This is a genomic window from Sphingobium sp. WCS2017Hpa-17 (genome assembly GCF_031843765.1).
Taxonomy (GTDB): Bacteria; Pseudomonadota; Alphaproteobacteria; order Sphingomonadales; family Sphingomonadaceae; genus Sphingobium.
On record NZ_JAVTIV010000016.1, the window covers coordinates 1 to 98,350 of the forward strand.

Below are 98,350 nucleotides of genomic sequence, written 5' to 3' on the forward strand. Positions count from 1 at the left end.
CCGCCGCCTCGTAAAGGATTATGAACGTTATGCCCAGACGCTCGCTGGACTGCACGTCGTCGCGTTCGCGTGCATCATGATGAAGCAAGCTGTGGCAATCGCGGCGGGTTCATAACAGCCTCTAGGGCTGCGATGCACCTGCTGGCGCGATCAATCGTCGGAAACCGCTTCGCCAAGTCCGCGATTGAGACCGCCCTTTACGATGCCATGGGACGGCGGAAGGGCGTTTCCGTTGCTGAGCTATTGGGCGGACAGGTTCACGATCGCTTACCCGTTCTCTGGACCCTTGCGAGCGGCGATACCGGCCGTGACATCATCGAAGCAGAGGAGATGGTGGCGCGCAAGCGGCATAACATCTTCAAATTGAAGATCGGCAAGCGGGACATTGCCCAAGATGTGGCGCATGTCGGCAAGATAAAGGCAGCGCTGGGAGACAAGGCTTCGGTGCGCGTGGACGTCAACATGGCCTGGACCGAAGTCGAGGCGCGTCGGGCGATCGCGATGCTGGTCGACGTGGGCTGCGACCTTGTGGAACAACCGATCGCAGGGAGCAATTTGGAAGGCATGGCACGGCTGCGCAATCAGGCCGCCATCCCGATCATGGCTGACGAGGGCCTGACGGGGCCAAACAGCGCGCTCCAACATATCGCCAGCCATGCGTGCGATGTCTTCGCCATCAAGATCGAACAATCAGGGGGGCTGCGCGCAGCCCAGCATGTGCAGGCCATCGCCGAGGCCGCAGGCGTCGCCGTTTATGGCGGCACCATGCTAGAGGCCGGGGTCAGCACCATTGCCTCGGCGCATGTTTTCGCGACCTTTCCGCGTCTGGACTACGGCACCGAATTATTCGGTCCGCTGTTGCTGACGCAGGAAATACTGCGCCAGCCACTTGATTACTCAGACTTCGCGCTGACGGTGCCGACCGGCCCCGGGCTTGGCATCGATCTCGACGATGACGCCGTCACCTCGTTGCGCCGCGACCGCTCGAAGACATTCTCCGTCTCCCAATCCGCGAGGGCCTGAGCCATGTTGTTTCATGTAACGATGGACGTCCGCATCCCACACGACGCCGATCCGGCAGTCATCAATGATCTCAAGGCACGCGAAAAGGCGCGCTGCCAGGAACTTATGGAACAGGGCATCTGGCGCCATATCTGGCGCGTCGCCGGTCAATACCAGAATGTCAGCATCTTCGATGTGGCCGACAATGGGCAGTTGCACGAGTTGCTCATGGGCCTGCCGCTTTTCCCGTTCATGTCGATTTCCGTGCAGCCCTTATGTCGGCACCCCTCATCAACTCGGTCGACCGATCACTGAGGCGCGCATGACTTTTGTAGATCGACAGGGGACCCGAATTCATTGGCGAACCGATGGCGAATATGGCGCGCCGCCCATCATGCTGCTCAATTCAATCGGAACGGACATCAGCCTTTGGGATAGGGTCCTGCCCTTTCTCAAGCCTCACTTCCAGGTCATTCGCATGGACATGCGCGGCCATGGCGCATCCGATGCGCCTGAGGGCGATTATGCTTTGGCGACGTTCGCTGACGATGCCTTCGCCGTCCTCGATATGGCGGGCATTGCACGCGCCCACATAGCAGGCGTGTCCCTTGGGGGCATGGTCGCCATGCGGTGTGCGCTCGATCGACCCGAGCGTGTCACCTCACTCTCGCTCATCTGCACGTCCAGCGCCATGGATCGCGCGACCTGGTCTGCACGCATCGACACAGTTAGGCGCGATGGCACATCCGCCATAGCCGACATGGCGGTCGGTCGATTCCTCTCACCCACTTTTGCCGGGCAGGAAGAGGCGTTGGTGAAGCGTATGACGCGCGCGATCGTCGAGCAGAGCGATGCAGGCTATGCAGGCGCCGCCTGCGCGATCCGGGACATGAACTTTTCCGACGACCTTGGCGTCATCGTTGCGCCGACGCTGGTCGTGACGGGAACGCAAGATATTTCGACACCTTATCACGGCCATGGAGACAGGTTGGTCAGCGCGATCGGCGGCGCGGCGCACCTCGCGCTCCCCTGCGCTCACCTGCCACCGCTTGAAGCTCCAGAGGCGCTTGCGACCGCGCTCATAGGGTTTTCCAGGCAAGCCGAAGTACTGAAAATCTAGTCTTGGCCCGCCCGCGGCGGCCAGCGCTCTGTCATGACAAGGAGAGAAATGTGAAACTTGCGACCTTTACCACCCGCGAGGGAGGGCCGCGCGAGCTCGGGCTTGTAGAAGGCGATGGGCTGATTTCTTTATCCAGCCTTGATGAGGCGCCAACGGCGATGATCGCATTGATGGCGGACTGGGGGCGATGGCAAGAAGCGGTGCGTTCCCTTCAAGGCACGTCTGCCACCTATGCCCTGGACGACGTGCATTTGCACGCCCCGGTGCCGCGCCCCGGCAAGATCATGGGCCTGGGCCTCAACTATAGCGATCATGTAGCCGAAGCACGCATCGAAATGCCCAAGGATCAGCTCTGGTTCGCCATGCAGGCGACCACGGTCAATGATCCCTATGGCACGATCCAATTACCGCGCGTGTCGACGTCGCTCGACTATGAGGGCGAGTTGGTCTTTATCATCGGCAAGACCATCCGCCATGCTACCCGCGCACAGGCCAAGGACGCGATCTTCGGCTTTGCCTGCGGCAACGATGTTTCTGTCCGCGACTGGCAGTTCAAGACCTCACAGTTCAATCTCGGGAAATCCTTTGACAGCCATGCGCCTTTTGGTCCCTGGATCGTCACCGCCGACGCAATCGACCCGCATGCACTCGACATAAGATCTTTCGTCAATGGCGAGCAGCGGCAGGGATCGAATACCCGTCATTTCATCTACGACTGCTATGATCAGGTGGCCTATCTCTCTCAGGCAATGACGCTCGAACCGGGCGATATATTCTTCACGGGAACACCGGGCGGCATTGGGTCTGCCATGAAACCGCCTCGGTGGCTTGGTGACGGCGACGTAGTGCGCGTGGAGATCGAAGGGATCGGCGCCATCGAGAATATCGTACGGCCCGAATAGCGTTCACAAAATGCCGGGCCGTACAATCGTACGGCCCGGTTATCAGTCTTACGTACATTAATAGCGATAGGTGAGCTGTAGCTGTATCGTCCGCGGGTTATTTACATAGCCGCGCTGGTCCCCGAGTACGCCTGCCGAGGTTCCAGTTCCTGAACCTGTCGATGGCGTATCGAGCGATCCGCTGATCACGAAGCGGTTGGTGAGGTTACGCGCAATGATCGCTGCTTCCCAGCCCGATTGGCTGCGCAGGGTGAAAGAGGCATCAAGGTTCACATATCGTGGCTGGTTGGCGAGCGGATTATTGAAAGGCGACGCATTATAGCTGCTGCTATAGCGCGCATCGACGGAAAAGCCGACAGTCAGCCCTCCTGCGTCAAATTCATAGCCCCCGCCCAGCGACCCCGTCCATCTCGGCGCATTTGCTGTAGGTCGGCCGCTTAGGTCTTGCACGAAGAGGCCACCAAAAGGACTGCTTGTTGTCGTCAGACAGCCTTGCGCAGGCGTCTGACCGGTCACGCAAGGTGCTATGAAGTCGATATAGCGCGCCTTGTTATAGTTGGCCGACCCTCGAAGGTTGAGGCCAGGCATTGATCGCGGCGCGAAATCCGCATTGAATTCAATCCCCTTCGTCCGCGCCGAACCGGCATTGGTGGTGACGAAGCGGAAGGACTGGGCCTCGAAGAAATCCACTTGAAGATTGGTATATTTATAGCTGTACGCAGCCAGAGCCAGCCGCAACTGGTTATCGAGCGTCGTGACCTTGACACCGCCTTCGAAGCCGCGCGCCTTCTCAGGTTCAAAGTCAAGATCTGCAGGATCGCTAAAAGTCGTGTACGCGCTTTCATTCGAGAAGCCGCCCGACTTGTAGCCAGTCTTGAAACCGCCATAGACGTTGAGGCCACTACTGGGCCGGTAGGACACCACTAGCTCAGGCGAGATGTTGTTGAATCGCTGTCGCGCATAAATGGGTTCGTTCAAACGATATATCTGGCCGGGACGAACGACTGGATGAATGTAGAAGCTATTTTTCGTCTCATGTGTGTATCGTGCGCCGCCGGATATCTCGACTTGCGGCACGACCTTCCAGATGACCTGTGCGAAGGGAGAGATCGTCTCGCCGTTGGTCGTCGAATATTTCTCATAGGCGATATACTGGTCGCGCGCCGGCGCTGTGCTGACACGAGAATTACCGAAATAGACCGGTTGATTGGCGAAGAGCCAACTACGCTGATAAAGTACGCCGATCATGCCGTTGATGGGAAAATCGAACCCACTTGTCGCCCGCACCTCTTCGGAAAAAGTACGCCAACGTTCATAGGATCCAGCCCACAACTGGGTGGTGCGCTGCTGATAGTCGCTATCGGACAACCATTGGCTGCGCTGATGCTGATAATTGGTATTGGATGTCAGCGTGATGTCGCCAAGGGCATATTCCAGATTATTGGTAATCGCGAAGGCGCGATAGTTCGCGTAGAGCTTGCCGTCTTTCGCGTATGGGAAATCGGCAGCAATCTTCGACGGCATGTCATTGTGATAGTAGCGCCATTTGCGCTGACATGGCACGCCAGGCTGCAACGTGCTGAATCCAGTGGCGCAGGCATAGACGATATTGTTCCACCCTGGATCATCCACATGGTTGAGCGCACCCGATATCTTCAGAATGTTGGTGAGGCCGTCAATTGGCTGCCACCGAACAGTCAATCGGCCGACAAACTCGCGCTCTCCTGGTGTCTTGCGGGCGCTCGCCGGTGCAGTGACCGTCTGGTTGGGCGCCAGATTGAGGATGTCGTTAATGTTATAGGTCACAGGTGTGGCCAGGTTGCGACTGAGGCCGCCGAGCATTTTTGACCCGCGTAGCGCAACCCGAACGCCCAATGTCTCGGTTAGAGGAGCAGAGAATACCGCCTCCCCGTAAATTTGTTGTGCTCGCATCTCGTAGCCGGCGCGGAGCGATCCTTCGACGGTGTCGCCGGGGTTGGCGGAGTCGATCGCTATGACGCCTGCCGTAGCATTCTTGCCGAAGAACAGCGCCTGCGGACCTTTGAGAACCTGGATTTTGCCGAGATCGAAAAAACCCTCGTTCAAAATGCGGCCATTGCCATAATATGCGCCGTCGACAATGATCGCGGTGGAGGATTCCACGCCGAGCGCGCTCGCTGGGGTTCCAATTCCTCGAAGCGATATCTGCGCTCCGGAACCGGATGTCGCCTTGCCGACGGTGAGATTGGGCGTGGCTGCCGCAATCCGCTCGATGCTTGAGATATTATAGCGATCAATCTGCGCAGGAGAGAAAACAGCAACCGCAACCGGAATATCCTGTAGCGTCTCGGATCGCTTGCGGGCCGTCACGACGATATCTTCAAGTCCGCCTGCCGATCCGGCATCGCCAGCTTCGCCCTGTTGTGCCCACGCGGGCATCGTTTGGCTGATCGGCAGGGTCGCGAGCGATATCGATAGCGCAAGGCGCGACCATCCCTTGGGTAAAATCCCCATAACCTCTCCCTATAAATATATGTTTCTTATGAATTATCTTGATCCGGCTCCGCGCAGGTAGGGCCGCGCGGAGCCAGGCAATGCTTCAGGCGCCGACTGGATCTGGGAAGAAGGCGCGACTGGGTGTCGGCCATCCAATCGGGTCCATCGCCGCGATCTGCTCCTCATCGTGCGGCTGTCGCCAGTCGGCCCCAACAATACGCTTGCAGTTGGCCTGCGCCCCTTCGTCGCTTAGCAGCCACAGCAGCGGGGGTACCATGACCGTGGGCTGGAGCATGTTGGCTCGATCCCAACCACAATCATCGGGTATGATCGCCGTGTTGGTGACGCCGCCAGGGACGAGCACATTGAGCGTCACGCCGGTTCCTGGCAGTTCCTGGGCGAGGATCGCTGAATGCGCCTCGAGCGAAGCCTTGGTCCCGCCATAACCGATATTTCCAAGGCGCAGCAGCGAGTCCTGACTGGTGGTGATATTGATGATCCTGCCCCAACCCCTGTTCTTCATGCCTGAGAGCGCCTGCAAGCACAGTGAGAAGGGTGCGATGGCATTGATCTCAAACATGCGCCGCGCGACAGCGGGTGACATTTCGTCGGAGGTGACCGGTCGTCGAAAAATATCGCCGCGAATGATGCTGGTGGCGACACCCGCATTGTTGACCAATATCTCGATGGCGCCGTGCTGCTTCTCGAGCTTCGCTATAAGGCCGTCGACCTCGTCACCCTTCGTCAGATCGACAAGAACGGCATAAGCCCGATCGCGGGCAGTCTTTGGGATGCGTGCGAACAAATCATCAAGCAAGGCCTGGTCAAATTCGGCGCATATGACGCGATGGCCGTCCTCGATCAGTGCCAGCACCATTGCCTGACCCAGGCCGCCACCAGCGCCGGTGACGAGCGCGAGGCGTCCAGTTGCAGCTTCACTCTCCACGATATGCTCCTTCAAATTTTAGGGTGTTGGGGTTCAGGACGCATTTGCGCGCCAATATTCAGGCACTTCACATGTTCGCGTGCCCATGTCGGCTGGAATGGAGATTTCGAGCACGTCGAAATCCGGCGCGATGTCGATCTCGCTATGCTTGCAGCCGCCCGGGATCAGGATGCTGTCCCCACGCTCAAGGCGCACGGTGCGTCCATCCTCGAACTGCAGCGTGTAGCCCCCGCCAAGAAGGTAGACGAACTGCATCTCGCACAGATGGTAATGCCACCCTGTCGCTTCAGGCTGACCGATGACCATCGCTCGCTGGACGCGCATGCGCCCGGCCGTCGCTTGGGTGACGCCATAGTCCAGAAACTCTACCCAATCGCGGCGTCCCGGGATGCGAGGCAATGTCTTTTCCTGCGCAATGGCAACATGAATACCGTTGCTATTCCCCAGCCCTTCCGCGGCCTGTTCGTCCATATCGCTGGCATCCCCTCATTTGGCGCGTTCACCGTCGCACCATGAAGGTGCGAATGAATTCGATGTACGCTCTGCGTATTAAATGACCGCTATGCGTTCATACACCAGTGTTTGCCTTGGCTAACCGGCTGTGTCAAGGAGGACGCAAATGATGGGATCGGAGACGATTTGAAGATGGGCAGCCCTGAGATACTCAACGACCCAATCAACGAGCGCGATTTCATCCAGAGCATCGAGCGGGGCTTTGCGGTGCTCACTGCCTTTGATGCTGATCTGCCGCGGCCCACGCTTGCCGAAATCGCCAAACGAACCGAATTGTCGCGCCCGGCAGTACGGCGTATCCTCCTGACGCTGCAGCAGTTGGGCTATGTCGCCGGCGCAGACGGTCGCTGGACGCTGACCCCGCGCGTGCTGAGTATCGGGCAGCATTATACCGCTACCCATGCCCTCATTGAGATCGCGCAGCCTCATATGGTCGCATTGACTGAGCGCACGTCGGAGCCGGCGTCCCTTGCCGCCCTTGACGGGACAGAAGCGGTTCATATCGCCGACGTGCCAGTGCGCCGGATCATGAGCGTCAATGTGTCTGTCGGGATGCGCAATCCGGCCTATCCCACGTCGATGGGGCGTGTGCTCCTCGCCTGGCAAAGCCGAGCGGCCGTGGACGAATATCTCACCAATGTTACGCTTCAGGCCTTCACTTCTCAAACGATTGCGACGCCCGACGAGTTGAGGGCAGCGTTGGATCAAGTTCGCAAGGATGGCTATTCGATCGTCGACGGAGAACTTGAGGAGGGACTGCTTTCGGTGTCTGCCCCCGTTTTCAATGCTGAGGGCGAGGTCATCGCGGCGCTCGCATCCTGGACGTCGAAGGGCCGATCAACTGTTGCCCAGTATCGCAAGACTGTTGTGCCACATCTCGTCGACCTTGCCGGCGCCATCAGCCGCGACATGGGCTATAGCGGCATCTCTTCCAGGGCGCGCGCCTAAACCTCGCTGCGCGCGTCAGTGCGGGACATAGCGATAGGGCCCGAGCCGCAGCGCCAGAAGTGCTGCCAGGCCAGTCAGCACCGCACATATCAGCATGGCCGCCTGATAATCACCTGACCAGTCATGCGTTGCCCCCGCAATGAGTGAGCCGATCCCGCCTCCCATGGCGATGACACCGCCGAGCCAGCCATAGATGGCGCCAAATGCTCGACGGCCAAAATAGCGGGACGCGAAATAGGCGATCATGTCCATTTCCGATCCGAAGGCGAAGCCCATCAGCAAGACACCGACGAGGGTCAGCGACGCTGATCCCGTCGCAGTGCACAGGATGATGATCCCACTCATCGCCATCAGACTTACGGCCAGCGCGACGAGTCGACCGTTCAGGCGATCGAGCAACGTCCCCACCAGCAATCGTCCTGCCAGTGACGACAGGCCCAACATCGAGGCTGTAGCGGCTGCATCCGCCATAGAGGCGCCCGCCTCGTGAAACATTGGAATGAGATGCGTTCCAAGACCGATCAGACCGATTGTGAGCAACAGGCCGATCGCCATCAGCATCCAGAATGTTGTTGTCCGGACGGCTTCACCAAGCATGATGCCTTCACTGTCCGAGGGCTTCAGTTGGTCGGCCTCCCGGGTCAAGGGCCGCCCAGGCAATAGGAACCACAGGAGCGGTGCGCCCAGAAGCGCAAGAACGGCAAATGTCTTGAAGACCAGCGACCAACCGCCAAGCGCTGTCAGCCAGACTGCAAGGCGCGGCACCCAGAAGGCCGAGAGGCCGATGCTTGCGAATGCGATGCCGATGGCGATACCGCGTGCCGCCGCGAAACTATCAGCTACCGGTTTGATGAGGGTCACTGCTCCCGATCCGGCGCCCAGGCAGCTCACAAGGAAATAGAGCAGCCAGAAAGGCATATGGTGGATACCCGCAGGTACCGACAGCATTCCGACGGCATAAAGGATCAGCGAAGCGGTCGCCACGACCCTTGCTCCCAGACGATCGGCCAGAGCGCCCCACCAGGGCCCCGTCACCAGGATGGCGATGGCATAGAAAGTCAGCCCCAGCGACAGTGCAGCACGCGACCAGCCGAAATCTGCTTCGAGCGGCGCAATGAGCGCGCCATGGCTGTAACCGATGGTGGAGGTCACTCCGACGCTCAAGCCGAGGAAGCTTCCAAGGATGACACACCAGTGATCCCGCAGTTCAGAACGCTTGGAACCGTGCGAACCCGTCATTGCTGCTCGCCCGGCGCATCGAGGCTGAGGCAAATATATTTGAGCTCCTGATAGTCTTCGAGTCCGTGCCGTGAACCCTCCCGGCCGAGCCCCGACATTTTCACACCGCCAAAGGGCGCGACCTCGGTGGAAATAAGGCCGGTGTTGACGCCGACCATTCCTGCCTCAATCGCTTCGGCTACGCGCCATATGCGGGACATGTCCCCCGCGTAAAGATAGGCGGCTAGGCCAGAATCGGTTTCATTGGCGAGCGCGATGACCTCGGCTTCGTTCGAAAACCGGATAAGCGGAGCAACCGGGCCGAATGTTTCCTCGCGGGTGATCCGCATGGTCGATGTGACATCGCGGAGAATTGTCGGCGTAAAGAATCGACCGCCCAGGGGATGACGGCTTCCCCCCGAAACGAGGCCCGCCCCCTTCGCCAGCGCGTCGGCAATGTGGGCTTCGACCTTGTCGAGGGCCTGCGCATCGATCAGCGGACCGATTGCGACACCTGCTTCGCTGCCGGCACCAACACGGAGTTGATCAACAGCCAACGACAATCGCTCCACAAAGGCTTCATAGATGCCGCTTTGCACATAAATCCGGTTGGCACAGACGCAGGTTTGTCCGGCGTTGCGAAATTTGGAGAGGATGGCACCGGTCACCGCCGCATCCACATCTGCGTCGTCGAACACGATAAAGGGTGCATTGCCGCCCAGTTCGAGGCTCAGTTTCTTGATCGTCGTGGCGGACTGCTGGTAGAGGAGTGCGCCTATCGGGGTCGACCCGGTGAAGCTGATTTTTCGCACGAGCCGATGGGCGGTCAGCGCGCCGCCAATTTCTGCGGCATCTCCTGTTACCACGTTGAGCAAGCCGCTCGGCAGCCCTGCTTCTTCACCAAGTTTAGCAAGCGCAAGAGCGGTGAAGGGTGTTTGCGGCGCAGGTTTGAGCACGACGCCACACCCTGCCGCCAGTGCCGGCGCGATCTTGCGCGTGACCATCGCCGCGGGGAAATTCCACGGCGTAATTGCGCCTACGACCCCAACGGGTTGGCGCAGAACCAATATGCGCTTGTCCTCCATGTGCGCCGGCACAATTTCCCCATAGCTGCGTCGCCCTTCTTCGGCGAACCAGCGCAGGAAGGAGGCGGCATAGTCGATCTCGCCGAGCGCTTCGCCAAGCGGCTTGCCCTGCTCGGCGACCAGCAACTCTGCGAGCCCGCTTCGATGCGCCAGGACGAGATCATGAAAGCGGACCAGTATGTCGGCGCGCGCACGCGCAGTGGTAGCGGCCCAGACTCCCATCGCTTCGTGCGCAGCGGCGATCGCATGCTCGGCCTCCGCCCTGCCCATATCGGGCACGCGCCCGATGACGGAACCGCTGGCCGGATCATCGACGTCCACCCATTTGCCGTTCGTCAGCCATGCTCCACCGATGAAGCAGGCTTCACGCTTCAGTTCGAACATCTCTAACTGTCCTGCAGCCTTGCCATCAGGCGGCCTTGTTGATTGCGATGGCCTGTGGCGCGGTGAATTCAAGCAGACCGGCAAGGCCATGCTCGGCCCCAAGACCGGACTGCTTACGACCGGCAAAGACCCGATCAGGCGACATAGTCTGGATTTCGTTGATCCAGACCGTTCCCGCATCGAGACGCGCCGCGAGATTGCGGGCGAGATCGATATCCTTGGTCCAGACGGACGCTGCAAGCCCGAACGATCCCTTGTTGGCCCTTTCAAGCACCTCATCGACCCGTTCGAATTTCAAAATGGGTACGACAGGGCCGAATGGTTCCTCGACCACGACGCGCGCGTCATCGGGTGGATTGTCCACGACCGTTACGGGAACAAAGAAGCCTGGACCTTCCCACTCGTCCCCACCCAGTGCGAAACGATGCCCCTGGTCGCGAGAATCCTGGATAAGTTCGCGAACCTTGTCATACTGCATGCGGTTCTGAACCGGCCCCAGTTGGACGCCCTCCTCCGTGCCGCTACCCATCGGCACAGACCCGGCATAGCGGACAAAGGCGTCCAGAAATGCGTCATAGATGTCGACATGGACATAGATCCGCTTGGCGGCCACACATAGTTGACCGCTATTCTGGAACGCACCCCAGAACAGCGCTTGCGCAGTTTCCTCGACAGCGACGTCCGACAGCACGATAGCGGCATCGTTTCCGCCAAGTTCCAGCGTCAGGCGCTTGAGTGTATCTGCCGCACTCGCCATGATCTTCTTTCCGGTCCCGGTCGAACCGGTGAAGGATATCTTGGCGACATCGGGATGACTGGTGAGTGCGGGACCCAGGTCGTCGCCCCCCGAGACGACATTGACGACACCAGGCGGGAGCACGGACTGGAGCAATTCACCCAGCCGCAGCGTCGCAATGGGCGTGAAGGGCGATGGTTTGACGACGAGCGTGTTGCCTGCAAGGAGCGCGGGCAAGATCTTGAACGCCACGATCATCAACGGATAGTTCCACGCAGTGATGGCCGCCACTACGCCCAGTGGGACATGATGTACCTCGACAAGGCGGTCGGCCGAATCCTCGATGATATCGACCGGAAGATCCTTCTGCGCGAAGGCCGTGCACCAATAGATGGAACCGTCCAGTTCCCCTTCCGCATTCGCGCGGGGCTTTCCCTGTTCGTGGATCAGAAGGTTGATCAGCTCTTCACGATGCTCGGTCATGCACGCGCCGATGGCCCCGATATAGTTCTGCCGCTCGGCAAGAGAGAGTGCAGCCCAGGCGGGAAAGGCCGCCTTTGCTGCTGCGACGGCTTCGTCGAGTTGATCGAGCGTTGCCTTGGGAGCCTTCGCAAAGACCTGCTCGGTCGCAGGATTGATGACATCAATCTGCTCGCGTGCGGGCGCTGAACGTCCGTTGATCGTCATTGAAAACGGGCTTTGAACGCCTGTCATTATCCTCTCCATTCGTACGTCCGCCCAATTGCCGGATCCTATTTCAAGTTCATCTTGGCGGCATTGCCGTCCCAGAGTTTCGACGGCGCATAGGCATCTGGATCGACGATGACATCGATCACCGTCGTTGTGTCGGCAGCGAGTGCAGCTTCCAGTGCGGCCTTGAGATCGCCGGGCTGCTCGATCGTCACACCCAATGCGCCGGCGGCGCGCGAGACGGCGCCATGGTCAACAGGACTGAATGCGATGGCTGATGAGGTTTTGCCGTAGAAAAGATTTTCGGCGTGGCGTTGATAGCCCAACAGTCCATTGTTGAGGACAATCACGACCACCGGGATATTCTCGCGCACGCTGGTCTCGATTTCGGACCAGACGTGAGCAAAGCCACCATCGCCAACAATCGCCACCACCCGCGATTTGGGTGACGCAAGCTTTGCGCCCATCCCCAGCGGCATCCCCCAGCCCAGGCCTGCCATGCCGCGCGGAAGGAGAAAGCGCTGCCCAGTGCGCTTAGTAGTGAGGTAGCTCGAAACCCAGATGGACGCATAGCTCGCGTCAGCCACCACGATATCGTCGGGCGCGAGCAATGCATCGAGTTCAGCGAGCATGCGCTGGGGCAAGATCGGCACCTGATCCGATGCGAAAACCGGCTTCATGATCTCCTTGTGCTTTGCACGCCCCTCAGCGATTTGTTGCTTCAGGGCATCGGCGGCGGCGCTGCGGAGCGAGAGATCGCTCCTTTCGAGGGCTTCGGCGAGATCCTCAAGCGCCAGTCGCGCATCGCCCACCAGACGGGTCGCTTCGTAGGATCGTCCGACTTCCATGCTATCGACATCGATATGGATATAAGTCGCGTCAGGTGCGGTGAGGCTCCAGCCGTCGGTCCCGTTTTCGTTGGTACGCGAGCCCACGAAGAGCACGACGTCAGCGCCGGAAATGATCGGCAGATGGAAGTGAGCAGGCCCCTTCTCCCCGGTCACATTCGCCGCAACGCCCAGGGATAATGGATGGTTTTCGTCGATCGCGCCCTTGCCCATATTGGTCGTCGCAACTGGCAGGTGTCCGACGTCTATCAGGCGCTCAAGCGCCGCCGCAGCGCCCGACAGATGAACACCGCCGCCTGCGATCACGATCGGCGCGCGCCCCGTCGCAAGCAATTGGGCTGCGCGCTGGACGTTCTCGCAGTCGGGACGCACCCGATCGAGAGGAAAACTGCCACTGTCGCGGTGCCTGGGGAAACGCGGCGGCTGCGCTTCCATGTCGAGAACGTCGCGTGGCAGGAGCAGAACGACAGGACCGGGCCGACCGGAATTGGCGGCGGTAATCGCCAGATCGACATAATCTTCGGCACGGGCCGGATCATCAAGACGCCGGGTCCATTTCGAGACGCCGGCAAACAGCGCAAAATGGTCCAATTCCTGAAAAGCGTTGCGGTCGCGGAAGGCTGCGGGTACTTCTTGGACCAGCACCAGCATAGGCAGTGAAGCAGTCAGGGCCTCTGACATGGGCGCCACGGCCAGTGTGGCAGCCGGTCCATTTTGCGCGACCAAGACGCTGATGCGGTTCGTAATCCGCGAAAAGCCATCGGCCATCACGCCACCGGCATTTTCCGTTCTGTAGAAGATCTGGCGCATGCCGGCTTCCTCGGCCGAGATGCTGAAGGAGATCGGATTGCTCTGCCCGAAAAACATCGTGATGCCGTGCCGCTTGAGCGACGCAGCGATGACGTCGGAAACCTTCATTTTAGTCCCTCTCCCTACAATTGCGCGTTCCCCGCTGGTCGATGAACAGCGAGGTTGCGGTCCGGCGACTTCGAGGCGTCGCCAATACCTTGCTGATCATGAACCGGGGCCAGGCTTGAAAATGGCGCCTGCTCTCGCTTCCGTCTTCGAGAAGAGGGGCTCCTTCGTCCAATTCCTTTTGGCCAAGGGTCATCACCTTAGGTCATGACCTGATTAAAAATAGCCAAAGACATTCCTCGGAGGAATAGGCCAACAGAAGTAGCGATTTGTCCTATGGCCTGTCGCTGTGATGAGAAGATGCCAGCGTTTCGGCACGTCACAGGCCGGATCGCACATGATAAAGAATGACGAATTGAGGGGAGGATAGGATGCCGAAACGCAAAACAGCCATTGGGCTGCTTTCGGGGCTGTGCACTGCGATGCTGGCGCTACCGGCCTATGGTCAAGATAGCGGCGCGGCCGGATCGGCGACGCGCGAGACAGGTCCAGCGACGCCGCAAACCGAAGACATCGTTGTGACGGCACAGAAGCGGTCGGAATCTCTCCAGAATGTTCCGTTGTCGGTGACAGCGCTCGGTGGCCGTGCGCTCGAATCCAGTTCAGTCAACAGCGTCAATGACGCCTTGCGCGCTGTACCGGGCGTTACGAGCTATAGTTCGTTCCAGGGCGGCATGACGAAATTCGCCGTCCGCGGGGTCGCGTCGAACCCCTCGCTGTTCAACGGCAGCAGCGTCGTGGGCTATTATCTGGACGAAATCCCCTTCGCCTTCGCCCGCTTCCCCGTCTCTCCTGACGCCAATGCCTATGATATGGAACGGGTGGAGGTGCTGCGCGGACCGCAGGGTACGCTCTATGGTGCCAGCGCGCTCAACGGCGTGGTCCGGGTCCTGACCCATGACGCCGATCTCAACGAGGTCCAGGTCAAGGCGCGTGCCACCGGATCGACCACCCGCGGAGGTGGCGAAAGCTTTCGCGGCGACGCCGCACTCAATATCCCGCTTATACCGGGTAAGCTCGCCCTGCGCGCGGTCCTTGGTTATGCGGACACCGCAGGCTGGATCGATCTTCCCGTCGCCGGCATCAAGGAAGTCAACGACGGCAAGACGAAGAATCTGCGGTTGAAACTGAACGGTGAGCCGTCCGACAATCTCAAGGTGGAAGGGCTTGTCTGGCTGAACCGCAATGAGATCGGTTCGTCGAACAATTCCAGAGATGACGGGACCTGGCTTGCCCGGTTCAGGCAACCGGCCAGCACTGACTTTGACGCCTATGGACTGACGCTGTCCTATGACTTCCCGACCTTCTCGGTCCTCAGCGCGACCAGCCATATCAAATTCCGAAACGCCAGCCTGATCGATGCGCCGGTCGGGGGCGCGCGCCACAATACGGAACTGGGCGCTCGGCTCTGGTCACAGGAACTGCGCGCGGTCTCGACGGGGGATGGCCCCTGGGGATGGTCTGTCGGCACTATCTATCGGGATGCCAAGGACAATCAGCGTCAGCGCTTTGATACGCTGAACAACGGGCTTTGGCTCGACTTCGACTATGGGTCGAAATCCTACGCGGTGTTCGGCGAACTCAGCCGGAAATTTCTCGACGACCGCCTGACTGTCACGGGTGGCCTACGCTACTATAAGGACAAGACCAGCTATCACGAGAACGCCTTCTGGAACACCAACCCGCTCCTGCCGGACCGCAAGCAGTCATTTGACGCAGTGACGCCGCGGGCGGTCATCTCTTTCCGTCCGACCTCCGATCTCTCCCTCTATACCAGCTATTCGCAGGGTTTCCGGAGCGGCTTTAGTCAAAACGGCCTCGTCCTGCGGGTCACCGATGCTGCGCAGTCGGTGCGTCCCGATCGGCTCCACAATTATGAGGTCGGCGCCAAGGGCAAGCTTTTCGATGGCCTGATCGAGTTCGACGGTTCGGTCTATTATATCGACTGGAAAGACACGGTGCAGGTCCTCAATGTCATCATCACGACACCGGCTGGCGTCTTCGGCGTCAACCAGGCAATCAACTCCGCATCGGCCAGCGGACTTGGCGTTGATCTTGCTGCCACGGTCCGTCCTGCCCGCGGGTTCAGCATCGGCGGCACGGTGAGTTGGAACAATCTTGAGTTCGATCGGGACGTTTTCTCAGGCACTGCGGTTCTGTTCCGCAAGGGGACCAGGCTGCCGGAGTCAGCCAAGCTCACCGCGACGGGCCAGATGGGCTATAATTTCGATCTGTCCGACGACTATAGCGCCGGCCTGTCAGCGGCGGTGACTCACACATCCCGGATCTACAATACCTCCGGCTTCACCCTGCTGAATGGCGACAATATCACAAAGCTCGATCTCGAACTCAAGCTGCGCTCGCGCAATGGCTGGAGTGCGTCAATCTTCGCCGACAATGTCACTGATGAGGGCGGTCGAGTGCGCCGGGTCGGCCCACAGCCGGTGAACGACTATGCCGATCGCCTCCGCCCCAGGACGGTGGGTGTCCAGTTCGAATTTGAAATGTGAGTGTTCCGCAAGGAGAGAACGCGCGACGAGTTCTCTTTGCGGCCCATGCCTCCCTAGAATGGAAGAGTTACCATGCCGCCAGCGCCTTTGGGCCAGCCCAGGATTGAGTCCGATTTCATCCAGATATGTTTCGTCGTGGAGGATCTTGAGACCGCGATGGAAGACTATTCGCGCATCTTTGGCGCCGGACCCTGGTTTCTCTATAAGGAGCCTCCTGCCGAAGAGGACAAGACCCGCTATCGCGGCAAGGCGACCCCCATGGGGACGCGCGTGGCCTTGGGCTATGCGGGCGACATGATGTTTGAACTGGCCAGTCCTCGGCCGGGCATGCCGTCCATCTTCCAGGAGGTCGCACAGCGTAACGGCTTTGGCCTGCACCATCTAGGACTTGCCGTTCGGGACTTCGACAGCGCCGCCGCCGCACTTGATGCCGCCGGCCTTGAAAGCCTGCATTATGGCGTCACGGCGCGCGGAGCGCGATGTGTCATGGTGCAGCGCGAGGGCGCGCCGCATGCGATCGAGGAATTTATCGAGATGCTTCCGGCAAGTGAGGCTTTCTACAGCTTTATGAAGAAGTGCGCGGCGGAATGGGATGGGGTTTCGCTCGTCTATGACGGGCCGGCGCCAAGCGACATCATTCTCAAATAGGCGTGAATGCGCGAGCGCATGGTTAGAAAGTTTCGGGTAGCAGACAAAGACGCGCTATCCGAGTGGCAATGGGAGTGAATGACAATGACCGCACAACCCCTTCTGGGCAAAAGCGCAATTGTAACAGGCGCGGCGCGCGGTCTGGGTCGCGCCTATGCGCTTCGCCTCGCTCATTTGGGCGCCGACGTTGCGATCCTCGACGCCAATCTGCGATCCTATGAGGATTTCGAGCAGGAGCGCGTGGCCATGACCGCTGAGTCGACGATGGCCGAAGTCGAAGGCCTTGGACGACGGAGCCTTGGACTTGAGGTCGATGTCACGCAGTCGAACGCCGTGACAGCAGCGATCGACGAAGTTGCAGCCAATTTCGGCACGGTCGACATCTTGGTGTGTAACGCCGGCGGCGGCCTCGGCACACCGGCCGAAACCGGCGGCAGCGTGATCGAGGACGATGTGCTGGACGCCGTCATCAGACGCAATCTCTATGGCACCATGTATTGCTGCCGCGCGGCGGCAGCCCATATGAAGCGTCAGGGATCGGGGCGGATCGTCACCAAATCCAGCCTCGGCGCCAAGCGTCCTGAAATTGAAGGGGGCTATGCTCATTATGGCGCGGCGAAGGGCGGCATCGAGAGCTATACGCGCTATCTGGCCCAGGAACTCGGACCGTTTGGCATCACCGTGAACTGCATCGCGCCCGGAGTGATTAGAACTGGCAGGACCGCGCCCATCCATGATTCCATGGGAAGCGAAGCCGTCAAGAAAATCTCTCTGCGCCGTTTTGGCTCACCCGACGATTGCGCGGGCGCAGTCGAATTCCTAGTTACGGATCTGGGCTCCTATGTGTCCGGCGCAACGATTCCGGTCGATGGCGGATTCTTCTAAGCCAGTTCGGCAAGGGCGAGATATATGGGAAATATGACCGTCGAGGATGCCGTAGTGCCTACTGGATCCACTCGGATCGACGAGTTGCGGACTCACTGGCGCATCATCCTGGGGATCATCCTGGGATTGAGCGCGGGTGTCACCTCGACGCTCGGCTACAGTCACGGGGCGCTGATCGCGCCTCTGGAAGCTGAATTCGGCTGGTCGCGCGCCTATCTGTCGCTTGGCATCACGGCCTTCGGCTTTGCCCTCCTGTTTACCGGGGCGCGATGGGGCGCACTGGCCGATCGCTTCGGCGCGCGCCGGGTCAGCATCCTCTCGCTGTTGCTCTATGCGTTATGCCTGCTCTCAACACCTATTCTCATCCGGATAATGCCGTTCTGGCTGGTGTATTTCGTCACGAGTATACTGGGCGGCGGCGCCTCTGCCGTAACGCTGACCAAACCAATCAATGACAATTTTGCCAGCGCTCGCGGCCTTGCGATCGGCTTCGCCTTTGCCGGCATTGGCCTTGGCGCATTCTGGGTTCCGCTCGCCACCTTGTGGTTGATCAACTTGGGAGGCTGGGCCTACGCCTATTATGGTATGGGCGTGATGGCGCTATTGGTCACGCCCGTTCTCTGGGTCTTGCTTGGCCCTACCCGGCGTCCTGCCGGATCGACAATGCCCCTTCCCGCCCGGAACCCGGTTGGCCTTACGCTCAAGGAGGCTACGGCAACGTCAGAGTTCTGGCTCCTTATCGCTATCGGCACCGCGCTGACCCTTGGCATTGTCGGCATCACGACCCATCTCATCCCTCTAATGCGCTCACTTGGCGCCTCGCCCGAATATGCCGTCGCCGTAGCCTCGATCCTTGGGCTGTCCTCAATGGCGGCGCGGCTTCTGGTAGGACTGGCGCTCGATCGCACGCGGGGTCCGGTCATCGCCGTTATCGTGCCTTTGGTGGCGACCGCAGGGATACTTCTTCTGGTTCCTGGCACGCTGCTTGCGCCAATTGCCGTCATTCTCATCGGCCTCGCCTTCGGTTCCGAAGTCGACATGGTCGCCTATTTCACGTCCCGCTATTTCGGACGGAAGGAATTCGGCGCGATCTACGGATGGATGTTCGGCACCTTCGCAATCGCGGGGGGCTGCGCCGCCTATATTTCGGGAGCGCTATACGATCATTTCGGCAACTATCACGTCGCAATGTTCGTCTGCCTTGTGCTTACCGGTGTCGCAGCCCTTCTCGCGTCCCGACTCAATGCCTACCGCTACGCAGCAGGCGATCATTGAAAAGCCTCTTTATGCAGCGGCCAGTGATGTTCGTTGCTTCGCGGTCCGCCATGCGTCCTCAAAGAAGCGCCGGGGATTGTCGATCACGATTTCGTCAAGATGATGTGCCGGCACTCCCTGGCTCTCCAGAGCGGGGAAAATATTTTCAAACAAATGGGTGATGGTCCAGTTCGGCATAGCTGCGTGGAGTTCGGCAGGCGTCATCGCACCGACGCCGCCTTTCCAGCAATTGACCGTGTCGTGCGACACCATGACGCGATCGCGATAGCCATGGTTGAGCATTCCCTTGAGATTGCGGATGCGAATATCGTCTGCGATTTCGAGGATCGCGCCGAAGCGATCGAAGCCGACATAGGATCCGCGCTCGGCGAGCGAACGCTGATATGGCGGATCGTCCGTTCCGCAACTATGTCCGACCAGAAGACTGGATGAGGCGAGCCCCGCCTCGGACACGATGTCGATCTGATCATGCCCGCAGGTGCAGCGTTCGGTATGCGACAGGATCGGCACCCCGGTTATCTGCGCAGCTTTGGCTGCGGCCGTGATGACCTTTCGTTCATAGTCCGTCACCACGCCCTCGCCGGTGGCGATCTTGATCAATCCGCAGCGGATGCCCGTCTCCCCCACGCCTTCCTCGATCTCCTTCACATAGGATTCGACGATCTGGTCGACCGACAAGGCGCCTAGCGTGAAGGAAATACCCATCGTCTCGGCATAGGCCCCCGTCGCGCAGATGAGATTGATTCCGCTCTTCTGCGATACTTCGGCCATGAATTCGACGTCACGCCCAAGGTCCATCGGGCAGGGATCGACCACTGTGCGCACGCCATGCTGGTGCAGGCCCTGAAAGGCGTCGACCACGCGCTCGATCGCTTCCTTGCGCTTGAACGACGGCTGCCGAGCGTCCATGAACCAACCTGGGAAGCCGATCAGCACATGTTCGTGCATCAGCGTCTTGCCCATGGCCTGGGTATCACTGCGCCCTGTGACCATGTTGATCGGGACGGTCATGATAAAATTCCTTTGTTATCGATTGGCTGAAGCTGACATATCGGGCGCATTGCCTACCTCCAAAATAGCGCTGAACTGCCCTGCGCAACGAGCACAGGATCATAGCGCCCAGCCGTAAGCGACATCGTTACCTGATCTGTTACGCCCTGATAGTCCCCAAGCGGCGTTGCCGCAGTGAAGAGGTCGGGATCCAAATAGCGATGCTCTTCTGACCGATCTGCGGTGGCATGCGCCCAAGCCTTGTCGAAAATGCCGAGCGACAGGATCCAGAGAGCGACCCGCGTCAGGGACACGTGGACATGATATGAGCCCCCCTCCTCGGCCCGGCGCCGAAGCGCCGACACCACCCCGGCCTGCGCGAGCCAGGGCGTGAGGAAGTCGTTCACGACGCCGACCGGCGGCAGAGCGGGCTGCTCCATGCTGCCTTCCAGCGCCATAATGCCCGCAACCGACCCGGCAGACTGGTCAAAGCCAGGCCGCTCGGCCCAGGGCCCGTCATTGCCATGAAGTGACACGGATACATAAATGATTCCAGGCCGCTCACGCGCTGCATTGTGCGGCGTCATTCCGATCTCGCGCATGAACGCAGGTCTGCGGTTCTGGAAGAAAATATCGGCGTCCCGCAGAAGTTCGATCGCAAGCGGGCGATCGGCGCGCGGATCCAGCCAGGCCGAGCGCATGCCGACATGCGCCGAACAATAGGTGATCTCATGTTCGCCGTCGCCTGGACGCCAGAGGTTGAGCACATCGCAACCATGGAGCGCCAACGAGCGCCCAAGCCCCGCGCCGGCGATGACATGGGCCATGCCAAGAGCCCGGTAGCCCGAAAAGGGCGCGGTGCCGACAGGGCGCAGCGGCTCAGGAGAAGAGTCACCGATCTTGGTAACCTCGATCAAGGGCATGTCAGCGAGCACGTCCTTATATTGCCGTTCCTCCATCATCTCAGGGAGGCTGCGGATCATCGGCATCACCGCGCCAATCTCATGCGCCGCATGTTCGAGGTCCAGGCCGTTCCACTTTCCGATGGCGTCGCTCAGGGCCTCCCTTGTGAGCGGAACGCCCAGCAATTTCTGCGCACGCAGGCGCAAATTGGGGTAACCGGCCTGAGGAAATACCCAGCGATCGTCAGCGGTCCTGTAAAAGTTGAACATCATCTCGTTGCCGACCTCGAGGGTCGTTCTCGTCGGATAGCGACCGATGCGTTCCCACTTATTGTCGTAAAAGGGACAGAGCCGATGCGGAGATTTCCGCAGGTCGATCGCAATGTCCTGGCCCTCGCCTCCGCGCCAGCGGTGAAAAGCGGCCGCCGAGACGGATTTGGCGAGCAGCGCGATCGTTGCCGCTCCGCCAAGTCGCAACGGGCTTCGGATCACTGGATCGGCGCCAATATGGCTCACCCTACCGCCAGCATCGGCGGTCGACAATCCGACGCCCGTCAGCACTTCTTCGAGTGCTTCTGCCAGGTCAAATTCAGCTGATGTCGCGGGGTTGGCGTAGGCATGTTTCAGGCGTGAATTCAGGTCCCGCATTCCCCTCTCCAGAATCTGTCTTTTTTGACGTCGAGCGAAAGCTCGATAGCCCCGCCCAGGATTGCGCTGACCTTGCGAGGTGCTTTTGTGACCGTCCAATTTCTTTTGGGGGTGATGCTTGCCTGCTGGTCATAGGGTTAAGCATCGCAGCCATTACCAACGCCCATGTCTCTCAATGAAAAGTGATTGGACGGGGTTGCGGGGAAGGCGCATCTGCCTTCCATCAACAAGCTGACGAGGCCAGTCAGCAAAGGGAGGGGTAAGGTTCGCTGGCACATCGTGCTGCCGATCCTCGCTATTATGCTGTCGAGTACGAAGGCTCCGATCCACGATTGCGGATCGAAGCAGGACCTGCCGCGCCTCTCCCGGTCATCGATCACGAAAAGTGACGTTTGTTCAATAGAGGGGAGGATCATATGCCTGATACAAATTCCCGCCGCCGCGCGGGACCGCGCTGGCCGCAGATATTCACGCGCCTGCTGGCAAGCAGCGCTATGCTTTGGCCAGCGCAGGTTTTGGCACAGGACGCCGCCCGTTCCGTTGCCAGCTCAGACGGCTTCGATGAAATCATCGTGACAGCAAACAAGCGCCAGCAGGCATCAGATACAGTCGGAATGAGCATCAATGCCGTTTCAGGCGTAGAATTGAAGTCACTCAATGTTGCCGATGTGGGCGATCTCACCAAGATAGATCCGAGTTTTGCCGCTACCGAGAGTCCCAAGGGCAATCCCGTTTTTGCCATTCGTGGGGTGAGCTTCAACAGCGACACGACAGGTGCTCCACCCGCTGTGAGCGTCTACATCGATGAAGCGCCGCTTACTTTCAGCGCGATGACAAAAGGGGCGGCACTCGACCTGGAGCGAGTCGAAATTCTCAGAGGGCCCCAAGGCACCTTGTTCGGCGAAAATGCGACAGGTGGCGCTATCAATTACATTGCCGCCAAGCCGACCGATCATGAGAGCTTCGGCTTTGAAGCAACCTATGCGCGCTTCAACCGCCTCAACGTCAACGGGTTTATGAGCGGTCCAATCACCGACACGCTGCGCGCGCGTTTCGCATTCTCGACCGACCAAGGCGGTGCTTGGCAGCAGTCCACCACGCGCAATGAAGATTTAGGAGACAGGAACGTCAAGATCGGACGCCTGCTCCTCGACTGGACGCCATCGGACCGTCTGAAGATCGCGATCAACCTCAATCACTGGACGGACAAATCAGAAGCCCAGGCGCCGCAGCTCTTTGCCCTGGCACCGCAGGTGCCAGCCTTTCTCTCGCAGGTTCCAGCGGTTGCGAATGAGCCGCTTGTGCTCAATGGCGACATCCGTGCAGCCAACTGGCTCCGGGGCACTAAGCCTGCCAATGATCAGATATTCTATCAGGCTTCTGGACGCGTTGATTTCGAAATCACCAACGACATAAACCTGACCTACCTCATCAACTATCTCGATTTCACCCAGAATGACGGCATTCCCGAAGGGGGAGGCGACTATGCTCTGGCCAGCACCAACACCGGTGACATCAAGACATTCTACAATGAGCTCCGGTTCAGCGGCCAGCTTCTGAACGATAAACTGAAATGGGTCATCGGCGGCACCTATTCCGACACGAGCGATTATGAAGAGCAGTTTGTGGACGTCTCAGGGATCACTGGCGCTTACGCTCTGATCGGCCTGCCGGGTGTCACCCAGCCGCTTCAATTCCAATCGAATGACCTTAGCCAGAACATCACGACAAAAGCCGTCTTCGGCAATCTGGACTATCAGCTGAGCGACAGCGTCAATATCCATGGCGGGTTGCGCTACACCGATACGAAGAACGCCCACACGGGATGCTCCCGCGATCGAGATGGCATCTACAATACTTCGTTCACAGCATTTCAGTCGCTGCTGAAGGGCGGCGTGGGCGTGGTTCCGATACCGCCTGGCGGCTGCTTCACCTTTGACGAGACGCTGACGCCGGCACTCGCCAATGACGCCCTCAATGAAGACAATGTCTCCTGGCGTGTCGGCATCGATGTGATACCGGCGGACGGCACCCTGCTTTATGCTACAGTCAGCAAGGGCTACAAGGCCGGCAGCTTCCCGAACATCGGCGCGGCGTCGACCAAGTCACTCGCGCCAGCGCGACAGGAGTCGGTCCTCGCCTACGAAGTGGGTTTCAAATCCCGGTTCTTCTCCAACAAACTCGATATTGAAGGCGCGCTGTTCCGATCCGATTATCGCGACAAGCAACAGCAGCTGCGCGTTCCGGACCCGCTCGGCGTATTCGGCTTTCTGGTAGCGCTTCAAAACGTGCCGGAAAGCCGCATCAACGGGGCAGAATTGTCGGTGCGGGCCAAACCCTTTGGCGGACTGACGCTGAACGGATCGATGCTATATGCCGATTCCAAAGTCACCAAAGACTTCATCAGCGTAAACCAATTCGTGAATGACCCCCTCAACTTCAAGGGAGAACCGCTGCCGCTCGTCTCCAAGTGGACCGTCAATCTGGGCGCACGCTACGATCTGCGCCTTGGCAACGGACTGAATGCCTTCGCGGGTGCGGACGGTCGTTATCAGTCCCGCAACCAATCCTATTTCGGTGTCCAGAACGCGATCGATCTGGGCTTTCCCTCTCAATTTAATGAGGGTTACACAATCCTCAACCTGAGGGCCGGCATTGAAGCCGAAGACGGATCATGGCGCGTCCAGGCTTTTGGGAACAATGTGACCAACACCTATTACAGCACGTCGGTGATACGGACCGAGCATGTCGGCCGCTATGTCGGCATGCCCGCGACTTACGGATTGACCGTCGGGTTCCGATACTGACGATTTCTGGTGGCGGGGACAGTTTTGAGAGACTGTCCCCAATGATCCTGATCCGAACAGCGCCTGGAGCCGATGGTTGGGTGCAATGGCTTCATCTGGACCCGTCGCGCTGCCAGCGTGCGTCACGTCGGCTATCCACATTGGAACGCTCAGGAGGAGCCGGCACCGCGTGCCGGCTCCCAATCCTTGTCAACTCTGCTCGACATAATCAATGTGGGCAAAGAGGAGTGGAATGACCTGATCGGGCACTTCAAGGATCGGGCTGTGGCCACAGGATCCTAACCGGACGAGCGCTGCATTGGGCATCAGGTCCACGACCTCCTGCGACCAACCTGGTGGACGCACACGATCTTCTGTTCCCGAAAGGACAAGGGTCGGCGTATCGATCGAGGGTAGCAGGTCGAGGACACCGGGACGCTCCACCACGCCGATCATCGGCGACAATCCCGATACTCCGACCCCTTCCATGAAGGTTCGCCAGTGTCGCAGCATGGGCTGCCTCGCGGGATCGGCCAACGTGGTCCGGCCAAATAATGCTTCCATCAGAAACACCGCACGGTCGCCGCCGATGCCGAGCGTCTGGCTTTCCAATATCCACCGCTCGGCCCAGACGCGCTGATCGGCAGGTTCCTCCCGCGCCGAAGACCCCATCAATGTAAGGCTTCGCACAAGACCAGGCCTGCGGCGCAGGATCTGCCAGGCTACGTCGCCGCCCATGGACTGCCCGGCGATATGGACATCTCGCAGCGCCAGGGTATCGCACAAAGCTTCTACATCGCGCGAACAGGTCTCGATCTCGATCGATCGTCCCGCTGACCGGCCGCTCCGTCCTTGCCCGCGGAAATCCGGGCGAACGACACGGAAGCGTCCCTTCGCCTCAACTGCCAGGCGATCGAACATGCTGTGGTCGAACCAGAGCGAATGCAGGCATAGCAAGGTCGGCAAATCAGCCTCCCCGCTATCGACAACGTAGATCGTCGAGCCGTTGAGCTCCAGCACCGTTCCCATCGTCATGCCTCACCCATCAGCTGCCGTCGGATCCAGGCACCTGCGCGGGCATTGGCGAGCGCGCCATCGGTGATCTCCTTCGCAAACCACGGAAAAATGTGGATCAGGTCCTGCCATACATGCAGCTCGACCTCGCCTCCGGCCATCGCGAGTCGATCGGCAAGGCCGGTCGCGTCGCTCAGCAGCACTTCGTTGGCCCCGACATCGATCATGACCGGCGGGAAGCCCTCAAAGGCGCCGAACAGCGGCGAGGCGCGCGGATCGGCCGGATCATGCGCGCCCAGATAGATTTGCGCGAGATCGGTGAGGGCCGCGCGGCTGAGCAGCGGGTCGCTCGCTGCCCGCGTCTCGTAGGACAGGCCGGATTGCGTGAGATCCGCCCAAGGGCTCATCGCATAGATGCAACCAGGGGCAGGCGATCCACGCCCAAGCACGTCCTGCGCGACGGCGAAGACGATCCCGCCCCCTGCAGAATCGCCCGCGAGCGCTATCCGATCGGATTTAACCCCTTGAGCGACGAGCGCCTCGAACGCCGCGCAGCTATCCTCGATCGCAGCGGGGAACAGATGCTCAGGCGCCAGCCGATAATCCGGAAGGAAACCGACGATGCCTGCCGCGTCGCAAAGCGCAGCCGCATAAGCGGCATGACCAAGCAGGCTGCCACTGGAATAGCCTCCGGCATGAAAGAACAGGATAGCAGCCTCCTCGTCGGCATCGACGGGCACGATCTTCAGGCTAGGCACGCCGCCCAGTTCAAAAGGACTGGTTACGCATCCGGGCGGTAATGGCACCGAGCCGCCATAGTCACGTTCGATCGTCCGCGTCTGCTCAACCGGCATGTTTACATTCGGGTCGAACAAATCCAGCACCGGCCGCAGTGCGGCAAGCTTGTCTCGTTTTTCCATCCTGCTCTCTCTCCTTCAACCAATCGACAATATCACCTTCCCAAATTGCTGCCCCTTTTCGAGGCGGCTATGGGCGGCAGACGCTTCTTCCAGCGGAAATATCCTGTCGATGGGAATGGCGACCCGCCCCTCCTCCACCCATGGCCAGACATCATGATAGATGGCTGCCGTCAGCCGGGCCTTCTCATCGGCCGATCGCGCCCGCAGGGTCGATGCAGTGATCGTCAGGCGCTTGAAAATGATCTCGAAGAGGTTGACCTCGACGGCTCCGCCTGCGAGCGCCGCGATCTGGACCAATCGGCCGTCGGGGTTCAGCGAAGCGATGTTCCGCGCGAAATAATCGCCCCCCAGCATATCGAGTATGACGTCCACCCCGCCCTCGGCGCGGCAGCGATCAGCGAAATCCTCGTTCAGCACGTCGATTGCCAGATCAGCACCGATTTCCATCGCCCTCGCCGCTTTTTCGGGGCCGCGCACGGTGGTCAGAATATGTGCGCCGGCAGCCTTGGCCATCTGGATTGCGGTGACACCGATCCCGCTATTTCCGCCATGGATCAGCACCCTCTCGCCTGCCGCAAGTCGGGCGCGTTCGAACATGTTGGCGTAAACCGTGAATATAGTCTCCGGGAAGCCCGCCGCTGTTTCCAGTAGAATATGACCGGGTACAGGCAGAGCATGGCGCGCATCAACGACCGCATATTCGGCATAGCCTCCGCCGGGTAGCAACGCGCACAACCGGTCGCCCTTTCGCCAGGTACCGCATCCCTCGCCCAGGGCTTCAACGACGCCGCTGACTTCAAGGCCCAAGACCGGCGATACCCCCGGCGGCGGTGGATAGAGCCCCTCGCGCTGCGCAATATCGGGCCGATTGACACCGGCCGCCGCGACCCTGATCAGGAGTTCGCCAGGACCTGGTTCCGGCTTCTTGATCTGCGCGACATGCATGGCTGATGCAGGGCCCTTGCCCTGCGCTATCTCAATCGCGCGCATATGCCCTCATCCTCTCCAGACCCTTCCGCAATGCGAGCGCTGGTCCGGCCAAGTCCAATCGCTTTTCTGGAGCTGCCATGAAGACCTCTCATGCTTGCAGCAATGACTGCCTCTCATCCCGTTTCCGGGAAAGGAATTGGACGCCCGCGCGCTCGACCGGCACCAGTCAGGCCCAAGCTCATAATGGACGCTGGGGAGATGGGAGGGCCGATGCTGAGCAATAGCGCCTTCGAGCCGAAGGGCCGGACTTCGTTGGATAGCGCATGCCTGATCGCGCCGGGGTTTGATGCGGTCGGCCTAGCCTTCACGGCCAATATAGAGGAGGGGCTGGATCTTGGCGCCGCCTTTGCCGTGACGTTGGAAGGTGAAGTCGTGGTCGATCTTTGGGGCGGCCATATGGACCGCGCCAGGACATTACCGGTTAGCGCCGACACGCTCTTTCCGATCTGGTCGGCGACCAAGGGCGCAACCGCAATGTGCATAGCGCTTCTGGTGGAGCGGGGTTCGCTGGATTATGAGAGACCCGTCGCGCGCTACTGGCCGGATTTTGCGGCAAAGGGCAAGGGCGAGATCACCGTTGCTCAACTCCTCTCTCATCAAGCGGGCCTGTGCGGCGTCCGAACGCCGATCTCGATCGATGACTATTATCGCCATGATCGTCTTGCGGCTTTGCTGGCGGCTGAGGAGCCGTTTTTCAAACCCGGCACGGCCTGGGGATATCATGCGCTCTCGCTCGGCGTCCTTGCGGACGAACTGATCCGACGGGTGGATGGCCGCACTGCCTCCGCCTTATTCGCTGACGAGTTCGCACGTCCCTTCCAACTCGACATGTTCATGGGGTTGCCTGATGAAGCGCGCCAAAGGCTTGCCGGAACCGTTTTGCCCGACGGGGACAGACAAATGTCTCTTCCTTCCATTCCAGTTCCGGACGCTTTCACCGCGGCATTCGAAAACCCCCCGCTTGAGGCTGCCTATGCCAATGATCCGGCCTGGCATCGGGCTGGTATTCCTGCCGCAGGCATGAGCGCGAATGCGCGCGGACTTTCGCAGCTATACGCGATTATGGCTAATCAGGGGTGGTTGCGGGGCGGCCGCCCGCTCTCACCGACGACGATCGCGGCCGCCACACGGCAGCGGGTAGAAGGCATCGATCAGGTCACGGGAAATTATCGGCGTCACGCTGCCGGATTTCATCTGAACGAACGCGGCTGGATGGGGCCCAACGATAATACCTTTGGTCATGCGGGTTGGGGCGGCTCCATTGGATTTGCCGATCCCAAGGCACGCCTCAGCATCGGCTTCGCGGTCAACCGCATGCGCGTTGCCGGCCCCAACCAGACCGACAAACGGATCGCGCGCCTAGTGTCCGCCGTCTACGACGCGATCATTCCTTCGCGAAGATAAAGGCCATGAATTTAAGTTATGGCTATCCCGCAAAACTCATTCGACCGTTTTCCGTCACCTTAGCATCGTCGAGACCAACCGTCGTTCGCCTAGGGCGGACATGCTGGACAATAATACCGAAAGAGAGCGTGCATGACTGAAGATCTTAGTGTCGCAACCAAGGCAGATCTCTCGACAGATATGAAGGGCCATGTCGCGCCGGGCTTCGAAACTGTCGCAGACGCCTTTGCAGCCAACTTCTCGGCTGGGCTTGAGGTCGGCGCCACTTTTGTCGTCACGCTTGAGGGGGAAGTGGTCGTCGATCTTCGCAGCGGCTATGCGGACGCCGCCAGATCCGCGCCCATGGGCGAGGCCCCCTTGTTTGCAATCTGGTCCGCGACGAAGGGGGCGACAGCAACCTGCATCGCCTTACTCGTTGAGCGTGGGATGCTCGACTATGAAATGCCTGTCGCCCGCTGGTGGCCGGAATTCGCGGATGCTGGCAAAGGATCGATCACGCTTGGCCAGATGATGTCGCATCAGGCTGGTATTTGCGGAGTACGTGCGCCGATCTCCCTCGACGACTATTATGGACATGAAAAAGTCGCGCGACTGCTAGCGGCGGAGACGCCCTTTTTCGAGCCGGGAACGGCGCTTGGTTATCATGCCCTTGCTATCGGCGCTCTTGCCGATGAATTGGTCCGCCGGGTAGATGGCCGCACCGTTGCGGCCTATTTCCGTGAAGAACTCGCCGTACCGCTGGGTCTGGACATGTTCATGGGGCTGCCTGAAAGCGAGCGCCATCGGGTGGCTGAAACCGTGCCACCCAGCGGAGATACGCAATATTCGCTGACGCTTATTCCCAATCAGGCGGCGTTCGATGCTGCGGTACTCAATCCGCAATTGGTCGCAACCTGGGCCAATGATCCTCAATGGCAAGCGGCAGGAATCCCAGCCGGAGGAATGATGGCGAGCGCCAGAGGGCTTGCGCGCCATTATGCAATGCTGGCGAATGACGGAAGGCTGGACAGCGTGGAACTGCTTTCGCCTACAACGATTGCGGCTGCCTCGCGGCAGCGCGCCGAAGGCATAGACCAAGTGACGGGCCTCCAACGTCGCCTTTCTGCAGGATATCAGTTGAACATCAAGGGCAGGATGGGTCCTGATCGTGGAGCGTTCGGTCATCCCGGCTGGGGTGGAACGATCGGCTTTGCCGACCCAGCAAACCGGGTCAGCGTAGCTTATGTGGCAGGCGCCATGGTAATCGACGACCCTGAGGGCATGGACCCGAGGCTAGCCCGGCTTCTGCCCGCCACCTACGGCGCGCCCGCACTGAGCAGACGCAAGTGATCCTCGCAGCGGGCGCCGCACTAAGAGAATGCGCGAACGGGAAATACCCCCTTCCCGTTCGCGGCGCACAGGGGTTTGCGACATCGATGATCTCCCGGCCCTAGTCAGACCCGCTCGACCGCCAGCGCCAGCCCCATGCCGACACCGATGCAAAGCGTGGCGATCCCGCGCTTGCCGCCGGTCTTTTGCAACTGGTGCACCAGCGTCATGGCGATGCGCGCGCCCGACATGCCCAGTGGATGGCCAAGCGCGATCGCGCCGCCATTGGGGTTCACATGCGTCGTGTCATCCGGCAGACTGAGCCCGCGCATGACCGCGACGCCCTGGCTGGCGAACGCTTCATTGAGTTCGATCGCATCGAAATCGCTGATCACGAGGCCCAGGCGCGCCAGCAGCTTCTGGGTCGCAGGCAGCGGGCCGATGCCCATGATGCGCGGTTCGACTCCGACCGACGCCATGCCCAATATGCGCGCACGCGGCGTCAGGCCATTGGCCTTCGCTGCCGCCTCGCTGGCGACGATCATCGCCGCTGCGCCGTCATTGATGCCAGATGCGTTGCCGGCCGTCACCGTATCGTCCGGGCCGAACAGGGGCTTGAGTTTCGCCAGCGTCTCCATCGTCGTGTCAGCGCGGGGATGTTCGTCGACGGAGAGCTCTAGCATTTCACCGCGTTTCCGGCCCGGCACCATGACGGGAACGATCTCTTCGGCAAAGAAGCCGCTGGCCTGCGCAGCGGCGGCGCGCTGCTGGCTGCGCAGAGCGAAGGCGTCCTGGTCCGCGCGGCTGACGCCATAGTCCTGCGCCACATTCTCGCCGGTACGCGGCATCGTCTCCGTCCCGTAAAGCGCATCGAGCGCGGGGTTGACGAAGCGCCAGCCCATCGTCGTGTCTTCCAGTTTCTGGCCCCGACCGAAGGTGTCCGCGCTCTTGCCCATCACGAAGGGCGCCCGCGTCATGCTCTCGACGCCGCCGGCGATCGCGAGTCCCATCTCGTCCGAACGGATCGCCCGCGCCGCCGCGCCGACAGCTTCCAGACCAGAGGCACAAAGGCGATTGAGAGTCACGCCCGGCACACTATGTGGCACGCCAGCGAGCAGCAGGCTCATGCGCGCGACATTGCGATTATCCTCGCCCGACTGATTGGCGCAGCCGTAGAAGACCTCCTCGACTGCCGAGGGATCAAGCGCCGGGTTGCGCGCCAGCAGCGCCTTCATCGGTACGGCGCCCAGATCGTCGGCGCGGATATTGGCCAAGCCGCCGGCATAGCGGCCGATGGGCGTGCGGACGGCATCGCAAATGAAGGCGTCGGTCATCGATAATCCTCTTTCTGATGGTCAGGCGGCTTCAGTCTCGCCGGCATGAGCAAGCCGTACGCCGGTCAGCCTGCACAGTTCTTCGATCGTGAGGCCCTCGACCATCTCGATCACGGTGGCGCCACCGGGGCCCACATCGAAGACGGCGAGGTCGCTATAGACGCGCGATACGCAGCCAAGGCCGGTCAACGGATAGGTGCAGACATCCACCAGCTTGCTTGTCCCCTGCTTGGTCAGCAGGTCCATCATGACGAAAGTCTGCTTGGCGCCGATGGCGAGGTCCATCGCGCCGCCCACGGCCGGGATCGCGCCCGGTTCCCCGGTATGCCAGTTGGCAAGGTCGCCATGTACCGACACCTGGAACGCGCCCAGAACGCAGATGTCCAGATGCCCGCCGCGCATCATCGCGAAGCTGTCGGCATGGTGGAAGAAGCTGCCACCGGCCAGCAGCGTCACTGCCTGTTTGCCGGCGTTGATCAGTTCCCAATCCTCATCCCCAGCAGCGGGCGCCGGCCCCATGCCCAGCAGGCCATTCTCGCTCTGCAGGAAGATGTCGCGTTCCTGCGGCAGATAATTGGCGACCTTGGTGGGGAGGCCTATGCCCAGATTGACATAAGCGCCTTCGGGAATGTCCTGGGCAACGCGGGCGGCCATCTGGTCACGGGTCATGCGGTTCATGTCGGTTCCTCTCGGATCGGGCAGCCGGCTCAGGCTGCGAGCGCGTGGGTGTTGGCGGAGGCAATCTCTACGACGCGCTGGACGAAGATGCCCGGCGTCACCACCACTTCCGGATCGATGCTTCCCAGTTCCACGATGTTGCCCACCTGCGCGATCGTGGTCGCCGCCGCCATCGCCATGATCGGACCGAAATTACGTGCGGTCTTGCGGTAGACGAGGTTGCCCCAGCGATCGCCCTGCTGCGCCTTGATCAATGCGAAGTCGGCCCTGATCGGATATTCCAGCACATAGTGCTTGCCGTCGATCTCGCGCACTTCCTTGCCCTGCGCTAGCTCCGTGCCATAGCCGGTCGGCGTGAAGATGGCGCCCAGGCCGGCGCCCGCCGCCTGGATGCGGGCTGCCAGATTACCCTGCGGCACCAGTTCCAGTTCGATTTTCCCTGCGCGCCAGGCGGCGTCGAAATGATGCGAATCCGACTGGCGTGGGAAGGAACAGATGATCTTCCTCACCCGCTCCTCGCGGATCAGCGCAGCGACGCCCGCCTCGCCATTGCCGGCATTGTTGTTTATGATGGTAAGGTCGCCAACGCCGCGATCGATCAGCGCGTCAATCAACTGATCGGGCATGCCGGCCGTGCCGAAGCCGCCGATCATGACCGACGCACCATCTTGGATTTCCGCTACCGCTGCTGCAGCATCGCGCATGCTTTTGTCGATCATGCACCTCTCCTCGCGCCAAATTAATAAGAGCCATGTTCAGGTAGCCAACACATAGGTCAATCGATAAACGACATTATGTACGGTTATCGGTCGAACAAAAGGATGTGTCGGTGTCAGATTTCCTGGATGCTGGTGGTGATCCCGAATTCATGATGTCGCTGGCGCGGGGACTCGCCGTGCTGCGCTGCTTCGCCGAGCAAGAGCGGCCGATGACGATCGCGCAGGCGAGCAAGGCCACCGGCCTTAGCCGTCCGGCTGTCAGGCGATGCCTGCTCACATTGTCGAAGCTGGGATATGTGGCGCAGGATGGCAGTAATTATGTGTTGCAGCCTAAGGTCATGTCGCTTGGATATGCCTATCTTTCCTCGACACCGCTGGCGATCAGGGCGCAGCCGGTGCTCGATCAATTGCGGGACGATCTGGGGGAATCCTGTTCGCTGGGGATCATGGACGAGGATCAGGTCTGCTACATTGCGCGCGCCGAGGTTTCGCGCATCATGTCGATCGCGCTGCGCGTCGGAAGTCGCCTGCCCCTCTATGCAACCTCAATGGGCCGGGTGCTGCTTTCGGACATATCTCGCGCGGATCGAGCCGCTTATTTCCGTCGCACGGAGTTGGCCCCTATCACTGAGAGAACAGAAACGAGACCTTCGGAACTTCATGCGTTGTGCGACAGGATCGCTGAAGAGGGCTATGCGATAGTGGATGAAGAACTTGAGCTTGGGCTTCGTTCGATCGCAGTCCCCATCTACGGACTATCCGGGTCGATCATCGCGGCGCTCAATGTCGGGACACAAGCTGCGAGAGTGTCGCTGGTCGACCTTCGCACAGCTTATTTCCCAGTGCTCAAGCGCCGCGCGAGAGAGCTTACCGCCATGGCTCTCGCCAAATGAAGCGAACGGACAACCGGCCCCGATAGGATGTAAAGGGCTTCCGCAGGGAGCAGCGCGAAGTAGTGACTTTTAGATCGGCAGCGCAGTTTTATAGACCACGGGTCGCAAGGCGAAGCTTGTCGTCACCTGAGACACGCCCTCGATCGGGGTGAGTTTATAGCGCAGGAAATTCTCGAAGGCTTTCAGATCTTCGACGACCAGTCGCAGCTGATAGTCGCAATCCCCGCTCATCAGATAGCATTCCATCACTTCGGGAAACTGGGCCACCGCCTCCTCGAAAATCGTGAGATGACGGTCATCCTGCTGATCCAGTCGGATGCGCACGAAGGCGGTTACGCCAAGCCCCAGTTGATCGGGGTCCAACAGCGCCACATAGCGCGTAATCACGCCCTGGGTTTCCAACTGCTTCAACCGCCGCAGGCAGGGGCTGGGCGACAGGCCGACCTGCTCCGAAAGCTGCAAATTCGTTATCCGGCCGTCTGCTTGCAACGCAGATAACATGCGGCGGTCCAGATCGTCGAGCGTTGCAATTGGCATAATATTCCCATATACAATTTATGAAAGGCATAATATGCCAATTTTATGCATTAGCGCGCATCAATTCGCAAGGACTCACCCTGCCCTTTTCGCCTAAATCGCTTCCACAGCCTAACTAGGAAGTTTCATGGCAGACATGCTCGCTCAAGACCGCCCGTCCCTCATCACCGCGCTGGAGCAGCTCGACACGCGGCTGCGCTGGCTGTCGTCCTGGTTGATTCACAATGCCAATCATCTCCGGCCCAAGACCGACAATATGAAGGTGGGTGGGCATCAGGCCAGTTGCGCGTCGATGACGGCGATCATGTCCGCGCTCTACTTCCATGCACTGCGCCCGCAGGACAAGGTTGCGGTCAAACCGCATGCCGGGCCGGTCCTGCACGCCATCCATTATCTGCTGGGACAGCAGTCACTCGACAAGATGCAGCGCTTTCGCGGACTTGGCGGCGTCCAAAGCTATCCCAGCCGCACGAAAGATTCGATCCCGGTCGATTTCTCCACCGGCTCGGTCGGTCTGGGCGTCGCCGTCACGGCCTTCAGCAGCCTGGTGCAGGACTATCTGATCGCCCATGGCCAGGTCCGCGAAGAAGATGCCGGCCGCATGATCGCCCTGATGGGCGATGCGGAACTGGACGAGGGCAATATCTACGAATGCCTGATCGAAGGCTACAAGCACGACCTGCGCAACTGCTGGTGGATCGTCGACTATAATCGGCAGTCGCTCGATGCGACGACAGCCGACCGCATGTTCCGCCGCTTCGACGATATTTTCGAAACCTGCGGATGGCGCGTTGTCACGCTGAAGTTCGGCAAGCTGCAGCAAGCCGCATTCAAGCGTCCGGGCGGCAAGTCGATCGAGGAATGGATCGATAGCTGTCCCAATGCCGATTATGCGGCCCTGACCTATCAGGGCGGCACGGCCTGGCGCGAGCGGCTGATGGCCGACATCGGCAGCAATTCGAACGTCAAGAAGCTGCTCGACAGCTATGACGATGTCGCGCTCGCAGCGCTGATGACCAATCTGGGCGGCCACTGCATCGAGTCGCTGGTCGAGGCATTTGATGGCGCGCAGGACGATCGGCCGACCCTGTTCATCGCCTATACGGTCAAGGGCTTCGGCCTGCCGCTTGCCGGCCACAAGGATAACCATTCGGGCATGATGAACCCCGGCCAGATGGAGCAGTTCCGCGCCACGCTGGGCGTGCCGGAGGGTCAGGAGTGGGATCGCTGGGGCGGGCTTGGCGACAATGCCGCGACCCAGTTGCAGGCATTCGTCGATGCCAGCCCGATCGCGCGAAAGCGGGCCGAGTCCGTCGCCGAGCCGGTCCCGGTGCCCACCACCCTGCGCGCGCCCGATGGCGCCGAACAATCAACGCAGGCCGCCTTCGGCCGCATCCTGCTCGACCTCGCCAAGTCGGGCGAGCCGCTGGCCGACCGGATCGTCACCACCGCCCCCGACGTCACCCAGACGACGAACCTGGGCGCCTTCGTCAACCAGCGCGGCCTGTTCCGTCGGCAGGAACTGGCGGACGTGTTCCACAAGGCAAAGATCCCATCCGCCCAGAAATGGGCGCAGCATGCCGCCGGACAGCATATCGAGCTCGGCATTGCCGAGAACAACTTCTTCATCATGCTGGCGTCGCTGGGCCTCGCAGCCCCGCATTTCGGCACGCGGCTGCTCCCCGTGGGCACCGTATACGACCCGTTCATTTCGCGCGGGCTCGATGCGCTCAACTATGGCTGCTACCAAGATGCGCGCTTCCTGCTGGTCGGCACGCCATCCGGCCTGACGCTGGCGGCAGAGGGCGGTGCGCACCAGTCGATCAACACACCGCTGATCGGCATGGGCCAGCCGGGCCTCACCTATTTCGAGCCGGCCTATGCCGATGAAGTGACGGCAATGATGGCCTTCGCCTTCGACCATATGCAGCAACCGGACGGTGGATCGGTCTATCTACGCTTGTCGACCCTCTCTATCCCGCAGGTTACCCGCGAGGATGACGGGTGGAAGGCCGATGCGCTAAAGGGCGCGTACTGGCTGCGCAAGCCCTCGCAGGGAGCCGAACTGGCCATCGTCTTCACCGGCGTGGTTGCCCCGCAAGCGCTGGCGGCATGGGAGCAGCTGGCGGAGGATGTACCGGGCCTTGGCCTGCTGAACGTCACGTCGCCCGACCTGCTGCATCGCGACTGGTCGGCGCGCCGGGCCGCGCGCTGGGCCGATCGGTCGCCCACGCCCTGCCATGCCGAAACATTGCTATCGGCGCTCGCGCCGGGCGCTGGACTGGTGACCGTGCTGGACGGCGCGCCCGGCGCCCTGTCCTGGCTGGGCGGCGTAACAGGCATGAAGGTCAGCCCGCTCGGCACCGACCGTTTCGGCCAGACTGGCAGCCTGCCCGATCTCTATCGCACCTATCGTCTGGATAGCGACGCCATCGTCGAAGCGGCTGCCGAATTTTTCCTGGGAAACTGATATGGCTATCGAACTGAAGATGCCGGCGCTCTCGCCGACGATGGAAAAGGGTACGCTGGCCAAATGGCTGGTTGCCGAGGGCGACATGGTGAAGCCCGGCGACATGCTGGCCGAGATCGAGACCGACAAGGCCACGATGGAATATGAGGCGATCGATGAGGGCCGGATCGCCAGCCTGACCGTTGCCGAAGGCACGGCGGACGTGCCGGTCGGCACGATCATCGCCCTGCTCGTGGAAGCAGGCGAGCCCATCCCCGAACCGGCAGTCGCGGCAAATGCAGAGACAGAGGCATCGGCCCCTGTCGCCGCAGCATCACCTTCCCCTGCATCGACATCGGCGCCCGCCCCAACGCCTCTCACCCCGCAGCACGCTCCGGAAATCCCAGCGCCCGGCACGCGCCTGTCCCCGGCCGACAAGGTCCGTGTCAGCCCGCTGGCGCGGCGCATAGCGGAAGCCAAGGGCATCAGCCTTGATCGCATCACCGGCACTGGTCCCCATGGCCGGATCGTCCGGGCAGACCTTGGCATTGGGCTTCTGGCAACGCCGGCCGTACCGGCGCTTTTCGCGACTGCCACTATCCCCGCCCCGACGATGACCGTCGCGCCGCTGCCTGCTGGTGTTCCGGTTGTGACTGAAAAGCTCAGTTCCATGCGCCGCACGATCGCGCGCCGCCTGACGGAATCGAAGCAGACCGTACCGCATTTCTACCTGACGGTGCGCTGTAACCTCGACCCGCTGCTGACACTGCGCAGCGAGCTGAATGCCGGCCTGGCGGCGCGCGGCACCAAGCTCAGCGTCAATGACATGCTGGTCAAAGCGATGGCACTGGCGCTGATCGAAGTGCCCGACGCCAATGTCCAGTTTGGCGGCGAAGAACTGCACCGCTTTTCCCGTGTCGATATATCGATGGCGGTCGCGATCGACGGCGGCCTGATCACGCCGATCATCAGGGATGCCGGTGCACGCTCCCTGTCGGCGATCGCCAATGAAAGCAAGGCGCTGGCGGCCAAGGCGCGCGAGGGCAAGCTAATGCCAGAGGACTATCAGGGCGGCACCGCCTCCATATCCAACCTCGGCATGTTCGGCATCGATGAGATGTTCCCGGTCATCAATCCGCCACAGGCCCTGATCCTGGGCATCGGCGCCGGTGTGGAGCAGCCGTGGAAAGTCGATGGTCAGCTGGCCCTCGCCACCATCATGGCGGCCACCGCCAGTTTCGACCATCGCGCCATCGACGGCGCAATCGCGGCACAGTTCATGGCTGCATTCCGTACCTTCGTCGAACAGCCGATGCTGATCGTCGCATGATGGTTCGGGGCTGCGAGAACGGAGCTTCGTCATGACCGGACTGACGGGCGCGCAGATCGTTTTGCGGACATTGGCCGATCTGGGTGTCGATGTGATCTTCGGCTATCCCGGCGGCGCGGTGCTACCCATCTATGACGAACTGCTGCACCAGAATGTCATCAGGCACATACTCGTCCGCCATGAGGCGGGGGCAGTGCACGCCGCCGAAGGCTATGCCCGCGCGACAGGTAAGCCGGGCGTTGTGCTGGTGACATCCGGGCCAGGGGTCACCAATATCGTTACGGGTCTGGCCGATGCCCTTATGGACTCCATCCCTCTGATCGCCATCAGCGGTCAGGTCGCCACTCATTTATTGGGCACGGATGCTTTTCAGGAATGCGACACGCTCGGCATCACCCGCCATTGCACCAAGCATAATTATCTCGTGAAGACGACGGACCGCGTGGAGGCCGTGCTGCGCGAGGCGCATATGATCGCGTCCACTGGTCGCCCTGGCCCGGTGCTGATCGACATTCCGCGCGATGTGCAGGTGTATAAGGCCCTCTATCCCGCATCACCGCCAGCCGAAGTGTGTCATCCGGCCTATCGTCCTGCGCACGGCGCTGCGCCGGATGAGATTGCGCGCGCTGTTGCGATGATCGCCGACGCGCGGCGGCCCATCCTCTATACGGGCGGTGGCGTCATCAATGCCGGGCCGGCAGCTTCCGACGCTCTGCGCATTCTGGCCGAACGCACCGGCGCGCCGGTCACATCGACGCTGATGGGTCTGGGCGCCTTCCCCGCTTCGTCCCCGCAATGGCTGGGCATGCTCGGCATGCATGGCACCTATGAAGCCAATTGGGCGATGCATGAGGCAGACGTGATCATCGCCGTCGGTGCGCGTTTCGATGATCGCGTTACTGGCCGGATTGATGCCTTCGCCCCCAATGCCCGCAAAATCCATATCGATATCGACCGCAGTTCCATCGGCAAAAATGTGAAGGTGGATCTGTGCATCGTAGCCGATGCCGGGTCAGCACTGTCGGCGATCAATGATCGCTGGACGGCGCAGGCCCAAGACCTGTCACACTGGTGGCAACAGATCGCGCAATGGCGCGCCATCGATTGCCTGGCCTATGAGAATAGCGCGCCCGACATGGCGCCACAGCTTGCCCTGACCACGCTCTGGGCCGCCATTCGCGACCGCTTGCCCATCGTCACCACTGATGTCGGGCAGCATCAGATGTGGGCGGCGCAACATCTCCGGTTCAATCAGCCCAATCGCTGGCTGACGAGTGGCGGTCTTGGCACCATGGGCTATGGTCTGCCCGCCGCAATCGGCGCTCAGATCGCGCATCCGCAAACGCTGGTTATCGGCATTACCGGCGATGCATCTTTCCAGATGAATATGCAGGAAATGGCGACCGCCGTTCAGTATCGCCTGCCCGTCAAAATGTTCATGCTCAACAACCGCCATTTGGGCATGGTGCGGCAATTACAGGATGTCAGCTATGGCAGCCGCTATGCCGAATGCTATTCGGAATCGCTGCCCGACTTCGCGTCGGTGGCGGATGCCTATGGCTGGACCGGCATCACTATCGATCATGCCAGCGAACTTGATCGCGGGATCGCCGCGATGCTGGCGACGCCGGGCCCCGTATTGGTGGACTGCAGGGTCGCCAAGCTCGAAAATTGCTATCCCATGATACCGGGCGGCGCAGCCCATACGGAAATGCTGCTCGGCCGGGGCAAAGACAGGCATGGTTTTGTGATTGATGAAACCGCAGTTTGATGAGATTCCACGCTGACGACTCAATCTCGCCCTTTCAGCCCTGGGACGAGAAAGACTTCAAGTTCCCCGGCGGTGTGGGCATTTTCAACCCAGCCTTCGTCATGACGATAGCCCGCGCCACCGCCATGAGGCATGCCAATGCAGGCGACAATCTGAACGGGCCGCTCGCGATCCTGAGCGCGGTCTATGAGGGCAGCCAGTTGCCGATGGACACTGCCCTCCGGCTGGAGAGCAAATATTTCGCAAAGCTGGTGGCCGATCCGCAGGCAGGCGCGATGGTCCGATCTCTGTTCGTGTCCAAACAGGCAGCCGAGAAAGGTGCGAGGCGCCCGCAGGGCGAACCCGCCATGCCTCCGCGCAAGATCGGCGTTCTGGCCCGGTATGATGGGAGCAGGCATTGCCATGGTGACCGCGCAGGCCGGAATCGAGGTCATGCTGCTGGATTGCGAAATGACTTCATCAGAGAATGGCAAGGCCTATACCGCCGAGCGTCTGGCGAAGCGGCGGATGGACGAAGCGCGGGCAAACGCGATCTTGAACCACCTTCAGCCGACCACCGACTATGCCGATCTTGACGGCTGCGACCTTGATCGAGGCGGTGTTCGAGGCGCGCGACCTGAAAACCGATGTCCCCTACCGGACCGAGGTCGTGCTTGGCCCCGACATCATAATCGGATCAAACACCTCCACCCTGCCGATCAAAGGCAGCGACCCGATTATAGGAATCGTCATAGCCCAGGCTCGCCAGATCGGCGTGCAACTGCTTGACCGTGCGCTTCTGCTTGCAGAGAAGATCAATGCCAAGATGATTTCGCTGGAGGCTCGTAAAAAGGAACTGGAGCAGGAACTCCTGCAAAGTGAAGCTCCTGCCCCATTGCTCCATCCGAATATGGCTCTGCACTACCACCGTCAGATTGCAGCGCTGCACATTGCGATATCTGGAATGGATGAAGCGTCGCGTCTACAGGCCCGTGACATTCTGCATTCGATGCTGTCGGCGATCTACATATCGCCTGACGGGGAGCAACACACCAAGGTCGACATACGCGGTGATCTGGCAGGCATTATCGCGATCTGCAGACAGCAAAAAGGCCGCCCGAAGGCGGCCGTAAATGGAGCTATTGCTCATGTGATCGAAGCATCCCTGGCTTCAAACGACGCTGCTTACGATAAATGTAGTTTAAGTTGGTTGCGGGAGCCCCATTTAACCCTGCAATCGAATGGTTAAGTCTGACAAAGCGACCAACAGTCGTTGATGCCTCTTTACGGACGAGTGCATGATGAGTACACTTCACGGGTACCCTTAAAGCAAAACCCTCAGTGATAAATGGCCGAAAACTGAGATGTTACTGGATGAGAGAGACCTCCCGTAGGGGTCACCAGATGCCTGCAGAGGCGTTGCATCCAAAACATCATGCCATTGCTTGATGTTCAGGTCGCTATTGGTGTGCGCTTTTGACGATGTGTGGCACCGCGCCAGATTGACGCCTGGCTGGCTTCGCATGATAGTTTCGACGCGGAAATCGGTCCGCATAGGCTCGACTGTTCACTCGATATCGCAAAACGCGCATAGATGCGGCGATCCAACATGATCATGCCGATGCAGGCCCGCTTTTGAGCATAAAATGCCTAACTGAATAGCCCGCACCTCCCCTCCTGCGATTTGCTTGCCCAACCCTTGCGTACGCGATACGCATGGAATGATGGCACGGTTTCATGCATCATCTCGCGCGATTCCAGCGCTCAGGATGCGGAGGCGCTTCACGGCGCTTTTCGGCATTTTGGCGTTGTTCAGCATGGTGATGCTCGCGACCTGGCATGATGCCTTGCCGCATATGGACGATGTCGAACATTCCCATGCGTCCGGTTTCGATCACCATGCCAAGGCATCCAGCCATGACCATGAACATGCCAGCGGGCATCATAGTCATGATGATGAAGACGATTCCGGCAGCGGCGATGTGGTGCATGTGGCCGCCCATGGTGTCGTTCAGGGCGTAGATGTGCCAGCACAGCCGGTGGTCGGCATGACCCAGTTTGCGGCTGCCAATCTTTGGGTCACGGCGCCTGCCAAGCGTATAGATTCCGTCAAGCCGGATTCCCTTTTGAGACCGCCCCGCGCCTGATCGTCCGTGGCGCGCTTTTGCGCGTCCTGGCGATTTTGAGCGACAAGGGGAATTTGGATGACAGCCTTTCATGGCTGGACGCCGCGTGTTGCGGTGTCTGGCATGGTGCTGGCGACCTGCCTGCTGGCGGGTGTCGCACCGGTGCGTGCGCAGATTGCGCCGCCCTTCGCGCAGCTTTTCCGGGAAACGGAACATGCGCCGAGACAGGTCGAGTTGCAGGCGGAGGCCGATAAGGCAGCAGGGCTGGCGCGGCAGGCGCATGCGCGGCCGAACCCGACCGTCAGCCTGATGACGGAAAATGTAGCCGGCGATCGGCCCTATGACGGTTTCGGTCGATCGGAGAACACGTTCCAGATCAACCAGCCGATCGAACTGGGCGGCAAGCGATCCGCGCGGATCGCCGCAGGTGAAGCCGGCATCGAAGCGGCGCAAGCCAGAACGCGGGAAGGCCGACTGACCTTCGCCTACGATCTGGCGCGGGCTTATGCTGCGGCAGAAATCGCGGACCGACGCATCGATCTGGCGCAGGACGAGGTGGAAGAAGCCGAAGCGGATCTGAAGGCCGCGCGCGCGATGGTTCAGGCGGGCAAGGAAGCGCGCCTGCGCAGCCTTCAGGCCGAAACCGACGCCAACGCGATGCGCGCCATGCTGGATGCAGCCAGGGCCGACCGTGTGGGCGCTTATTCGCGGCTGTCCGCCCTGTCGGGCCAGCCTATTGCCTTCGCAGGGCTCGCGGAGCCTTTGCTCGCCCGGCTGGAAGCACGATCGGGCTATGGCCCTGTCGATCCGCGATCCAGCGCGCCTTTCCTGACTGCCAAGGCAGATAGCGAAGCCGCCCGGCATCGGGTCGCATTGGCCGAGCGACAGGCGGTTCCCGATCTTACAGTTTCGGTGGGTCTGCGGCGCCTGGAAATCGACAATGCCAATGCACTGATCGCGGGCATCAGCCTGCCCTTCCCGCTGTTCGATCGCAATCGCGGGAATATCGACGCGGCGCAGGCCGACCTGCGTGGGGCGGAAGCGCGCAAGGCCGCGTTGCTGCTGGAGACGGAAGCGGAGATCAAAGCATCGCTGGCGCTGAACGACGCAGCGGATGCACGGGCCATTGCGGCGGACCGCACGCTCAGGACGGCGGAGGAAAGCTACCGGCTGGCCCGGATCGCCTATGAGGCGGGCAAATCCCCGCTGATCGAATTGCTGGCGGCGCGCCATGGGCTTGGCACTGCGCGGGGCATCGTCCTTGATGCCGCAGCCACCCGGTTCGACGCGCGCGCGCGTCTGGCCCGCCTGTCGGGCCGCACCATTACGGGGGAAGAGATTCAATGACATCGGATAACAAGCTCTATGCCGGGGCCGCTGTCGGCCTGATCCTCGCGGCTCTGGCCGGGTTCGGGGTGGCGCGCATGACTGCACCGGCTGCGCCGGCCGAGGCAAGCGCGCAAGAAGCATCCGTACCCACAGGCGATGAAATCGAAATCAACGCGGACGGCATCAAATCTTCCGCTATCACCGTCGCGGCAGCATCCGGTAGCAGCCTGGACGGCATCATATTGGCCAGCGCCGCAGTTGAGGCCATGCCGGACGCGGAAGCAGTGCTGACTGCACGGGCACCGGGGACGGTGACGCGAATCTTCAAGCGGATCGGCGATGCTGTCAGTGCCGGGGAAACTATCGCACTGGTCGAAAGCCGCGACGCATCCATGATTGCCGCCGATCGTGGCGCAGCCGCCGCGCGGGCGACACTCGCCGCGCGGCAACTGGCGCGGGAGAAGGGGCTGCTGGCGCAGGGCGTGTCCGCTCGCGCCGACTATGAAACCGCCGAGGCCAATCTGGCCGTAGCACAGGCTGAAGCGCGGCAGGCGGATGCCGCCGCTCGCGCTGCCCGAGTCACGGGCGACGGTCGGTCGGTGGCGGTTACCAGTGCCGTATCGGGACGGATCACCGCCGCCCCCGCCAGCCTTGGCGCCTATGTGCAGGCCGAAACCGAACTGTTCCGCGTTGCCGACCCACGCCGCACCCAGATCGAAGCCAGCGTGCCCGCTGGTGATGCGGGTCGGGTGAAGGCAGGCGATCGCGTCGAACTGACCACCAATGACGGACAGGTGCTGGACGGGCGCGTACGGTCCGCCACCGGGGTGGTGGATGCCACGACGCGGCAGGCCACCATCGTCATTACACCCGGAAGTGGTGGTAGCATTATCGCACCGGGCCAGATGGTGCAGGCCCGCATTTTCGCCAGCGGCGGTGGCAAAAGCGCGAGCGGCGTGACCGTTCCGCAGGATGCCGTGCAAACCGTCGGCGACCGGACGGTGGTGTTCGTGCGCACGCCCAAGGGCTTCAAGGCGCAGACCATTCAGGTTGCCCGCCGCAGCGGCGGCATGGTCGCCATCGTATCCGGCCTGAAGGCAGGTCAGTCGATCGCCACCACCAACGCCTTTCTGCTGAAGGCGGAGCTTGAAAAGGAGTTGGCGGAATGATCGCCCGCATCCTTGGCCTGTCCGTCCGGATGCGCTGGCTGGTGGCGTTTCTGACGCTGCTTGTCGTCGCCTTTGGCGGATGGCAGATCACCAAATTGCCGATCGACGCCGTGCCCGACGTTACTAACCGGCAGGTGCAGATCAGCACGTTCGCGCCGACATTGGGGCCGGTCGATATCGAAAAGCAGGTCACCTTCCCGGTGGAAACGGCGCTGGCCGGCATTCCTGGGCTGGAAATGACCCGGTCCTTCTCCCGCAACGGCTTCAGTCAGGTGACGGCAGTCTTCACCGACAGCACCGACGTCTACTTCGCACGGCAGCAAGTGACGGAACGGCTGGCGCAGGCGAAGGATAGCCTGCCCGCCGGTATCCAGCCCAATCTGGCGCCGCTCAGCACCGGACTTGGCGAAATCTTCTTCTATTCCGTCGCTTTCCGTCATCCCGACGGCAAGGGCGTGAAGGTAACGGACGGCAAACCCGGCTGGCAATCGGACGGCAGCTATCTGACGCCTGAAGGGGAACGGCTGACCACAGAACTCGCCAAGGCCGCCTATCTGCGCACGGTGCAGGACTGGGTCATTCGCCCGCAGATGCGCAACGTTCTGGGCGTGGCGGGCGTCGATTCCAACGGCGGCTATGTGAAGCAATATCTGGTCGAGCCGAAGCTGAATGCACTCGCCGCCTACGGCTTGTCGATCACCGAACTGGCGGACGCGCTGGAGCGGGCAAACCTTTCGGCCGGGTCCAACTATGTACGCCGGGCCGGGGAAAGCTTCCTTGTTCGCGCCGACGCCCGGCTGAAGTCGATCGAGGATATCCAGGATGCGGTCGTCGCGACGCGCGCAGGCGTGCCGGTGCGCGTTCGCGATGTGGGCGATGTCGTCATTGGCGGGGCCGTGCGTACCGGATCGGGCAGCCGCATGGGCTCCGAAGCGGTCATCTCCACCATATTGATGCTGGTGGGTGAAAATAGCCGCGTTGTAGCCAACCGCGTGGCGGATCGACTGGTCGAGATCAACAAGTCGCTGCCGCCAGATGTCTTTGCCGAACCGGTCTATAACCGGTCGAAGCTGGTCAACGCCACGATCGCCACGGTCGAGAAGAACCTGATCGAAGGCGCGTTGCTCGTCATCGTGGTGCTGTTCCTGCTGCTCGGCAATATCCGCGCGGCGCTCATCACGGCGGCGGTGATCCCGATCACCATGTTGATGACGGCGTCGGGCATGAACGGCCTTGGCGTATCGGGCAATCTGATGAGCCTGGGCGCGCTCGATTTCGGCCTGATCGTCGATGGTGCGGTCATCATCGTGGAAAATGCGCTGCGCCGCCTCGCCGAACGGCAGGAACATGAAGGGCGGTTGCTGACGCTGGATGAGCGGCTGGCCGAAACCATTGATGCGGCAAAGGAAATGGTGCGGCCGACAGTGTTCGGACAACTTATCATCTTCCTCGTCTTCGTGCCGCTGCTGACGTTCCAAGGGGTTGAAGGCAAGACCTTCTCGCCCATGGCGACCACGCTGATGCTGGCGCTGGCGTCGGCCTTCATTCTGTCGATCACCTTCGTGCCGGCGATGATCGCCATCGTGGTGAAGGGCAAGGTCAGCGAAACGGAAGTGAAGCCGATCCGCTGGTTCAAGGAGAAATATGCGCCGCTGCTCAACAAGGCGGTGGCACGTCCCCTGCCCTTCATCTCGGCGGGTGCGGGTGTGTTCATCGCTTCCGTCTTTGCTTTCGGGTTTCTGGGTGAGGAGTTCATGCCGCAACTCGATGAGAAGGACATTACGGTTACGAATTTCCGCGTACCGTCTGCTTCCATCGACCAGTCTACGCAGATGCAGCTTCAGATCGAGAATGCACTGAAAACACTGCCCGAGGTGGAACTGGTATTTTCGAAGAACGGCAATGCGGACCTCGGTACTGATCCAATGCCGCCAAATTCGTCCGACACCTATGTCATTCCCAAACCGGAAAGCGAATGGCCAGCGGACGTCACGTCCAAGGAGGATATTCTTCGTCGGATCGAAGAACGGATGAAACCGCTGATCGGCAACCGGACGGAAATTCAGCAGCCGATCCAGATGCGCTTCAACGAATTGATCGCCGGGGTTCGCGCCGACGTGGCGGTGAAGCTTTATGGCGACGACCTTGACGTGATGAGCGATCAGGCGCGCAAGATCGCCGGCCTATTGCGGAAAATTCCGGGCGCCGGCGATGTCAGCGCGGAACAGACCGATGGCGCGCCGACCTTCGACGTGAAGATCGATCGGCAGGCGGCTGCGCGATACGGCCTGTCGGTGGAAGAGGTGGCGAACACCGTTTCTGCCGCATTGGGGGGCCGCGAAGCTGGGCTATTGTTCGAAGGGGACCGCCGGTTTGCGGTCGTCGTCCGCCTGCCCGATGCGCAGCGCGACGATCTGGAAACGCTGGGGTCCATCCCCGTCATGCTGCCCGCCGCCGATGGCCAGATTGCCCGCTCCATCCCGCTGCGGGAGTTGGCGCGGTTCAGCTACACGCAGGGCCTGAACCAGATCAGTCGCGAAAATGGCAAGCGGATGGTCGTCGTCCAGGTCAATGTGCGCGGTCGCGATCTGGGCGGTTTCGTCGCGGAAGCGCAGCGTGAAATCGGGCGAATGCAACTGCCCGCGGGCATATATACCGAATGGGGTGGCACGTTCGAAAGCCTGCAATCGGCCCGGCTTCGCCTGTTGCTGGTCGTGCCGATCTGCTTCGTCGCCATCTATGCCCTGCTCTACATGGCCCTGGGCGGCTTCATGCCGGCGGCGATCGTGTTCAGTGCGGTACCGATGGCACTGGCCGGCGGCGTGTTCGCGCTTTTGCTGCGTAGCATTCCTTTCTCGATCACGGCGTCGGTGGGCTTCATCGCTTTGTCCGGCGTCGCGGTTCTGAACGGCCTCGTGATGATGAGCGCGATCGCCAAGCATCGCGAAGATGGCGCAGACCATGATGTGGCGATCATCGACGGCGCAATGGAACGGGTGCGTCCGGTGTTGATGACCGCATTGGTCGCCAGCCTGGGTTTCGTGCCGATGGCGCTGGCCACGGGCACGGGTGCGGAGGTGCAAAGACCGCTCGCGACCGTGGTAATCGGCGGCCTCATCACCTCGACCGCGCTCACATTATTGGTGCTTCCGGCCATCACCGCATGGCTTGGAAGATGGCGTGAAGAAAGGAGGTTGGATGCCGACGGGCAAGCAATCGAAGCCTGAAAACATGCGGGGATCGGTGCCTTTCAGGCCGGTGATTCCCGCAGCCAACCGGCCGATTCGAGTGCGGTAGCGAGCATGGGATAAGATAGGGCATCGAGTAGATATTCGGCAGAATCTATCGCCTGGTGAAACAGAAATGAAATCCTGTGTCATGCCGACCCGATACGCCTGTTGTTACGGGAAACGGAAGTCACGCCGGACGCGGCTTTTTAAGGTGATTTCCAGCAGATAGCCGGTGGGTTCGATACCGGCTTCAGATGTCTGAATGATGACGATGCTGCGGTTATGAACTTGCGAAAGGGGGCGTTTGCCCTGCGCATCCGCCACAACCACGGCATAAAATAGCGTGCATGAAAATACGGAAGGGAAGCGATTATGAAGTTGGTTCGACTGCTATCCGCAGGTGTCGGTGTAAGCATCATGCTCGCGGCGGCCGCTCCGCTCAGCGCCCATGGCATCTGGTTCGCCCAGCGTGCGCGCCAACTTGCCCTGATCTATGGCGTAGGCGCCGACGATCTGGACGCGGTCAAGCGCCTGCCGCTGGTCAAGTCCGTCGCGGGCTTCGACAGCGACTGGGCACCGGTGACCGTCACCTTGCGCGAAGCCGGGGCTATACCCGTCGTCGATAGCGACGAACCGATCGCCGCCGTCGCCGCCGTCATGGACTATGGCTACTGGAGCAAGACGCCGGACGGCGAATGGCACAATAAGGGCCGCGACGAAGTGCCCAATGCCACGCTGGCTGAGCATAATTTCAAATATGCCGTACACCTGACGCAGGTGCCGACCAAGCCGGTTCCACTGATCGAAGGGCATATGCTCCAGCTGGTGCCCGCCGACCTCAACATCCCGCAGAAGATGGGCGAGCCGATGAAGGTGCGCGTCTATTACAAGGGCAAGCCGGTCGAAGGGGCGACCGTGATGCAGGATTATGTCAACGATCCGGACGAAGCGGCCCCCGCCAAAACCGGCCCGGATGGCACCGCCACCATCAAGCTGCGCAATCAGGGCATCAACGTGCTGATGGCCATCTATGTCGGCCAGACCACCGACAAGAAGGTCGATCATGAGGAATATCGTGCGTCGCTGTCCTTCGTGATCCCGCACCTGCCCGAATAAGCCCTTCGACCAAATCATTGGAGATACCATCATGAAGATCGACCTTTTCCGCACCGGCCTTGCCGCTCTCGCGCTCGCCGCCCTGCCCGCCACCGCCTTCGCCCATGGCAGCATGAAGCCGCAGCATGGCGGCATGGTGCAGATGTCCGGCGAAACCATGATCGAACTGGTGTCCGGCCCCAAGGGCGTGGACGTCTACCTCACCGAAGAAGATGAGCCGGTCGCCGCAGCCGGCTACACTGCCAAGTTGACCCAGACCGCTGCTGGCAAGAAGACCGAAGCCGCGCTCAAGGCCGCAGGCGGCAACAAGCTGACCGCTGCCGGGTTCAAGGCGGCCAAGGGCGCAAAGCTGGTCGTCGCGCTGGTCGACAAGAGCGGCGCGAAAATCTTCGCGACCTTCCAGGCCAAGTAAAGCGCAAAAACATGCACAGCGCGATCCGATCCCCGCTCCAATCCCAGAATATGCGGCGGATCGCGCTGCTGCTCCTGGGCTTGGCTTTTGCGCTCATGAGCAGCGCGCTCTGGGCGCATGGCGTCAACGAGAATGACAAGGCCTTCATCGAAGGCGCGTCCGGCGTCAACATCATCCCCTACATGTATCTTGGGGCCAAACATATGGTCACCGGATACGACCATCTGCTGTTCCTGGCCGGTGTCATCTTCTTCCTCTACCGGCTGAAGGATGTCGGCGCCTATGTGACGCTGTTCGCCATCGGCCACAGCACCACGTTGCTGCTGGGCGTCCTGCTCGACATCCGCGCGAATCCGTTCATCATCGACGCCATCATCGGCCTGTCGGTGGTCTACAAAGCGATCGACAATCTGGACGGGTTCAAGACCTGGTTCGGCGTATCGCCCAATCCCAAGGCGGCGGTGCTGATTTTCGGCTTCTTCCACGGCTTTGGCCTGGCCACCAAGATCCAGGAGCTGACGCTGGCGAAGGACGGGCTGATCCCCAACCTCATCAGCTTCAACATCGGCGTCGAAATGGGCCAGTTCATGGCGCTGACCATCATCCTGCTGCTGATGAACATCTGGCGCCTGTCCGACAGTTTCCGCCGCAGCGCCATCGTCGCCAATGCCGTGCTCATGACTGCCGGCTTCGTCCTCATCGGCTTCCAGTTGGCCGGCTATTTTACCCAGGGTGCCTGACATGAATACGCAAAGCATTTCCTCGCTTCCGACTTCGATCAAGGTGTCTCCCTCCGCGCTCGCCAAGGCGACGGGCGGAGCCGCGATCGCCGCCGTCGCGATTCTGACCCTCTTCGTCCTGCCCGCCGAATATGGCATCGACCCGACGGGCGTGGGCACGGCGCTGGGCCTGAACGGCATGGTGGCGGGCGAAGCCGCCGAAGAAGCGCCCGCAGCGGCGGCTTCGGCCACGGCGGGCGCCATCCCGACGCCGACCAAGGAAAGCATCGCCAGGACGACGCCCTGGCGTCAGGATGACATGACCATCACCCTGCCCCCGCACAGCGGACAGGAAGTGAAGGCGCATATGCAGACCGGCGACAGCTTCATTTTCGAATGGAAGTCGACCGCTCCGGTGAAGGCAGAGATGCATGGCGAAGTCGAACATGCCACCGACGGCGCCTTCACCGATTATTGGAAAGAGAAGGAAATCAGCGGCGGCCAGGGCGATTTCACCGCGCCCTTTGCCGGCATCCATGGCTGGTATTTCCGCAACAAGGGCGACACGCCAATCACCGTCACGGTGAAGACGGTCGGCTTCTACAAGGATCTCTATCAGCCCAAGCCTGAATAAAGAGACGGCCTGAGTAAAAAGAGACGGAAAGACAGGGTCATGAACAGCATCACAGGGCAGCCGCCCTCTATCGGCCTTCGGGCCTCCTCCTCACCCATCGAAGCGGCCAAGGCACGCACGCGGTTGATCGCGATCGACGCGCTGCGTGGCCTCGTCATGCTGTTCATGCTGGTCGATCATGTGCGCGAAACATGGTTCCTGCATTTGCAGGTCACCGATCCGGTCGATGCCCACACGACCGATCCGGGCCTGTTCTTTACCCGCCTGCTCTCCACCTTCTGCGCGCCGACCTTCGTGGCGCTGACCGGCCTGTCCGCCTGGCTTTATGGCCAGTCGCACACGAAGGGGCAGGTGTCGGAATTTCTGCTGAAGCGCGGGCTGTTCCTGATCTTCCTGGAATTCACGATCGTCTGCTACGCATGGCCGACACAGGCGAATGTCTTCCCGCCACCGACCATCTGGTTTCAGGTAATCTACACGATCGGGATCAGCATGATCGCGCTGGCGGGCCTGCTGCACCTGCCGCGCCCGGCGCAGTTTGCAGTCGGCCTGACCATCGTCTGCCTGCACAATCTGCTCGATCCGATCCGCCTCATGCCGGATTCGCCCTTCTTCATTCCCTGGGCGCTGCTGCATCAGCGGGACAAGTTCGAGATGGCCGGCATCGTCTTCAAGACGACCTATCCGGTGCTGCCATGGATCGGCGTGATCCTGCTCGGTTATGCCTGCGGGCCATGGTTCGCGCGTGGCACCGATCCCAAACCGCGCATCAAGCGGATGGCCATGCTGGGCCTTGGCTTGCTGGTCGGTTTCGTCGTCATCCGTACGCTCAACATCTATGGCGACAAGCCATGGTTCATCGCCGAAACGCCGATCCGCACGGTAATGAGCTTCCTTGCGCTGACCAAATATCCGCCATCGCTGCTATTCCTGATGCTGACGGTAGGGACTGGCTGCCTGCTGCTCGCGCTGTGCGAACGGTTTGAAAGCAGCAAAGCGATGCCGACGCTTGCCATGCTGGGCGGCGCGCCGATGTTCTATTACATCCTGCACCTCTACACGCTCAAACTGCTCTACAATATCGCGATGCTGCTCTACGGCCCTACCAAGGGCGAAGTGTTCGGGGTCGACCATCTGCGCTGGGTGTGGATCTGGGTCTTCATCCTGATCCCGGTCCTCTATTTCCCCACCCGCTGGTTCGCGCAGCTGAAACAGCGTCGCAAGGACATATGGTGGCTTAAATATCTGTAAGCGACATGGGCCGCCTTTCCGCATAAGTGGGCGGTCCATTATAAGTAACATTGACTCGCACGGTCGTTTCGGCTGATAAACGACTTATCGGGCCTACGCGGACGCCCGATCAGACGGTTCCCGTCCAAGTCCGCTCCACCCGCTGCGTCTCGCGGCGAAGGGAGCGTGAATGATGACGATACTGGACGACCGGCCCAATCCCCGACTATTGCCCCTGCCGGCCCTCTTCCTGAAATTCCTGCGCTTCGGCATGCTCGCTTTTGGCGGTCCGGTTGCGCAGATCGCCATGATCCGGCAGGCACTGGTCGAAGACGAACGATGGATCGATCCGTCCCGGTTCAAGCGCTTGCTGGCGGTGTTGCAGATATTGCCGGGACCGGAGGCGCATGAATTATGCGTTCATCTGGGCATGATCGCGCGAGGGCGCGTTGGCGGTTTACTCGCAGGGCTGGGCTTCATGCTACCGGGCTTTGTCCTGATGCTGGCGATGGGCTGGGCCTATACACGCTGGATTGCCGGAAATCCTGATCTTGCCCGCATATTATTGGGGGTGCAGGTCGTGGTTCTGGCCATCATACTGCGCGCTGTGGTTCGTATCGGCCAGCATATGATCGAAGATGGATGGCTGGCTGCGATAGCGGCGGTCAGTCTGATCGCAACCTTTGCGGGCGTACCCTTCTGGCTCCCTCTCCTTGTCGGCGGCATATGTTACGCTCTGCTGGACAAGCCTCTGTTTGCGTCGATGACCGTTGCGGCGGGCGTGCTCGCTGCGGTGGCGATGCTCCATCCCACCGTAAGTTCCGGCATCGCGCCTGCATCACCCAATAGCCCTGCCACGGCTCTGGCGCTGTTGATCACTGGCCTGAAGGGCGGATTGCTGACCTTCGGGGGCGCCTATACTGCTATCCCCTATGTGCGGGCAGACACGGTGGGGCGCGGGTGGATCGGCGATGCGACCTTTCTCGACGGCGTTGCGTTGGCCGGGGTTCTGCCGGCGCCACTGGTCATCTTTGCGACGTTCATCGGCTATGTTGCAGGCGGGCCTTTGGGCGCGATCGCGATAACGGTGGGCATGTTCCTGCCGGCCTTTGCCTTTTCGCTGATCCTGTTTGAACGGCTGGAGGCGATCGTTGAAAATCCGGCATTGCATCATCTGCTGTCAGGGGTTGCTGCGGCCGTGGTAGGCACGATCGCAGCTACATTCCTGCAACTGGCGACAGCGACGATCGGAAGAATTTCACAACCGCTCGTCGCCCTGCCGATATTCGGCATTGCATTGGTTATCGTGTGGCGTGTGAAGGGCGGATGGGTCACGCCTGCGCTCATCGTCGCTGGCGCGGCCACCGTCTTTGTCTGGCAGTGAGATTTCACGGATTGGCACGGCAACCAAAGATTCTTGCAAGCGTCGGGAGAGGCGGCAGACAGTCTTCGCTTCATCACCGGGTTCGGCACATAATGCACACCGAACCCGGTGGATTCTTTGACTATACCTGCTGCACGTCAAGCCAAGGCGCGAGTATCTGCGCCTCGCCGGTGACTTTCTGCGTCGATCGTTCGAACCGGTGGTCGCGAAGCACCTCCAGCGCGACGATATAGTCCGCCCGGCACGCAGTTCACACACCCTCCGCAAAATGCGATCTTCGGCCAGATCGGCATCGGCGCGCGGATCATGCAGTTTTCGCCAGCAGCACAGCAAAAGCGTCGTGGCGATCACATCGTCCTCGCACTACTGTCCGACAATATCCCATTTGCCTGTTTCGATGAGACGACCGATCACGATATCATGACCATGCACGGGTGCCGGCTTTGCGGAAGCAATCCAGCGCCCGAAGAACGAGCGAGAACCCGCCCGGCGCCAAAACTCCAATGATCCCGGCAATCATCCGCTTCGGCGTTTGGTCATTGCGCCGTCAGCCTGCACACGCAAGGCATCCGGCAACTTCCTAATCGGATATCAGATGTTCCGCAGACTATTTGCTTCCTCCGCGCACGACATGGCAATCGATCTTGGTACGGTGAATACCGTCATTCATGTGCGTGATCGTGGCATCGTCCTCAACGAACCATCCGTCATCGCCATCGAAACCATCGCCGGCGTCCGCCGGGTCAAGGTGGTAGGCAATGAGGCAAAGCCGATGATGGGCAAGACGCCCGCCAATATTCAGGCAATCCGCCCGCTGCGCGACGGCGTGATCGCCGATATCGATGTCGCCGAACAGATGATCAAGCATTTCATGGCCAAGGCGGTAGGAGCGTCGGGACGGCTCAGCCGGCGCCATGCGGTCGTCATCTGCGTCCCGTCCGGTTCGACCATGGTAGAGCGCCGTGCGATCCAGATTGCGGCGATGAACGCGGGCGCGTCGCGCGTTCAGTTGATCGACGAGCCGATGGCAGCCGCGATCGGGGCCGGTCTGCCTGTAACAGAGCCGCGCGGCGCGATGGTGGTGGACATTGGTGGCGGCACGACCGAAGTGGCGGTTCTGTCGCTGCAAGGTATCGCCTACAGCAATTCGGTCCGCATCGGCGGCGACAAACTGGATGAGGCGATCGCCTCCCATGTGCGGCGCAGTCACAATCTGATGATCGGTGAAATGACCGCGGAACGCATCAAACATGGCATCGGTTCGGCGGTGATCCCGCTGGATGAGGGGCGCACGATGCGGGTGAAGGGGCGTGATCTGGTCAATGGCAGGCCGGCGGAAATCACGATCAGCGAAGCAGAAATCGCCGAAGCGCTGGCCGAGGGGGTTGGCCAGATCAAGCTCGCCGTAATGACGGCCCTTGAACAGACGGCGCCGGAATTGTCCGCCGATATCATAGATGAAGGCATCACTCTGACGGGCGGTGGCGCCCTGCTCGGCCATCTGGACCAGGCTCTGTCGGAGCAGACAGGCCTCGCGGTACGGGTCGCGAACGATGCCCTGAGTTGCGTGGCGATGGGCGCGGGCAAGGCATTGGAAGATGCCGCTTATGCGGGCGTGCTGACGACGGCCTGACTTCATCATGCCGTCGCCGGTTTCACATGGCCGCGACGGACAAGGCGCGCTGAATAGGCTCACCGGCCTCGATCCAGTTGACCGCCATCGCCTCCGCGCCGGTGCGTATGCCCTCAACGATCACATTGCTCTGCAACAGATGGCCGACATTTTTGAGCAGACCGATGTTCCACAAGGCTCCATCGCGCGCCTGCACATAGAGGCTGACGGCGCCTGCGACCAACACGCCTTCGAGGCGGAAATATGAACCGATATTCATGGGACCGAGATAGGCCCTGCGGACATCCATGCCACGCCCTATCCTGCGGCATGTGCAGATAAGACGATGAAATGAAACGCAATCGTCAGATGGGGAAATACACGATCACGGCGAGGCCGGGGGACTGATCCGCTATGGTCACGCTGGCCCCCATGCGCGATGCGGCCGACTGGACGATGGCAAGGCCAAGCCCCGTCCCCTCTGCCCCCTGCGGTCCAGTCGCACGGAAAAAGCGTTCAAACACCTTGTCATGATGTTCGGGTGCGATGCCGGGCCCATCGTCACTGACGGACAGCCGGACATGGTCGGCATCGCGCGACAGGGTCACGGTCACCGCGCCACCCCTCAAGTTGTAGCGAATGCCATTGTCGATCAGATTGGCGATGATTTCGAACACCAGCGTCCGATGCGCCTGCACACGATAGATTTCGCCATCTGCTGCATCAAGGTTCAACTCGACTTCCGCCGCAATCGCCTGGTTGATGAGGCGGCCGATGACCGCCGTGCTGACTTCCTTCAGGTCCACGGCTTCGAGCGGCGGAGACACTCCGCTCTCCTCTGCCCGCGCCAGCGCCAGAAGCTGCGTCACCAGTCGCTCCAGACGCTGCACGGCATCGGCAATCTCGTCCAGCGCGGCCGATGAGCCGCGACGGGCCAGTTCGACCTGGACCTTCAGCACTGACAAGGGTGTGCGCATCTGGTGCGAGGCATCGGCGGTGAAGCGGCGCATGCCGCCAGTCGCGGTGTCGAGTTGCGCCAGCATATGGTCGAAGGCGGTGGCAAGCGGTTGCAGTTCGTTGGGCAACGGCCCGGCGTCGAGCGGGGAGAAATCCGGCCGTTTGCTGCCATCCCGCGCCTCCACGGTGCGGCGCAGGCGGGCGAGCGGGCGCAGGCTCCAGCCCAGCGCCGGGCGCAGCAGCAGCACGGCAACGCCGACCAGCGCCACTTCGCCCAGCAGCAGGGCGATGGTCAGTTGCCCGGCCAGCGTCTTGCGATTGTCCAATGTCTCGGCGACCTGGATGACGACCGGCTGTTCGATGCGGGGGAGCATACGCTTCACCTCCGCAATGCGGATACCCTGATCGCGATAGCGAGCGAAGCGGAAGCGGGGTTGGTCGACCGTCATGGTCGAGGGATCGGGCGCGGGCAGATCGGCATAGCCGGTCAACAGGTCGCGCCCCACGGCGATGCGGTAATAGACATTGTCGCGCTCGCTATTTTCCAACATGCCAAAGGCTGCGGGCGGCAGGTCCAGCGTCACTTCGCCCCGCTCCACCTGCACGGTTTCGGCGATAGCGCCCAGCGCACCGCCCAGCACGCGGTCGTTGGTCCGGCGCACGACGTCGGAAATCAGTGTCGCGCCGCCTACGCCGATGATCGCCGCCGCACCGAGCAGCGGTCCCAGCATCGCCGCGAGCAGCCGGGTGCGCAGGGCAATCGCCCGAGACTTACCCGGCATCGAGCATATAGCCCACGCCGCGTACGGTGCGGATGCCGGGACCATCCGGCGCCAGCTTGCCGCGCAGGCGCGTGACATGCACTTCGATGGCGTTTCCGCCGACCGGCTCGTCGAAGCCGAAGACTTCGCCGATCAGCAATTCGCGTGGCACCACCTGCCCTGCCCGAGTAGCGAGTGCTTCGAGTACCGTCAGTTCGCGCCGCCGCAAGTCGAGCGGCCGGCCCGCCACTTCGACAACGCCGGTCGACCGATGGATGGTGAGCGTACCGACGCTGAGTTCCGGCGTCGGATCGCCGCCGCGCCGCCGCCCCAGCGCCCGCACCCGTGCCTCCAGTTCCTCCGGGTCGAAGGGTTTGCGCAGATAATCGTCGGCGCCAAGATCCAGCCCGCGCACCCGATCGTCCAGCGCGTCGCGTGCCGTCAGCATCAGTACCGCAACTTTCTCCCCCCGGCGGCGCAGTTCGGCCAGGACGGCAAAGCCATCCATGTCGGGCAGGCCGACATCGAGAATCACCAGCGCATAAGGTTCGCTGCCGACGACCGACAGCGCGTCTTCCCCAGTCGCGACATGGTCCACTGCATGCCCCCCCGCACGAAGCAGGGCGGAAATGCTGCGCGCCAGCGCGGCGTCATCCTCGATCATCAAAATCCGAATGGGGCACCCGATGCTGAAAGGTTGATGACAGCTTGGCTTCGTAACTGAGCCTCACAACTTATCCGACGACAGAAACGGAAGGCGAGGAGCAGGGTTCGTGCGACGGGTTATTCAGATTGTTTCGATCTTGGCAAGTCTGGCGATGCCGGCAAGCCTGGCGGTGGCGGAGCGGCCTGCGGGCTATCCGCGCTCCTATGACCAGTTGATCGCCGATGCGCAGGCCGAACGGCAGGTCATCGTTTATGCCAATGCCGACACGGCGGAAATGGCGCCGCTCATCATCGCCTTTCAGCGTCGCTATCCGGGCGTGACGGTGCGTTATGCCGACCTCGGCTCCAATGAAATGTATCGCCGCTTCGTAACGGAAGCGCGGGCGCGCAAGCCTTCGGCCGATCTGGTCTGGTCATCCGCGATGGACCAGCAGGTCAAGCTGATCAACGACGGTTTCGCGCAGGGCTATGCCAGCCCCGAAAAGCCTGCCTTGCCACCGTCGGCGGTGTGGAAGAATATGGGTTTCGGCGTCACCGCAGAACCGATCGCCTATGTCTATAACAAGAAGGCGATCCCCAATCCGCCGCGCAGCCATGCCGCGCTGGAAGCGATGCTGCGCAAGGATCGCCGCGCGCTGACCGGCAAGGTCGCGACCTTCGACCCGGCGCGGTCGAACACCGGCTATCTCTACCTGACCCAGGATTTCGCGATCACCGGCGATACCAAATCGCTGGTGGAGGCGATCGCAGCGACCCGGCCGATCCTGTCGATCACCACCGAGCCGATGTTGCGCGGTGTGGCGGAGGGGAAACTCTCCATCGCCTATAATGTCATCGGTTCCTACGCGGTGGAGCGTGCCCGCCGCGACCCGCGCATCGGCGTCATTTTCCCGCAGGATTACACCATCGTGATGTCGCGTATCGCCTTCATCGCGCGGGAGGCGCGGCATCCCGCCGCCGCTAAACTATTCCTCGATTTCCTGCTGTCGCGTCAGGGCCAGTCCCTGCTCGCCCAGCATAGCCTCTGGCCGGTCCGCGCCGACATTCGCGGCCGCCGGCTTCCTGCGGCACAGGCGCGCCCGGTGCGTGTAGGTCCGCAGCTTCTCGCCAATCTCGATCGCGTGAAACAGCAGCGCTTCCTGCGCGACTGGAACGCGATCCTCGCCTCTGGAGCCAAGTAAAATGACGTCCCTGATGTTGCGCGGCAATTGTGCCGCACTGGCGCTGATCGCCGCCACCCCCGCGCTGGCCCAGACGCCGAGTGCCGACGAACTGGCCGCGCTGGTCAAGGCGCAGGCCGCTGAAATCGCCTCGCTCAAGGCGCGGCTCGACAAGATCGAGGGGCAGGCCATGGCACCCGCCGCTGCGCCCGCACCGGCCCCGCAGGTCGCGCAGCAGACGCAGACGCCGCCTGTGACGGTTGCGCCGTTCGCGCCGCAGATCGTGCCGCCCGGCCCCGCCGATATCGACGTGGCGCAGGCCCGCGCCATCGCGAAGGAAGTCGGCGTCAAGACCGAATGGGGCGCTGGCCTGCCCGTATTCCGGTCTGCCGACGGCGTCTTCACCTACAAGCCGCGCGGCCGCATTCTGGTGGACGTGAGTTCGACCATGGGGTCGAAATATAATGGCCGCAACACGACCACGACCGGCATGCGCGCGCTGCGCCTTGGCCTGGAAGGCGGGGTCGGCCCGCATTTCTTCTATCAGTTCGAAAGCGATTTTTCCGAGAATGAGGTCGACATCGTCACAGCATTCCTGGGCTATCGCAACAAGATCAGCAGCAAGGTCGATTATGACGTGCGCGCCGGTCACCTGTTCAACGACCGCGCGTTCGAAGGCAGCACCGGGTCGGATTCCACGCCGTTCCTGGAACGCAGCGCGGTGTCCACTGCGATCATCCCGCAGCGCGGTTTTTACGGCATCGGCATCATGGGGCGCATGTTCGGGCCGAACTGGCACGCATCGGTCAGCGTGACCGGCGACCGCGTGGACGGGCAGCAGGCGACCAATGACAGCCGTACCGCCGCCTTCCGCGCGCACTGGAACCCGATCAAGACCGACCGGTCGCTGCTGCATCTCGGCGCATGGGGCTTTGACGAAGCGCTGTCCTCCGCCGCGACCACGCTGACGCGCAGCACCGTCATCGGCGGCCGATTCAACGGCGCGGTGCGGGTATCCACCGGCGAACTGCTGGGCGGCAAGTCGACCACCGGCTATGGCGTCGAACTGGGCGGCTATACCGGCGGGTTGTGGGTCATGGGTGAAGCCGGTCGCCGCGTCGCGCGCCTGACCGGCGGGCGCCCCGATTTCGAGAGCAAAGCGTGGAGCCTGTCCACCGGCCTGTTCCTGACCGGCGAACTGCCCCCTTACAACCCGCGTCTGGGCAGTTTCGGCCAGCCCAATGTCATCGACCCTGTGCTGGATGGCGGGTCGGGCGCGATCGAACTGACCGCGCGCTACGAAAATCTGGACTATACTGACCTCGTCCTGGGCGGCGACGGCTGGGCCGCGACGGTCGGCGTGAACTGGTATCTCAACAGCTTCACCCGCATCCAGCTGAACGGCATCCACTGGCACACCGACAATCGCGCCGGCAGCTTCACCGGCAATGATGACGGCCAGACCGTCAGCGCGCGTGTCGGCGTGACCTTCTGATCTTTCTTCTCCTCGCCTCTTCAAGGATGCAGCGATGAATCTTGCCCTGCTCGGCTTCCTGATGGTCGCCACCTTCATGACGCTGATCATGACCAAAAAGATGACGCCGCTGGTGGCGTTGATCGTCATCCCGTCTCTGTTCGGCGTCGTCGCCGGTCAGGCCGCCGGTCTTGGCGACATGATGATTGACGGCATCAAGAACCTCGCCCCGACCGGCGTGATGCTGCTCTTCGCCATCCTCTTCTTCTCGACCATGACGGATACCGGCCTGTTCGATCCGCTGGTCGGTCGGCTGGTGAAGCTGGTCCATGGCGACCCGTTGCTGATCCTGCTGGGATCGGTCGTGCTGTGCGCGATCGTCAGCCTGGATGGTGATGGATCGACCACCTACATCATCACCTGCGCCGCGCTGCTGCCGCTCTACAAGCGGTTCGACATGAAGCGCATCTACCTTGTCTGCCTGCTGATGGTGACGAGTGGAATCATGAACCTGACGCCGTGGGGTGGACCAACCGCGCGCGCGGCGAGTGCGCTGAAGCTGGACCCCGCCACTTTGTTTCTGCCGCTGATCCCCGGCATGATCGCGGGCCTTGCCTTCCTGCTGGGCCTCGCCTTCTGGTTCGGCATCAAGGAGCGCCGGCGCCTCGGCCATGTCCATCTGCCGCAGCGTGAAGCGGTGGATGTCGCCGACCTGGGCGTGTCGCAATATCCCGAGGCGCGGCGTCCGCACCTGCGCCTGTTCAACGCCGCGCTGGTGATAGCGCTGCTCGGCCTGCTGGTCTGGGGTATCCTGCCCCTTTCGGTGCTAATGATGATCGCCTTCGCCATTGCGATGATCGTCAACTATCCGGGCGTCGCCCAGCAGAAGGAGCGGATTGCCGCCCATGCCGGCAATGTCCTGTCGGTCGTGTCGCTGATCTTTGCCGCCGGCATCTTCACCGGCATCCTGGGCGGCACCGGTATGGTGGAAGCCATGAGCAAGGAAGTCGTGGGCTTCATCCCACCCGCATTGGGGCCGTATATGGCGCCGATCACGGCGCTGCTGTCCATGCCCTTCACTTTCTTCATTTCCAACGACGCCTTCTATTTCGGCATGCTGCCCATTTTGGCGGAAGCCGGTTCGCATTATGGCGTCGATCCGATGGCGATCGCCCGCGCGTCGCTGATGGGCCAGCCGGTCCATCTGCTCAGCCCGCTGGTACCGTCCACCTATCTGCTGGTCAGCCTGGCTGGCATCGACCTGGCCGATCATCAGCGCTTCACCTTGTTGCCGGCCGCCGCCGTCTGCATCGTCATGACGCTGGTCGGCATGATCGCGCTGGCTTTCCCGTTCGTCGCATGAAGCCGAATAATATGGAAGCGGTCCTCCGCTTCCTTGCGGCCCTGATCGTAGGAGCCGGTGGCGGCGCGCTGTTCCTGGAGATCGGCGCGCCTTTGCCGTGGGTGTTGGGATCCATGGCCGCCTGCGCCATCGCCAGCGTCATCGGCCTGCCGATACAAGCATCCTCTGCCACGCGCCGGCCGATGGCGGCAGTGATCGGGGTAGTACTGGGCAGCAGTTTCGGCCCGCACCTTCCGCCGCAGGCGCGCGAGTGGATCATCCCGCTTGTCGCGCTGCCCTTCTTCCTTGCGACGGCGGCATTGCTGTGCGTCACCTATTTCCGCAAGGTGGCGAAGTTCGATCCCGCTACAGCCTATTTTGCCGGCATGCCCGGCGGCATCGCCGAAATGGTGGTGATGGGGGCGGAACGCGGCGCCGACGAACGCGCCATCGGCCTGATCCACGGCGCGCGCATTTTTCTGGTCGTCTTCATCCTGCCCTTTCTGATCCGCCTGGACCATGCGCCAGTCACGATCGCACCGTCCGCCGCCGTGACGAGTGGCGTGGCCGACTGGTCGCTGCTGCTGTGGGCAGTGGGCTGCGTGGCCGTGGGGTTGCTCATCGGGAAATTGCTGCGCCTGCCCGCCTGGCATCTGGTCGGTCCGCTTGCGGTAAGTGCCACCGTGCATATGAGCGGCCTTGCCGATTTCCGCATCCCCGCCTGGGCACTGGCCGCCGCGCAGGTGGGCCTTGGCGCCACCATCGGCTGCCGCTTCGTCGGGCTGACGCTGAAGATATTGCTGCGCACATTGGCGCTGGCGGCGGGATCGACATTGATCCTGCTGGCGGTAACTTTTGCATGGGCTGCCGGGGTGAGCGCTCTGACCGGCCTTGATCCGGTGCTGCTGACCCTCGCCTATTCGCCGGGCGGTCTGGCTGAAATTAGCATGGTGGCGCTTAGTCTGGCGCTGGAGCCGGGCGTAGTCATCATCCACCATCTGACCCGCGTGGTGCTTGTCCTGATCGGTGCGCCCCTCGGCTTTGCGCGGATGGCAAGGGAAGACGGAGCCGCATGATCGGCCCCGTCCCGCCCTTGGTCAGAACAGGGTCATAAGGCCCGTCGCCGGGTCGATTACGCCTTCATAGATCATCTTGCCGGCGACATAGAGGATCACGATCAGGCCGAAATAGGCGATCGCGCGATAGCGTTCGATCACGCGGGCCAGCAGGTTCGCCGCAACGCCCATCAGCGCGACCGACAGGATCAGGCCGACGACCAGGATGCCCGGATGCTCGCGCGCCGCACCAGCGACGGCCAAAACATTGTCCAGGCTCATCGACACATCGGCGATGGCGACGGCCCATGCGGCCTGCGCAAAGCCCTTGGGCGCAGCCTTGCCGGCGATATCCTCGCCATCTTCCGCATCGCCGCCCGAACGCAGTTCGCGCCACATCTTCCACGCGACCCACACCAGCAGCAGGCCGCCGGCAAAGACGAGGCCGACCAGTTGCATCAATTGCGTCACCAGCAGGGCGAAGGCGATGCGCAGCACCAGCGCGGCGATCACGCCGATCGCGATCACCTTGCGGCGGGATGCGGGGGGCAAGCCAGCGGCCAGCGCACCGACGACGATCGCATTGTCCGCCGCCAGCATGATGTCGATGAGCACGACCTGACCGAAAGCGGCCAGCGCCGCGGGGGAGCCGATATTGGAGAAATCGGCCACGATATGGGCCCAGATGTCGTTCATAAATCCTCTCGCCATCCAAAAAAATACGACGGACGCATAGGCAGCTATCCTGTCACCGACCTTTCAGACCAAGGAAATGCGCAGGTCACCAGAAGCCGCATGTTGAAACCATATTGCAAATAGTGGAATATTCGATAGCTGTTGGGCCGCAGCCTTCAAACAGGGGCGGTCTGGTCAGGAGAGGAGATGCGGGTGCGCAAAACGGGCAGCATGACGATATTCTATGCACTGGCGACGGCGCTGGCATCGGTCGGCGCGGCCGAGGCGGCACCACGCGCCGTCACGCCCCTGCCCGATGGCTGGCGTTTCATTCAGGCCGATCCGGAAGGCGCCGAAACGGCGACCCTTAATGATGCAGGCTGGCAGGTCGTCAGCGTTCCGCATGACTGGGCCATTGCCGGGCCGTTCGATCCCAATGCCAAGGCCGCAGGCGAGAACGGCTTCCTGCCCAGCGGTGTCGCCTGGTATCGCAAGAGTCTCGTCCTGAAACCGCAACCGGGGCGGCGCTATTATATCGAATTTGACGGCATCATGGAGCGCAGCGGCATCTGGGTGAACGGCCATCATATCGGCTATCGGCCGATGGGTTATGTCAGCCAGCGCTACGACCTGACGCGCCACCTGCGCGCGGACGGCCGCAACCTGATCGCCGTGCGCGCCGACACCTCTGCCGCCCCCTCTTCGCGCTGGTATACCGGATCGGGCATTTATCGTCCTGTCCGGCTGATCGAGACGAGCGATGTCCATATCCCACAGGGCGGCGCTTATGTGCGGGCGACGGCGATCAGTGATGCGCAGGCGACCGTCGCCGTCACGGCCGATGTGCAGAATGACAGCGGCACCGCCACCGAAGTGAAGGTCGAACTGGTGCTGACCGATCCGGACGGACGCGAAGTCGCGCGCACCATGACTGCGCCGACCAGCGTTGCGGCCGGCCGCACCATGATCCTGCCGGTCGAGGTTGCCCTCCCCCGTCCCCGTCGCTGGGATATCGCCGACCCCGCCCAATATCGCGCCGCCATTCGCGTGCTGGCAAGCGACGGCACGCTGCTCGACAATGAGGATGTCCGCTTCGGCGTGCGAGAGGCGCGGTTCGATCCGGCGACAGGCTTCTGGCTCAACGGCCGCAACTTCAAGCTGAAGGGCGTCGCGCTGCACCATGATGGCGGCGCGGTGGGGGCGGCCGTGCCGATCGCCGTCTGGCGCCAGCGGTTGACGACGCTCAAGGCGCAGGGCGTCAATGCGATCCGCACCGCCCATAATGTGCCCAGCCCCGAATTTCTCGACCTGACCGATGAACTGGGGCTGGTCGTGATGGACGAACTGTTCGATCAGTGGAACGTCGCCAAAACGCCGGAGGATTATCACCTCTTCTTCGGCGACTGGCACAAGCGCGATACGCTGGACATGGTACGGCGCGACCGCAATCATCCCAGCATCATCCTGTGGAGCGCGGGCAACGAGATCCACGACACCGCCTATCCGGTGCAGGCCAAGGCGGCGCTGCGCAACATCCTGGACATCGTTCATGCCGCCGACCCATCGCGCCCGGTCACAATGGCGCTGTTCCGCCCCAATGTGACCAAGGACTATGACAATGGGCTGGCCGACATGCTGGATGTGGTCGGGCAGAATTATCGCGAGAATGAACTGATCGCGGCCAGCAAGCAGAACCCCAAGCGCAGTATCGTCGGTACCGAAAATGCCCATAATCGCAGCAACTGGGTGCCGGTGCGCGACTATGCGCCGTTCTCCGGTATGTTCCTGTGGACCGGCATCGATTATCTGGGTGAAGCGAACCGGTCCGGCTGGCCCAATATCCAGAACCCGGCCGGGTTGCTCGATCGCACCGGGCGGCAGAAGATCAGCGGCATGGAGCGAGAAAGCTGGTGGTCAGAGCGCCCCGTGCTGCATGTCGTGCGCAATGCCGATCCGGCGGCAGCAGGGCCATCGACCGATGGCGCGGGCGGACCGAACCAGCCCGTTCTGCCAACGATGATCGCGGTAGCCACGCCCAAGCCCAAGGTCGCCCTGTTCGACGACTGGACGCCGCAGGATCGCAGTCCGCATGATGAGACGATCGAAGTCTATAGCAATTGCCAGCAGGTCGAGGCGTTTTTGAACGGCCGTTCGCTCGGTAGGCTGCCGATCAATCGGGATGCGTCGCCGCGCCGCTGGGCCGTGCGCTATGCACCGGGGGAAGTCCGCGCCACTTGCCGCGACAAGGGCAGCGAAACCGTGTCCGACAGTCTGCGAACGGCCGGTAAACCGGTCCGCATAGAATTGACGCCGGATGCGCCGAAAGTCGGATCGGCCTTCGACGACATGGTCTATGTGCGTGCGCGGGTGGTCGATGCGAATGGCGTGACCGTGCCCTCTGCCAGCCATCGCCTGCATTTTGCGGTCAAGGGCGCGGGGCGGTTGATCGCCACCGACAATGGCTCGTCGGTCAATCATACGCCCTTCCCGTCGCCCGACCGCACGGCGCAGGACGGACTGGCGGTCGCTCTGGTCCGCGGCGCGGGGAATGGACGCTTCACCGTCAGCGCGACGGCAGACGGCTTGAAAGCCGGCAGCGTCGACCTGGGCGCAACCGAGTGAAAGATGCGTTCGCGCAGCGACCGCTTACCGCACCGCTGCGGTCGAAGGGCCAAAGCGGGCTAGCATGTCATAGGCGTCGCCCGGAAATATCTGCCGAACATAGGTAATGCGTTCGGCGCCGCGCCATGTCCAGCGTTCGACGCTGAGGCAAGCGGTGCCAACCGGCAGTTGCAGGTGCAACGCCTCCCCCTCACCCGCGGGCACGGCGGAGATGCGCGTTTCCGCTTCCGTCCATGGCACATGCTGGAGCAGCCAGGTGCCCGGCGCCATATTATGCAAGTCCGCCTCCACGATATCGGGCACCGCCGCCACACTGACCAGTCGATATTCCACGCATAGCGGCACGCCATTGGCCAGATGCAGGCCATCGACCTGCATCAGTGCGCCCTCACCGGCCAGCAACCGCTCTTCCTCCATACCCGCCAAGGGCTGACGGACGGCGTGAGCAAGCGCACGAAAGCCATAGTCCTGCCCGCGTTCCCGCACCTGCGCTGCAATGTCGGGCACATCCAGGATCATGCTGTGCACCTTGGGCCGGGCGACAAATGTGCCAGCTTTCTTGCGCCGCTCGATCAGACCCGCCGCCAGCAAGGCCGACAAGGCTTTATTCACGGTCATACGGGCGCAGCCATAATCGGCCATGATATCCTGCTCGATCGGCAGGCGATCGCCCGGTGCGAGTTCACCCGACAGGATACGGCCTTCAAAATCCTGCCTGATCCGTTCGTGCAGTGCGATCTTCACGCGATCAATCTCTCCAGCACCGCACGATAGGTGCGGACGATAGCGTCACGCTGCCGATGGCGACCGCCCTGCACCAGCATGATGCCGTGGCGCCATACGCAATCGATCGCCGGGCGGCCAGCGGCGAAAATGAAGCTGTCGGTGATCACATCGCCCGATCGGGCCAGCAGCGCGGGATGATCCGGGTCGAGGCTGACGATATCGGCGGGCAGGCCGACGGCGATGCCCCCCTGCACACCGAGCGCCGCAGCCCCCCCCGCCAGCGCCCGCGCATGGAGGGCGGCACCAGTCGCCTCCCCCGCCTGCCGCGCCAGCATGTTGCGCCCCCGATGCAGCAGGCGCTGGCCATATTCCAGCAGGCGCAATTCCTCCGCGCAATCGATCAGGACGTTGGAATCGCTGCCGATGCCGAAGCGCCCGCCCGCATCCAGATAGCCGCCGGCGGGAAAAATCCCGTCGCCCAGATTGGCCTCCGTAATGGGACAGAGGCCCACCGTCGCCCCGCTGCGCGCGATCGCGGCCACTTCGCCGGCATCGACATGGGTCGCATGGACCAGGCACCAGCGCGCATCGACATCGGCATGGTCGAACAGCCAGGCGACCGGACGCTGCCCGCTCCAGGCCAGGCAATCTTCCACTTCCTTCACCTGTTCGGCGATATGGATATGGACCGGCCTGCCCGCCGCCAAAGGCGCCAGCATCCGCAACTGATCGGCGGAGGTAGCGCGAAGGCTATGCGGCGCGATGCCTACGATTGCGTCCGGCAGTGTTGCGGCATGGCGCTGTGCCCCCTCGATCAGGCGCGCATAGCCGTCGATCGACAGGATGAACCGCGCCTGCCCTGCATGAGGTGGCTGAGCGCCGAAACCGGCATGGCTGTAGAGCACCGGCAACAGCGTCAGGCCGATCCCGCTGTCGGCCGCCGCCGCGACGATGGCGCCGCTCATCGCCGCCGGGTCGGCATAAGGCGCGCCGTTACAGTCATGATGCAAATAGTGGAACTCGCCCACACGGGTGAAACCGCCTTCCAGCATCTCCATATAGGCAAGAGCCGCGATCGCCCGCACATCGTCAGGGCTCATGCGTGCCACGAAGCGATACATGATGTCGCGCCAGCTCCAGAAACTGTCCGTGCCGGGGCCGCGTCGTTCAGCCAGCCCGGCCATGGCGCGCTGAAAGGCATGGCTGTGCAGGTTGGGCATGCCGGGCAGTCCAACGCCATGCTGCTCGTCCCCGACCTGCGACGTCGCGTCGACCACAATCGCGGCGATCCGACCACTCTCCAGCGTCAGCCGAACGTCGCGCGCCCAGCCATCGGGCAACAGCAACTGATCGAAAAAGAGAGATGCGCCACTGGGGCGAAGGCGTTGCGACATAATTGCTCCCCGTCTTCATTTTATGTATATACATTAAAAGCGATTTGCTGCAATTCCCATCGGCGGCGAGACAGAGGACATCATCTCATGCGATGCGACAGGGTCTGGAGACATGCGCGTCTGGCGACCATGACCAACGACGATATGGGACTGGTCGAGGATGGCCTGATCGCATCCAGCGACGGCATCATCCTCTATGCCGGCCCGGCCAGCATCGCTCCGGCATGGGACGCGGCGGATGTGGTCGATTGCGGCGGCCGCTGGATTACGCCGGGCCTGATCGATTGCCACACCCATCTGATCCATGGCGCCGACCGCGCGCAGGAATTCGAGATGCGGCTGGCGGGTGCCAGCTATGAAGAGATCGCCCGCACCGGCGGCGGCATCCTGTCGACCATGCGCGCCACCCGCGCCGCGAGCGAGGACGCGCTGGTCGCCCACGCCCTACCCCGACTGGATGCCCTGATCGCCGAAGGCGTCACCACGGTCGAGGTCAAGTCGGGCTATGGCCTCTGCGCGGAGAGCGAAATCCGCATGCTGCGCGCGGCGCGCCGTCTGTGTCGCGAAAGGCGGGTCGGGATCACCACCACCTTCCTCGGCGCGCATGCCCTTCCGCCAGAATATGCCGACGATGCCGACGGCTACATCGCCATGCTATGCAACGATCTGCTGCCACAGGTCGCGACGCTGGGGCTGACCGATGCGGTCGATGCTTTTTGCGAAGGGATCGGCTTCACACCGGCACAGACGGAACGGATGTTCGCGGCTGCGGCGCGCCACGGCCTGCCGGTGAAGTTGCATGCGGAACAATTGTCCAACCTGCATGGCGCGGCGCTGGCCGCCCGGCATGGCGCCCTGTCCGCCGATCATCTGGAATATCTGGATCAGGACGGCATCGCGGCGATGGCGACGAGCGGGACGATCGCCACGCTGCTGCCCGGTGCCTATTATTTCGTCCGCGAAACCCGACTGCCACCGATCGAGGGCCTGCGTCGCGCCGGCGTCCCGATCGCGCTGGCCACAGACTGCAATCCGGGCACATCGCCGCTCACCTCCCTGCTGCTGGTCATGAACATGGGCGCGACGTTGTTCCGCCTGACCATCGCCGAATGCCTGGCAGGCGTGACCCGCAACGCCGCGCGCGCGCTGGGGCTGCGCGATCGCGGCACGCTGGAGCCGGGCAAGCGGTGCGACCTCGCCATCTGGGACATCGATCGGCCCGCCGAACTGGTTTATCGCATGGGGTTCAATCCGCTCCATGCCCGCATCTGGAGTGGTTCATGACGTCTATCCTGCTCGTTCCCGGCGCGGTGCCGCTGGCCGACTGGCGCGCCATCTACCGCGGTTCGGCGGTCCGGCTCGACCCGGCCAGCGCCCCGCGCATCGCGGAAAGCGCCGCTGCGGTCGAACGCATCCTCGCCCGGCATGAACCCGTCTATGGCATCAACACCGGCTTCGGGAAGCTCGCCAGCGTCCGTATCGGCGATGAAGACCTCGCCACGCTCCAGCGCAATATCGTGCTGAGCCACGCCGCCGGCACCGGCGCGCCCTCACCCGTCCCGGTCGTTCGGCTGATGATGGCGCTGAAGCTCGCCAGTCTGGCGCAGGGCGCGTCGGGCGTCCGGCCACAGACCATCGCTCTGCTGGAAGCGATGCTGGCGCACGGCCTGACCCCGATCGTCCCGGCGCAGGGATCGGTCGGCGCCAGCGGCGACCTGGCTCCGCTGTCGCACATGGCCGCCACCATGATCGGCGTCGGCGAAATCTTGGTCGGCGACGAACGGCTGCCCGCCACCCAGGCACTCGCCCGCGCGGGCCTCGCCCCCTTGACGCTCGGTCCCAAGGAAGGGCTGGCGCTGCTCAACGGTACGCAATTCTCCACCGCCAATGCGCTGGCCGGCCTGTTCGAGGCGGAAAACCTCTTCCGCTCCGCCCTCGTCACCGGCGCGCTTTCGACCGAGGCGGCGAAGGGTTCGGACACCCCCTTCGACCCGCGCATCCATGCGCTGCGCCGTCATCAGGGGCAGATCGCCGTGGCCGATGCGCTGCGCGCGCTGATGGCCGGCAGCCCGATCCGCGCCAGCCACCTCAACAATGACACGCGGGTGCAGGACCCCTATTGCCTGCGCTGCCAGCCGCAGGTGATGGGCGCCGCGCTCGACATTCTCCGCCAGGCCGCAACCACGCTGGCGATCGAGGCGAACGGCGTCTCCGACAATCCCTTGATCTTCCCTGAAACGGACGAGGCGCTGTCCGGCGGCAATTTCCATGCCGAGCCGGTCGCCTTCGCCGCCGACATGATCGCCATGGCGATATGTGAGATCGGCTCCATCGCCGAACGGCGCATCGCCATGCTGGTCGATCCGGCACTGTCGGGCCTGCCGGCGTTCCTCACGCCTCGACCGGGCCTCAATTCAGGCTTCATGATCCCGCAGGTTACGGCGGCCGCCTTGGTCAGCGAGAATAAGCAGCGCGCCTATCCCGCCAGCGTCGACAGCATCCCCACCTCCGCCAATCAGGAAGATCATGTGTCGATGGCCGCCCATGGCGCACGCCGGCTGCTGGACATGGCCGAAAACGCCACTGCCGTGATCGGCATCGAATATCTCGCCGCCGCGCAGGGCGTCGATTTCCACGCCCCGCTCGCCTCATCGACCGTGCTGGAGGCCGCCCGCGCCCGGCTGCGCGCCATCGTGCCGCACCTGACCGACGACCGCCATTTCCACCCGGACATGGAGGCCGCGAACGCCCTGATCCGCTCCGGCGCGCTGGCCGACCTCGCCGCCGATCATCTGCCGGGCATCGCATGATCGACTGGTTATCTATAGAGCGCGGCAACGCGCCGCTGATCCTCGCCTTCCCTCATGTCGGCAGCGACCTGGCCGATGTGGCGGCGCAGTTCCGATCGCCCTGGCTCGCCCGGCGCGACGCGGACTGGTGGGTGGACCGGCTCTACGCCTTCGCCGCCGATAGGGGCGCGACGCTGATCCGCACGACGATCAGCCGCAGCGTCATCGATCTCAACCGCGATCCGTCCGGCGCATCGCTCTATCCGGGGCAGGCGACGACAGCGCTTTGTCCGACCACGACGTTCGACGGCGATCCGCTCTATGCAGCGGCGCCCCCTGACGAAGCCGAAATCGCCCGCCGCCGCGACCGCTGGTTCACGCCCTATCATGATGCGCTTGAAGCCGAGATCGCCCGGCTGCGCGCGCTACACCCGCATATCGTCCTCTATGACGCCCATTCGATCCGCAGCCATGTACCGCGCCTGTTCGATGATGAACTGCCGCAATTCAACATCGGCACCGACGGCGGCGCGACCTGCGACACCGCGCTGGAAAGTGCCGTCGCCGCCCTCTGCGCCGCCAGCGGCCACAGCCATGTCGTCAATGGCCGCTTCCGGGGCGGCTGGACCACGCGCCATTATGGCCGACCCGAACAGGGCGTCCAGGCGATCCAGATGGAACTCGCCATGCGTGGCTATCTGACCGAACCGGGCGAGCCCACGCCCGCCAACTGGCCCGCCCCGATCGACCCCGATCCCGTGATTCTTCCCACCCTGCGGCAGATCATCGCCGCCTGCATCGACTTTGCGAAAGGCCGCCCATGACCCGCATCGACAATAGCCGCATCATCCGCCCCGCCACCGGGACCGATCTCAGCGCCAAAAGCTGGCTGACCGAAGCGCCGCTGCGGATGCTGATGAACAATCTCCATCCCGATGTGGCGGAACGGCCGGAGGAACTGGTCGTCTATGGCGGCATCGGCCGCGCGGCGCGCGACTGGGAAAGCTATGACCGCATAGTCGAGACATTAAAGCGGCTGGAGGCCGACGAAACCCTGCTGGTCCAGTCCGGCAAGCCGGTCGGCGTGTTCCGCACCCATGCGGACGCGCCCCGCGTCCTGATCGCCAACTCCAACCTTGTCCCCCATTGGGCGAACTGGGACCATTTCAACGAATTGGATAAGCGCGGCCTCGCCATGTATGGTCAGATGACCGCCGGTTCTTGGATCTATATCGGCACCCAGGGCATCGTGCAGGGCACCTACGAAACCTTCGTGGAAATGGGCCGCCAGCATCATGGCGGCAGCCTGAGCGGCAAATGGCTGCTGACCGCCGGGCTTGGCGGCATGGGCGGCGCGCAGCCGCTCGCCGCGGTGATGGCCGGCGCCTCCTGCCTCGCGATCGAATGCCAGCCCAGCCGGATCGAGATGCGCCTGCGCACCGGCTATCTCGACATCGCGGCCTCCACCATCGAGGAAGCAATGGCGATCATCGATCAAAGCTGCGCGGAGAGGAAACCCGTCTCGGTCGGCCTGCTCGGCAATGCCGCCGAAATCCTCCCCGAAATGTTCGCGCGCGGCATCCGCCCGGACCTGCTCACCGACCAGACCAGCGCGCATGATCCCGTCAACGGCTATCTGCCGATCGGCTGGACCGTCGCGGAATGGACCGAACGGCGCGAGCGCGATCCGCAAGCCGTGGCGAAAGCCGCCAAGGCGAGCATGGCCGCCCATGTCCGCGCCATGCTGGATTTTCAGGCGGCGGGCGTTGCCACCACCGATTATGGCAATAATATCCGGCAAATGGCGAAGGATGAAGGGGTCGACAACGCCTTCGACTTCCCCGGTTTCGTCCCCGCTTACATCCGCCCGCTCTTCTGTCGCGGCATCGGCCCGTTCCGCTGGGCGGCACTGTCGGGCGACCCGGAGGACATCTACAAGACCGATGCCAAGGTGAAGGAATTGCTCCCCGACAACGCGCATCTCCACAACTGGCTCGATATGGCGCGGGAGAAGATTCACTTTCAGGGCCTGCCCGCGCGCATCTGCTGGGTTGGCCTCGGCGATCGCCATCGGCTCGGCCTCGCCTTCAACGAGATGGTGGCCAAGGGCGAACTGAAAGCCCCCGTCGTCATCGGCCGCGATCATCTGGACTCAGGCTCGGTCGCGTCCCCCAATCGCGAAACCGAAGCGATGATGGACGGCAGCGACGCGGTCAGCGACTGGCCCCTGCTCAACGCCCTGCTCAACACCGCCAGCGGCGCGACCTGGGTATCGCTGCACCATGGCGGCGGCGTCGGCATGGGCTATAGCCAGCATAGCGGCATGGTGATCGTAGCGGATGGCACCCCGGAAGCGGCGAAGCGGCTGGAGCGCGTCCTGTGGAACGACCCGGCCACCGGAGTCATGCGCCACGCAGACGCCGGCTATCCGATTGCGCGCGCCTGCGCAGAGGAAAAGGGGCTCGACCTGCCGGGCATCACGGGTTGATCCCATAACGGCCTATGGGCCGGGACAGTCAATCCCCGTTCCTGCGATCGATAATGGCTTGGCGGCACGCCCAGCACGCGCTTGAACATGGTGGAGAAATTGCCCGGCCCGTCATAGCCCAGGTCCAGCGCCACCATGGTCACGGACTCACCCGCCGCCAATTTGGGCAGGGCCACCGACAGGCAGGCCTGCTGGCGCCATTCGGCAAAACTCATGCCAGTTTCCCGCCGGAAGATACGGGTGAAATTGCGCCGGTTCATCGCCAGCGCATCGGACCATTGGTCGATCGTCGCGGTCGCGTCCGGCCGGGAAAGAAACGCCTGACATCGCTGCGCCAACGCCGAGTGCCGGGGAAAGGGCACGGCCAGCCGGATCAGCGGCGCGCGATCCACCTCCGCCAGCAGCAGTTTCATGATCAGGCCATCGCGGCCATCCTCGTCATATTCGATCGGCAGGTCGGCCGCGACCGTCAGCAACTGGCGCAACAATGCCGACACGCCCACCACCTGACAGGACGTCCCACGATTGGGGCATGCGTCCGCCTCGATCAGGACACTACGCGTCTGTACCGCGCCGACCATGCGCACGGCGTGGGGCATGCCGCCCGGTATCCAGACCGCGCGTTCCGGCGGAGCAACCCATGCCCCCTCCGGCGTGCTGACCGCCATGACGCCACTGGCCGCATAGAGGAACTGGCTGCGGCGATGCTGGTGCTCGGCCAGTTCGAAGGACGATGGATAGGCGTCGCCGATCGCCAGCACCGGCCGCGCCACGCCTTCATGCTGGTCCGCAAAATCAATTCCCATGTTGGCCCACTTTCACAAACAAATGGCTCATACAGCGAAGCGGGCGTTGCGTCATGTTGCTAATGGCATCTTGCGGCCGACAGCCTGTGCGCCCGATCGTGCCGCGCCCGACGACAAGAAATGAGCCCTTCACCATGAATGCCCATAGCGCCACCATCCCGGCCACCGATCCGCCCGCCTCCCTGCCATCATCCGGTCCATCGCTGCTGGCCGGCCGGGCACCCAGATTCGTCGCCCGGATCGTCGGCGCCGTGGCGGCTGCGCATCTGCTCAACGATCTGATCCAGGCGACATTGCCGGCCATCTATCCCATGCTGAAGGATAAATATCATCTGACCTTCGGCCAGATCGGCATGCTGGCGATGGTTTACCAGATTACCGCATCGCTGCTGCAACCCTGTATCGGCCTCTATACCGACAAGCGGCCTCTGCCCTATCTGCTGCCGCTGGGGATGATCACGACGCTGCTCGGCATCACCGGCATCGCCATGGCCGACAGCTATCCAGCATTGCTGATGGCCTCCGCCGTGATCGGCGTGGGATCAGCAACCTTCCATCCCGAAGCCTCCCGCGTCGCGCGCATGGCATCGGGTGGACGGTTCGGTACCGCGCAATCCTGCTTCCAGGTGGGCGGCAACAGCGGATCAGCCATCGGCCCGCTGGTCGCGTCCGCGATCATTCTACCGTTCGGGCAGGCAGCGTTCGGCTGGCTGGCCATCGCCGCGCTGGCCGCGATCTGGACGCTCTTCTTCGTCACCCGCTGGCGCCTGACCCATGCCCATGCGCAGGCCACCAAAAGCGGGACCGCGCAGCAGGTTCAGCATAGCCGGGGCACGATCATCCGTGCACTCGTCGTGATCGCTGTGCTGATGTTCGCCAAGTTCATCTATATCGGGTCGATCTCCAACTATTTCACCTTCTACCTGATGGAACGGTTCGCCCTGACCGCACGGGAATCACAATTCTATCTGTTCTGCTTCCTGGGATCGGTGGCGGCCGGTACCTTCTTCGGAGGGCCGGTCGGCGATCGCATTGGCCGCAAGGCGGTGATCTGGGTATCCTTCCTGGGCGTGGCGCCGTTTGCCCTGCTGATGCCTCATGCGACCCTGTTCTGGACCGCCGTGCTGGCGATCATCATCGGCCTCGTCCTGTCCTCCGCCTTCGCGGCCCTGGTCGTTTACGCCCAGGAACTGGTGCCGGGTCGGGTCGGGCTGGTGTCCGGCCTGATGTTCGGCCTGATGTTCGGGATCAGCGGCATCGGCGCCGCCGGCATGGGCGAACTGGCTGACACCCATGGCATCATCTGGGTCTTCGGCATCACCGCCTATCTTCCGCTGCTCGGTTTCGCGACGGCCCTGCTGCCCGGCACGACCAGAGCGGAATGATGTAGTTCCGGCACGAAAGCGCAGGAAGGAACCGCCTTCCTTCCTGCGCTTTCGTGCCGGGCTGTCAGACCCGCTCCAGCAGCACGGCCAGCCCCTGCCCGACGCCGATGCACATGAAGGCCAGCGCATGGCGCCCACCGGTCCGATGCAATTCCTCGACCGCCGAGAGTGCGATCCGCGCGCCCGACATGCCGAGCGGATGACCGAGCGCGATAGCGCCGCCATTGGGATTGACGCGCGGGTCGAACGGATCGACGGCCAGATCGTGCAGCGTCGCGATCGCCTGGCTGGCAAAGGCTTCATTGAGTTCGATCACATCCAACTGATCGACACTCATGCCGTTGCGTGCCAGCAGCTTGCGCGCCGCCTCGATCGGGCCGGCGCCCATGATGCGGGGCGCAATTCCGGCCGCAGCCATGCCGATCACCCGAGCACGCGGCGTCAGCCCATGCGCCTTCGCCGCCGCTTCCGACGCAACCAGCATCGCGGCCGCACCGTCGTTGAGCCCCGACGCATTGCCCGCCGTCACGGTTCCGTCAGCCTTCACCACCGGCTTCAGCTTCGCCAGCGCCTCCAGACTGGTGGCACGCAAATGCTCGTCCGCCTCGAACAGCAGCGGATCACCCTTCTTCTGCGGGATCGCGACGGGCACGATCTCGGCGGCAAAACGCCCGCTCGCCTGTGCGCACGCCGCCTTCTCCTGGCTGGCGAGCGCGAAGCGATCCTGCTCTTCACGGCTGACGCCCCATCGTTCCGCGACATTCTCGCCGGTCTGGGGCATGCTGTCGACGCCATAGGCAGCCTTCATCGCCGGGTTGATGAAGCGCCAGCCGAGCGTCGTATCCTCTATTCTTTGGTCGCGGCCAAAGGCGCTGCCGGCCTTGCCCAGCACATAGGGCGCGCGGGTCATGCTCTCGGCGCCGCCGGCGATCAGGAAATCGGCGTCGCCGCTGCGGATCGCCTGCGCCGCCATGCCCAGCGCATTGAGGCCCGAGGAGCAGAGGCGATTGACAGTCACGCCCGGCACGGCCTCGCCCATGCCCGCCAGAAGCACCGCCATGCGGGCGACGTTGCGATTATCCTCGCCCGCCTGGTTGGCGCAGCCCAGGATCACATCGTCCAGTGCCGACCAGTCGGCCCGTTCATTGCGCGCCATCAGTGCCTTGAGCGGCAGCGCCGCCAGATCGTCGGTGCGGATGGTCGCCAGCGATCCGTTGAGCTTGCCGATCGGGGTGCGGACGGCATCGCAGATGAAGGCCTGTGCCATATGTCTCAGCTTTCCAGGAAAGAGGTGATCGCGCCCGCCAGCGCTTCAGGCGCTTCGAGCGGGGCGAGATGCGCGGCCGCCAGCGCCACATGCGACGCGCCGGGGATGCGAGCGATCAGATGCTCGCCATGCCCCTCAAAGGGGGTCGAGGTATCTCGGGTGCCGCTGATGAGCAAAGTCGGACAGGCGATACCGCCGATCCGGTCAGCCAGATCCATGTCGCGGATCGCCGCGCCGCAGCCGGCATAGCCTTGCGCATCCATCGTCAGCAATTGGCGGCGCACCGCTTCATAAATAGCTGGTTCAACGGCGTCGGAGAGGAAACGCCCCATGGCGAGATCCGCAATGGCTGCCATGCCTTTGTCGCGCACCCTGGCGATGCGGTCGTTCCAGGAGTCACTGTCCATCGTCGCAGAGGTGCAAATGGGTAGCAGCTTCTCGATCAGGCCCGGCGCCCGCAGCGCCAGTTCCATGCCGATCATGCCGCCCAGCGAGACGCCGGCGATCGAGAAGCGATCGAACCCAGCCACATCGGCCACCGCCAGCACGTCGTCCGCCAGCATGGCGAGCGTGTAGTCGCCTGGCTCGGCATTTGATGCGCCATGACCGCGCGCATCGATCCGCAGCAAGGCGAAGCGGTCGCGCAAATGGGGCAGTACGCCGTCCCACAAATCCATGTCGGTGCCGATGCTGTTCAGCAGCACCAGCGCGGGCGCGTCATCCCGCCCGTCACGCTTCCAGTAGAGAGTGGCGCCAGCGCGCTGGATGAAGGCCATGCTCAATCCTCCGGCGCGATGGCGACGCGCAGCCCGTCAAGCGCGGCCGTCATCATGATCTGGCAGGACAGGCGCGACCGATCGCCGCGATGGTCGGAGGAATCGAGCAGGTCATCCTCGTCGCCGCTGGCCGCGCCGACCGCGCCGGTCCATGCCTCATCCACGAAGACATGGCAGGTGGCGCAGGAACAGCAGCCGCCGCACAGCGCCAGCAGTTCGTCAAAGCCATTGTCGCGAATGGCTTCCATCACGGACACGCCTTCACGGGCATCGATATTGGTTTCGTCCCCCGCACGGTTGACGACGATCAGATTCGGCACGGTAAATTCCTGTCTCACAACATGCTCCGACCGGATCATGTTCTGTTTATCGTTTTGTTTTCCGAATTTTCCGAGTCAGCAGGTGAGGCTACCTGCTTCGAAAATGCTTTAGGCGGTTTCGAGGATCGCCAGCGGTGCACCGGTCTTCTCGACGACTTCGGCTTCGGTGACGCCGGGGGCCAGTTCCACCAAGGTGAGGCCGCCCTTCGCCCGATCGACCGCGATCACGGCGAGGTCGGTGATGATGAGGTCGACCACCGCCTTGCCGGTAAGCGGCAGGGTGCAAGCATCGAGGATCTTGAGGCTGCCATTTTTCGACACATGGTCCATCACCACCACCACGCGCTTGACGCCCGCGACCAGGTCCATCGCGCCGCCCATGCCCTTCACCATCTTGCCGGGGATGGTCCAGTTGGCGAGGTCGCCATTGGCGGCTACCTCCATCGCGCCCAGCACCGCCATGTCGATATGGCCGCCCCGGATCATCGCAAAACTGTCCGCCGACGAGAAGAAACTGCTGGTCGGCAGCGCGGTGATCGTCTGCTTGCCGGCGTTGATCAGGTCCGGGTCCGCTTCGCCCGCATAGGGGAAGGGACCGATTCCCAGCATGCCGTTTTCGGATTGCAGCGTGACATTGACGCCGTCTGGTACGTGGTTCGCCACCAGCGTCGGGATGCCAATGCCAAGGTTCACATAATAGCCGTCGCGCAATTCTTTTGCCACGCGCGCCGCCATCTGGTCGCGGGTCCAGCCCATTATGCAGTCTCCCTTTCGCGGACGGTCAGCTTCTCGATCCGCTTCTCGTTGATGGTGGAGAGGACGATGCGGTCGACATAGATGCCGGGCGTGTGGATATTGTCAGGGTCGAAGCTGCCCTCCGGCACGATTTCCTCGACCTCCACCACCGTCACCTTGCCGGCGGTCGCCATGTTCGGGTTGAAGTTGCGCGCGGTCTTGCGGAACATCAGGTTGCCGGCCGGGTCCGCCCGCCACGCCTTGATGATCGACAGGTCGGCGCGCAGCCAGGTTTCGCGGACATAGTCCTCGCCCTCGAACGTCTCGACCGGCTTGCCATCGGCAACCACCGTGCCCACGCCGGTCTTGGTATAGAAGGCGGGGATGCCGGCGCCGCCGGCGCGGATACGCTCGGCCAACGTCCCCTGCGGCGTCAGTTCCAGCTCCAGTTCCCCGGAAAGATACTGGCTTTCAAACAGCTTGTTCTCACCCACATAGGAGGAGATCATCTTGCCGATCTGCCGGCTTTCCAGCAGCATCCACAGGCCAAAACCGTCGGCGCCGGCATTGTTGGAAATGACGGTCAGATCCTTCACGCCGCTCGCCCGGATTTCGGGGATCAGGCTTTCGGGATTGCCGGACAGGCCGAAGCCGCCCGACATGATCGTCATCCCGTCGAACAACAGGCCATCAAGGGCCTGCGCTGGGCTATCGTAGATTTTCTGCATGTCTGGCTCCTTCAGCCGATATCGCCGCCCGCAACGGGCAAGACCGATCCGGTCACATAGCTGGCCTCGTCGGAAGCGAGGAAAAGGATGGGGGCGATCTGCTCGTCCAGCGTGCCGTAGCGCTTCATGAAGGCCGACGACGTCACCTGTTCCACCGCCTCGGCCATCCAGGCCTGTTCCTGCGCGCTGTCTCCCTCGGCATTGCGCGGCACGCGGCGCGGCGGCGCGCTGGTGCCACCGGGCGCGGCCGCGACGACACGAATGCCGCTTTGCGCATATTCCATCGCCAGCGCTTGCGTGAGGCCATTGATCCCGCCCTTCGCCGCCGAATAGGGCACGCGGCGGATGCCGCGCGTGGCGTTGGACGACAGGTTGACGATCGTCCCCGCGCCCTGCTCCAGCATCGCGGGGAGAACGGCATGACAGCAATAGAGCGTCGGCATCAACGACCGGCGGATTTCCGCGTCGATCTGGTCCGGCTCGAACTGGGCATAGGGCCGCATGCGGATCGCGCCGCCGACATTGTTGATAAGGATGTCGACGCGGCCGAACGCAGCGATCGCTGCCGCCATCGCCTGCGCCGCACCGTCATAGGTTTCAAGGTCACAGGTGACCGAAATCGCCTTGCCGCCCGCCGCAACGATCGCCTGTTCGACATCGGTCACGAAGTCCGCCCGGTCGACCAACACAAGGCTGGCGCCCTCGGCCGCGGCACGGGCGGCGACACCGGCACCGATGCCCTGCGCCGCGCCGGTCACGACCATCACCTTGCCGGCAAAGCGTCCCTGGAAGATCATCGCCAGCCCCTCAGACATGATAGACGTCGATGACCTGATGAATATAGTCGTCCTTGAGGACGATCTTCTTCTTCAGGATCTTCGGCGCCGCGCCGCTGACGTCCAGCGTGACAAAGCTGGTTCCGAAAAACTGCTGCGTCTTCTGGTAGCGATGGCTCATCGTGTGCCAGTTGTAGCGCAGGTCGATCGCATCGCTCCGCATCTCGATCACCTCGATATTCGCCAGGAAGTGCGAGGTGCGCGCCTCCGGCGTGCTCGCCGACGACCGTTCGGTCTTCAAGCGATAGACGCGATCCTCCAGCCCCTTGCGGTTGCCATAATAGATGAGCGAAATCTCGCTGTGGGGATCGGTGGTCAGCGCATCGTCGTCGGTCCAGGCAGGCATCCAATATTCGCATTGTTCCGCATAGCATTCCAGCCATGCGTCCAGTTCGCGATCATCGAGCAGCCGCGCCTCGCGATAGAGGAAGGCGCAGATATCCTGATAGGAGAGCGCCGCGCGCTCCGTGTCGAGAACCAGTGTCATTCCGCGGCCTCCATCATCGGCGCACCGGCTTCGCGCGCCATGCCGTCGAGCATGATCTGCGCCCAGAATTCATGCTGGCGCACGAACAGCCCTTCGTCCTCGCTGCGTTCGCTCGACAGCAGCGGATTCATGCCCATGGCGGCCGCATTGCTGTCTGGCCCGGATATCCAGCGGGCCGCCCCACGGCTGAGGTCGTTCCACAATTCGCCCGCGCCTTCATAGGCCGACTGACAGCTGCGGAATTCCTCCAGATCGTCGGGCGTGCCCATGCCGGTGACGTTGAAGAAATCCTCATATTGGCGGATGCGATGCGCCCGGTCTTCCGCGCTCTCGCCCCTGGGGGCGTAGCAATAGATGGTGACTTCGGTCGTATGTACGTCGATCGGGCGGACGACGCGGATCTGGGTCGAGAACTGGTCCATCAGGAACACGTTGGGATAGAGCGCCAGATTGCGGGTCTGCTCCAGAATGAACTTCGCCTTGTCCTCGCCCAGCCGCTCGACCAGCTGGTCCTTGTAATTCCAGACCGGCCGGACCTCCGGATTCAACACCTGCGTCCAGAGCAGAATATGGCCATGCTCGAAACCATAAACGCCGCTCGCCGGGGCCTTCGACCAGCCATTGGCGTCGACCGCTTTGGTGCCGCCTTCCGCGCGGCGGCCCATCGTCGACTGGTAATTTTCATGGACCGAACTGACATGATAGCCGTCGCAGCCATTTTCCATCTGCATCTTCCAGTTGCCATGGAAGGTGTAGGTGGAATTGCCGGTCAGCACTTCCAGCCCCTCGGGCGCCTGATCGACCATCTGGTCGATGATGACCCTGGCCTCGCCCAGATGCTCTTCGAGTGGCAGGACATCATGGTTCAAAGAGCCGAAGATGAACCCGCGATAGCTTTCGACCCTCACCCTGGTCAGATCATGCGACCCTTCATGATCGAAACTGTCGGGATAGGCGCCGGTGCTGGCATCCTTGGCGCGCAGCAGCTTGCCGTCGGTCTTGAAGCTCCAGCCGTGGAAGGGGCACACGAACAGCGGCTGGTTGCCGCGCTTGCGGCGGCACAGCTTGGCGCCGCGATGGGCACAGGCGTTGACGACGCAATTGAGGCCGCCATCCTTGGCCCGCGTCAGGATCACCGGCGTATGGCCGATCCAGGTGGTGAAATAGTCGTTCTTCTTCTCGACCTGACTTTCATGGGCCAGATAGACCCAGTTGCTCTCGAAGATATATTTCATCTCCAGATCGAACAGGTCGGGGTCGGTGAAGACGTCGCGGCGGCAGCGGAAGATGCCGGTTTCCGGATCATCCACGACCGCGGTTTCGACACGGTCACGCAGGAAAGCCATGGGGCTGATCATGATCCTCTCTCCTCTCAGGCCGGTTCTTTGACCGGCTCGACGGCATCCACCACCAGCCGCTTGCGGGTCGAAAAGGCTTCGTCGCCCTCATCGTCGGCACGCTGTAAATGGAAATCGAAGGCGATATGCGCGCTGTCGCCCTGACGGTTGGGCACCGGCAACAGCCCTTCGCGGGTACCGAAGGCGAAATCGTCGGCGGCGAACGGATCGTCACCGAAATTGATCTGCGTGGTCAGGCGGCGATAACCCGGCGCCTCGATGAAGAAATGCACATGGGCGGGACGATTGCCGTGCCGGCCGAGCGCCTTCATCAGCGTGTCGGATGCGCCACCCGGCGGCACCGAATAGCCGTTGGGCATCTTCGATGAGAAGGCATAGGTGCCATCCGCCGCGATCTTCAGCCGACGGCGATTGTTGAACGGCGTCTGTTCGTGGGTCGGGTCGAAATGCGAATAGAAGCCGTGCGAGTCCGCATGCCAGACATGGACCAGCCCGTCGGTCACCGCTTCGCCATCCGGGCCGATGATGCGGCCGGTCATGTAGAGCGTGTCGGTGTTGTCGGCATCGTCGGTCAGATAGGCGCCGCTTTCGACGATCGGCGCACCCTCGACATAGAGCGGCCCTTCGATCGTGCGCGGCGTGCCTCCCAGCTTACCGGCTGCGGCATCCTTGGCATCGAGATAGAGATCAATGAAATGTTCAAGGCCGACGCCTGGCATCAGCAGACCCAGTTCACCGGCACCCGCTGCGCCCTGAATGAAATTGACGGCGTTCCAGACCTCATCCTCGCTGACGTCGTATCGCGCGATGACAGTCATGCACGACGCGATGAGATCACGAATAATCCCCTTCATCCGGGGATTACCACCTTCAGAATCCACGCCTGCGACACGATCAAGCAGGTTCTGGATTTCCGGTGTTTCTACGAAGCTGGTACCCATATTTTCTCTCCTAAGCTTTGCGGTCTGTGTCGGACGGTCAGCGATCATCCTCGTGGATCGATGATGGATGGCGGCAGAGCGGCGTGATCTTCATCGTCATGAAGGGGTAGAGCGGCAGCGCCATCAGCGTGTCGTGCAGGGCCGCATTGCTCCCGACATCGAAGATCGAGACGTTGGAATAGAGGCCCACCTTGCGCCAGATATGACGCCAGGTGCCGGCGGTCTGAATCTTCTGGAAATAGGCTTTCTCAGCAGCCTTAATCCGGGCAGCTTCCTCCGCATCGAAATCCAGCGGGATGTTGACGTCCATTTCGACCATGAACAGCATGGGTTTCAGGCTCCTGCGGTAACGGCGTGAAGAACCGGCGACGTGCGATCGCGCCGGAAGAAGGCGAGTTTGTCCTCGTCAAAGGCGATGCCCAGGCCCGGCCCGGTCGGCACGCCGAGCGAAAAGTCGCCATAGCCAAGCGGCTCGCGCAGTATGTCCTCGGTCTGAAGCAGTGGACCGAACAATTCGGTGCCCCATGTGAGGTCCGGCAGGGTGGCGAAGACATGGGCCGACGCGACCGTGCCGACCCCGCCCTCCAGCATCGTGCCGCCATAAAGGCCGATGCCCGCCGCCATGCCGATCGCGGCCACATCGGCCGCTGCGAACAGGCCGCCCGACTGGGCGATCTTGAGCGCGAAGACGCTGGCGGCATCAGCAGACGCGATCCGCATCGCGCTGCGTGGGCCATTCAATGCCTCGTCCGCCATCAGCGGCACCGGCTGGTTCTTGGACAGGCGCGCCATGGCGGCGATCGCGTCCCCGGCGATCGGCTGTTCGACCAGGTCGCAGCCGACATCATGCAGCATGGCCATGCCGATCTTGGCCTGCGCCTCCGACCAGTTCTGGTTGACGTCGACACGCACGCTGGCGCGGTCGCCCAGCGCCTTGCAGATGGCGCCGACATGGGCGACGTCATCGCGCACCGCACGCTTGCCGATCTTCAGTTTAAAGATGCGATGGCGGCGCAGGCCCAGCATTTCCTCACCCTCGGCAATGTCGCGGGCGGTGTCGCCGCTGGCCAGCGTCCAGGCGACGGGCAGGCTGTCACGCACCCGGCCGCCGCCGATCAGTTCGGACACGGGGATGCCCAGCCGCTTGCCAGCCATGTCGAGCAGCGCCGTTTCGACCGCGCATTTCGCGAAATGATTGCCGCGCACGCAGCGGGCGACCTTGGCCATGGTCGCACCGACCTGCGCCAGGTCGCAGCTTTCCAGAACGGGGACGATATAGGTGTCGATCGCCGACTTGATGCTTTCGGGACTTTCCTCGCCATAGCTGAGGCCGCCGATCGTAGTGCCTTCGCCAACCCCTTCGATGCCGTCGGCATCGGTCAGGCGGACGATCACCATCGACTGGGCATGCATGGTCGCCATCGCCAGCACATGCGGGCGAATCGTCGGCACATCGACGATGAAGGTATCGGCGTGGCTCAATCCAGCCATTGCGGCGACTCTCCCAAATGCTTACGTTTCACCGAATAGCTATGCTTCCGCCGCCCCGGTTTCAAAGATCAATGCGGTCAAGGCTCCATACTCAGGAGGTATGATTGGTGATGGACCTGCGCCTCTTGCGCTATTTCGTAGCCGTGGCGGACGAAGGCAATTTCAACCGCGCCGCCGACCGGCTGCATATTGCCCAGCCGCCTCTGTCCCGTGCCATTCAGCAGTTGGAGGCGCATGTCGGCGCGCCGCTGCTCGACCGTGCCAGTCGCCCGCTACGACTGACCGATGTCGGGCGCCTGCTCTATGCGCAGGCGCTGCAATTGCTGACTCGCATGGAGGATGTCGAAGCGATGGTGAAGACCGCCGCCACCAGTCGTCGGCGGCGGCTGGTGATCGGCTTCGTCGCCTCGACCATCTATGCCCGCCTGCCGGAACTGATCCGCGAATTTCGTAAGGTCGCCGACAATGTCGAGTTGGTCATGGTCGAAAGCACCACGCTGGAACAGATCGCAGCTTTGAAGGACGGGCGCATCGATGTCGGCTTCGGTCGCATCCGGTTCGAGGATCCCGCCGTCCGCCGCATCATCCTGCGCAACGAAAAGATGGTCGCCGCCTTCCCCATCGACCACCCGCTGGCCCATGGCAAAGGGCCGATCTCGATCCGCGATCTCGCCGACGAGCCGCAGATCATCTATCCGCGCGCGCCCCGCCCCAGTTACGCCGATCAGGTCATATCGCTGTTCCGCGACCATGCGATCGAACCGCGCATCGTTCACGAAGCCCGCGAACTCCAGATCGCAATCGGACTGGTCGCCGCGGAGGAAGGCATGGCGATCGTGCCGGAATCGGTGCATCGCGCGCGCAGCCATGATGTCGCCTTTCGCGACCTCATCGAACCGGCGACATCCCCCATCATCATGAGCCACCGGCCGGGCGACCGTTCCCCCGAACTGGTGCTGATGGCGTCCGTCATCGCTCGCCAATATGCGCAATGGGGCTATGAGGTGCCCACCGCCCTGACCGAAGAATTATGAGGCACATGCCTCACGCCATACCTTCAGCGTATTTCGATCGGACTTAATTGGTATTTGGCGGCGCCCTGCATGTCCTTCACTTTCCCGGGAAACCATACCCAACAACAAGGGAGAGGAATCGATATGCAGGGTATCGATATAAATCGTCACATCGACGAAGCCATGTTCGGAAACCTACATCTTAAAATCATCATTGCTTGCGCCATCCTGCTCATAGTCGATGGCTATGATGTCTTCATTTATGGCGTCGTCCTTCCACAATTGATGGACCAATGGGGACTAAGCGCGCCGCAGGCCGGATCACTCGCCAGCTGGGCCTTGTTCGGCATGATGTCGGGCGCGCTCTTCTTCGGTCCTCTGGGTGATCGGATCGGGCGCAAGACCTGCATCACCATCTGCTTCGCGCTGTTCAGCGCCGCCACCTTCGTCAACGGCTTTGCCACGACGCCGACCATGTTCGGCGTGCTGCGCTTCATCGCGGGGCTGGGCTGCGGCGGGCTGATGCCCAACGCCGTCGCGCTGACCAATGAATATGCGCCCAAGCGGATGCGCAGCACGCTCGTCGCGCTGATGTTCAGCGGCTATGCCGTGGGTGGCATGGCGGCGGCGGGCCTCGGCATCTGGCTGCTCCCGCTGTTCGGCTGGCAGGCGATGTTCTTTGCCGCCGCCGTGCCGCTGATCCTCTTGCCCCTCGTCCTGCGTGGACTACCGGAATCGGCCGGCTTCCTCGTCCGCTAGGGGCGGCAGGATCAGGCTCGCGCCATCCTTGAACGGCTGTCGCCCGGCCAGCGCCTCGACGGCCCGCTGCTCCAGCCGCAGGGTATTGCCGCCAAGACCAGCATCGCCGCCCTTTTCCAGCACAATCGCGCGCTCGGTACGCTGTCGATGTGGCTCTGCTTTTTCTGCTGCCTGCTGATGGTCTATGCGCTCGGCTCCTGGCTGCCGCAGTTGATGCGCAGCGCCGGCTATAGCCTGGGGTCCAGCCTGTCCTTCCTGCTGGCGCTCAATTTCGGCGGCATGTTCGGCGCGATCGCGGGCGGACGCCTCGCCGACCGGTTCGGCCTGCCCCAGGTGGTCATCGCCTATTTCCTGCTCGGCGCGATCTGCATCAGCCTGCTGGGCCTCAACGGACCGATGCCGATCCTCTATCTGCTGATTTTCGTCGCCGGCGCCGGCACCACCGGCACGCAGATATTACTCTATGCCAGCGTCGCCGATTTCTACGATCTGTCGGTCCGCTCGACCGGCCTCGGCTGGGCATCGGGCATGGGCCGGGTCGGCGCCATCGTCGGGCCGATGCTGGGCGGCGTGCTGCTCGCGGCGCAACTGCCGATGACGCTCAACTTCGTCGCCTTCGCCATTCCGGGCCTCGTCTCGGTGCTGGCCACCCTGGTCTTCATGCTGAGCCGTCGCCAGCTGGCCAACCGGGAAAACTACGCCCTGGCGGCGTGATCGGACCATCATGACTACAAGCCAGACGGGCTGGATCCCGGCGATCATCGCCGGGATCATCGCCACCACCATATCCTATGCCGGCCCGCTGGTGATCATCTTCCAGGCGGCGCAGGGCCTCGAACCCGCCCTCGTCGCCTCCTGGATCTGGGCCATCTCGATCGGCAGCGGCCTGTTGGGTATCGCGCTCAGCTGGCGCTGGCGCGTGCCGATCGTCATCGCCTGGTCGGCGCCGGGATCGGCGCTGCTGGTGACGATGCTGCCGCAGAGTGATTTCGCGACCGCGATCGGTGCCTATATCGTCGCCAATGTCGCTATCCTGCTGATCAGCCTGTCGGGCGCCTTCGACCGGCTGATGCAGCGGCTGCCAGCCGCGATCACCGCTGCCATGCTGGCCGGCATATTATTTCGTTTCGTTATCGATATGATTGGTGCGGTGCCATCCGCGCCGGTGATGCTGATCGCCATGATCGCCGCTTTCTTCGCCGGCCGCGTACTGGCGCCGCGCTATGCCGTGATCGCGGTGCTGGTAACGGGCGTCGCCATCGCCGCGCTCGGCGGCGGCCTGTCAGGATCGATCGGCACACCGCACCTTACCATGCCGGTCTGGACGACGCCGCGATTCGACTGGGCAGCGACCGCCAGCATCGCAGTCCCGTTGGCGGTAGTGGCACTGACCGGCCAGTTCCTGCCCGGAATCGCCATCCTGCGCGCCGCCGGTTACGACCAGCCCGCCGCCCGGCCGATCGTCTCGACCAGCGCCATCGCCTCGATCGCGCTCGCGCCCTTCGGTTGCCATGGCCTCAACCTCGCCGCCTTCACCGCCGCCATCTGCCTTGGCCCCGATGCCCATCCCGATCCCGCCCGACGCTACATGGCCGGCATCGCAGGCGGCGTCACCTATCTCGTCTTCGGCGCCTTTGCCGCCACCGTACTGGCGCTGTTCGCCACCCTGCCCAAGACGCTGATCGCCGCGCTGGCGGGCCTCGCCCTATTCCCGGTCGTCGCCAATTCGCTCAGCACCGCGCTGCGCGCCGAGCAGGGACGCGACGCCGCCCTTGTCACTTTCGCTGTCAGCGCATCGGGGATGACGCTGGCCGGGCTCGGCTCCGCCTTCTGGGGCCTGATCTTCGGCCTCGCCGTCCACCTGCTCCAGAGCCTTGTCGCAAAACAGCCCGACCAAGCCACCGCATAACCAGAAAAACCCATATCCCGGAGAGTATGCATGTTCGATCTTCTGGCGCCCGTCCTGGCCGCCTCCGCAGCGCAAGCCGCCCCGGCCCCGCCATCCGCTCCTGTCGAAGTCGCGCAGAAGGAGGAGGCGCCGGCCGAGGCGCAACTGCCCCCGTCGCAGACCAGCGAGCGGCCCAAGGCGCCCAAGCCCGCCTTCCGCCCGATCAACCATGACGAGGATTATTCCGGCTTCCGCGACGTGCGCGACGCGAACCTGTGGACCCGCCTCAAATATCTGCCGATCGTTGGCAAGACCTATGCCACGCTGGGCGGCGAACTGCGCCTGCGCCCCGAACTGCGGCTGGGCGAACGCTGGGGCCGCGGCCCGCAGGATGATGACGGCAATTTCCAGCAGCGCAGCCGCATCTGGGGCGATCTCCAGGTCGAAGGGCTGTTCCGCGCCTTCGTCGATCTGGAACATGCGACCAGCACCGGCCTCGATTCCGTCGTCGCTCCGATCGAGGAAGGCCGGCTCGATTTCAACCAGGCCTTTATCGAAGCGCATGTCCCGGTCGGCAAGGCCCGTGTCACCGCGCGCCTTGGTCGGCAGGAAATCGGCATCGGCAACCAGACCGTGTTCGACATGCGCGAAGGCGCCAATACTCGCCGCTCGCTCGACCTGCTGCGCGTCATGGCGACCCAAGGACCATGGGATGGCGGCTTCCTCACCGGCCATGCCGTGCTGGAGAAGCTCGGCACATTCGATGACGAAACCAACCATGATTATGACCTGACCGGCTTTCATGCCGGCCGCAGCTTCGGCGCTGGCGCCCGTACCGGCCGCGCCGAAGCGTTGTTCGTCTCCTCCGACCGCGCCAGCCGGGCCTTTGACAGCGAACCCGCCGCCCGCGACCAGCGCCGCACCCTGTCGCTGCGCTATGCCGGCAAACGCGACGCCTGGAGCATCGACGTGGAGGCGATCCGCCAATGGGGCGCATTCGGCGATCTCGACATCGACGCCTATTATGTCACCGGTACGCTCGCCCATGGGTTGCAGGGCGGATGGAAACCCAAAGTCGGGCTGCGGGTCGATGTCGGTTCGGGCGACAGGAATCCGAACGACGGAAAGATCGGCACCTACGCACCGCTCTTCCCCAAGCCGCTGACCTATAATGGCGACCTTGGCCCGCATAACCTGACGATCATCCAGCCGATGCTGTCGATCCAGCCGACCGCGAAGCTGAAGCTCGATTTCTCGACGGCCGGCCTGTGGCGCACGTCCATCCATGACGGCGTCTATTCGCTCGGCGGTCAGGTCTTGCGGCGCGGTGACGAAAGCGACAGTCGCTTTTTCGGCAAGCGCGTGACCGCCGCCGGGCAATATGCCCTCAATCCCTTCACGACGCTGGGCTTCTACACCATCTACGGCGACGTGTCGGAAAAGTTCAAGCCGGGCCGCGACCTCTATTACGCCGCCACCTACCTGACCTTCCGCTTCTGACAGAGGCCATGCAGGCGGCGGCAGCCGATCATCTTCCCATGTTGAACGGCATCGTTGAGGAGATTCCGCTCAACATGAGGGCATTCCAAGAGCGCTCTCGCACCCATACAGGCATCAGCCATGTCGCCAGGTAAAGTCCGGACCGGCGTAAACACGCACCGGATTACCCCGCTCCAACTGCTTATGCACGATCCATTCCGCCTGTCGCCCCTGCGCTTCCGTATGGGTTCGCCGAGCCTCGATGACCATCGCCAGTTTCAACTTCGCCAGTTTACGGTTAGCGTGCTGGGACCGTTGATCCTGTGCAGTGGTGACGAGTCCGGTGGGACGATGTGTGGCGCGCACGGCGCTGTCGGTCTTGTTCACATGCTGGCCGCCTGGACCACTGGCGCGCATCGCTTGATAGTCTATGTCCTCGTCTCGCAAGTCGACCATCGCATCGGCCTCCGGCGCGATGCTGACGCCCACGAACCAGTTGCGACGTTTGTGATGCGGACGAAATGGACTTGTCCCTTTCCACAAGATCGTGCCTGCACGCCCAGATACAAAGGCGGCTGCTCCCTCGCCCGATATGCGAAGCAGGAGCGAAGACGGCAGGCCATCATGGCTTTCGACGCATTCGCAGGTGACGCCAGCCTCCTTTGCCTCCCGCGCGAACGCCACGGCAAGCTGGGCGACGACCCAGCGACATTCCTCTGGTCCGCTGCCGGAGGTCAGATGCAGGATGATTTCGCTCATGAGCGCCTCGTCTTGTAGCTGAGTAATGGCCGCAGAAGCGCGATCACGCGGATCAGGCCAGCGTCCTTCAGATCGCCGATCACGGCGCCGATATCCTTGAACGCCTGGGGCGCTTCCTCGAATATCAATCGCCGATCCTCGCAGATCACGCGGCTGCCGAGATCCGTTCGCTCAAGTTCAGTCGGTCGATAGCGTCGAGACAGGCGGGCATGGGCATCCGTGCGACTCCATTTGCGCCCCGCACCATGGGCAAGCGAATGGAGCGCGACATCGGCATGATCAGCCAATGGCTCGACCAGATAGCTGAAGTCCCCGCGCGAACCAGGAATTGTGACAAGGCCCCGATCGGCCGGTGCGGCGCCCTTACGATGCAGCCAGCCACCCTGATGGGGTGTCACACTGTTATGACAGATGTCGACGATCCGGCGTCCCTTGCATCCCAGCTTGTCCGAAAACCGCTGGGCGATGATCCGACGGTTGAGCACTGCCCAATTGTGGGCGTGACCATGCCGTTGGAGATAGGCGCATCCATCCACTTCCCCAGCGATCAGTCCGGCGCTGCCGTTCCGTGCCGCATGGCCCGTCAATATTGCATGACCGATCCCTCGCGATCCACTGTGAATCATCATCCACAGCCTATCCCGATCCAGGGTCAGCGCCTCAAAGCGCTCGTTATCGACAACCTCCTCGATCCGCTGCAATTCAACGAAGTGGTTACCGCCGCCAATGGTGCCCAGCGATGGATCGCCCATGTCGATTGGCAACCCGGCTGCGACGAGCGCCGCTTCCTGGTTTCCCGGCCAAGGCGTATCGAGATCATGCAGCTTTCGCTCCACCGCCCCAAGCCGGAATTTTCGGAGTGAAAGATCCGTCTCCCACAAAGCCATGCCACAGCCAATGTCGCTACCGACGAGATGTGGATAGATGTGGGTTTCGGACCAGAAAGCAGCGCCCACTGCAATACCGTTCCCCGCATGGAGATCGGGTAAGCCAACCACGCGCCCAATGCCTTCCAGTCGTGCAGTTGCGCGCAGTTGATCGACAGCAATCGGATCGAGACGAGCAGGATCTTTCGCGATGAGGGTCATACAGGACTGCTCCATCATGCACCTCCTTTCAGCGATCGATTGGCAGACGGCAGCCGGTGCCGAAGCAGGGCATAGTCCTTCAACAGACCATCTTCAGGGTCCACGAAGAACTCGCGGCGTCGGAACCAGCGCCCTTCTCGTTCGAGCACCTCTCCCTCAAACATCCATTCGCCATGGCGGCCGATGGAGATGCGAGTGAGGACATAGTCCTCCAGATGCTCCCGGACATGCATCTTCACGGTGCTGCCGGTGTCGAGGCCCGCGCAGATTTCACTGAAGACCATGTCCCAGGGCTTGCCACGCCTGCTGCGCAGGAAACGAACGAGCGGGGCGAGGTTCTCGTTGAGCATCTTGGTATAGGGCGCCGCGATCTTGGCGTGGCGCTTGAGACCGATCTTTTTGATGCCTTGAGAGGCTTTTCCCTTCAGCTTTGCGGAACGGGCATGGCTCGCGCCCCAGCGCGGTCGCTCCACTATGACCTTGAACATGTCAGCGCGCATGATCGGCTTCCTTCCCGTTGGAAAAGAATGCGGAAACGCCGACGTCGAATTGATTGAAATTGATCTGGCTCGCGCGGTGCGGGTCAGCAATGTGCGTCAGGTGAGCGAAGTCACCTGCAGGGAAATTGCCCATGCAATATCATCCTGAATGGTCTGGATAAGAAGAATGTCTGTCTGGCTTGCAGGTGCGGCTCGCATGTCATTCTCCTTTCTACATTCAGGACCGGCCGGAATTGGCTGCGGTTCCAATAGTCGAATCATCGCAACTTGGCAATATGGGCGACCAGCCATGCTCCATGCGGCACGGAGCATGGCCGCCTTTTACCGTACGGTCAGCAGATGCGTACCGCCTGACTGCTGAGCAAAACCAAGCCGCTGGTTCAGAAAGCGCCCGATCACGTCGATCGCGGTCAGGCTGTGCTGGCTTGGCTTGACGGTCGTGAAGCTGCCTCCGCCGGCAAGTGCGAAGGGAAGCAGCAACTGATCGGCCAGATAGGGACCGGCAAAGGCATTGGACTCCAAAAACCCAAGCATCCGGCCGACCGCCTTTTTCGCCACACGCTCAGCAGTCACGCCAAGCTGACCGAAGCCACTGACGATCTCGGTTCCATGCTCGAACTGCGCCTCAAGCAACAGGATGTTGCCCGGCCCTTGATCCTCCGGAAGCTCACGCACACAAGCTTCCCGCTCTGACCAGCCGAGATCCCGGCGCACAACGTTGATTTCGCGCTCAGCAATCTCGAACGGCAGGCCGGCAAACAGGGCCTGACCGCTGACGGCCATCAGGGCTCCCCGCTCCAGGCAGTCGATTGGCCGCAACGGCGCCGGATTGATCTCAACCTCGATCCGACCGCCACCGCGCGGGTAGAAACCGTGGCGGACAAGCCGCGCTTCGACCTTTGGCCCCATGCAATTGATGATCGGCAGGAAGCATTTGGCGATGAAGTCGAACGGCGGCGCGAGCATATTGTGCGTCCCACCCTCCAGCACCAATCGCGATGGCGCATCAGCGAGCAGCAGCGGCATCAGCACCGTCTGCAGGACAAGCCCCGTCGATCCGGCAGTGCCGACGGCGAAGCGATACTCGCCAGGCACAACGCTGCCCGGCGTGAAGCTGAGCGTGTATGAACCCACGTGAAGGCCTTGGCATTCGGCATTACCGATGACGCACGCAGCCTCAACCGCGGTCACATGCTGACGCATGAGCCCCGGCTTGGACCGCTTCGCGCGGACATTCTCGATCCGGACAGCCTTGCCGGTGACGAGCGAAAGCGCGCACGCATCGCGCACGACCTGCCCACCACCTTCGCCTTCCGATCCGTCAATGATGATCATAATTCCCCCTGAAGGTATTCCCGCGGCCGCTCGCGCGACCGGTAAAACGGGGCGGCATGCCCCCGGCATACCGCTCGATCCCGTTTCACCCCTTCACGCACACAACCTGTTTCAACGTATGGACGATCTCCACCAGATCGGCCTGCGCGGCCATCACGGCTTCGATCGGCTTGTAGGCCTTGGGCGTCTCGTCGATGACGCTTTCGTCCTTGCAGCATTCGACGCCCGCCGTGTCGGCGATATGCTCGTCGAGCGAGACCAGCTTCTTGGCCATGGTGCGAGACATCACGCGCCCCGCACCATGGCTGCAACTCTCGAACGATTCCGCATTGCCAAGACCGCGCACGATGAATGATTTCGCGCCCATCGAGCCGGGGATGATGCCCATCGTACCCTTCGCCGCGCGCACCGCGCCCTTCCGGGTCACGAGCACATTCTGGCCGAAATGGTTTTCCCGCGTCACATAGTTGTGATGGCAGTTCACCGCCTCCAGCTCGGCGTCGAAGGGCTTGGCGATATGGCCGCGCAGCGCCCGGATCACGTTGGTCATCATCATCCGGCGGTTCAGCGCCGCGAAGTCCTGCGCCCACTCGACCGCCTCGACATAATCGTCGAAATGGTCGGTCCCTTCCGGGAAGTAGGCCAGATCCTCGTCGGGCAGGTTGATGAACCACTTGCGCATATCCTGCTTGGCCAGTTCGATGAAGAAGGTGCCGATCGCATTTCCCACGCCGCGCGAACCCGAGTGGAGCATGATCCACACGCGCTGCTCGGTATCGAGGCAAAGTTCGATGAAGTGGTTGCCTGTCCCCAGTGTGCCCAGATGGGTAAGCTGGTTCGTGTTGTTGAACCGCGGATATTTCGCCGTGATCCGGTCGAACCGCTCAACGAGCGTCGCCCAGGCGTCCACGATCTCGACCGGCGGGGCACCCCATGAACCATGATCGCGCTGGCCGCGACCGACCGAACGGCCATGCGGCACCGCCTGCTCGATGGCCGATCGGATGCCCTCCAGATTGTCCGGCAGATCGCTCGCCATCAGCGAAGTGCGCGCCGCCATCATGCCGCAGCCGATGTCCACGCCCACGGCGGCCGGGATCACCGCGCCCTTGGTCGGGATCACCGAGCCTACAGTGGCGCCGATGCCGACATGCACGTCCGGCATGGCCGCCACATGCTTGAAGACGAAGGGCATCTGCGCCGCCTTGCGGAGCTGTTCATGCGCCTTCTCGTCGACCGGCACGCCGCGCGTCCACAGCTTGATCGGCTTGCCGCCCTCGACGTGCTGAATATCGTAAGTCCTGCTCTCGGTCATCTTGACCTCCCTGTATAGTCATGGTGCCGGCGACAAGGTTTGGCGAGACATCCCGAATTTCTTCGGGGCGGATTCGAACCGCTCAGCCTTTCGGCCTCTACCGATGTAGTCCCGCCGGCATTCGCCAGCTCAAATTTCGGTGCCATGACGACGAGGTTTTGACAGACTTCTCTCCGCCCTTGCGGACGGTCCCTGTGCTACCGTTACACTACGGACCGATTGGGCGGTCCGGCGGGATTCGAACCCGTATCTGGGGCGTGATAGGCCATGTAGTCCGTCAGGCATTCGCCATGGTTTGCATTTCCGGTCACGGCGACGAGAAGTGAGAAAGACCGTCCCGAGGGACTGTCGCTCTATCCAGCTGAGCTACGAGCCCGAACGCATCGAAGGCCCGGCGGGACTTGAACCCGCGACAACCACATTACCAATGTAGTCCTTCTCGGCATTCGCCGTGATATTCTAGTCGGGTCGTGGCGACGAGGGGCGGCAAGACGCGGCCCTTAAGCTACGTGTCGGCGGCGGGGTTCGAACCCGCATCTCCCTTTCGGCAATACTGCCTTCCGGGCGCTTTCCTCGTCGGGCCTCCTCTGGTGACATGTAGTCCTGCCAGCATTCGCCACGACCCTGTTCGTTCAGACCTCCACTTGTTCGACGATGCTCACCCAGTCGCGCGTCTCGCCGGAGACGAAGCGCGCAATGGTATCGAACACCGCGTCGGAGAAGCCTCCGACATTCAATATGTCCTGCCGGCTGGCGGCCTGCGTGGTGCCGTAGGGCGCGATGTCGATGCAGACGAGCTTGGCTTGCGGGTTGCGCTTCGCCAGTTTCGTCCACTCCTGCATCGTCGCCGTCGAGCCGCTCCGCTGGGCATCGACCCAGGACTCATTGTCCGAGACGATGACCACCAGATCGACTGCCGCCTTCTCCTTGTTGATGAGTGCGAGGGGCGCCGAGACATTCGTCCCGCCACCGCCAACCGCCGCCAGCTTCGCAGCATTCGCCGCGATCCGGTCGGTAGCCTTCAGCGTCACCGGCACGACCGCCTGCTCGAACGGGATGACCCGCGCCTCACGGTTGGACCGCAACATCGCCGCCGCAACCAGAGCCGCGACATCGATGCAGCGAACCTTCGACGAAGCGCCCTTGCGGTAGCCCGTCACGGGCGATTGCATCGACCCCGACACATCGGGGCAGACGACCACACGGCCCGGCACCTTCGGTACGCCCCGGAGCGACAGTTCCAGCGCTTCCTCCAGCGCCGCCTGCACCTTGAGCGGCACGCCGTCGCCGACCTGACCCAATGCCACCATCAACTGATAGGGCATAGGCCGTACGGCACGGAGCGCATCGCGGTCGGCAAGTCGGGCCGCGACCTGATCGGTAAGCCCCTCCACCCCGAACGCGCCGTTGCGCGCCAGCGTGTTGAGGTTCATCCGCAACGCCTGCCAGCCCATGCGGCCGGCAAGCTCTGCCCACTGCTCCGCGACAAGCGGATAAGCGGTCAGCCACTCGAACGGCACCTGCGGCAGCGGCAGCGCCTGATCCTGCTTCCAGGCCTCGAACGCGGCGATCTCGACGGGCAGAGCGGCGACGTCATAGGGACGACCGATCAGCCAACCATAGAAAGCCTTGCGCTCCGCATCCGCCGGGCGCGGGTGGACCATCTTGACGATGTCCGCCAGGCTCGGCGCAGCGCCGGTCGCTGCCTGCATCAGATCGCGGATCGACGCCTGCTCCAGCCACTGCTGGATCAGCCGCTTCGGCCGCGTGCCGAGCGACGTCCGCCCGACCTGACCCGACCGCATGATCTGCACGAAGCTGCGCAGCATGCGGCCGTTGTTCATGACCTTACCGAACACCCGAACCGCGAGGTCGGGATCCGCAACCGTCAGATAGGCCGCCAACAGGGCCGGCATATCCTTCATCGCACCAGACGTGCGGGCATAGATCGCGGCCTGGGCGACGAAATATGGATCGACCGCTCGGGCCGCGTCCAGCACATCGGCAAGCTGCGTCTCCGCCGCGCCGTAGAAATTATCGGCCAGCGTGCCCGTCGCCGCCAGCTGGGCGAGCTTTGCCTTCGGCCCATAGACGTAGGACGGCGTACCCTCCCGGTTCAGCGTGTCGGTGCGTGGCAACAGCTTCGCCACGGCGCTCGCAAACAGTCCCTTGTTGGCCATCGTCCAACTCCTCATCTGGTCAGGGCGGCAGGATTTGAACCTGCGGCCTCCTGCTCAAGCATCCTGCCTTTTGGGCAGGCGCTCTGCGCAGACTGAGTCACGCCCTGTGAATTTCCGGTCCTTGGGGCGGCCAGCCCATTCCGGCCGCCCCAGTTCCGCCTGCCGGCCGAGTAATCCGCCCCGGCCGGCGCCAATCCAATTCGCAGGAGGTGTGCCAATCCACAGGTTGGAACGAAGAAAAATCATATATCATTGATATATAGTTATTTATATTCTTTCATCGCAATTCACCCCGCTCGATAACGATCAAATTTCATATCGCAAGAGATATGCTTTTATCCTATGATATAAGAATGAAACCTCTGACCGTCATCGGATTCCTGGGCTCTACGCTCGATGCGAGCAAATTCGGGCCTTCGCGCTGGAACAAGTGGCGGCCGACGGTCGCACTCACGATACATGAAGATTTGCGGGTTGATAGACTGGTGCTACTCCACGGCACCGCCCACCGGCGCCTCGCTGAATATGTCGCGGAGGATATCGCCTCGGTCTCGCCGGAGACCCAGGTCGACATGCGCGTGCTCGACTTCCGCGACCCGTGGGACTTCGAGGAAGTCTATGGAAAGCTGCTCGATTTCGCGCGGGCCGAGCCGTTCGATCCGGATGAGCAGGACTATCTCCTCCACATCACCACCGGCACCCACGTCGCGCAGATCTGCCTCTTCCTGCTGACAGAGGCGCGCTATTTGCCGGGGCGCCTGCTCCAGACCCAGCCGGCCAAGCGTGCGGAGGATGGTGGAGCGCCCGGCCGCTGGAGCATCATCGATCTCGACCTGTCGCGCTATGACAGCATCGCCACCCGCTTCGCCGTCGCGAGCGCGGAAAGCACGTCTTTCCTCAAATCGGGCATCGACACGCGCAGCGCCGCTTTCAACCGCATGATCGACGAGATCGAGCAGGTTGCGTTGCGCTCGCGCGCGCCAGTGCTCCTGATGGGGCCGACGGGCGCGGGCAAGAGCCAGCTCGCGCGTCGGATCTATGAACTGAAGAAGGCCAAGCACCAGGTCGCCGGATCGTTCGTGGAGGTGAACTGTGCGACGCTGAAGGGCGACAGCGCCATGTCGGCCCTGTTCGGGCACCGCAAGGGCGCCTTTACCGGCTCGGTCGCCGACCGGCCGGGTCTGCTCCGTTCCGCCGACAAAGGCATGTTGTTTCTCGACGAGATTGGCGAACTCGGCCTCGACGAACAGGCGATGATCCTGCGTGCGATTGAGGACAAGCGCTTCCTCCCCGTGGGTGCGGACAAGGAGGTGGCATCCGACTTTCAACTGATCGCCGGCACCAACCGCGATCTGGTCGAGGCGGTGGCAGCGGGTGCGTTTCGCGACGATCTTTACGCGCGCCTGAACCTCTGGACGTTTCGCTTACCGGGGCTGGCAGATCGACGTGAGGATATCGAACCCAATCTCGACTATGAACTGGATCGGTTCGCCGAGCGCGAAGGCGATCAGGCGAGTTTCAACAAGGAAGCACGTCAACGCTATCTGGCATTCGCAACATCCGGAGAAGCCAACTGGCCGGGCAACTTCCGAGATCTCGCCGCCAGCATCACTCGCATGGCCACACTCAGCCCGAAAGGGCGGATCGATGTGGACTGCGTCGACAAAGAAATCGAGCGATTGCGGCGGCTATGGTCAGGTCAGGCTGATAATGCCGCAGACATTCTGTCCGAGATATTGAGCGACGAGCAGATTGTCGAACTCGACCTGTTCGATCGCGTCCAACTCGCCGAGACGATCAGGATATGCCGCGCCAGCCGCTCGCTGTCGGAAGCAGGACGAACCCTCTTCAATGCCTCGCGCGCGCGCCGCAGCAGTTCAAACGACGCGGACCGACTGAGAAAATATCTAGCTCGTTTCGGACTGGATTGGTCGATAGCTAACGACCGGGGCTAACGGTAGAGTCAGGAAGTGGCGCGGTGTCGTGCGGCGCGCCTGTGGGGCTTGCCAGACGGTCCGTTTCCACTCCCTGCTCATCGAACCGGACGTGCAGATCTCCCGCATCCGGCTCTCGGACAAGATA

At 62.3% G+C, this 98,350-nt stretch carries 87 protein-coding genes and 3 pseudogenes; 45 read left to right on the forward strand and 45 right to left on the reverse strand.

All coding sequences use genetic code 11. The features are described from left to right. From RQH62_RS18195 to RQH62_RS18215, 5 genes and pseudogenes are all read left to right on the forward strand, one after another. A pseudogene (locus RQH62_RS18195) lies at nucleotides 1–115 on the forward strand (IS5/IS1182 family transposase); the annotation flags it as partial. Beyond that, a complete protein-coding gene (locus tag RQH62_RS18200) occupies nucleotides 70–1,023 on the forward strand; it encodes a muconate/chloromuconate family cycloisomerase (protein ID WP_311270140.1) in 954 nt (317 codons plus the stop codon). The pseudogene RQH62_RS18195 and the gene RQH62_RS18200, both read left to right, overlap by 46 nt. Nucleotides 1,024–1,026: 3 nt before the next feature. Next, on the forward strand, nucleotides 1,027–1,317 hold the full coding sequence (gene catC, locus RQH62_RS18205; protein ID WP_311270141.1) for a muconolactone Delta-isomerase: 291 nt from the start codon (nucleotides 1,027–1,029) through the stop codon (nucleotides 1,315–1,317). A gap of 7 nt (nucleotides 1,318–1,324) precedes the next feature. Beyond that, nucleotides 1,325–2,122, forward strand: a complete 798-nt coding sequence (pcaD, locus tag RQH62_RS18210) for a 3-oxoadipate enol-lactonase (RefSeq protein WP_311270142.1) — start codon at nucleotides 1,325–1,327, stop codon at nucleotides 2,120–2,122. A 50-nt stretch (nucleotides 2,123–2,172) separates the two neighbouring features. Continuing rightward, on the forward strand, nucleotides 2,173–3,024 hold the full coding sequence (locus RQH62_RS18215; protein WP_311270143.1) for a fumarylacetoacetate hydrolase family protein: 852 nt from the start codon (nucleotides 2,173–2,175) through the stop codon (nucleotides 3,022–3,024). A 57-nt stretch (nucleotides 3,025–3,081) separates the two neighbouring features. Here the strand turns inward: RQH62_RS18215 and RQH62_RS18220 are convergent, their stop codons facing one another. The 3 genes from RQH62_RS18220 to RQH62_RS18230 form a co-directional block, all read right to left on the reverse strand. Beyond that, nucleotides 3,082–5,517 (reverse strand): TonB-dependent receptor, encoded by a 2,436-nt coding sequence (locus RQH62_RS18220; RefSeq protein ID WP_311270144.1) that lies wholly within the window; start codon nucleotides 5,515–5,517, stop codon nucleotides 3,082–3,084. 85 nt (nucleotides 5,518–5,602) lie between these two features. Beyond that, on the reverse strand, nucleotides 5,603–6,445 hold the full coding sequence (locus tag RQH62_RS18225) for an SDR family oxidoreductase (RefSeq protein WP_311270145.1): 843 nt from the start codon (nucleotides 6,443–6,445) through the stop codon (nucleotides 5,603–5,605). A 33-nt stretch (nucleotides 6,446–6,478) separates the two neighbouring features. Then, on the reverse strand, nucleotides 6,479–6,916 hold the full coding sequence (locus RQH62_RS18230; protein ID WP_311270146.1) for a cupin domain-containing protein: 438 nt from the start codon (nucleotides 6,914–6,916) through the stop codon (nucleotides 6,479–6,481). Between the two features lie 174 nt (nucleotides 6,917–7,090). Between RQH62_RS18230 and RQH62_RS18235 the strand changes: the two genes are divergently transcribed. Beyond that, nucleotides 7,091–7,906, forward strand: a complete 816-nt coding sequence (locus RQH62_RS18235; protein ID WP_311270222.1) for an IclR family transcriptional regulator C-terminal domain-containing protein — start codon at nucleotides 7,091–7,093, stop codon at nucleotides 7,904–7,906. A gap of 15 nt (nucleotides 7,907–7,921) precedes the next feature. Here the strand turns inward: RQH62_RS18235 and RQH62_RS18240 are convergent, their stop codons facing one another. The 4 genes from RQH62_RS18240 to RQH62_RS18255 form a co-directional block, all read right to left on the reverse strand. Further along, nucleotides 7,922–9,145, reverse strand: a complete 1,224-nt coding sequence (locus RQH62_RS18240) for an MFS transporter (RefSeq protein WP_311270147.1) — start codon at nucleotides 9,143–9,145, stop codon at nucleotides 7,922–7,924. After that, the gene (locus tag RQH62_RS18245) at nucleotides 9,142–10,593 is read right to left on the reverse strand and encodes an NAD-dependent succinate-semialdehyde dehydrogenase (RefSeq protein ID WP_311270148.1); all 1,452 of its coding nucleotides are present in this window, start codon (nucleotides 10,591–10,593) and stop codon (nucleotides 9,142–9,144) included. The genes RQH62_RS18240 and RQH62_RS18245 overlap by 4 nt, the downstream gene beginning before the upstream one ends. A 25-nt stretch (nucleotides 10,594–10,618) precedes the next feature. Then, a complete protein-coding gene (locus tag RQH62_RS18250; protein ID WP_311270149.1) occupies nucleotides 10,619–12,016 on the reverse strand; it encodes an aldehyde dehydrogenase family protein in 1,398 nt (465 codons plus the stop codon). A gap of 65 nt (nucleotides 12,017–12,081) precedes the next feature. Further along, nucleotides 12,082–13,785, reverse strand: a complete 1,704-nt coding sequence (locus RQH62_RS18255) for an acetolactate synthase catalytic subunit (protein ID WP_311270150.1) — start codon at nucleotides 13,783–13,785, stop codon at nucleotides 12,082–12,084. 368 nt (nucleotides 13,786–14,153) lie between these two features. On the opposite strand from RQH62_RS18255, the gene RQH62_RS18260 reads away from it, so the two are divergent. The 4 genes from RQH62_RS18260 (at nucleotide 14,154) to RQH62_RS18275 (ending at nucleotide 19,100) form a co-directional block, all read left to right on the forward strand. Continuing rightward, nucleotides 14,154–16,292: a TonB-dependent receptor domain-containing protein gene (locus tag RQH62_RS18260; RefSeq protein WP_311270151.1), complete on the forward strand. Its 2,139-nt coding sequence runs from the start codon at nucleotides 14,154–14,156 to the stop codon at nucleotides 16,290–16,292. A gap of 72 nt (nucleotides 16,293–16,364) precedes the next feature. Then, nucleotides 16,365–16,940: a VOC family protein gene (locus RQH62_RS18265; protein ID WP_311270152.1), complete on the forward strand. Its 576-nt coding sequence runs from the start codon at nucleotides 16,365–16,367 to the stop codon at nucleotides 16,938–16,940. Between the two features lie 84 nt (nucleotides 16,941–17,024). Then, the gene (locus tag RQH62_RS18270; RefSeq protein ID WP_311270153.1) at nucleotides 17,025–17,825 is read left to right on the forward strand and encodes an SDR family NAD(P)-dependent oxidoreductase; all 801 of its coding nucleotides are present in this window, start codon (nucleotides 17,025–17,027) and stop codon (nucleotides 17,823–17,825) included. 24 nt (nucleotides 17,826–17,849) lie between these two features. Next, nucleotides 17,850–19,100 carry an MFS transporter gene (locus RQH62_RS18275; RefSeq protein WP_311270154.1) on the forward strand — a complete coding sequence of 417 codons (1,251 nt, stop codon included), beginning with the start codon at nucleotides 17,850–17,852 and terminating at the stop codon, nucleotides 19,098–19,100. Nucleotides 19,101–19,109: 9 nt separating this feature from the next. Here the strand turns inward: RQH62_RS18275 and RQH62_RS18280 are convergent, their stop codons facing one another. Then, nucleotides 19,110–20,111 (reverse strand): hypothetical protein, encoded by a 1,002-nt coding sequence (locus RQH62_RS18280; protein ID WP_311270155.1) that lies wholly within the window; start codon nucleotides 20,109–20,111, stop codon nucleotides 19,110–19,112. Nucleotides 20,112–20,164: 53 nt separating this feature from the next. After that, entirely contained in the window at nucleotides 20,165–21,640 is a 1,476-nt protein-coding gene (locus RQH62_RS18285; RefSeq protein WP_311270156.1) for a CoA transferase, read from the reverse strand. Between the two features lie 416 nt (nucleotides 21,641–22,056). On the opposite strand from RQH62_RS18285, the gene RQH62_RS18290 reads away from it, so the two are divergent. Next, entirely contained in the window at nucleotides 22,057–24,447 is a 2,391-nt protein-coding gene (locus tag RQH62_RS18290) for a TonB-dependent receptor domain-containing protein (RefSeq protein ID WP_311270157.1), read from the forward strand. A 189-nt stretch (nucleotides 24,448–24,636) separates the two neighbouring features. Here the strand turns inward: RQH62_RS18290 and RQH62_RS18295 are convergent, their stop codons facing one another. The 3 genes from RQH62_RS18295 to RQH62_RS18305 are packed head-to-tail and all read right to left on the reverse strand — an operon-like array spanning nucleotide 24,637 to nucleotide 27,350. Continuing rightward, on the reverse strand, nucleotides 24,637–25,461 hold the full coding sequence (locus tag RQH62_RS18295; RefSeq protein WP_311270158.1) for an alpha/beta hydrolase: 825 nt from the start codon (nucleotides 25,459–25,461) through the stop codon (nucleotides 24,637–24,639). Next, nucleotides 25,458–26,360, reverse strand: coding sequence for an alpha/beta hydrolase (locus RQH62_RS18300; protein ID WP_311270159.1), 903 nt, complete (start codon nucleotides 26,358–26,360; stop codon nucleotides 25,458–25,460). The genes RQH62_RS18295 and RQH62_RS18300 overlap by 4 nt, the downstream gene beginning before the upstream one ends. Nucleotides 26,361–26,375: 15 nt before the next feature. Beyond that, the gene (locus RQH62_RS18305) at nucleotides 26,376–27,350 is read right to left on the reverse strand and encodes an NAD(P)H-quinone oxidoreductase (protein ID WP_311270160.1); all 975 of its coding nucleotides are present in this window, start codon (nucleotides 27,348–27,350) and stop codon (nucleotides 26,376–26,378) included. A 210-nt stretch (nucleotides 27,351–27,560) separates the two neighbouring features. On the opposite strand from RQH62_RS18305, the gene RQH62_RS18310 reads away from it, so the two are divergent. Together RQH62_RS18310 and RQH62_RS18315 are read left to right on the forward strand one after the other, a co-directional pair. Then, nucleotides 27,561–28,754 (forward strand): serine hydrolase domain-containing protein, encoded by a 1,194-nt coding sequence (locus tag RQH62_RS18310; RefSeq protein ID WP_311270161.1) that lies wholly within the window; start codon nucleotides 27,561–27,563, stop codon nucleotides 28,752–28,754. Nucleotides 28,755–28,886: 132 nt separating this feature from the next. Next, complete coding sequence (locus RQH62_RS18315; protein ID WP_311270162.1) at nucleotides 28,887–30,083, forward strand: serine hydrolase domain-containing protein; 1,197 nt, start codon at nucleotides 28,887–28,889, stop codon at nucleotides 30,081–30,083. Nucleotides 30,084–30,187: 104 nt separating this feature from the next. Here the strand turns inward: RQH62_RS18315 and pcaF (RQH62_RS18320) are convergent, their stop codons facing one another. From pcaF (RQH62_RS18320) to RQH62_RS18330, 3 genes are read right to left on the reverse strand one after another with little or no spacing between them, the layout of a single operon-like run. Continuing rightward, a complete protein-coding gene (pcaF, locus tag RQH62_RS18320; RefSeq protein ID WP_311270163.1) occupies nucleotides 30,188–31,396 on the reverse strand; it encodes a 3-oxoadipyl-CoA thiolase in 1,209 nt (402 codons plus the stop codon). Nucleotides 31,397–31,417: 21 nt separating this feature from the next. Beyond that, on the reverse strand, nucleotides 31,418–32,074 hold the full coding sequence (locus RQH62_RS18325) for a 3-oxoacid CoA-transferase subunit B (protein WP_311270164.1): 657 nt from the start codon (nucleotides 32,072–32,074) through the stop codon (nucleotides 31,418–31,420). A gap of 29 nt (nucleotides 32,075–32,103) precedes the next feature. Further along, nucleotides 32,104–32,793: a 3-oxoacid CoA-transferase subunit A gene (locus RQH62_RS18330; protein ID WP_311270165.1), complete on the reverse strand. Its 690-nt coding sequence runs from the start codon at nucleotides 32,791–32,793 to the stop codon at nucleotides 32,104–32,106. A 110-nt stretch (nucleotides 32,794–32,903) separates the two neighbouring features. Here RQH62_RS18330 and RQH62_RS18335 point away from each other — a divergent pair, with 110 nt between their 5' ends. Next, the gene (locus tag RQH62_RS18335) at nucleotides 32,904–33,686 is read left to right on the forward strand and encodes an IclR family transcriptional regulator C-terminal domain-containing protein (protein WP_311270166.1); all 783 of its coding nucleotides are present in this window, start codon (nucleotides 32,904–32,906) and stop codon (nucleotides 33,684–33,686) included. 69 nt (nucleotides 33,687–33,755) lie between these two features. On the opposite strand, the gene RQH62_RS18340 is transcribed toward RQH62_RS18335, so the two are convergent. Continuing rightward, complete coding sequence (locus RQH62_RS18340) at nucleotides 33,756–34,223, reverse strand: Lrp/AsnC family transcriptional regulator (RefSeq protein WP_311270167.1); 468 nt, start codon at nucleotides 34,221–34,223, stop codon at nucleotides 33,756–33,758. Nucleotides 34,224–34,350: 127 nt separating this feature from the next. Between RQH62_RS18340 and RQH62_RS18345 the strand changes: the two genes are divergently transcribed. Genes RQH62_RS18345 through ilvB form a run of 3 tightly spaced genes read left to right on the forward strand, consistent with a single transcriptional unit; the run spans nucleotide 34,351 to nucleotide 39,773 of the window. Continuing rightward, nucleotides 34,351–36,693 (forward strand): transketolase, encoded by a 2,343-nt coding sequence (locus tag RQH62_RS18345; RefSeq protein ID WP_311270168.1) that lies wholly within the window; start codon nucleotides 34,351–34,353, stop codon nucleotides 36,691–36,693. Nucleotide 36,694: 1 nt separating this feature from the next. Then, nucleotides 36,695–38,002, forward strand: coding sequence for a pyruvate dehydrogenase complex dihydrolipoamide acetyltransferase (locus RQH62_RS18350; protein ID WP_311270169.1), 1,308 nt, complete (start codon nucleotides 36,695–36,697; stop codon nucleotides 38,000–38,002). Nucleotides 38,003–38,033: 31 nt separating this feature from the next. Continuing rightward, nucleotides 38,034–39,773, forward strand: coding sequence for a biosynthetic-type acetolactate synthase large subunit (gene ilvB, locus RQH62_RS18355; RefSeq protein ID WP_311270170.1), 1,740 nt, complete (start codon nucleotides 38,034–38,036; stop codon nucleotides 39,771–39,773). A 20-nt stretch (nucleotides 39,774–39,793) separates the two neighbouring features. On the opposite strand, the gene RQH62_RS18360 is transcribed toward ilvB, so the two are convergent. Beyond that, on the reverse strand, nucleotides 39,794–40,207 hold the full coding sequence (locus tag RQH62_RS18360) for a hypothetical protein (RefSeq protein WP_311270171.1): 414 nt from the start codon (nucleotides 40,205–40,207) through the stop codon (nucleotides 39,794–39,796). Between RQH62_RS18360 and RQH62_RS18365 the strand changes: the two are divergent. From RQH62_RS18365 to RQH62_RS18385, 5 genes and pseudogenes are all read left to right on the forward strand, one after another. Beyond that, nucleotides 40,206–40,416, forward strand: a pseudogene (locus RQH62_RS18365) (3-hydroxyacyl-CoA dehydrogenase NAD-binding domain-containing protein); the annotation flags it as partial. The gene RQH62_RS18360 and the pseudogene RQH62_RS18365 sit on opposite strands and share 2 nt — an antisense overlap. A gap of 1,105 nt (nucleotides 40,417–41,521) precedes the next feature. Beyond that, on the forward strand, nucleotides 41,522–41,899 hold the full coding sequence (locus RQH62_RS18370; protein WP_311270172.1) for a hypothetical protein: 378 nt from the start codon (nucleotides 41,522–41,524) through the stop codon (nucleotides 41,897–41,899). Nucleotides 41,900–41,956: 57 nt separating this feature from the next. Next, the gene (locus RQH62_RS18375; protein ID WP_311270173.1) at nucleotides 41,957–43,225 is read left to right on the forward strand and encodes a TolC family protein; all 1,269 of its coding nucleotides are present in this window, start codon (nucleotides 41,957–41,959) and stop codon (nucleotides 43,223–43,225) included. Further along, nucleotides 43,222–44,376, forward strand: coding sequence for an efflux RND transporter periplasmic adaptor subunit (locus RQH62_RS18380; RefSeq protein WP_311270174.1), 1,155 nt, complete (start codon nucleotides 43,222–43,224; stop codon nucleotides 44,374–44,376). Before RQH62_RS18375 ends, RQH62_RS18380 begins: the two co-directional genes overlap by 4 nt. Further along, entirely contained in the window at nucleotides 44,373–47,603 is a 3,231-nt protein-coding gene (locus RQH62_RS18385) for a CusA/CzcA family heavy metal efflux RND transporter (RefSeq protein ID WP_311270175.1), read from the forward strand. The genes RQH62_RS18380 and RQH62_RS18385 overlap by 4 nt, the downstream gene beginning before the upstream one ends. Before the next feature lie 174 nt (nucleotides 47,604–47,777). Here the strand turns inward: RQH62_RS18385 and RQH62_RS18390 are convergent, their stop codons facing one another. Next, entirely contained in the window at nucleotides 47,778–47,936 is a 159-nt protein-coding gene (locus tag RQH62_RS18390) for a hypothetical protein (RefSeq protein WP_311270176.1), read from the reverse strand. A gap of 42 nt (nucleotides 47,937–47,978) precedes the next feature. On the opposite strand from RQH62_RS18390, the gene RQH62_RS18395 reads away from it, so the two are divergent. The 7 genes from RQH62_RS18395 to RQH62_RS18425 all read left to right on the forward strand — a co-directional run bounded on the left by RQH62_RS18395 (nucleotide 47,979) and on the right by RQH62_RS18425 (nucleotide 54,734). Next, the gene (locus RQH62_RS18395; RefSeq protein ID WP_311270177.1) at nucleotides 47,979–48,722 is read left to right on the forward strand and encodes a DUF4198 domain-containing protein; all 744 of its coding nucleotides are present in this window, start codon (nucleotides 47,979–47,981) and stop codon (nucleotides 48,720–48,722) included. Nucleotides 48,723–48,753: 31 nt separating this feature from the next. Then, nucleotides 48,754–49,134 carry a hypothetical protein gene (locus RQH62_RS18400; RefSeq protein WP_311270178.1) on the forward strand — a complete coding sequence of 127 codons (381 nt, stop codon included), beginning with the start codon at nucleotides 48,754–48,756 and terminating at the stop codon, nucleotides 49,132–49,134. 95 nt (nucleotides 49,135–49,229) lie between these two features. Beyond that, nucleotides 49,230–49,874, forward strand: a complete 645-nt coding sequence (locus RQH62_RS18405) for a HupE/UreJ family protein (RefSeq protein ID WP_311270179.1) — start codon at nucleotides 49,230–49,232, stop codon at nucleotides 49,872–49,874. A gap of 1 nt (nucleotide 49,875) precedes the next feature. Next, nucleotides 49,876–50,487: a hypothetical protein gene (locus RQH62_RS18410; RefSeq protein ID WP_311270180.1), complete on the forward strand. Its 612-nt coding sequence runs from the start codon at nucleotides 49,876–49,878 to the stop codon at nucleotides 50,485–50,487. 39 nt (nucleotides 50,488–50,526) lie between these two features. After that, on the forward strand, nucleotides 50,527–51,738 hold the full coding sequence (locus RQH62_RS18415; RefSeq protein WP_311270181.1) for a heparan-alpha-glucosaminide N-acetyltransferase domain-containing protein: 1,212 nt from the start codon (nucleotides 50,527–50,529) through the stop codon (nucleotides 51,736–51,738). A gap of 172 nt (nucleotides 51,739–51,910) precedes the next feature. Beyond that, on the forward strand, nucleotides 51,911–53,101 hold the full coding sequence (gene chrA / locus RQH62_RS18420) for a chromate efflux transporter (protein ID WP_405053568.1): 1,191 nt from the start codon (nucleotides 51,911–51,913) through the stop codon (nucleotides 53,099–53,101). A 595-nt stretch (nucleotides 53,102–53,696) separates the two neighbouring features. After that, a complete protein-coding gene (locus tag RQH62_RS18425; protein WP_311270183.1) occupies nucleotides 53,697–54,734 on the forward strand; it encodes a rod shape-determining protein in 1,038 nt (345 codons plus the stop codon). A 22-nt stretch (nucleotides 54,735–54,756) separates the two neighbouring features. Here RQH62_RS18425 and RQH62_RS18430 read toward each other — a convergent pair whose 3' ends face one another. The 3 genes from RQH62_RS18430 to RQH62_RS18440 form a co-directional block, all read right to left on the reverse strand. Beyond that, on the reverse strand, nucleotides 54,757–54,993 hold the full coding sequence (locus RQH62_RS18430) for a DUF5818 domain-containing protein (RefSeq protein WP_311270184.1): 237 nt from the start codon (nucleotides 54,991–54,993) through the stop codon (nucleotides 54,757–54,759). A gap of 85 nt (nucleotides 54,994–55,078) precedes the next feature. Continuing rightward, entirely contained in the window at nucleotides 55,079–56,452 is a 1,374-nt protein-coding gene (locus tag RQH62_RS18435) for a sensor histidine kinase N-terminal domain-containing protein (protein ID WP_311270185.1), read from the reverse strand. Further along, on the reverse strand, nucleotides 56,442–57,095 hold the full coding sequence (locus RQH62_RS18440) for a response regulator transcription factor (protein ID WP_311270186.1): 654 nt from the start codon (nucleotides 57,093–57,095) through the stop codon (nucleotides 56,442–56,444). Before RQH62_RS18440 ends, RQH62_RS18435 begins: the two co-directional genes overlap by 11 nt. A gap of 109 nt (nucleotides 57,096–57,204) precedes the next feature. Between RQH62_RS18440 and RQH62_RS18445 the strand changes: the two genes are divergently transcribed. From RQH62_RS18445 to RQH62_RS18460, 4 genes are read left to right on the forward strand one after another with little or no spacing between them, the layout of a single operon-like run. Then, on the forward strand, nucleotides 57,205–58,278 hold the full coding sequence (locus tag RQH62_RS18445) for an ABC transporter substrate-binding protein (protein ID WP_311270187.1): 1,074 nt from the start codon (nucleotides 57,205–57,207) through the stop codon (nucleotides 58,276–58,278). Nucleotide 58,279: 1 nt separating this feature from the next. Further along, on the forward strand, nucleotides 58,280–59,752 hold the full coding sequence (locus tag RQH62_RS18450; protein WP_311270188.1) for a porin: 1,473 nt from the start codon (nucleotides 58,280–58,282) through the stop codon (nucleotides 59,750–59,752). 34 nt (nucleotides 59,753–59,786) lie between these two features. Beyond that, nucleotides 59,787–61,094 (forward strand): CitMHS family transporter, encoded by a 1,308-nt coding sequence (locus tag RQH62_RS18455; RefSeq protein ID WP_311270189.1) that lies wholly within the window; start codon nucleotides 59,787–59,789, stop codon nucleotides 61,092–61,094. Nucleotides 61,095–61,105: 11 nt separating this feature from the next. Beyond that, a complete protein-coding gene (locus RQH62_RS18460) occupies nucleotides 61,106–62,149 on the forward strand; it encodes an AbrB family transcriptional regulator (RefSeq protein WP_311270223.1) in 1,044 nt (347 codons plus the stop codon). A gap of 21 nt (nucleotides 62,150–62,170) precedes the next feature. Here the strand turns inward: RQH62_RS18460 and RQH62_RS18465 are convergent, their stop codons facing one another. Then, the gene (locus RQH62_RS18465) at nucleotides 62,171–62,824 is read right to left on the reverse strand and encodes a YjbE family putative metal transport protein (RefSeq protein ID WP_311270190.1); all 654 of its coding nucleotides are present in this window, start codon (nucleotides 62,822–62,824) and stop codon (nucleotides 62,171–62,173) included. A 186-nt stretch (nucleotides 62,825–63,010) separates the two neighbouring features. Between RQH62_RS18465 and RQH62_RS18470 the strand changes: the two genes are divergently transcribed. Continuing rightward, complete coding sequence (locus tag RQH62_RS18470) at nucleotides 63,011–65,425, forward strand: glycoside hydrolase family 2 TIM barrel-domain containing protein (protein ID WP_311270191.1); 2,415 nt, start codon at nucleotides 63,011–63,013, stop codon at nucleotides 65,423–65,425. A gap of 24 nt (nucleotides 65,426–65,449) precedes the next feature. Here the strand turns inward: RQH62_RS18470 and RQH62_RS18475 are convergent, their stop codons facing one another. Together RQH62_RS18475 and RQH62_RS18480 are read right to left on the reverse strand one after the other, a co-directional pair. Continuing rightward, on the reverse strand, nucleotides 65,450–66,169 hold the full coding sequence (locus tag RQH62_RS18475; RefSeq protein WP_311270192.1) for a UTRA domain-containing protein: 720 nt from the start codon (nucleotides 66,167–66,169) through the stop codon (nucleotides 65,450–65,452). Beyond that, on the reverse strand, nucleotides 66,166–67,545 hold the full coding sequence (locus tag RQH62_RS18480; protein ID WP_311270193.1) for a formimidoylglutamate deiminase: 1,380 nt from the start codon (nucleotides 67,543–67,545) through the stop codon (nucleotides 66,166–66,168). The genes RQH62_RS18475 and RQH62_RS18480 overlap by 4 nt, the downstream gene beginning before the upstream one ends. An 87-nt stretch (nucleotides 67,546–67,632) precedes the next feature. Between RQH62_RS18480 and hutI the strand changes: the two genes are divergently transcribed. The 4 genes from hutI to hutU are packed head-to-tail and all read left to right on the forward strand — an operon-like array spanning nucleotide 67,633 to nucleotide 72,822. Continuing rightward, nucleotides 67,633–68,829, forward strand: coding sequence for an imidazolonepropionase (gene hutI / locus RQH62_RS18485; protein ID WP_311270194.1), 1,197 nt, complete (start codon nucleotides 67,633–67,635; stop codon nucleotides 68,827–68,829). Continuing rightward, nucleotides 68,826–70,355: a histidine ammonia-lyase gene (hutH, locus tag RQH62_RS18490; protein ID WP_311270195.1), complete on the forward strand. Its 1,530-nt coding sequence runs from the start codon at nucleotides 68,826–68,828 to the stop codon at nucleotides 70,353–70,355. Before hutI ends, hutH begins: the two co-directional genes overlap by 4 nt. Further along, a complete protein-coding gene (hutG, locus tag RQH62_RS18495) occupies nucleotides 70,352–71,158 on the forward strand; it encodes an N-formylglutamate deformylase (RefSeq protein ID WP_311270196.1) in 807 nt (268 codons plus the stop codon). The genes hutH and hutG overlap by 4 nt, the downstream gene beginning before the upstream one ends. Next, nucleotides 71,155–72,822 carry a urocanate hydratase gene (gene hutU, locus RQH62_RS18500; RefSeq protein WP_311270197.1) on the forward strand — a complete coding sequence of 556 codons (1,668 nt, stop codon included), beginning with the start codon at nucleotides 71,155–71,157 and terminating at the stop codon, nucleotides 72,820–72,822. Before hutG ends, hutU begins: the two co-directional genes overlap by 4 nt. Here the strand turns inward: hutU and RQH62_RS18505 are convergent. After that, nucleotides 72,759–73,628, reverse strand: a complete 870-nt coding sequence (locus tag RQH62_RS18505; protein ID WP_311270198.1) for a helix-turn-helix transcriptional regulator — start codon at nucleotides 73,626–73,628, stop codon at nucleotides 72,759–72,761. The two genes, hutU and RQH62_RS18505, sit on opposite strands and share 64 nt — an antisense overlap. A 134-nt stretch (nucleotides 73,629–73,762) precedes the next feature. Between RQH62_RS18505 and RQH62_RS18510 the strand changes: the two genes are divergently transcribed. Then, entirely contained in the window at nucleotides 73,763–75,013 is a 1,251-nt protein-coding gene (locus RQH62_RS18510; protein WP_311270199.1) for an MFS transporter, read from the forward strand. Nucleotides 75,014–75,077: 64 nt separating this feature from the next. Here RQH62_RS18510 and pcaF (RQH62_RS18515) read toward each other — a convergent pair whose 3' ends face one another. The 11 genes from pcaF (RQH62_RS18515) to RQH62_RS18565 form a co-directional block, all read right to left on the reverse strand. After that, complete coding sequence (gene pcaF / locus RQH62_RS18515) at nucleotides 75,078–76,280, reverse strand: 3-oxoadipyl-CoA thiolase (protein ID WP_311270200.1); 1,203 nt, start codon at nucleotides 76,278–76,280, stop codon at nucleotides 75,078–75,080. Between the two features lie 5 nt (nucleotides 76,281–76,285). Beyond that, the gene (gene pcaD, locus RQH62_RS18520; protein WP_311270201.1) at nucleotides 76,286–77,056 is read right to left on the reverse strand and encodes a 3-oxoadipate enol-lactonase; all 771 of its coding nucleotides are present in this window, start codon (nucleotides 77,054–77,056) and stop codon (nucleotides 76,286–76,288) included. A 2-nt stretch (nucleotides 77,057–77,058) separates the two neighbouring features. Continuing rightward, on the reverse strand, nucleotides 77,059–77,376 hold the full coding sequence (locus RQH62_RS18525) for a 2Fe-2S iron-sulfur cluster-binding protein (protein ID WP_037522960.1): 318 nt from the start codon (nucleotides 77,374–77,376) through the stop codon (nucleotides 77,059–77,061). Nucleotides 77,377–77,484: 108 nt separating this feature from the next. After that, nucleotides 77,485–78,132: a 3-oxoacid CoA-transferase subunit B gene (locus RQH62_RS18530; protein ID WP_311270202.1), complete on the reverse strand. Its 648-nt coding sequence runs from the start codon at nucleotides 78,130–78,132 to the stop codon at nucleotides 77,485–77,487. Next, nucleotides 78,132–78,839 carry a CoA transferase subunit A gene (locus RQH62_RS18535; protein ID WP_311270203.1) on the reverse strand — a complete coding sequence of 236 codons (708 nt, stop codon included), beginning with the start codon at nucleotides 78,837–78,839 and terminating at the stop codon, nucleotides 78,132–78,134. The genes RQH62_RS18530 and RQH62_RS18535 overlap by 1 nt, the downstream gene beginning before the upstream one ends. A gap of 11 nt (nucleotides 78,840–78,850) precedes the next feature. After that, nucleotides 78,851–79,636, reverse strand: a complete 786-nt coding sequence (benD, locus tag RQH62_RS18540; RefSeq protein WP_311270224.1) for a benzoate diol dehydrogenase BenD — start codon at nucleotides 79,634–79,636, stop codon at nucleotides 78,851–78,853. 10 nt (nucleotides 79,637–79,646) lie between these two features. Then, the gene (benB, locus tag RQH62_RS18545; protein ID WP_311270204.1) at nucleotides 79,647–80,162 is read right to left on the reverse strand and encodes a benzoate 1,2-dioxygenase small subunit; all 516 of its coding nucleotides are present in this window, start codon (nucleotides 80,160–80,162) and stop codon (nucleotides 79,647–79,649) included. Continuing rightward, on the reverse strand, nucleotides 80,159–81,508 hold the full coding sequence (locus tag RQH62_RS18550) for a Rieske 2Fe-2S domain-containing protein (protein ID WP_311270225.1): 1,350 nt from the start codon (nucleotides 81,506–81,508) through the stop codon (nucleotides 80,159–80,161). The genes benB and RQH62_RS18550 overlap by 4 nt, the downstream gene beginning before the upstream one ends. Nucleotides 81,509–81,534: 26 nt before the next feature. After that, on the reverse strand, nucleotides 81,535–82,461 hold the full coding sequence (locus RQH62_RS18555; RefSeq protein ID WP_311270205.1) for a dioxygenase: 927 nt from the start codon (nucleotides 82,459–82,461) through the stop codon (nucleotides 81,535–81,537). 37 nt (nucleotides 82,462–82,498) lie between these two features. Then, nucleotides 82,499–82,789, reverse strand: coding sequence for a muconolactone Delta-isomerase (gene catC / locus RQH62_RS18560; protein WP_311270206.1), 291 nt, complete (start codon nucleotides 82,787–82,789; stop codon nucleotides 82,499–82,501). Nucleotides 82,790–82,794: 5 nt separating this feature from the next. Further along, a complete protein-coding gene (locus RQH62_RS18565) occupies nucleotides 82,795–83,952 on the reverse strand; it encodes a muconate/chloromuconate family cycloisomerase (RefSeq protein WP_311270207.1) in 1,158 nt (385 codons plus the stop codon). Between the two features lie 110 nt (nucleotides 83,953–84,062). On the opposite strand from RQH62_RS18565, the gene RQH62_RS18570 reads away from it, so the two are divergent. Together RQH62_RS18570 and RQH62_RS18575 are read left to right on the forward strand one after the other, a co-directional pair. After that, entirely contained in the window at nucleotides 84,063–84,986 is a 924-nt protein-coding gene (locus tag RQH62_RS18570; protein WP_311270208.1) for a LysR family transcriptional regulator, read from the forward strand. 162 nt (nucleotides 84,987–85,148) lie between these two features. Next, a complete protein-coding gene (locus RQH62_RS18575; RefSeq protein WP_311270209.1) occupies nucleotides 85,149–85,724 on the forward strand; it encodes an MFS transporter in 576 nt (191 codons plus the stop codon). Here the strand turns inward: RQH62_RS18575 and RQH62_RS18580 are convergent. After that, nucleotides 85,692–85,847 (reverse strand): hypothetical protein, encoded by a 156-nt coding sequence (locus RQH62_RS18580; protein ID WP_311270210.1) that lies wholly within the window; start codon nucleotides 85,845–85,847, stop codon nucleotides 85,692–85,694. The genes RQH62_RS18575 and RQH62_RS18580 overlap by 33 nt on opposite strands. 24 nt (nucleotides 85,848–85,871) lie before the next feature. On the opposite strand from RQH62_RS18580, the gene RQH62_RS18585 reads away from it, so the two are divergent. The 3 genes from RQH62_RS18585 to RQH62_RS18595 are packed head-to-tail and all read left to right on the forward strand — an operon-like array spanning nucleotide 85,872 to nucleotide 89,112. Further along, entirely contained in the window at nucleotides 85,872–86,438 is a 567-nt protein-coding gene (locus RQH62_RS18585; RefSeq protein ID WP_311270211.1) for an MFS transporter, read from the forward strand. A gap of 10 nt (nucleotides 86,439–86,448) precedes the next feature. Further along, nucleotides 86,449–87,633 carry a benzoate/H(+) symporter BenE family transporter gene (locus tag RQH62_RS18590; RefSeq protein WP_311270212.1) on the forward strand — a complete coding sequence of 395 codons (1,185 nt, stop codon included), beginning with the start codon at nucleotides 86,449–86,451 and terminating at the stop codon, nucleotides 87,631–87,633. A gap of 30 nt (nucleotides 87,634–87,663) precedes the next feature. After that, entirely contained in the window at nucleotides 87,664–89,112 is a 1,449-nt protein-coding gene (locus RQH62_RS18595) for an alginate export family protein (RefSeq protein ID WP_311270213.1), read from the forward strand. 114 nt (nucleotides 89,113–89,226) lie between these two features. On the opposite strand, the gene prfH is transcribed toward RQH62_RS18595, so the two are convergent. The 8 genes and pseudogenes from prfH to RQH62_RS18635 all read right to left on the reverse strand — a co-directional run bounded on the left by prfH (nucleotide 89,227) and on the right by RQH62_RS18635 (nucleotide 96,375). Continuing rightward, complete coding sequence (gene prfH / locus RQH62_RS18600) at nucleotides 89,227–89,850, reverse strand: peptide chain release factor H (protein WP_311270214.1); 624 nt, start codon at nucleotides 89,848–89,850, stop codon at nucleotides 89,227–89,229. Beyond that, a complete protein-coding gene (locus tag RQH62_RS18605) occupies nucleotides 89,847–90,938 on the reverse strand; it encodes an RNA ligase RtcB family protein (RefSeq protein WP_311270215.1) in 1,092 nt (363 codons plus the stop codon). Before RQH62_RS18605 ends, prfH begins: the two co-directional genes overlap by 4 nt. Before the next feature lie 14 nt (nucleotides 90,939–90,952). Then, on the reverse strand, nucleotides 90,953–91,438 hold the full coding sequence (locus RQH62_RS18610) for a hypothetical protein (protein WP_311270216.1): 486 nt from the start codon (nucleotides 91,436–91,438) through the stop codon (nucleotides 90,953–90,955). Continuing rightward, nucleotides 91,428–91,571, reverse strand: coding sequence for a hypothetical protein (locus RQH62_RS18615; protein ID WP_311270217.1), 144 nt, complete (start codon nucleotides 91,569–91,571; stop codon nucleotides 91,428–91,430). Before RQH62_RS18615 ends, RQH62_RS18610 begins: the two co-directional genes overlap by 11 nt. 188 nt (nucleotides 91,572–91,759) lie before the next feature. After that, nucleotides 91,760–92,773: an RNA 3'-terminal phosphate cyclase gene (gene rtcA, locus RQH62_RS18620; protein ID WP_311270218.1), complete on the reverse strand. Its 1,014-nt coding sequence runs from the start codon at nucleotides 92,771–92,773 to the stop codon at nucleotides 91,760–91,762. A gap of 85 nt (nucleotides 92,774–92,858) precedes the next feature. Then, nucleotides 92,859–94,088 carry an RtcB family protein gene (locus RQH62_RS18625; RefSeq protein ID WP_311270219.1) on the reverse strand — a complete coding sequence of 410 codons (1,230 nt, stop codon included), beginning with the start codon at nucleotides 94,086–94,088 and terminating at the stop codon, nucleotides 92,859–92,861. 632 nt (nucleotides 94,089–94,720) lie between these two features. Next, nucleotides 94,721–96,268 (reverse strand): RNA-binding protein, encoded by a 1,548-nt coding sequence (locus RQH62_RS18630; protein ID WP_311270220.1) that lies wholly within the window; start codon nucleotides 96,266–96,268, stop codon nucleotides 94,721–94,723. A 16-nt stretch (nucleotides 96,269–96,284) separates the two neighbouring features. Continuing rightward, nucleotides 96,285–96,375: pseudogene (locus tag RQH62_RS18635) on the reverse strand. A 246-nt stretch (nucleotides 96,376–96,621) separates the two neighbouring features. Here RQH62_RS18635 and rtcR point away from each other — a divergent pair. After that, on the forward strand, nucleotides 96,622–98,223 hold the full coding sequence (gene rtcR / locus RQH62_RS18640) for an RNA repair transcriptional activator RtcR (protein WP_311270221.1): 1,602 nt from the start codon (nucleotides 96,622–96,624) through the stop codon (nucleotides 98,221–98,223). Nucleotides 98,224–98,350: the final 127 nt, after the last annotated feature.

Coding starts and splice junctions, on each gene's coding strand:
- RQH62_RS18285 (WP_311270156.1), bottom strand. CDS start 21,640: ATGCGGGACCTGAATTCACGCCTGAAACATGCCTACGCCAACCCCGCG.
- pcaF (WP_311270163.1), bottom strand. CDS start 31,396: ATGACCGACGCCTTCATTTGCGATGCCGTCCGCACGCCCATCGGCCGC.
- RQH62_RS18270 (WP_311270153.1), top strand. CDS start 17,025: ATGACCGCACAACCCCTTCTGGGCAAAAGCGCAATTGTAACAGGCGCG.
- RQH62_RS18410 (WP_311270180.1), top strand. CDS start 49,876: ATGAATACGCAAAGCATTTCCTCGCTTCCGACTTCGATCAAGGTGTCT.
- benD (WP_311270224.1), bottom strand. CDS start 79,636: ATGATCTTCCAGGGACGCTTTGCCGGCAAGGTGATGGTCGTGACCGGC.
- chrA (WP_405053568.1), top strand. CDS start 51,911: ATGACGATACTGGACGACCGGCCCAATCCCCGACTATTGCCCCTGCCG.
- RQH62_RS18615 (WP_311270217.1), bottom strand. CDS start 91,571: ATGGGCAATTTCCCTGCAGGTGACTTCGCTCACCTGACGCACATTGCT.
- RQH62_RS18220 (WP_311270144.1), bottom strand. CDS start 5,517: ATGGGGATTTTACCCAAGGGATGGTCGCGCCTTGCGCTATCGATATCG.
- RQH62_RS18465 (WP_311270190.1), bottom strand. CDS start 62,824: ATGAACGACATCTGGGCCCATATCGTGGCCGATTTCTCCAATATCGGC.
- RQH62_RS18550 (WP_311270225.1), bottom strand. CDS start 81,508: ATGGCTTTCCTGCGTGACCGTGTCGAAACCGCGGTCGTGGATGATCCG.
- RQH62_RS18240 (WP_311270147.1), bottom strand. CDS start 9,145: ATGACGGGTTCGCACGGTTCCAAGCGTTCTGAACTGCGGGATCACTGG.
- RQH62_RS18625 (WP_311270219.1), bottom strand. CDS start 94,088: ATGACCGAGAGCAGGACTTACGATATTCAGCACGTCGAGGGCGGCAAG.
- RQH62_RS18605 (WP_311270215.1), bottom strand. CDS start 90,938: ATGACCCTCATCGCGAAAGATCCTGCTCGTCTCGATCCGATTGCTGTC.
- RQH62_RS18325 (WP_311270164.1), bottom strand. CDS start 32,074: ATGAACCGCATGACCCGTGACCAGATGGCCGCCCGCGTTGCCCAGGAC.
- RQH62_RS18250 (WP_311270149.1), bottom strand. CDS start 12,016: ATGACGATCAACGGACGTTCAGCGCCCGCACGCGAGCAGATTGATGTC.
- RQH62_RS18260 (WP_311270151.1), top strand. CDS start 14,154: ATGCCGAAACGCAAAACAGCCATTGGGCTGCTTTCGGGGCTGTGCACT.
- RQH62_RS18350 (WP_311270169.1), top strand. CDS start 36,695: ATGGCTATCGAACTGAAGATGCCGGCGCTCTCGCCGACGATGGAAAAG.
- RQH62_RS18480 (WP_311270193.1), bottom strand. CDS start 67,545: ATGTCGCAACGCCTTCGCCCCAGTGGCGCATCTCTCTTTTTCGATCAG.
- RQH62_RS18305 (WP_311270160.1), bottom strand. CDS start 27,350: ATGCGCGCGATTGAGATAGCGCAGGGCAAGGGCCCTGCATCAGCCATG.
- RQH62_RS18455 (WP_311270189.1), top strand. CDS start 59,787: ATGAATCTTGCCCTGCTCGGCTTCCTGATGGTCGCCACCTTCATGACG.
- RQH62_RS18360 (WP_311270171.1), bottom strand. CDS start 40,207: ATGACCTCGATTCCGGCCTGCGCGGTCACCATGGCAATGCCTGCTCCC.
- RQH62_RS18405 (WP_311270179.1), top strand. CDS start 49,230: ATGAGCAGCGCGCTCTGGGCGCATGGCGTCAACGAGAATGACAAGGCC.
- RQH62_RS18440 (WP_311270186.1), bottom strand. CDS start 57,095: ATGATCGAGGATGACGCCGCGCTGGCGCGCAGCATTTCCGCCCTGCTT.
- prfH (WP_311270214.1), bottom strand. CDS start 89,850: ATGAGCGAAATCATCCTGCATCTGACCTCCGGCAGCGGACCAGAGGAA.
- RQH62_RS18565 (WP_311270207.1), bottom strand. CDS start 83,952: ATGGCTGGATTGAGCCACGCCGATACCTTCATCGTCGATGTGCCGACG.
- benB (WP_311270204.1), bottom strand. CDS start 80,162: ATGACACTGGTTCTCGACACGGAGCGCGCGGCGCTCTCCTATCAGGAT.
- RQH62_RS18435 (WP_311270185.1), bottom strand. CDS start 56,452: ATGCCGGGTAAGTCTCGGGCGATTGCCCTGCGCACCCGGCTGCTCGCG.
- RQH62_RS18555 (WP_311270205.1), bottom strand. CDS start 82,461: ATGGGTACCAGCTTCGTAGAAACACCGGAAATCCAGAACCTGCTTGAT.
- RQH62_RS18265 (WP_311270152.1), top strand. CDS start 16,365: ATGCCGCCAGCGCCTTTGGGCCAGCCCAGGATTGAGTCCGATTTCATC.
- catC (WP_311270206.1), bottom strand. CDS start 82,789: ATGCTGTTCATGGTCGAAATGGACGTCAACATCCCGCTGGATTTCGAT.
- RQH62_RS18425 (WP_311270183.1), top strand. CDS start 53,697: ATGTTCCGCAGACTATTTGCTTCCTCCGCGCACGACATGGCAATCGAT.
- rtcA (WP_311270218.1), bottom strand. CDS start 92,773: ATGATCATCATTGACGGATCGGAAGGCGAAGGTGGTGGGCAGGTCGTG.
- RQH62_RS18510 (WP_311270199.1), top strand. CDS start 73,763: ATGAATGCCCATAGCGCCACCATCCCGGCCACCGATCCGCCCGCCTCC.
- RQH62_RS18530 (WP_311270202.1), bottom strand. CDS start 78,132: ATGGGCTGGACCCGCGACCAGATGGCGGCGCGCGTGGCAAAAGAATTG.
- RQH62_RS18290 (WP_311270157.1), top strand. CDS start 22,057: ATGCCTGATACAAATTCCCGCCGCCGCGCGGGACCGCGCTGGCCGCAG.
- RQH62_RS18505 (WP_311270198.1), bottom strand. CDS start 73,628: ATGGGAATTGATTTTGCGGACCAGCATGAAGGCGTGGCGCGGCCGGTG.
- ilvB (WP_311270170.1), top strand. CDS start 38,034: ATGACCGGACTGACGGGCGCGCAGATCGTTTTGCGGACATTGGCCGAT.
- RQH62_RS18330 (WP_311270165.1), bottom strand. CDS start 32,793: ATGATCGACAAAAGCATGCGCGATGCTGCAGCAGCGGTAGCGGAAATC.
- RQH62_RS18295 (WP_311270158.1), bottom strand. CDS start 25,461: ATGACGATGGGAACGGTGCTGGAGCTCAACGGCTCGACGATCTACGTT.
- RQH62_RS18300 (WP_311270159.1), bottom strand. CDS start 26,360: ATGGAAAAACGAGACAAGCTTGCCGCACTGCGGCCGGTGCTGGATTTG.
- RQH62_RS18470 (WP_311270191.1), top strand. CDS start 63,011: ATGCGGGTGCGCAAAACGGGCAGCATGACGATATTCTATGCACTGGCG.
- RQH62_RS18235 (WP_311270222.1), top strand. CDS start 7,091: ATGGGCAGCCCTGAGATACTCAACGACCCAATCAACGAGCGCGATTTC.
- RQH62_RS18230 (WP_311270146.1), bottom strand. CDS start 6,916: ATGGACGAACAGGCCGCGGAAGGGCTGGGGAATAGCAACGGTATTCAT.
- RQH62_RS18610 (WP_311270216.1), bottom strand. CDS start 91,438: ATGCGCGCTGACATGTTCAAGGTCATAGTGGAGCGACCGCGCTGGGGC.
- RQH62_RS18430 (WP_311270184.1), bottom strand. CDS start 54,993: ATGAATATCGGTTCATATTTCCGCCTCGAAGGCGTGTTGGTCGCAGGC.
- RQH62_RS18590 (WP_311270212.1), top strand. CDS start 86,449: ATGACTACAAGCCAGACGGGCTGGATCCCGGCGATCATCGCCGGGATC.
- RQH62_RS18310 (WP_311270161.1), top strand. CDS start 27,561: ATGCTGAGCAATAGCGCCTTCGAGCCGAAGGGCCGGACTTCGTTGGAT.
- RQH62_RS18575 (WP_311270209.1), top strand. CDS start 85,149: ATGTTCGGAAACCTACATCTTAAAATCATCATTGCTTGCGCCATCCTG.
- RQH62_RS18585 (WP_311270211.1), top strand. CDS start 85,872: ATGTGGCTCTGCTTTTTCTGCTGCCTGCTGATGGTCTATGCGCTCGGC.
- RQH62_RS18460 (WP_311270223.1), top strand. CDS start 61,106: ATGGAAGCGGTCCTCCGCTTCCTTGCGGCCCTGATCGTAGGAGCCGGT.
- RQH62_RS18380 (WP_311270174.1), top strand. CDS start 43,222: ATGACATCGGATAACAAGCTCTATGCCGGGGCCGCTGTCGGCCTGATC.
- RQH62_RS18255 (WP_311270150.1), bottom strand. CDS start 13,785: ATGAAGGTTTCCGACGTCATCGCTGCGTCGCTCAAGCGGCACGGCATC.
- hutG (WP_311270196.1), top strand. CDS start 70,352: ATGATCGACTGGTTATCTATAGAGCGCGGCAACGCGCCGCTGATCCTC.
- RQH62_RS18345 (WP_311270168.1), top strand. CDS start 34,351: ATGGCAGACATGCTCGCTCAAGACCGCCCGTCCCTCATCACCGCGCTG.
- RQH62_RS18415 (WP_311270181.1), top strand. CDS start 50,527: ATGAACAGCATCACAGGGCAGCCGCCCTCTATCGGCCTTCGGGCCTCC.
- RQH62_RS18385 (WP_311270175.1), top strand. CDS start 44,373: ATGATCGCCCGCATCCTTGGCCTGTCCGTCCGGATGCGCTGGCTGGTG.
- hutU (WP_311270197.1), top strand. CDS start 71,155: ATGACCCGCATCGACAATAGCCGCATCATCCGCCCCGCCACCGGGACC.
- RQH62_RS18535 (WP_311270203.1), bottom strand. CDS start 78,839: ATGCAGAAAATCTACGATAGCCCAGCGCAGGCCCTTGATGGCCTGTTG.
- RQH62_RS18630 (WP_311270220.1), bottom strand. CDS start 96,268: ATGGCCAACAAGGGACTGTTTGCGAGCGCCGTGGCGAAGCTGTTGCCA.
- RQH62_RS18245 (WP_311270148.1), bottom strand. CDS start 10,593: ATGTTCGAACTGAAGCGTGAAGCCTGCTTCATCGGTGGAGCATGGCTG.
- RQH62_RS18280 (WP_311270155.1), bottom strand. CDS start 20,111: ATGACCGTCCCGATCAACATGGTCACAGGGCGCAGTGATACCCAGGCC.
- RQH62_RS18375 (WP_311270173.1), top strand. CDS start 41,957: ATGACAGCCTTTCATGGCTGGACGCCGCGTGTTGCGGTGTCTGGCATG.
- RQH62_RS18400 (WP_311270178.1), top strand. CDS start 48,754: ATGAAGATCGACCTTTTCCGCACCGGCCTTGCCGCTCTCGCGCTCGCC.
- hutH (WP_311270195.1), top strand. CDS start 68,826: ATGACGTCTATCCTGCTCGTTCCCGGCGCGGTGCCGCTGGCCGACTGG.
- RQH62_RS18315 (WP_311270162.1), top strand. CDS start 28,887: ATGACTGAAGATCTTAGTGTCGCAACCAAGGCAGATCTCTCGACAGAT.
- RQH62_RS18595 (WP_311270213.1), top strand. CDS start 87,664: ATGTTCGATCTTCTGGCGCCCGTCCTGGCCGCCTCCGCAGCGCAAGCC.
- RQH62_RS18370 (WP_311270172.1), top strand. CDS start 41,522: ATGCGGAGGCGCTTCACGGCGCTTTTCGGCATTTTGGCGTTGTTCAGC.
- pcaD (WP_311270201.1), bottom strand. CDS start 77,056: ATGGCCTTCATCCAGCGCGCTGGCGCCACTCTCTACTGGAAGCGTGAC.
- hutI (WP_311270194.1), top strand. CDS start 67,633: ATGCGATGCGACAGGGTCTGGAGACATGCGCGTCTGGCGACCATGACC.
- rtcR (WP_311270221.1), top strand. CDS start 96,622: ATGAAACCTCTGACCGTCATCGGATTCCTGGGCTCTACGCTCGATGCG.
- RQH62_RS18570 (WP_311270208.1), top strand. CDS start 84,063: ATGGACCTGCGCCTCTTGCGCTATTTCGTAGCCGTGGCGGACGAAGGC.
- pcaF (WP_311270200.1), bottom strand. CDS start 76,280: ATGGCACAGGCCTTCATCTGCGATGCCGTCCGCACCCCGATCGGCAAG.
- RQH62_RS18450 (WP_311270188.1), top strand. CDS start 58,280: ATGACGTCCCTGATGTTGCGCGGCAATTGTGCCGCACTGGCGCTGATC.
- catC (WP_311270141.1), top strand. CDS start 1,027: ATGTTGTTTCATGTAACGATGGACGTCCGCATCCCACACGACGCCGAT.
- RQH62_RS18275 (WP_311270154.1), top strand. CDS start 17,850: ATGGGAAATATGACCGTCGAGGATGCCGTAGTGCCTACTGGATCCACT.
- RQH62_RS18395 (WP_311270177.1), top strand. CDS start 47,979: ATGAAGTTGGTTCGACTGCTATCCGCAGGTGTCGGTGTAAGCATCATG.
- RQH62_RS18340 (WP_311270167.1), bottom strand. CDS start 34,223: ATGCCAATTGCAACGCTCGACGATCTGGACCGCCGCATGTTATCTGCG.
- pcaD (WP_311270142.1), top strand. CDS start 1,325: ATGACTTTTGTAGATCGACAGGGGACCCGAATTCATTGGCGAACCGAT.